The 113,486-nt window shown below is 70.6% G+C and carries 107 protein-coding genes, 2 tRNA genes, 1 pseudogene and 1 riboswitch (2 of these 111 cut by a window edge); of the genes and pseudogenes, 71 read left to right on the top strand and 39 right to left on the bottom strand.

Features of this window, described 5'->3' with window-relative positions; all coding sequences use genetic code 11:
• Positions 1-50, bottom strand: a tRNA-Cys gene (locus OG245_RS13240); it reaches 25 nt to the left of the window's first position.
• 244 nt (positions 51-294) lie between these two features.
• Here OG245_RS13240 and OG245_RS13235 point away from each other — a divergent pair.
• From OG245_RS13235 to OG245_RS13220, 4 genes are all read left to right on the top strand, one after another.
• Complete coding sequence (locus OG245_RS13235) at positions 295-1,809, top strand: MFS transporter (protein ID WP_371623720.1); 1,515 nt, start codon at positions 295-297, stop codon at positions 1,807-1,809.
• Positions 1,810-2,034: 225 nt separating this feature from the next.
• Positions 2,035-3,819: a DEAD/DEAH box helicase gene (locus OG245_RS13230; protein WP_371623719.1), complete on the top strand. Its 1,785-nt coding sequence runs from the start codon at positions 2,035-2,037 to the stop codon at positions 3,817-3,819.
• A 483-nt stretch (positions 3,820-4,302) separates the two neighbouring features.
• A complete protein-coding gene (locus OG245_RS13225; RefSeq protein ID WP_018958460.1) occupies positions 4,303-4,947 on the top strand; it encodes an IclR family transcriptional regulator in 645 nt (214 codons plus the stop codon).
• A gap of 135 nt (positions 4,948-5,082) precedes the next feature.
• Positions 5,083-5,871 carry a S16 family serine protease gene (locus OG245_RS13220; protein ID WP_371623718.1) on the top strand — a complete coding sequence of 263 codons (789 nt, stop codon included), beginning with the start codon at positions 5,083-5,085 and terminating at the stop codon, positions 5,869-5,871.
• Here the strand turns inward: OG245_RS13220 and OG245_RS13215 are convergent.
• The 8 genes from OG245_RS13215 to OG245_RS13180 all read right to left on the bottom strand — a co-directional run bounded on the left by OG245_RS13215 (position 5,831) and on the right by OG245_RS13180 (position 12,401).
• A complete protein-coding gene (locus tag OG245_RS13215; protein WP_371623717.1) occupies positions 5,831-7,168 on the bottom strand; it encodes an MFS transporter in 1,338 nt (445 codons plus the stop codon). The two genes, OG245_RS13220 and OG245_RS13215, sit on opposite strands and share 41 nt — an antisense overlap.
• Positions 7,169-7,201: 33 nt before the next feature.
• Positions 7,202-7,402, bottom strand: coding sequence for a hypothetical protein (locus OG245_RS13210; RefSeq protein WP_371623716.1), 201 nt, complete (start codon positions 7,400-7,402; stop codon positions 7,202-7,204).
• Positions 7,403-7,445: 43 nt separating this feature from the next.
• Positions 7,446-8,060 carry an ArsR/SmtB family transcription factor gene (locus OG245_RS13205; RefSeq protein WP_371623715.1) on the bottom strand — a complete coding sequence of 205 codons (615 nt, stop codon included), beginning with the start codon at positions 8,058-8,060 and terminating at the stop codon, positions 7,446-7,448.
• A gap of 75 nt (positions 8,061-8,135) precedes the next feature.
• A complete protein-coding gene (locus tag OG245_RS13200; protein WP_371623714.1) occupies positions 8,136-9,101 on the bottom strand; it encodes a glycine betaine ABC transporter substrate-binding protein in 966 nt (321 codons plus the stop codon).
• A complete protein-coding gene (locus OG245_RS13195; protein WP_371623713.1) occupies positions 9,098-9,967 on the bottom strand; it encodes an ABC transporter permease in 870 nt (289 codons plus the stop codon). The genes OG245_RS13200 and OG245_RS13195 overlap by 4 nt, the downstream gene beginning before the upstream one ends.
• Complete coding sequence (locus OG245_RS13190; protein WP_371623712.1) at positions 9,964-11,247, bottom strand: ABC transporter ATP-binding protein; 1,284 nt, start codon at positions 11,245-11,247, stop codon at positions 9,964-9,966. Before OG245_RS13190 ends, OG245_RS13195 begins: the two co-directional genes overlap by 4 nt.
• Positions 11,240-11,887 (bottom strand): ABC transporter permease, encoded by a 648-nt coding sequence (locus OG245_RS13185; RefSeq protein ID WP_371623711.1) that lies wholly within the window; start codon positions 11,885-11,887, stop codon positions 11,240-11,242. Before OG245_RS13185 ends, OG245_RS13190 begins: the two co-directional genes overlap by 8 nt.
• A gap of 16 nt (positions 11,888-11,903) precedes the next feature.
• Complete coding sequence (locus tag OG245_RS13180) at positions 11,904-12,401, bottom strand: Lrp/AsnC family transcriptional regulator (RefSeq protein ID WP_371623710.1); 498 nt, start codon at positions 12,399-12,401, stop codon at positions 11,904-11,906.
• Between the two features lie 122 nt (positions 12,402-12,523).
• On the opposite strand from OG245_RS13180, the gene hppD reads away from it, so the two are divergent.
• Positions 12,524-13,669, top strand: a complete 1,146-nt coding sequence (gene hppD, locus OG245_RS13175) for a 4-hydroxyphenylpyruvate dioxygenase (RefSeq protein WP_371623709.1) — start codon at positions 12,524-12,526, stop codon at positions 13,667-13,669.
• 100 nt (positions 13,670-13,769) lie between these two features.
• Here the strand turns inward: hppD and OG245_RS13170 are convergent, their stop codons facing one another.
• Positions 13,770-15,473: a tetratricopeptide repeat protein gene (locus OG245_RS13170; protein WP_371623708.1), complete on the bottom strand. Its 1,704-nt coding sequence runs from the start codon at positions 15,471-15,473 to the stop codon at positions 13,770-13,772.
• 97 nt (positions 15,474-15,570) lie between these two features.
• On the opposite strand from OG245_RS13170, the gene OG245_RS13165 reads away from it, so the two are divergent.
• Positions 15,571-16,938, top strand: coding sequence for an FAD-binding oxidoreductase (locus OG245_RS13165; RefSeq protein ID WP_371623707.1), 1,368 nt, complete (start codon positions 15,571-15,573; stop codon positions 16,936-16,938).
• 25 nt (positions 16,939-16,963) lie between these two features.
• Here OG245_RS13165 and OG245_RS13160 read toward each other — a convergent pair whose 3' ends face one another.
• On the bottom strand, positions 16,964-17,446 hold the full coding sequence (locus tag OG245_RS13160) for an SsgA family sporulation/cell division regulator (protein WP_371623706.1): 483 nt from the start codon (positions 17,444-17,446) through the stop codon (positions 16,964-16,966).
• Positions 17,447-17,693: 247 nt separating this feature from the next.
• Here OG245_RS13160 and OG245_RS13155 point away from each other — a divergent pair, with 247 nt between their 5' ends.
• The gene (locus OG245_RS13155) at positions 17,694-19,286 is read left to right on the top strand and encodes an RDD family protein (RefSeq protein ID WP_371623705.1); all 1,593 of its coding nucleotides are present in this window, start codon (positions 17,694-17,696) and stop codon (positions 19,284-19,286) included.
• Between the two features lie 164 nt (positions 19,287-19,450).
• Positions 19,451-20,116 (top strand): RDD family protein, encoded by a 666-nt coding sequence (locus OG245_RS13150; protein WP_371623704.1) that lies wholly within the window; start codon positions 19,451-19,453, stop codon positions 20,114-20,116.
• Positions 20,117-20,145: 29 nt separating this feature from the next.
• Here OG245_RS13150 and OG245_RS13145 read toward each other — a convergent pair whose 3' ends face one another.
• Positions 20,146-20,469, bottom strand: a complete 324-nt coding sequence (locus OG245_RS13145; RefSeq protein ID WP_371623703.1) for a hypothetical protein — start codon at positions 20,467-20,469, stop codon at positions 20,146-20,148.
• A gap of 429 nt (positions 20,470-20,898) precedes the next feature.
• Between OG245_RS13145 and OG245_RS13140 the strand changes: the two genes are divergently transcribed.
• Together OG245_RS13140 and OG245_RS13135 are read left to right on the top strand one after the other, a co-directional pair.
• Complete coding sequence (locus OG245_RS13140) at positions 20,899-23,301, top strand: immune inhibitor A domain-containing protein (protein ID WP_371623702.1); 2,403 nt, start codon at positions 20,899-20,901, stop codon at positions 23,299-23,301.
• 124 nt (positions 23,302-23,425) lie between these two features.
• Complete coding sequence (locus OG245_RS13135) at positions 23,426-23,866, top strand: hypothetical protein (RefSeq protein ID WP_371623701.1); 441 nt, start codon at positions 23,426-23,428, stop codon at positions 23,864-23,866.
• 49 nt (positions 23,867-23,915) lie between these two features.
• Here OG245_RS13135 and OG245_RS13130 read toward each other — a convergent pair whose 3' ends face one another.
• A complete protein-coding gene (locus OG245_RS13130; RefSeq protein ID WP_371623700.1) occupies positions 23,916-24,503 on the bottom strand; it encodes an isochorismatase family protein in 588 nt (195 codons plus the stop codon).
• A 252-nt stretch (positions 24,504-24,755) separates the two neighbouring features.
• Positions 24,756-26,084 carry a nicotinate phosphoribosyltransferase gene (locus OG245_RS13125; protein WP_371623699.1) on the bottom strand — a complete coding sequence of 443 codons (1,329 nt, stop codon included), beginning with the start codon at positions 26,082-26,084 and terminating at the stop codon, positions 24,756-24,758.
• A 79-nt stretch (positions 26,085-26,163) separates the two neighbouring features.
• Between OG245_RS13125 and clpS the strand changes: the two genes are divergently transcribed.
• The 10 genes from clpS to OG245_RS13075 all read left to right on the top strand — a co-directional run bounded on the left by clpS (position 26,164) and on the right by OG245_RS13075 (position 34,379).
• The gene (clpS, locus tag OG245_RS13120) at positions 26,164-26,481 is read left to right on the top strand and encodes an ATP-dependent Clp protease adapter ClpS (RefSeq protein WP_371623698.1); all 318 of its coding nucleotides are present in this window, start codon (positions 26,164-26,166) and stop codon (positions 26,479-26,481) included.
• Positions 26,482-26,557: 76 nt separating this feature from the next.
• Complete coding sequence (locus OG245_RS13115; protein ID WP_371623697.1) at positions 26,558-27,169, top strand: DUF2017 domain-containing protein; 612 nt, start codon at positions 26,558-26,560, stop codon at positions 27,167-27,169.
• Between the two features lie 365 nt (positions 27,170-27,534).
• Complete coding sequence (locus OG245_RS13110; protein WP_371623696.1) at positions 27,535-28,989, top strand: amino acid permease; 1,455 nt, start codon at positions 27,535-27,537, stop codon at positions 28,987-28,989.
• A gap of 293 nt (positions 28,990-29,282) precedes the next feature.
• Positions 29,283-29,705: a Mov34/MPN/PAD-1 family protein gene (locus OG245_RS13105; protein ID WP_007450621.1), complete on the top strand. Its 423-nt coding sequence runs from the start codon at positions 29,283-29,285 to the stop codon at positions 29,703-29,705.
• 84 nt (positions 29,706-29,789) lie between these two features.
• A riboswitch (cobalamin riboswitch) is annotated at positions 29,790-29,908 on the top strand.
• 58 nt (positions 29,909-29,966) lie between these two features.
• Positions 29,967-30,962: an ABC transporter substrate-binding protein gene (locus OG245_RS13100; protein WP_371623695.1), complete on the top strand. Its 996-nt coding sequence runs from the start codon at positions 29,967-29,969 to the stop codon at positions 30,960-30,962.
• A complete protein-coding gene (locus OG245_RS13095) occupies positions 30,959-31,999 on the top strand; it encodes a FecCD family ABC transporter permease (RefSeq protein ID WP_371623694.1) in 1,041 nt (346 codons plus the stop codon). Before OG245_RS13100 ends, OG245_RS13095 begins: the two co-directional genes overlap by 4 nt.
• A 58-nt stretch (positions 32,000-32,057) precedes the next feature.
• Positions 32,058-32,855: an ABC transporter ATP-binding protein gene (locus OG245_RS13090; RefSeq protein WP_371623693.1), complete on the top strand. Its 798-nt coding sequence runs from the start codon at positions 32,058-32,060 to the stop codon at positions 32,853-32,855.
• 69 nt (positions 32,856-32,924) lie between these two features.
• Positions 32,925-33,053, top strand: a complete 129-nt coding sequence (locus OG245_RS13085) for a putative leader peptide (protein WP_257002268.1) — start codon at positions 32,925-32,927, stop codon at positions 33,051-33,053.
• A 97-nt stretch (positions 33,054-33,150) separates the two neighbouring features.
• Entirely contained in the window at positions 33,151-33,429 is a 279-nt protein-coding gene (locus OG245_RS13080) for a MoaD/ThiS family protein (RefSeq protein ID WP_006124874.1), read from the top strand.
• A complete protein-coding gene (locus OG245_RS13075) occupies positions 33,429-34,379 on the top strand; it encodes a PLP-dependent cysteine synthase family protein (RefSeq protein WP_371623692.1) in 951 nt (316 codons plus the stop codon). Before OG245_RS13080 ends, OG245_RS13075 begins: the two co-directional genes overlap by 1 nt.
• A gap of 169 nt (positions 34,380-34,548) precedes the next feature.
• On the opposite strand, the gene OG245_RS13070 is transcribed toward OG245_RS13075, so the two are convergent.
• Positions 34,549-35,061 (bottom strand): type II toxin-antitoxin system PemK/MazF family toxin, encoded by a 513-nt coding sequence (locus OG245_RS13070; RefSeq protein ID WP_371623691.1) that lies wholly within the window; start codon positions 35,059-35,061, stop codon positions 34,549-34,551.
• Positions 35,062-35,297: 236 nt separating this feature from the next.
• Between OG245_RS13070 and OG245_RS13065 the strand changes: the two genes are divergently transcribed.
• Entirely contained in the window at positions 35,298-36,050 is a 753-nt protein-coding gene (locus OG245_RS13065) for an MBL fold metallo-hydrolase (RefSeq protein ID WP_371623690.1), read from the top strand.
• Positions 36,051-36,154: 104 nt separating this feature from the next.
• Here OG245_RS13065 and OG245_RS13060 read toward each other — a convergent pair whose 3' ends face one another.
• Complete coding sequence (locus tag OG245_RS13060; protein ID WP_371623689.1) at positions 36,155-37,420, bottom strand: PTS transporter subunit EIIC; 1,266 nt, start codon at positions 37,418-37,420, stop codon at positions 36,155-36,157.
• A gap of 280 nt (positions 37,421-37,700) precedes the next feature.
• Positions 37,701-38,960 (bottom strand): PTS transporter subunit EIIC, encoded by a 1,260-nt coding sequence (locus OG245_RS13055; RefSeq protein ID WP_371623688.1) that lies wholly within the window; start codon positions 38,958-38,960, stop codon positions 37,701-37,703.
• 163 nt (positions 38,961-39,123) lie between these two features.
• Here OG245_RS13055 and OG245_RS13050 point away from each other — a divergent pair, with 163 nt between their 5' ends.
• The 4 genes from OG245_RS13050 to rdgB all read left to right on the top strand — a co-directional run bounded on the left by OG245_RS13050 (position 39,124) and on the right by rdgB (position 41,523).
• A complete protein-coding gene (locus tag OG245_RS13050; protein WP_078625861.1) occupies positions 39,124-39,414 on the top strand; it encodes a glucose PTS transporter subunit EIIB in 291 nt (96 codons plus the stop codon).
• Positions 39,415-39,584: 170 nt separating this feature from the next.
• Positions 39,585-40,322 carry a ribonuclease PH gene (rph, locus tag OG245_RS13045; protein ID WP_371623687.1) on the top strand — a complete coding sequence of 246 codons (738 nt, stop codon included), beginning with the start codon at positions 39,585-39,587 and terminating at the stop codon, positions 40,320-40,322.
• 123 nt (positions 40,323-40,445) lie between these two features.
• The gene (locus OG245_RS13040) at positions 40,446-40,835 is read left to right on the top strand and encodes a hypothetical protein (protein ID WP_371623686.1); all 390 of its coding nucleotides are present in this window, start codon (positions 40,446-40,448) and stop codon (positions 40,833-40,835) included.
• A gap of 85 nt (positions 40,836-40,920) precedes the next feature.
• On the top strand, positions 40,921-41,523 hold the full coding sequence (rdgB, locus tag OG245_RS13035) for an RdgB/HAM1 family non-canonical purine NTP pyrophosphatase (protein WP_371623685.1): 603 nt from the start codon (positions 40,921-40,923) through the stop codon (positions 41,521-41,523).
• A 46-nt stretch (positions 41,524-41,569) separates the two neighbouring features.
• On the opposite strand, the gene OG245_RS13030 is transcribed toward rdgB, so the two are convergent.
• From OG245_RS13030 to bcp, 5 genes are all read right to left on the bottom strand, one after another.
• Positions 41,570-41,654 (bottom strand) — tRNA-Leu (locus tag OG245_RS13030).
• A gap of 49 nt (positions 41,655-41,703) precedes the next feature.
• Positions 41,704-42,372 (bottom strand): HNH endonuclease signature motif containing protein, encoded by a 669-nt coding sequence (locus OG245_RS13025; RefSeq protein ID WP_371623684.1) that lies wholly within the window; start codon positions 42,370-42,372, stop codon positions 41,704-41,706.
• On the bottom strand, positions 42,369-43,028 hold the full coding sequence (locus tag OG245_RS13020; protein ID WP_371623683.1) for an HNH endonuclease: 660 nt from the start codon (positions 43,026-43,028) through the stop codon (positions 42,369-42,371). The genes OG245_RS13025 and OG245_RS13020 overlap by 4 nt, the downstream gene beginning before the upstream one ends.
• Positions 43,029-43,163: 135 nt before the next feature.
• A complete protein-coding gene (proP, locus tag OG245_RS13015; RefSeq protein WP_371623682.1) occupies positions 43,164-44,660 on the bottom strand; it encodes a glycine betaine/L-proline transporter ProP in 1,497 nt (498 codons plus the stop codon).
• Positions 44,661-44,859: 199 nt separating this feature from the next.
• Complete coding sequence (bcp, locus tag OG245_RS13010; RefSeq protein WP_069753813.1) at positions 44,860-45,327, bottom strand: thioredoxin-dependent thiol peroxidase; 468 nt, start codon at positions 45,325-45,327, stop codon at positions 44,860-44,862.
• Positions 45,328-45,469: 142 nt separating this feature from the next.
• On the opposite strand from bcp, the gene OG245_RS13005 reads away from it, so the two are divergent.
• Both OG245_RS13005 and OG245_RS13000 read left to right on the top strand, forming a co-directional pair.
• Positions 45,470-45,787 (top strand): DUF3618 domain-containing protein, encoded by a 318-nt coding sequence (locus OG245_RS13005; RefSeq protein ID WP_371623681.1) that lies wholly within the window; start codon positions 45,470-45,472, stop codon positions 45,785-45,787.
• 98 nt (positions 45,788-45,885) lie between these two features.
• Positions 45,886-46,260 (top strand): co-chaperone GroES, encoded by a 375-nt coding sequence (locus OG245_RS13000; RefSeq protein WP_007450657.1) that lies wholly within the window; start codon positions 45,886-45,888, stop codon positions 46,258-46,260.
• A gap of 160 nt (positions 46,261-46,420) precedes the next feature.
• On the opposite strand, the gene OG245_RS12995 is transcribed toward OG245_RS13000, so the two are convergent.
• A complete protein-coding gene (locus OG245_RS12995; RefSeq protein WP_371623680.1) occupies positions 46,421-48,730 on the bottom strand; it encodes a transglycosylase domain-containing protein in 2,310 nt (769 codons plus the stop codon).
• 198 nt (positions 48,731-48,928) lie between these two features.
• On the opposite strand from OG245_RS12995, the gene OG245_RS12990 reads away from it, so the two are divergent.
• From OG245_RS12990 to OG245_RS12975, 4 genes are all read left to right on the top strand, one after another.
• Positions 48,929-49,729, top strand: a complete 801-nt coding sequence (locus tag OG245_RS12990; RefSeq protein WP_371623679.1) for an ABC transporter permease — start codon at positions 48,929-48,931, stop codon at positions 49,727-49,729.
• A complete protein-coding gene (locus tag OG245_RS12985) occupies positions 49,722-50,609 on the top strand; it encodes an ABC transporter permease (protein WP_371623678.1) in 888 nt (295 codons plus the stop codon). The genes OG245_RS12990 and OG245_RS12985 overlap by 8 nt, the downstream gene beginning before the upstream one ends.
• A 30-nt stretch (positions 50,610-50,639) precedes the next feature.
• Positions 50,640-51,806, top strand: a complete 1,167-nt coding sequence (locus tag OG245_RS12980; protein ID WP_371623677.1) for an ATP-binding cassette domain-containing protein — start codon at positions 50,640-50,642, stop codon at positions 51,804-51,806.
• A 165-nt stretch (positions 51,807-51,971) separates the two neighbouring features.
• Positions 51,972-52,685, top strand: a complete 714-nt coding sequence (locus OG245_RS12975; RefSeq protein WP_371623676.1) for a DUF1707 domain-containing protein — start codon at positions 51,972-51,974, stop codon at positions 52,683-52,685.
• A 111-nt stretch (positions 52,686-52,796) separates the two neighbouring features.
• Here OG245_RS12975 and OG245_RS12970 read toward each other — a convergent pair whose 3' ends face one another.
• Positions 52,797-54,044 carry an SGNH/GDSL hydrolase family protein gene (locus OG245_RS12970; protein WP_371623675.1) on the bottom strand — a complete coding sequence of 416 codons (1,248 nt, stop codon included), beginning with the start codon at positions 54,042-54,044 and terminating at the stop codon, positions 52,797-52,799.
• 142 nt (positions 54,045-54,186) lie between these two features.
• Here OG245_RS12970 and OG245_RS12965 point away from each other — a divergent pair, with 142 nt between their 5' ends.
• Positions 54,187-55,590 (top strand): DUF445 domain-containing protein, encoded by a 1,404-nt coding sequence (locus tag OG245_RS12965; RefSeq protein WP_371623674.1) that lies wholly within the window; start codon positions 54,187-54,189, stop codon positions 55,588-55,590.
• Between the two features lie 105 nt (positions 55,591-55,695).
• Here OG245_RS12965 and OG245_RS12960 read toward each other — a convergent pair whose 3' ends face one another.
• On the bottom strand, positions 55,696-56,004 hold the full coding sequence (locus tag OG245_RS12960; protein WP_371623673.1) for a hypothetical protein: 309 nt from the start codon (positions 56,002-56,004) through the stop codon (positions 55,696-55,698).
• Between the two features lie 173 nt (positions 56,005-56,177).
• Between OG245_RS12960 and OG245_RS12955 the strand changes: the two genes are divergently transcribed.
• The 6 genes from OG245_RS12955 (at position 56,178) to OG245_RS12930 (ending at position 63,004) form a co-directional block, all read left to right on the top strand.
• Complete coding sequence (locus OG245_RS12955; protein ID WP_371623672.1) at positions 56,178-57,005, top strand: alpha/beta fold hydrolase; 828 nt, start codon at positions 56,178-56,180, stop codon at positions 57,003-57,005.
• A gap of 546 nt (positions 57,006-57,551) precedes the next feature.
• Positions 57,552-58,385 carry a TauD/TfdA family dioxygenase gene (locus OG245_RS12950; protein ID WP_371623671.1) on the top strand — a complete coding sequence of 278 codons (834 nt, stop codon included), beginning with the start codon at positions 57,552-57,554 and terminating at the stop codon, positions 58,383-58,385.
• A 59-nt stretch (positions 58,386-58,444) separates the two neighbouring features.
• Positions 58,445-59,212, top strand: a complete 768-nt coding sequence (locus OG245_RS12945; protein WP_371623670.1) for a sulfite exporter TauE/SafE family protein — start codon at positions 58,445-58,447, stop codon at positions 59,210-59,212.
• A gap of 31 nt (positions 59,213-59,243) precedes the next feature.
• Positions 59,244-60,341, top strand: coding sequence for an alpha-hydroxy acid oxidase (locus tag OG245_RS12940; protein ID WP_371623669.1), 1,098 nt, complete (start codon positions 59,244-59,246; stop codon positions 60,339-60,341).
• 61 nt (positions 60,342-60,402) lie between these two features.
• The gene (locus OG245_RS12935; RefSeq protein ID WP_371623668.1) at positions 60,403-61,545 is read left to right on the top strand and encodes a PLP-dependent aminotransferase family protein; all 1,143 of its coding nucleotides are present in this window, start codon (positions 60,403-60,405) and stop codon (positions 61,543-61,545) included.
• A gap of 52 nt (positions 61,546-61,597) precedes the next feature.
• Positions 61,598-63,004 carry a benzoate/H(+) symporter BenE family transporter gene (locus OG245_RS12930; RefSeq protein ID WP_371623667.1) on the top strand — a complete coding sequence of 469 codons (1,407 nt, stop codon included), beginning with the start codon at positions 61,598-61,600 and terminating at the stop codon, positions 63,002-63,004.
• Positions 63,005-63,109: 105 nt separating this feature from the next.
• Here OG245_RS12930 and OG245_RS12925 read toward each other — a convergent pair whose 3' ends face one another.
• Positions 63,110-63,934 (bottom strand): excalibur calcium-binding domain-containing protein, encoded by an 825-nt coding sequence (locus OG245_RS12925; protein WP_371623666.1) that lies wholly within the window; start codon positions 63,932-63,934, stop codon positions 63,110-63,112.
• A 344-nt stretch (positions 63,935-64,278) separates the two neighbouring features.
• Here OG245_RS12925 and OG245_RS12920 point away from each other — a divergent pair, with 344 nt between their 5' ends.
• Together OG245_RS12920 and OG245_RS12915 are read left to right on the top strand one after the other, a co-directional pair.
• Positions 64,279-65,277 (top strand): phosphotransferase family protein, encoded by a 999-nt coding sequence (locus tag OG245_RS12920; protein ID WP_371623665.1) that lies wholly within the window; start codon positions 64,279-64,281, stop codon positions 65,275-65,277.
• Positions 65,278-65,371: 94 nt separating this feature from the next.
• Positions 65,372-66,013, top strand: a complete 642-nt coding sequence (locus tag OG245_RS12915) for a nucleotidyltransferase domain-containing protein (protein ID WP_371623664.1) — start codon at positions 65,372-65,374, stop codon at positions 66,011-66,013.
• 1,414 nt (positions 66,014-67,427) lie between these two features.
• On the opposite strand, the gene OG245_RS12910 is transcribed toward OG245_RS12915, so the two are convergent.
• Complete coding sequence (locus OG245_RS12910) at positions 67,428-68,297, bottom strand: endonuclease/exonuclease/phosphatase family protein (RefSeq protein WP_371627876.1); 870 nt, start codon at positions 68,295-68,297, stop codon at positions 67,428-67,430.
• 336 nt (positions 68,298-68,633) lie between these two features.
• On the opposite strand from OG245_RS12910, the gene OG245_RS12905 reads away from it, so the two are divergent.
• Genes OG245_RS12905 through OG245_RS12895 form a run of 3 tightly spaced genes read left to right on the top strand, consistent with a single transcriptional unit; the run spans position 68,634 to position 71,429 of the window.
• Positions 68,634-69,089 (top strand): hypothetical protein, encoded by a 456-nt coding sequence (locus OG245_RS12905; protein WP_371623663.1) that lies wholly within the window; start codon positions 68,634-68,636, stop codon positions 69,087-69,089.
• 8 nt (positions 69,090-69,097) lie between these two features.
• Complete coding sequence (locus tag OG245_RS12900; protein ID WP_371623662.1) at positions 69,098-70,891, top strand: alpha/beta hydrolase; 1,794 nt, start codon at positions 69,098-69,100, stop codon at positions 70,889-70,891.
• A 58-nt stretch (positions 70,892-70,949) separates the two neighbouring features.
• Positions 70,950-71,429 (top strand): hypothetical protein, encoded by a 480-nt coding sequence (locus tag OG245_RS12895; protein WP_371623661.1) that lies wholly within the window; start codon positions 70,950-70,952, stop codon positions 71,427-71,429.
• Between the two features lie 88 nt (positions 71,430-71,517).
• Here OG245_RS12895 and OG245_RS12890 read toward each other — a convergent pair whose 3' ends face one another.
• The 3 genes from OG245_RS12890 to OG245_RS12880 all read right to left on the bottom strand — a co-directional run bounded on the left by OG245_RS12890 (position 71,518) and on the right by OG245_RS12880 (position 73,241).
• A complete protein-coding gene (locus OG245_RS12890) occupies positions 71,518-72,417 on the bottom strand; it encodes a JmjC domain-containing protein (protein ID WP_371623660.1) in 900 nt (299 codons plus the stop codon).
• A 41-nt stretch (positions 72,418-72,458) separates the two neighbouring features.
• Positions 72,459-72,908 (bottom strand): hypothetical protein, encoded by a 450-nt coding sequence (locus OG245_RS12885; protein WP_371623659.1) that lies wholly within the window; start codon positions 72,906-72,908, stop codon positions 72,459-72,461.
• Between the two features lie 90 nt (positions 72,909-72,998).
• Positions 72,999-73,241: a DUF397 domain-containing protein gene (locus OG245_RS12880; protein WP_371623658.1), complete on the bottom strand. Its 243-nt coding sequence runs from the start codon at positions 73,239-73,241 to the stop codon at positions 72,999-73,001.
• Between the two features lie 806 nt (positions 73,242-74,047).
• On the opposite strand from OG245_RS12880, the gene OG245_RS12875 reads away from it, so the two are divergent.
• On the top strand, positions 74,048-75,415 hold the full coding sequence (locus OG245_RS12875) for a hypothetical protein (protein WP_371627875.1): 1,368 nt from the start codon (positions 74,048-74,050) through the stop codon (positions 75,413-75,415).
• Positions 75,416-75,507: 92 nt separating this feature from the next.
• Positions 75,508-76,261: pseudogene (locus tag OG245_RS12870) on the top strand (DUF6879 family protein).
• A gap of 98 nt (positions 76,262-76,359) precedes the next feature.
• On the opposite strand, the gene OG245_RS12865 reads toward OG245_RS12870, so the two are convergent.
• Together OG245_RS12865 and OG245_RS12860 are read right to left on the bottom strand one after the other, a co-directional pair.
• Positions 76,360-76,569: a DUF397 domain-containing protein gene (locus OG245_RS12865; RefSeq protein WP_371623657.1), complete on the bottom strand. Its 210-nt coding sequence runs from the start codon at positions 76,567-76,569 to the stop codon at positions 76,360-76,362.
• A 3-nt stretch (positions 76,570-76,572) separates the two neighbouring features.
• Positions 76,573-77,421 carry a helix-turn-helix domain-containing protein gene (locus OG245_RS12860; protein WP_371623656.1) on the bottom strand — a complete coding sequence of 283 codons (849 nt, stop codon included), beginning with the start codon at positions 77,419-77,421 and terminating at the stop codon, positions 76,573-76,575.
• A 213-nt stretch (positions 77,422-77,634) separates the two neighbouring features.
• Between OG245_RS12860 and OG245_RS12855 the strand changes: the two genes are divergently transcribed.
• Positions 77,635-78,255: an ATP-binding protein gene (locus OG245_RS12855; RefSeq protein WP_371623655.1), complete on the top strand. Its 621-nt coding sequence runs from the start codon at positions 77,635-77,637 to the stop codon at positions 78,253-78,255.
• Positions 78,256-78,273: 18 nt separating this feature from the next.
• Here the strand turns inward: OG245_RS12855 and OG245_RS12850 are convergent, their stop codons facing one another.
• A complete protein-coding gene (locus OG245_RS12850) occupies positions 78,274-79,089 on the bottom strand; it encodes a helix-turn-helix domain-containing protein (RefSeq protein ID WP_371623654.1) in 816 nt (271 codons plus the stop codon).
• A gap of 235 nt (positions 79,090-79,324) precedes the next feature.
• Between OG245_RS12850 and OG245_RS12845 the strand changes: the two genes are divergently transcribed.
• The 5 genes from OG245_RS12845 to OG245_RS12825 all read left to right on the top strand — a co-directional run bounded on the left by OG245_RS12845 (position 79,325) and on the right by OG245_RS12825 (position 85,699).
• The gene (locus OG245_RS12845; RefSeq protein WP_371623653.1) at positions 79,325-79,996 is read left to right on the top strand and encodes a hypothetical protein; all 672 of its coding nucleotides are present in this window, start codon (positions 79,325-79,327) and stop codon (positions 79,994-79,996) included.
• A gap of 92 nt (positions 79,997-80,088) precedes the next feature.
• Complete coding sequence (locus OG245_RS12840; protein ID WP_371623652.1) at positions 80,089-81,516, top strand: transcriptional regulator; 1,428 nt, start codon at positions 80,089-80,091, stop codon at positions 81,514-81,516.
• Complete coding sequence (locus OG245_RS12835) at positions 81,513-83,348, top strand: DEAD/DEAH box helicase (RefSeq protein ID WP_371623651.1); 1,836 nt, start codon at positions 81,513-81,515, stop codon at positions 83,346-83,348. Before OG245_RS12840 ends, OG245_RS12835 begins: the two co-directional genes overlap by 4 nt.
• Before the next feature lie 243 nt (positions 83,349-83,591).
• Complete coding sequence (locus tag OG245_RS12830) at positions 83,592-84,299, top strand: HNH endonuclease (protein ID WP_371623650.1); 708 nt, start codon at positions 83,592-83,594, stop codon at positions 84,297-84,299.
• A 98-nt stretch (positions 84,300-84,397) separates the two neighbouring features.
• Positions 84,398-85,699, top strand: a complete 1,302-nt coding sequence (locus tag OG245_RS12825) for a DNA cytosine methyltransferase (RefSeq protein WP_371623649.1) — start codon at positions 84,398-84,400, stop codon at positions 85,697-85,699.
• On the opposite strand, the gene OG245_RS12820 is transcribed toward OG245_RS12825, so the two are convergent.
• From OG245_RS12820 to OG245_RS12805, 4 genes are all read right to left on the bottom strand, one after another.
• Positions 85,634-86,071 (bottom strand): very short patch repair endonuclease, encoded by a 438-nt coding sequence (locus OG245_RS12820; protein WP_371627874.1) that lies wholly within the window; start codon positions 86,069-86,071, stop codon positions 85,634-85,636. The genes OG245_RS12825 and OG245_RS12820 overlap by 66 nt on opposite strands.
• Before the next feature lie 77 nt (positions 86,072-86,148).
• Positions 86,149-89,109, bottom strand: coding sequence for a Z1 domain-containing protein (locus OG245_RS12815; RefSeq protein ID WP_371623648.1), 2,961 nt, complete (start codon positions 89,107-89,109; stop codon positions 86,149-86,151).
• Between the two features lie 58 nt (positions 89,110-89,167).
• Positions 89,168-90,697, bottom strand: a complete 1,530-nt coding sequence (locus OG245_RS12810) for an ATP-binding protein (protein WP_371623647.1) — start codon at positions 90,695-90,697, stop codon at positions 89,168-89,170.
• A gap of 213 nt (positions 90,698-90,910) precedes the next feature.
• On the bottom strand, positions 90,911-91,915 hold the full coding sequence (locus OG245_RS12805) for an SEC-C domain-containing protein (RefSeq protein ID WP_371623646.1): 1,005 nt from the start codon (positions 91,913-91,915) through the stop codon (positions 90,911-90,913).
• A gap of 493 nt (positions 91,916-92,408) precedes the next feature.
• On the opposite strand from OG245_RS12805, the gene OG245_RS12800 reads away from it, so the two are divergent.
• From OG245_RS12800 to OG245_RS12775, 6 genes are all read left to right on the top strand, one after another.
• Entirely contained in the window at positions 92,409-93,140 is a 732-nt protein-coding gene (locus tag OG245_RS12800; protein ID WP_371627873.1) for a class E sortase, read from the top strand.
• A 37-nt stretch (positions 93,141-93,177) separates the two neighbouring features.
• The gene (locus OG245_RS12795; RefSeq protein ID WP_371623645.1) at positions 93,178-93,375 is read left to right on the top strand and encodes a DUF3311 domain-containing protein; all 198 of its coding nucleotides are present in this window, start codon (positions 93,178-93,180) and stop codon (positions 93,373-93,375) included.
• Positions 93,372-94,925, top strand: a complete 1,554-nt coding sequence (locus tag OG245_RS12790; RefSeq protein ID WP_371623644.1) for a sodium:solute symporter — start codon at positions 93,372-93,374, stop codon at positions 94,923-94,925. Before OG245_RS12795 ends, OG245_RS12790 begins: the two co-directional genes overlap by 4 nt.
• A 149-nt stretch (positions 94,926-95,074) precedes the next feature.
• Positions 95,075-95,407: a DUF6412 domain-containing protein gene (locus OG245_RS12785; RefSeq protein WP_371627872.1), complete on the top strand. Its 333-nt coding sequence runs from the start codon at positions 95,075-95,077 to the stop codon at positions 95,405-95,407.
• A 202-nt stretch (positions 95,408-95,609) separates the two neighbouring features.
• Complete coding sequence (locus tag OG245_RS12780) at positions 95,610-96,380, top strand: YidC/Oxa1 family membrane protein insertase (protein ID WP_371623643.1); 771 nt, start codon at positions 95,610-95,612, stop codon at positions 96,378-96,380.
• Between the two features lie 137 nt (positions 96,381-96,517).
• Positions 96,518-97,378, top strand: a complete 861-nt coding sequence (locus OG245_RS12775) for a fumarylacetoacetate hydrolase family protein (protein WP_371623642.1) — start codon at positions 96,518-96,520, stop codon at positions 97,376-97,378.
• 150 nt (positions 97,379-97,528) lie between these two features.
• Here the strand turns inward: OG245_RS12775 and OG245_RS12770 are convergent, their stop codons facing one another.
• On the bottom strand, positions 97,529-98,008 hold the full coding sequence (locus OG245_RS12770) for a heme-degrading domain-containing protein (protein ID WP_371623641.1): 480 nt from the start codon (positions 98,006-98,008) through the stop codon (positions 97,529-97,531).
• Positions 98,005-99,135 (bottom strand): Gfo/Idh/MocA family oxidoreductase, encoded by a 1,131-nt coding sequence (locus tag OG245_RS12765; RefSeq protein WP_371623640.1) that lies wholly within the window; start codon positions 99,133-99,135, stop codon positions 98,005-98,007. Before OG245_RS12765 ends, OG245_RS12770 begins: the two co-directional genes overlap by 4 nt.
• Before the next feature lie 185 nt (positions 99,136-99,320).
• Between OG245_RS12765 and OG245_RS12760 the strand changes: the two genes are divergently transcribed.
• The 14 genes from OG245_RS12760 to OG245_RS12695 all read left to right on the top strand — a co-directional run.
• The gene (locus OG245_RS12760; RefSeq protein WP_371627871.1) at positions 99,321-100,475 is read left to right on the top strand and encodes an ROK family protein; all 1,155 of its coding nucleotides are present in this window, start codon (positions 99,321-99,323) and stop codon (positions 100,473-100,475) included.
• A gap of 81 nt (positions 100,476-100,556) precedes the next feature.
• Positions 100,557-101,864: a peptidase gene (locus OG245_RS12755; protein WP_371623639.1), complete on the top strand. Its 1,308-nt coding sequence runs from the start codon at positions 100,557-100,559 to the stop codon at positions 101,862-101,864.
• A 58-nt stretch (positions 101,865-101,922) separates the two neighbouring features.
• The gene (locus tag OG245_RS12750) at positions 101,923-102,693 is read left to right on the top strand and encodes a GntR family transcriptional regulator (protein ID WP_371623638.1); all 771 of its coding nucleotides are present in this window, start codon (positions 101,923-101,925) and stop codon (positions 102,691-102,693) included.
• A gap of 144 nt (positions 102,694-102,837) precedes the next feature.
• Complete coding sequence (locus OG245_RS12745) at positions 102,838-103,962, top strand: TIGR03364 family FAD-dependent oxidoreductase (RefSeq protein ID WP_371623637.1); 1,125 nt, start codon at positions 102,838-102,840, stop codon at positions 103,960-103,962.
• A 5-nt stretch (positions 103,963-103,967) separates the two neighbouring features.
• Positions 103,968-104,735: a phosphonatase-like hydrolase gene (locus OG245_RS12740; protein WP_371623636.1), complete on the top strand. Its 768-nt coding sequence runs from the start codon at positions 103,968-103,970 to the stop codon at positions 104,733-104,735.
• Positions 104,732-105,997, top strand: a complete 1,266-nt coding sequence (locus tag OG245_RS12735) for an ABC transporter ATP-binding protein (RefSeq protein ID WP_371623635.1) — start codon at positions 104,732-104,734, stop codon at positions 105,995-105,997. The genes OG245_RS12740 and OG245_RS12735 overlap by 4 nt, the downstream gene beginning before the upstream one ends.
• Positions 105,998-106,121: 124 nt before the next feature.
• A complete protein-coding gene (locus OG245_RS12730) occupies positions 106,122-107,075 on the top strand; it encodes an IS481 family transposase (protein WP_371623634.1) in 954 nt (317 codons plus the stop codon).
• Positions 107,059-107,973: a 2-aminoethylphosphonate ABC transporter permease subunit gene (locus tag OG245_RS12725; protein ID WP_371627870.1), complete on the top strand. Its 915-nt coding sequence runs from the start codon at positions 107,059-107,061 to the stop codon at positions 107,971-107,973. The genes OG245_RS12730 and OG245_RS12725 overlap by 17 nt, the downstream gene beginning before the upstream one ends.
• On the top strand, positions 107,960-108,757 hold the full coding sequence (locus tag OG245_RS12720; RefSeq protein ID WP_371623633.1) for an ABC transporter permease: 798 nt from the start codon (positions 107,960-107,962) through the stop codon (positions 108,755-108,757). Before OG245_RS12725 ends, OG245_RS12720 begins: the two co-directional genes overlap by 14 nt.
• A 32-nt stretch (positions 108,758-108,789) precedes the next feature.
• Positions 108,790-109,872, top strand: coding sequence for a 2-aminoethylphosphonate ABC transporter substrate-binding protein (locus OG245_RS12715; protein WP_371623632.1), 1,083 nt, complete (start codon positions 108,790-108,792; stop codon positions 109,870-109,872).
• Between the two features lie 197 nt (positions 109,873-110,069).
• Positions 110,070-111,611: an alkaline phosphatase family protein gene (locus OG245_RS12710; protein WP_371623631.1), complete on the top strand. Its 1,542-nt coding sequence runs from the start codon at positions 110,070-110,072 to the stop codon at positions 111,609-111,611.
• Positions 111,612-111,685: 74 nt separating this feature from the next.
• Positions 111,686-112,519, top strand: a complete 834-nt coding sequence (locus OG245_RS12705; protein WP_371623630.1) for an HAD-IIA family hydrolase — start codon at positions 111,686-111,688, stop codon at positions 112,517-112,519.
• Between the two features lie 176 nt (positions 112,520-112,695).
• The gene (locus tag OG245_RS12700; RefSeq protein ID WP_371623629.1) at positions 112,696-113,262 is read left to right on the top strand and encodes a hypothetical protein; all 567 of its coding nucleotides are present in this window, start codon (positions 112,696-112,698) and stop codon (positions 113,260-113,262) included.
• Between the two features lies 1 nt (position 113,263).
• A protein-coding gene (locus tag OG245_RS12695) for a class F sortase (protein ID WP_371623628.1) crosses the window boundary here: on the top strand, positions 113,264-113,486 show its start. It continues 512 nt past the right edge of the window; the window shows 223 of its 735 coding nt (coding positions 1-223); it begins with the start codon at positions 113,264-113,266; its stop codon lies off the right edge, out of view.

The following is a 113,486-nucleotide window of genomic DNA, read 5'->3' as shown; positions in this document are numbered from 1 at the left end:
GGTGTAACTCGAGTTGCAGTCGAGCCCCTGAACCTCTCGGGCACACGGTCGAGCGTGGTGCGGTGGCGCTGTTCTCGTTCTCCTGCGGTGTTTCTCCTGCGGTGCTTCCTTGCTGTCCACGACGCTACGGGCAGTCGCCCGTAGCCTCAAGGAATCCGGCAGGCCCGCAACGCGACTGCCATACGCCGTTCACACCCGGGCCGGTGCCGGGGCCCGGGACCTACGACCAAGGGCCGAGTGCGGTGCCGCACATCGACAGGGTTCAAACCGCCCCATGCCCCTTACGCTGGGCCCATGACCGCCCTCGAACCGCGTGACGGCGCCGATGCCGCACACCTCGCGCCGCCCGCGACCGACGACCGCTCCCCGGACCCGCTGTCCGACATCCCCCTCGCAGCCGTCGAAGGGGTCCTCGGGCGCACCTACCGGGCGCTCAGCATCGGCATCGTCTCCGTGGTGTTCCTCATCGCGTTCGAGGCCACGGCGGTCGGCACGGCCATGCCGGTCGCCGCGCGCGAGCTGAACGGGATCCCTCTCTACGCCTTCGCCTTCTCCGCGTACTTCACCACCAGCCTGTTCGCCATGGTCCTCTCCGGGCAGTGGGCCGACCGGCGCGGGCCGCTCCAGCCGCTCGCCACCGGGATCACCGCGTTCGGCGTCGGTCTGCTGCTCTCCGGGGCGGCCACCAGCATGTGGGTCTTCATCGCGGGCCGGGCGGTCCAGGGACTCGGCGGCGGGCTGGTCATCGTCGCCCTGTACGTGGTCATCGGGCGGGCCTACCCCGAGCGCATCCGGCCCGCGATCCTGGCGGCCTTCGCCGCGAGCTGGGTGATCCCCTCCGTCGTCGGGCCGCTCGCCTCCGGGACGGTGACCGAGCACCTCGGCTGGCGCTGGGTCTTCGTCGGCATCCCGGCCCTCATCGTGATCCCGCTCGTCCTGGCCCTCCCGGCGATCCGGCGGACGGCCTCCGGGCCCGCCGACCCGGCCGCCGCCACCGAGCCGTACGACCGCCGCCGCATCCGGCTCGCGCTGGGGATCTCCGCCGGGGCGGGGCTGCTCCAGTACGCGGGGCAGGAGCTGAACTGGCTCGCCCTCCTGCCGGCCGCCCTCGGCGTCGCCCTGCTGGTGCCCGCCGTCCGCGGCCTGCTGCCCGCCGGGACCGTACGGGCGGGGCGCGGGCTGCCCTCGGTGGTCCTGCTGCGCGGGGTCGCCGCCGGGTCGTTCATCGCCGCCGAGTCCTTCGTACCGCTGATGCTGGTCACCCAGCGCGGGCTGTCCCCGACGATGGCCGGGCTCTCGCTGGCCGTGGGCGGGGCGACCTGGGCGCTCGGTTCGTTCGTCCAGTCCCGGCCGCGCATGGAGCCCCACCGGGAGCGGCTGATGGTCAGCGGCATGGTGCTGGTCGCCGCCTCGATCGCCGTCGCGCCCTCGGTGCTGATCGAGGGGGTCCCGGTCTGGACCGTCGCCGTCGCCTGGGCCTTCGGCTGCTTCGGGATGGGCATGGTGATCGCCTCCACCAGCGTGCTGCTGCTGAAGCTGTCGGCCCCGGAGGAGGCGGGCTCCAACTCCGCCGCCCTCCAGATCTCCGACGGGCTCTCCAACGTGCTGCTCCTGGCCGGCGGCGGCGCGGCCTTCGCCGCGCTCGGCGGCGGGGCGGTGGGCGCGGCCGGGCACGGGGCGGTGGAGGCCGGAGCCGCCGGCTCGCACCCGGGCGCGTTCGCCGCCGTGTTCCTGCCGATGGCGGGGGTGGCGCTGGTGGGGGCCTGGGTGGCGACCCGGGTCGTCGTGCGGGAGAAGCCCGCCCGGTGAGGGGCGTGCGGGCGGGCTTCGGGGCCCGCCCGCGGGTCGGGTACCGGCCCCGCTGGCGACTCTGTGAAGAGCGTCTCAACGGAACCGCACCACGGCTCGTTCGTACGAGATCTTCTCCGGGCCCCCGGTAGGGTGGCCCGGTTGTCGTATCGCGGGCCGGTCCGATCAGGGCCGGGCCCGGTGCGGACAGCGCCCCACGTACCCGAGAGCCCCGAACCGGAGACCGTGACTACTACCACCGCCTCCCACCACCTCTCACCCGCCTTTCCCGGCCGCGCCCCCTGGGGCACCGCCGGCAAGCTGCGAGCCTGGCAGCAGGGCGCCATGGAGAGGTACATCCAGGAGCAGCCGCGCGACTTCCTCGCCGTCGCGACGCCCGGCGCCGGCAAGACCACGTTCGCGCTGACCCTCGCGTCGTGGCTGCTGCACCACCATGTCGTGCAGCAGATCACCGTCGTCGCCCCGACCGAGCACCTCAAGAAGCAGTGGGCGGAGGCGGCCGCGCGGATAGGGATCAAGCTCGACCCCGACTACAGCGCGGGCCCGCTGAGCAAGGAGTACCACGGGGTCGCCGTGACGTACGCCGGTGTCGGCGTCCGCCCGATGCTGCACCGCAACCGCTGCGAGCAGCGCAAGACGCTCGTGATCCTCGACGAGATCCACCACGCCGGTGACTCGAAGTCCTGGGGCGAGGCCTGCCAGGAGGCGTTCGACCCGGCGACCCGACGGCTCGCGCTGACCGGCACGCCGTTCCGTTCGGACACCAACCCGATCCCGTTCGTCGCGTACGAGGAGGGCAACGACGGCATCCGCCGCTCCTCCGCCGACTACACCTACGGCTACGGCAACGCGCTCGCCGACGGCGTCGTCCGCCCGGTCATCTTCCTCAGCTACAGCGGCAACATGCGCTGGCGCACGAAGGCGGGCGACGAGATCGCCGCGCGGCTGGGCGAGCCGATGACCAAGGACGCCATCGGGCAGGCCTGGCGCACCGCGCTGGCCCCCACGGGCGACTGGATCCCCAACGTGCTCTCCGCCGCCGACAAGCGGCTCACCGAGGTCCGCAAGGGCATCCCCGACGCGGGCGGGCTCGTCATCGCGACGGACCAGGAGTCGGCGCGCGCGTACGCCAAGATCCTCAAGAAGGTCACCGGCGAGACGCCGACCGTGGTCCTCTCCGACGAGAAGGCCGCCTCCAAGAAGATCGACCAGTTCAGCGGGGACGAGTCGCGCTGGATGGTCGCGGTCCGCATGGTGTCCGAAGGCGTCGACGTGCCACGCCTCGCGGTCGGCGTGTACGCGACGACGATCTCCACGCCGCTCTTCTTCGCCCAGGCGGTGGGGCGCTTCGTGCGGTCCCGCCGGCGCGGCGAGACCGCGTCCGTCTTCGTGCCGACGATCCCGATGCTCCTCGACTTCGCCAACGAGATGGAGGTCGAGCGCGACCACGTGCTCGACAAGCCGAAGAAGGGCAGCGACGAGGAGAACCCGTTCTCCGAGGAGGACAAGCTCCTCGCCGACGCGGAGCGGCTGGAGGACGAGGAGACCGAGGAGCAACTGCCCTTCGAGGCGCTGGAGTCCGACGCGGTCTTCGACCGGGTGCTGTACGACGGCGCCGAGTTCGGCATGCAGGCCCACCCCGGCTCCGAGGAGGAACAGGACTACCTCGGCATCCCCGGGCTCCTCGAACCGGACCAGGTCCAGCTTCTCCTCCAGAAGCGGCAGAGCCGGCAGATCGCGCACAGCCGCCAGAAGCCGGCCGAGGACGCCGACCTCCTGGAGAAGCCCGCCGACGCCCGGCCCGTGGTCACCCACAAGCAGCTGCTGAGCCTGCGCAAGCAGCTCAACACGATGGTCTCCGCCTACACCCACCAGAGCGGCAAGCCGCACGGCGTGATCCACAACGAACTGCGCCGGGTCTGCGGCGGCCCGCCGAGCGCGGAGGCCACGGCGCACCAGATCCAGACGCGCATCGTGAAGGTCCAGGAGTGGGCGACGCGCATGACGTGATCGGGAGGACGGGAGAAGGGGAGGGCGGCACGCATACGGATACGCGTGCCGCCCTCCCCTCTTCCCGTCCTCGCCGGGAGCAGGGTGGGCAGGAGGGCGGGGCAGCAGGGCAGGGAATCGTGTACCAATCCTTCACGCACTGTTAACGCGGGTTCACCCCCGGCCGCGCCCTGTCGTGCGCCAGTCGTGACACGTGAACGCGCGTAGATGTTCGCTTTTCGGACGTAGTCCCGCTGACCGGCCCTTATGCGCGGGCCGTTCCGGGGCTCCGGGTCCGGAGACCGGATTCTGGACGAGGACTTCCGCTGAGCGGACTGGATCGCTACTGTCCCCGCCATATGAACGCCCCGTGGCAACGCCGCCGCGGAGCGCAGCCGGTGCCTTGCCAGGCCGGCGGCCTCTCCGTGCGTCGCCGCTGGGACCGGCGTCGCAACCCCGCCGGAGCAGGACCGTCGTCGCTCACCCCGAAGAGGAGAGGGCGTCGTGACAGCGGAGACCTCCCAGACGCTCGACCGAGGACTGCGCGTCCTCAAACTGCTCGCCGACACCGATCACGGCCTGACCGTCACGGAGTTGTCCAACAAGCTCGGTGTCAACCGGACCGTCGTCTACCGATTGCTCGCCACCCTGGAGCAGCACGCCCTGGTCCGCCGTGACCTGGGCGGCCGCGCCCGGGTCGGCCTCGGTGTGCTGCGGCTCGGCCGACAGGTGCACCCGCTCGTCCGGGAAGCCGCGCTGCCCGCGCTGCGTTCCCTGGCCGAGGACATAGGGGCCACCGCCCATCTCACGCTCGTCGACGGCAGCGACGCCCTCGCGGTCGCCGTCGTCGAGCCCACCTGGACCGACTACCACGTGGCCTACCGGGCCGGCTTCCGGCATCCGCTGGACCGGGGCGCGGCGGGCCGGGCCATCCTGTCCGCCCGGCAGACCACGGAGGCCGGACACCCCGGTTACACCCTCACCCACGGCGAACTCGAAGCCGGGGCCAGTGGGGCGGCCGCGCCCCTGGTCGGGGTCTCGGGCGTGGAGGGCAGCGTCGGTGTCGTCATGCTCGCCGACGCCGTACCGGAGCGGGTCGGGCCCCGCGTGCTCGACGCCGCCCGGGAGGTGGCCGACGCGCTGCGGTAGGCGCGTACCGGCCGGGGAGCACCCGGGCCCGCCCTCCCCTCGCCGGGACGCGGGGGGCGGCCGGGGCGGCTGGGGCTGCGGGGGCGGCGTACGCCTGGAGCGTTCCGGGCGCAGGGCGGCGGTTAGATTGGGTGCGTGCTCACTCGTCTCACGCGCCCCCGCGTCCTCGCCCTCTGCGCGCTGCCCGTCCTCGCCCTCTTCGGTACGGCGGCCTTCGCACCGCTGCCGTTCACCCTGGCCCGGCCCGGGCTGACCGCGGACGTGCTCGGCGAGGACGACGGGCGGCCGGTGATCACCATCACCGGCGCCGAGACCCGGCCCACCGACGGGCAGCTGAGGATGACGACGATCCTCGCCACCGGGCCGAAGGCGGACGTCCGCATCGGCGAGGTGGTCGACGGCTGGTTCCGGACCGACCGGGCGGTCATGCCGCGCGACTCCGTCTACCCCACCGGCGGCTCCGAGAAGGAGATCGAGAAGCACAACCTCGACGACATGAGGCAGTCGCAGAACGTCGCCGTCGACGCGGCCCTCGACTACCTGGACCGCGAGCCCGGTTCGATGCGCGTCGAGGTGGACCTCGGCGACGTCGGCGGACCGAGCGCCGGCCTCTTCCTCTCCCTCGGCATCATCGACAAGCTCGACGGCGACGGCTCCGGCGGCGACCTCACCGGCGGCCGCACCATCGCCGGTACGGGGACGATCGACGCGGCCGGCAAGGTCGGCGCGGTCGGCGGTGTGTCGATGAAGGCCCAGGGCGCCCACCGCGACGGGGCGAGCGTCTTCCTCGTGCCGAAGGCCGAGTGCGCACAGGCGGAGGCCGAGGCGCCCGACGGGCTGCGGATCGTGCCCGTCTCCACGCTGAAGGACGCGGTCGCCTCGCTCAGGGCCCTGGAGTCGGGCGGGAAGGTGCCGGGCTGCTGACCTGCGCCGACGGCACGGACTCTACGGGTGGCGACAGCTGTACGGGTGGTGCCGGCCGTACGGGCTCCGCCCCCGGCACGTCGTCCAGCGTCCGCCAGGACGGGAACACCAGCGGGCTCAGCGTGGCCAGGAAGTAGACCCCGCCCAGCGCCAGCAGCGCCCCCGTCGCGCCCACGCCCTCCACCAGCAGCCCGGCCGCGAGCCCGCCCAGCGGCATGGCGAACTCGCAGCCCGCCGTCAGCGCCCCCGACACCCGGCTGCGCAGCCGGTCCGGCACCTGCTCGTAGACGACCGTCGTCAGGATCGGGTTCAGCACGCCGCCCGCGATCCCGCCCAGCAGCATGGTGACCGCGAGCGGCAGCGTCGTCCCGGTCACCGCGGCGACCAGGAACCTCGGCGCACCGCACAGGATCACGCACACCGTGAACACCGTCCGCCGCGAGAACCGGTGCCCCACCGCCCCGTACAGCAGGGCCCCCACCAGCCCGCCCGCCCCGAACATCGCGGTGAGCAGTCCGATGGCGGTCGCGCCGCCCAGCTCGGCCTCGGCGTGCACGGGGAGCAGGACGGCGTACCAGCCCTGGTCGGTGCCGTTCATGAACATCACCATGACCACGATGGCCAGCAGCAGCCGGTTGCCCAGCAAGTGGGTGTATCCCTCGCGGAGTTCGGAGCCGTAGACGCGCAGCGAGACCGGGGCCTCGGCCTTCCGCGGCTCGGCCGCGCGGATGCCCCGCACTCCTGCGGCGATCAGCAGCGCCGACAGGGCGAAGGTCGCCGCGTCCAGCAGCAGGGCCGTCTCCGCGCCGGCGAAGGCGATGAGGACGCCGGCCAGCGCCGCGCCCACCATCCGGGCCCCGCGCGAGACCGCGTCGAAGAGGCTGGCGGCCCGGGGGAGCGTGGTGCCGGCGTGTTCGGCCAGATCCGGGATCAGGACGTAGCGCGCGGTGTTGCCCGGGGTGTGGGCGAACCCGTTGACCGCCATCAGCACGCACAGCATCCAGAAGTCGAGGACACCGGCGAAGTGCAGCAGCGGGATCGCGGCGATGGCCGACGCGCACACGGCGTCGGAGGCGATGGCGACCCGGCGGCGGCCGATCCGGTCGATGACCGGTCCGCCGATCAGGGCGGCGACGACGATCGGCAGGGTGGCGCAGAAGGCGACGAACCCGGCCCGGCCCGCGCTGCCGGTGGTCTCCAGGACGAACCAGGGGACGCCGATCAGGGTCAGTGAAGTGCCCGCTGTGGATACGGAGTTCGCCGCGAGCGTGGCGGCGAGCGGGGTGCGGTTCCCCATGGTGCTGTCTCCCCCGAGATGGTCGTTGGGCTCTTATGCGGTACGGACGGTGCCGGTGCGGGGCGCGCGGGTCGCCGACCTGTCCTGGCTCTGTGCCAGCCGGAGGCCGACCTCGACCAGGGTCCAGCCGACCCGGGTGCGCAGGCTGGTGCGGGGGAGGCGGAACGCCGTCGCCTCGCGCTGGAGTTCGGACGCGCGGGCGGTGTGCAGGACGTGGTGCACGTCGGCGTGCATCAGGCGATTCCCTTCGTATGGCGGGCTGTTGGCTTCTCGGTGCTCACTCGGAACGGCGCGGGAAGGTGTGCAGGTGGGTCCGGACGACGGCCGATCCCTCGGCGTCGTCGGGGACGCGGCCCCGGTAGCTCTCCACGAGCTCCTGGGCCTTTTGGGCCAGCTCCAGCGCCAGCTCGGGGGTGAGGCGGATCGTGAAGTCGCTCATGTCCCAGCTGCGTTGCCACTCCTGCGGCCAGTCGTCCATCGTGCCCAGCCAGGTGTTCAGCTCCGCGGCGTGGCCGGTGGCCGTCTCGTGGAGGACGAAGTCGATGGCGCCGCGCACCTCGGGGTCGGAGTGCGTCCGGAACTCGGCACTCTCGACGGTCGAGCCGTCGTGGGCCGCCCGCCACCAGCGTTCGCGGCCCTTGCCCAGCTCCGGGGCGTCCTCGACCATGCCGGACTCGGCGAGCTGGCGCAGGTGATAGCTGGTCGCGCCGCTCGACTCGCCCAGCCGATCGCCGAGCTTGGAGGCGGTGGCGGGGCCGGACTCGCGCAGCGCCTTCAGCAGCCGCATCCGGAGGGGGTGTGCGATGGCCCGCAAGGTGCGGGCGTCGACCTGGTGGATCTTCCGGTCGGTGCCGTCGTAGCGGTAGGGGCGGGCGTCCTCGTTCTCTGCCATGGCTCGAAGGTAGCGATGCAAAGAAACCTTTGCAAGACTTTTTTGCAAGGATTCTTTGCAACGGTTCTTTGCACCTCACTCCTCCTCGATGAACCCCTCCGCCACCAGCCAGTCCTTCGCCACCTCGTGCGGGTCCTCGCCCTCCACGTCCACCTTGGCGTTCAGCGTCTGCGCGACCTCCGTCGTCAGCTTCCTCGCGAGGGGGTCCAGCAGCTCCGCGATCACCGGGTACTTCTCGAAGGTCGCCTCGTGGATGACGGGGGAGGCGTTGTAGTTGGGGAAGAAGTTCTTGTCGTCCTCCAGGACGTCCAGGTCCATCGCCTTGATCCGTCCGTCGGTGGTGAACACCTCGCCCAGCAGGCAGGAGTCGGACCCGGAGACCTGGGTGTAGATGATCCCGGCGTCCATCTTCCGGATGTTGCCCGCCGGGATCCTCATCCCGTACTTCTTCTCCATGCCGGGCAGCCCGTCGTCGCGGGAGGCGAACTCGTTCTCCACGCAGATCGTCACCGCGCCCGGGTCCTTCTTGGCGAGAGCCGCGACGTCCGAGAGGGTCTTCAGCCTGTACTTGGCGTTGTTCTTCTTGCTGATGGCCAGCGCGTACGTGTTGTCGAGCGGGGCCGGCGGCAGCCAGACCACCCCGTTGCCCTTGTCCTCGTCCCGCACCGCCTCGTACTGCTTCCTCGGGTCGACGATGGGGTCGGCGTGGCCGAGGAAGGTGATCCACCCGGTGCCGGTGTAGTCCCACTGCGCGTCGGCGTCGCCGTTGATGATGGCCTCGCGCGCGCTGATCGAACCCGGCAGGTTCGTCCGGTCCAGGACCTCCGCCCCGGCCGCCTTGAACACCAGGCCGGTCATCTGGCCCAGGATGATGTTCTCGCTGAAGTTCTTCGACGTCACCGTCAGCGTCGCGCCCCTGAGCGGCTCGCCCTGCCCGACCGACCCCGGCGACACCTCGTCCACCATCGGCGAACCGCTCTTGAGCCCGCAGCCGCTCACCAGCAGCACCGGCACCACCACCAGCAGCAGTCTCCTCCTCATCGCTCCTCCAGCCCGCGCGGCGTCAGCGCCAGCTCGGCCAGCGACGCCAGCCAGTCCACCAGCAGGGCCAGCACCACCGTCAGCACCGAGCCGATGATCAGCACCGGCATCCGCTGCGTCTGGATGCCCGAGGTGATCAGGTCGCCGAGCCCGCCGCCCCCGCCGAACGTCGCCAGCGTCGCCGTACCGACGTTCAGGACGAGTGCCGTACGCACCCCGGCCAGGATCAGCGGCACCGCGAGCGGCAGCTCCACCTTCATCAGGACGCCCCGGCCGGACATCCCCATCCCGCGCGCCGCCTCGATCATGTTCGGCTCGATCGCCCGCAGGCCCGCCACCGTGTTGGAGAGCACCGGCAGCACCGCGTAGATCACGATCCCGATGATCGCGGTCCGCGGGCCGATGCCCAGCCAGATCACCAGCAGCGCCAGCAGACCGATCGCGGGCGTCGCCTGCCCGATGTTGGCCAGCGCGGTGAACGCCGGGGCCGCCTTCCGCAGCCGCCGCCGGGTCAGGGCGATGCCCAGCGGGATCGCGATGATCAGCACCCAGAACGTGGAGATCGCCGTCAGCCGCACGTGCTGCCACCAGCGCAGCTGCACATTGCCGCCGGTCAGGGAGTTCTCCGCGATCGAGTCCAGGTGGATGTTGGTGATCCAGACGTAGGTGACGACCACGATGACCACCAGCACCACCGGCAGGATCACCAGCTTCCGCCAGGTGAACCGGCGCTCCGGCGCGCCCGGGGCGGGGGAGGGGTCGCTCTCCTCGTCGTGGAACGCGTGGCCCTTGACGTCGTGCTCGCCCGGCGGCCGGGTGGGGGCGGCCGGGCCCTTGCCGGAGCCGGACCGATGGCTGGGGCTCATACTCCGCCGCCACCCCCCTCCAGCTCCTGCTCCGTCCGGTGGACCCGCAGCTCCTCCAGCTCGTGCTGGTGCTCCATCGCCGTCAGCCGGTCGGCCTCCAGCAGCTCCTGCACGTTGTCCATCAGCGTCTTCATGTCGACGACCCCGATGAACTCCCCGCGCCGCCCGGTCACCGCGACCCGGCCCCCGCTGTCGGTGAGGACCGCCTCCAGCGCGTCGTGCAGCGTGGCGTCCCGGGTCACCGTGTCGTGCACCAACTGCCCGGCCCGCGCCAGCGAACCGCGCGCCCGCATCAGGTCTCCGCGCCGCAGCCACTTGTACGGGCGGTTGCGGCGGTCCAGCATCAGCAGCTCGTTGTGCGGGCCGCTGCGCAGCTTGTTGAAGATCGACTGGAGCGGGTCCTCGACCGTCACCGTCGGGAAGTCCGCGATGCCCACATCCCGTACGCGGGTCAGATTCAGCCGCTTCAGGGCCGCGCCCGCGCCGACGAAGCCCGAGACGAAGTCGTCCGTCGGGTTGGTGAGGATCGCCTCGGGGGTGTCGAACTGCGCGATGTGCGAGCGCTCCCGCAGCACCGCGATCCGGTCGCCGAGCTTGATCGCCTCGTCGAAGTCGTGGGTCACGAACACGATGGTCTTGTGCAGCTCGTGCTGGAGCCGGATCAGCTCGTCCTGGAGGTGGTCGCGGGTGATCGGGTCGACCGCCCCGAACGGTTCGTCCATCAGCAGGACGGGAGGGTCGGCGGCCAGCGCCCGCGCCACGCCCACCCGCTGCTGCTGCCCGCCGGAGAGCTGGCGCGGATAGCGGCCGTGGAACTCGCGCGGGTCCAGGCCCACCAGGTCGAGCATCTCCTCCACGCGGTCCTTCACCCGGGACTTGGACCAGCCGACCATCTTCGGGACCAGGGCGATGTTGTCCGCGACCGTCATGTGCGGGAAGAGGCCGGAGGACTGGATGGCGTAGCCGATCTTGCGGCGCAGCTTCACCGGGTCGATGTCGGTGACGTCCTCGTCGTCGATCCGGATCCGGCCCGACGTCGGCTCGATCAGCCGGTTGATCATCTTCAGGGTGGTGGACTTCCCGCAGCCGGACGGCCCGACGAAGACCACCGTCTCGCCCGCCCTGATCTCCATCGAGACGTTCTCGACGGCCGGGTTCGGGGTGCCCGGGTAGCTCTTGGTGAGGTTCTCCAGCTGGATGGTGGCCCCGGAGGTGGCGGTGGCCTCGCCCGTGGCGCCCGCCCCGGTGTCGGTCCCGGTGTCGGTCTCGGTCTCAGGCACGGATCCCCCTCGGGATGGTCAGCCGTCCCAGCAGGACGTACGCGGCGTCGAAGAGCAGGGCCAGGACGACGATGCCGAGCGTGCCCGCGAGGACCTGGTTGATCGCGTTGGCGCTGCCCAGCGAGGCGATGCCCCGGAAGATCTCGTTGCCGAGGCCGGGCCCGGAGGCGTACGCGGCGATGGCGGCGATGCCCATCAGCATCTGGGTGGAGACCCGGATCCCGGTCAGGATCGGCGGCCAGGCGAGCGGCAGTTCCACCCGGCACAGCCGGGCCGGCCGCGACATCCCGATGCCCGTCGCCGCGTCGACCAGCGACGGATCGACCCCCCGCAGCCCCACGATGGAGTTCCGGACGATCGGCAGCAGCCCGTACAGCGTCAGGGTGATCACGGTCGGCGCGACGCCGAGGCCGACCAGCGGGATCAGCAGACCGATCGCGGCGAGCGAGGGGATGGTGAGGATCGTGGCGGTGGAGGTGATGGCGAGCGAGCCGCCCCAGCCGCTGCGGTAGCTCACCACCCCGATGAACACGCCCAGCACGGTGGCGATGACCATGCACTGGAAGACCGCGCTGACGTGCTGGAACGCATCCGTGAGGAGCTGCTGGTGGCGGGTGCTCAGATACTCCCAGAAGCTCACACGGCACTCCTTCGGATCAATGGCGCCCCGAGGCCTCGGGGCGGTCGGTGTCCTCGGCCGCCTGTTCCACCAGCGGGATGATCCGCAGCGGAACCGGGTTCTCCATGACGATCGCCGTGGAGGCCCGGACAATGCCATCAAATCCGACAACCCGGTCGATCACCCGCTGGAGATCGGCGTTGGAACGGGCGACCAGACGGCAGAACATGTCGCCGTGCCCGGTGGTGGTGTGCAGCTCCAGCACTTCCGGTACGCCGCCCAAGTGGGCCCGTACGTCGGCCCCTTGGCCCTGCTTGATCTCCAGCGTGGCGAACGCGGTGACCGGATAGCCGAGCGCCGCCGGATCCACGTCGGGGCCGAACCCCCGGATGACGCCGTTCGACTGAAGGCGGTCCAGCCGCGCCTGCACGGTCCCGCGCGCCACCCCGAGCCGCCGGGATGCTTCGAGGACGCCGATCCGCGGTTCGCGTGCCAGGAGCACGATGAGCCGCCCGTCCAGATGATCGATCGCCATGAGGCCGCCTTCTGTGGTCACCCTGTACAGATAGTCCGGCCATCATGGCGATTCACTGGGCACATTGACCAGCTGATGTGCGAACTATTGCGCACCTTGCGATGTGGGGAGAGCCTTCGAACATGACTGAGACTCTGCACACCAGCCCCGAAACCGCCCGGCAGGCCGACCCCTTCCCGGTCAAGGGAATGGACGCGGTCGTCTTCGCCGTGGGCAACGCCAAGCAGGCCGCGCACTACTACTCGACCGCCTTCGGCATGAAGCTGGTCGCCTACTCCGGACCGGAGAACGGCACCCGCGAGACCGCGAGTTACGTCCTGACCAACGGCGCCGCCCGCTTCGTGTTCACCTCCGTGATCAAGCCGTCCACCGAGTGGGGCACCTTCCTCGCCGACCACGTCGCCGAGCACGGCGACGGCGTCATCGACCTCGCGATCGAGGTCCCGGACGCCCGCGCCGCGTACGCGTACGCCGTCGAGCACGGCGCCCGCGGCCTCACCGAGCCGCACGAGGTCAAGGACGAGCACGGCACCGTCGTCCTCGCCGCCATCGCCACGTACGGCAAGACCCGTCACACCCTGGTCGAGCGCACCGGCTACGAGGGCCCCTACCTCCCCGGCTTCGCGGCGGCCTCGCCGATGGTCGAGCCGCCCGCCAAGCGCACCTTCCAGGCGATCGACCACTGCGTCGGCAACGTCGAGCTCGGCCGGATGAACGAGTGGGTCGGCTTCTACAACCAGGTCATGGGCTTCACCAACATGAAGGAGTTCGTGGGCGACGACATCGCCACCGAGTACTCCGCCCTGATGTCGAAGGTCGTCGCCGACGGCACGCTCAAGGTCAAGTTCCCGATCAACGAGCCGGCCATCGCGAAGAAGAAGTCGCAGATCGACGAGTACCTGGAGTTCTACGGCGGCGCGGGCGTCCAGCACATCGCGCTCGCCACGAACGACATCGTCGCCTCGGTCCGCGCGATGCGCGCCGCCGGCGTCCAGTTCCTGGACACGCCGGACTCGTACTACGACACCCTCGGCGAGTGGGCCGGCGAGACCCGGGTGCCGGTCGAGACCCTGCGCGAGCTGAAGATCCTCGTCGACCGCGACGAGGACGGCTACCTGCTGCAGATCTTCACCAAGCCGGTCCAGGACCGGCCGACCGTCTTCTTCGAGATGATCGAGCGCCACGGCTCCATGGGCTTCGGCAAGGGCAACTTCAAGGCCCTGTTCGAGGCGATCGAGCGCGAGCAGGAGAAGCGCGGCAACCTCTGACCCGCGTCTCCCACACGGAACGCCGCCGCGGCCCGGGGCAGTACCCCGGACCGCGGCGGCCCACGTCGTTCACGGCTCCCGTCAGGGGCGTTCGACGCCGTCAGGCGCTCTTCGACGCCCCGGCCGTCTCCGGCTTCTCGGCCGTCTTGCCGCCAGGCGCCGCTTCCGACGGGGCCGGGGACTTCGACGGGGCCGCAGCCGACGCCGAAGGGGCCGAAGTCCCGGGCTTCGTCTCCCGTTTCGTCTCCGGCTCCGGCTCCGGTGCGGGCGGCGCCGGGGGCGGGGGCGGGGGCATGTCACCCGGTCCGCCCGCCGGCGGCTCGCCCAGCGCCTCCAGCGCCTCCTCGGCCAGCGGCGCCGCGAGCGGGGAGAAGGCCGGGTTCGTGCGCACGGCCTGCTCCAGACTGCGGCGCGCCGGACCGTAGTCCTCCAGCTCCCGCTGGATCACCCCCAGGTGGTACGCGTACGAGGCGTTCCGCACGCCCGTGTCCGCGGCCCGCCGCGCGTACTCCAGGCCCTCCTCCGACTCGCCCGCCCGGTGCAGCGCCCAGCCCAGCGCGTCCGCCACCGCCGCGCTGCGGTGCTGCTTCGCCCACTGGCCGCGCAACAGCTCCACCGCCGTGTCCGGGTCCCCGTGGTCGGCCTCGAAGCGGGCCAGCACCAGGGACTCGTCGACCCCCGCCTTCTCCGCCCCGGCCACCATCTCCCGCAGCGCGGTGTACTGGGTGCGGGCGTCCCCGTCCAGCCCCAGCGACTCGTACAGCTCGCCCAGCTCCAGGGCGTACTCCGGGCGCGGGAGCTTCTCCAGCGCGCTCTGGTACGCGGACAGCGCCTCGTCGGTCCGTTCCAGCGCCACCAGGGCCCGGGCCCGGCCCGCCAGCGAGGTGTGGTGACCGGCGTCCGTGCGCAGCGCCGCGTCGAACTGCGCCACCGCCTCCTCCGGTTCGCCCCGCTCCCACGCCAGCTCGCCCAGCCGGTGCAGCGCATCGGCCTTCTCGGCGGGCTGCGTCGCCCGGTCCGCCGCCTCCCGGGCGGTGGCCAGCGCGTCCTCGCGCCACCCCTGGCCCCGGTACAGCTCGGCGGTGCGGGCCAGCGCGGGGACGCCCTTGCGCAGTTCGCCGAACCTCTCCGTCGCCGCGGTCGCCGCCTTCTGGTCGCCGAGCCCGGTGTACGCGTCGATGAGGACCGGATACACGCTCCAGGTCTTCGGCTGCTGCTTCCTCACGGTCTCGCCCCACCGCTTCGCCGCGAGGAAGTCGTGCCGGGCGTTGGCCAGGGCCGCCAGGCCCACCCACGCCTCCCCGTTCCCGCGCTCGCCCGGCCGCGCCTCCAGCGAACGCTTCAGGGTCTCCTCGGCGCGGGCGTAGTACGTCGCGTCCGCCGAACGCCGCGCCCACTCCACGTACGCCGTACCGAGCGTCGCCAGGGACGGGGCGTCCTCCGGGTGGGCCTCCACCCACTTCTGCCGGTCCCCGATCAGCGCGGTGAGGTCCGAGAGCGAGGCAGGGGAGCCCGCGGTCGTCGCCGCCTCGGCCCGCTCGACCGGCCCCGGCTCCTTCGGCCCGCCGCCCTCCCCGTCCTCCACCGCCACCAGCGCCCCGGCCAGCAGCACCCCGGCGGCGACCGCGCCGAACGCGGCCCTGCGCAGCGTCGTCCGCAGGGTGGGAGGCGGCGGGGGTACGGCGGTGGCGCCTTCGGCCGGCATCACGTAAGGGTCCTGCGGGTCCTGCCGGTCCTGCGGGTCCTGCGGGCACGGCTCGGGCGGCTGGCGGGACTCCGGATCCTGCTGCGGCATGACATCCATGGCCATCACTGTGCGTCAGTCATACGAGCACACCGCGCCTTGGGATCGCCGCCGCCTACGGGTTCACACCATTGGCCCCGGGTGTCACGCTTGGATCATGAGCGATCTCCTCGAACGGCTGCGCGCGGGACTGCCTCCCGAGGCGCTGATCACCGATCCGGACGTCACCGCGGCCTACGCCCACGACATGGCGAGCTTCTGCGAGGCCGGCACCCCGGCCGTCGTCGTGCTCCCGCGCACGGTCGAGCAGGTCCAGCACGTCATGCGCACCGCCACCGCGCTGCGCGTCCCGGTCGTCCCGCAGGGCGCCCGTACCGGTCTGTCCGGCGCGGCCAACGCCTCGGACGGCTGCGTCGTGCTGTCCCTGGTGAAGATGGACCGGATCCTGGAGATCAGCCCGGTCGACCGGATCGCCGTCGTCGAACCGGGCGTCGTCAACGCGGTGCTGTCACGCGCGGTGAACGAACACGGCCTGTACTACCCGCCGGACCCCTCCAGCTGGGAGACGTGCACCATCGGCGGAAACATCGGCACCGCGTCCGGCGGCCTGTGCTGCGTGAAGTACGGGGTCACCGCCGAGTACGTCCTCGGTCTGGACGTCGTCCTCGCCGACGGACGGCTCCTGACCACCGGCCGCCGCACCGCCAAGGGCGTCGCCGGATACGACCTGACCCGGCTCTTCGTCGGCTCCGAGGGCAGCCTCGGCATCGTCGTCAAGGCCGTCCTCGCGCTCAAACCGCAGCCGCCCCAGCAGCTCGTCCTCGCCGCCGAGTTCCCCTCGGTGGCCGCCGCCTGTGACGCTGTGTGCCGGATCATGGAGCGTGGTCACACCCCGTCACTCCTCGAACTGATGGACCGTACGGCCGTGCGTGCGGTCAACGCGATGGCCTCCATGGGCCTGCCCGAGACCACCGAGGCCCTGCTGCTCTGCGCCTTCGACACCCCCGACCCGCAGGCCGACCTCGCCGCCGTCGGAGCGCTCTGCACGGCGGCGGGAGCCACCGAGGTGGTCCCGGCGGACAGTCCGGCCGAGTCCGAACTCCTCCTCCAGGCCCGCCGGCTGGCGCTCACCGCCCTGGAGGCCGTCAAGTCCGCCACGATGATCGACGACGTCTGCGTACCGCGCTCCCGACTCGGCGAGCTGCTCGCGGGCACGGCCGCCATCGCCGAGGAGTACGACCTCACCATCGGCGTCTGCGCCCACGCGGGCGACGGCAACACCCATCCCACCGTCTGCTTCGACCACACCGACCCCGACGAGTCCCGCCGGGCCCGCGCGTCCTTCGACGCGATCATGGCCCTCGGCCTCGAACTGGGCGGGACCATCACCGGCGAACACGGCGTCGGCGTCCTCAAGAAGGAGTGGCTCGCCCGCGAACTGGGCGAGACCGGCATCGAACTCCAGCGCTCCATCAAGGCGGCCTTCGACCCGCTCGGCCTCCTCAACCCCGGCAAGCTCTTCTGACGGCGGCGCTCCTGCCCGGCCGCCCTCACGCCTCGCCGTCCTGGGACGGCGCGTCGTCCGACGCCCACGGGTCGCTCAGCCAGAGGTCGTCGGCCGGCAGCGGGGCCAGCAGCTCCGCCAGCGCCTCGTCGAGGCCGAGCCGGTCGCCCTCCGAACCGGGCGGCACCACCCGCAGGGTCCGCTCCACCCAGGCGGCCACGGCGGCCGAGTTCACTTCGAGCAGGGCGTCGCCGTCGGGCGAGGTGAGGGCCACACAGATGACGCTGCTGCCCGCGACCTTCGTCGGCCAGATCCGCACGTCCCCGTGCCCGCACGGCCGGAACACGCCCTCCACCAGCAGCTCCCGGGCGAACGTCCAGTGCACGGGCGACTCGGAGCCGATGTGGAAGGCGATGTGCACGGCGTACGGGTCGTCCGTGCGATACGTCAGCCGGGCGGGTACCGGAATGGACCGCTCGGGGGACAGGACCAGCTTCAGCTCCAGCTCACGTTCCACGATGCTCATCATGAGAATGCACAACCTTCCGGTGCTCGTGGGCCGGCCCCGTGACCGTCCCGCACAAGGAGAGAGCGCCCTCCTCGCCACCTATTACGCGACTTCTCAAAAAAACTTCACGCGGCCCCGAAAGTGGTCCCAAACAGGTGGACCGGCCCGGGGGCGTGCGGCTGTCTGATAGATGTGGACCCTTGTATTGAGGCCGTCCGCCCGCCCGGCGGGGACGGCCTGAGGCCTCGAAGAGATACGGGACCCGCTGATGAGCGCGCCAACTCCGGCACCCGGTGACGAAAGCCCCCGCGAGGGCTACTACCCCGACCCCTCCATCCCCGGTTACGTCCGGTACTGGAACGGCGCGTCCTGGGTCCCCGGCACGAGCCGCCCCGCGCCCCGGCAGGCGGGTCCGGCCGCCGCCCCCGCCGCAGGTGCGCAGGCCGCGCCGGTGGAGGAGACCGGGCCGATCTTCTTCGACGAGGAGGAGGACCACCGGGACGGCCGGCAGGACGGCCACCAGGACTCCCCGGCCGGATCCGGCGAACCCGTCGCGGACCACGGGGACGCCGCGTCCGTCTGGCAGGCGGACACCGCCCGCCAGAACGGTTTCGGCGGCGACCGGGACCGCCGGGTCGACTGGGGCGGGCCGGCGCAGGATCCGGCCGCCCGGCCGTCGGCGCAGGCCGACCCGAGGGCGCCGCTGGCCCAGGACCCGGCCGGCGGCGTGCTGCCGGGGGCGCGGGACGGCGACGGCCGCTCCGCCGAGGAGGCCGGGGAGCGTCCGCCGACCGAAGGGACGGTCACGATCCGCGCGGTGGGACCGCGCCGCCGCGGGCCCGACTCCGTACAGCCCGACGCCGCACAGCCCGCCCCGGCGCCGTCGAACGCCGGTACGCAGCAGGGTCCGCAGAACGTGGACGCGGCCCGGAACAGCCTCGCGCCGGCTCCGGCGCGCCGGGCCCTGCCGGCGCAGGCACAGCACGCACCGGTACAGCCGCAGCAGGTGCAGCAGGCACCGCCGCCCACTCCCGCACCTGCCTCCCCGGTCCTGGCTCCCGCTCCCGCCCCCGTACCGCAGGAAGTGCGGCAGGGGCCGGTCCAGGTTCCCGCGCCCGCCCCCGCTCCGGCGCCCTCTCCCGCACCCGTGCACCAGGCGGCCCCGCACACGCCGCTGACGCCGGGTCCGGGCGGCGGCTCGGCCTCCTGGGCGCAGCAGGCCCACCAACTGGCCCAGCCCGAGCCGCAACAGCAGCGGCAACCGCACCAGCGGCAACCGCATCAGCTCCAGCACCAGGGGCCGGGCGCGGACCAGCCCGTCGTGCCCTGGAAGCCGCCGGTCGACGATCCCTTCCAGCAACTCGCCCGCAACCAGGCCTCGGCCCGGCCGGCGGGGCTCGGCAAGCGGTTCGCCGCCCGGCTGGTCGACAGTCTCGTGCTCGGTGCGGTCGTCGGGGCGGCGGCCGTCCCGCTGGCGACCCGGGCGCTCGACCACATCGACCGGAAGATCACCGCGGCGAAGGAGACGGGGGAGACGGTCACCGTCTGGCTGCTGGACTCCACCACCGGGGCGCTGCTGGGGGCTCTGCTCGCCGCGTTCCTCCTCATCGGCTTCCTCCTGGAGGCGCTGCCGACGGCCAAGTGGGGCCGGACGCTGGGCAAGAAGCTCTGCGGGCTCGACGTACGGGACATCGAGTCCCACGACGCGCCCACCCTGGGCGCGGCCCTGCGCCGCTGGCTCGTCTACGGCGTGCTGGGGCTGCTCGTCATCGGCGTGGTCAACGTCCTCTGGTGCCTGATCGACAAGCCCTGGCGCCAGTGCTGGCACGACAAGGCGGCCCGCACCTTCGTGGCGGGCTGAGCGGGCTGAGCGGGCCGAGGGCTGGGCGGGCCGGGCGGCCGGACCCGGGAGGACGCGTGGCCGGGCGCGGAGCGAGGGGCCGGTCTAGACTCGTTTGCCACTCCGTGTCCCCCGAACGCACCTGAGCCGTTGCGGGCCCCGGTGACGCGGGATGCACTGCCCCCATGAGCAACGACCAGCCGACGCCCGGCCAGCCGCCCGAGGACGACGATCCGTTCCTCAAGAAGCCGCAGGAGCCCTCGCCGCCGTCCGAGGGTCAGCCCTACGGCAGTGCGCCGCCCCCGCCGCCCCCGCCCCCGCCGAACGATCCGTACGGCAGCGGCGGCGGCTTCGGGGCGCCCGATCCACTGGCCGGGATGCCGCCGCTCGCCGAGCCGGGCAAGCGCATCCTGGCGCGGCTCATCGACTTCCTCGTCATCTCGATCCCGCTGTACCTGATCTCGCTGCCCTGGGGCGGCGCGGTCGACGTCAACGGGGACGGCGACGACGGTTTCGGCGACGCGGTCGCCAACGGGTACAGCGGGCACCAGCTGCTGTGGTCGATCATCGGCCTGGTGGTCTACGTCGCCTACGACACGTACTTCACCCACAAGGACGGCCGCACGCTGGGCAAGCGGCTGCTGAAGCTGCGCGTCGCGATGCTCAACGACGGGCGTGTGCCCGACACCGGGGCCGCGCTGATGCGGGCCGTCGTGCTGTGGGCCCCGGCGCTGCTGTGCTGCCCGTGCCTGTGGTGGCTGATCAACATCGTGCTGATGTTCACCGACAAGCCCTACCGGCAGGGGTTGCAGGACAAGGCGGCCAAGACGGTCGTGGTGGCGGCCCGCTAGCGGGCGGTCGCCCTCCGGCCGCCGCCCGCTCAGCGGCGCAGCGAGTGCTTGTCCGCCGGTGCCCGCGCCGGCGAACGGCCCGCAGCGACCCGCTCCCGGGTTCCCACGCCCTCCAGGGCGTGGCGGGTCCGGGCGGCGGCGTCGGCGGTCGCCGCCCGCCCGGACCCCTCCGCTCCACGGTGGCGGGGGAGCGGCAGGCGTACGGCGACGAGGAGGCCGAGGGCCAGCGCGGTCGTGCCGACGGCGGCGATGCCGATGCCGGACTCCGTGCGGAACAGCAGCAGCAGGGCGAGCGTCGTGACGACGACGGTGGCCGAACCGTAGGCGAACTGTGCGGCAGTCGGACGCGGCATGGCGGTTTCCGTCCTCGGGACGTCGGATGGGCGGGCGGCGTTCGGCGCGATCGTGCGTGCCGAACGACCCTACGACGGTGAATGCCCGACCCGGACCGGTAGTAAGCGTGACCTAACGCACGGTACCGGTGCACAGGGGGCGCACGGAGTCACGCCTCTCACCAACCGGACGGCGGGACGCGCCCGTTGGGAGGTGGCGAACGGCCTGGTCCGGGCTTCCGGTGTTCCTTTGCCGTTCCCATGCCCTCCCCATACCGTCCGCATACCGGAAGGGCGCTCCGCATAGTGCAGTTGGTCTGTTCAAGTCAAGGTCTGTCTTTTCTCTCGTAACTCCGATCGAATGTCGTCACTTGTGACGCGTTTACGCGCGCGGCCCGTTTTTTCCACCCCCCTGGTCGCTGCGCGGACGCCCGGGGAGGACTGCATCAAGTGACCAATCAGAGACGGGCGCTTCGCGCCGCTGCCGTTGTCGTGGCCATGGCCGCGACCGCCGCGACGGCGTCGACCTTCGCCACCGCCCAGGCGCATGACAGCTCATCAGGTTCCGGTGTCTCCACCGTCGACCGCCGGGACCCGGCGCCGGCCAAGGGGCACGTGGAGCACAACCTGGAGGGTCCCTTCAGCAAGGAGCAGGCCGCCCAGCGCGAGGCCGCGCTGGAGCTGGTGCTGTCCGGGGACAAGAAGGTGGCGAACCGGAGCGGCTCCAAGGTCGTCAAGCTCGGCGACAAGAAGTACGTGGAGCTCGGCCGGGAGAAGACCGACAAGATCTTCACCATCCTGCTGGAGTTCGGCGACCAGGTCGACAACACCACCATGTTCGACCCGGACGGCGACGGCCCCAAGCCGCCCGTCAAGAAGTTCGGGGGCGCCCCGGGCCCGGCGCACAACAAGATCGCCAAGCCGGACCCGAAGAAGGACAACAGCACCGCCTGGAAGGCCGACTACAACCAGAAGCACTTCCAGGAGCTCTACTTCGGCGAGGGCAAGGGCGTCCACTCGCTCAAGACCTACTACGAGAAGACCTCCTCGGGCCGCTACTCGGTCGAGGGAGCGGTCTCCGACTGGGTCAAGGTCCCCTACAACGAGGCCCGTTACGGCTCCAACTACTGCGGCCAGACCAACTGCGCCAACGTGTGGGACGCGGTGCGCGACGGCGTGAACGCCTGGGTCGCGGACCAGCAGGCCAAGGGCCGCACCGACGCGGAGATCAAGGCGAACCTCGCCGAGTACGACGAGTGGGACCGCTACGACTTCGACGGTGACGGCAACTTCAACGAGCCCGACGGCTACATCGACCACTTCCAGCTGGTCCACGCCGGCGAGGACGAGTCGGCCGGCGGCGGCGCCGAGGGCACCAACGCCATCTGGGCGCACCGCTGGTACGCGTACGGCACCAACGCCGGTGCGACCGGTCCCGCGGGCAACAAGGCCGGCGGCGCCCAGATCGGCGACACGGGCATCTGGGTCGGCGACTACACCGTCCAGCCCGAGAACGGCGGCCTGGGCGTCTTCGCCCACGAGTACGCCCACGACCTCGGTCTCCCGGACCTCTACGACACCTCCGGCGGCGGCGAGAACTCCGTCGGCTTCTGGTCCCTGATGTCGGCGGGCTCCTGGCTCGGCACCGGCAAGGGCGAGATCGGCAACCTGCCGGGCGACATGACCTCGTGGGACAAGCTCCAGCTGGGCTGGCTCGACTACGACAAGGCCAAGGCGGGCAAGACCTCGCTGCACAAGCTGGGCGTCTCGGAGTACAACACCGAGAACCCGCAGGCCCTCCTCGTCGAGCTGCCGAAGAAGGCCGTCACCACCACCGTCGTCAAGCCCGCCGAGGGTGCGAAGCAGTGGTGGAGCGACATGGGCGACGACCTGTCGAACACCCTGACCCGCTCGGTCGACCTGACCGGTAAGTCCAAGGCCACGCTGGACCTTTCGGGCTGGTACGACATCGAGGCCGAGTACGACTACCTCTACACCGAGGTGTCCGACAACGGCGGCGCCAACTGGACCGCGCTCGACGGCACCGCCGACGGCAAGGCCCTCCCGCGCGACGCCAGTGACAAGCCGGCCCTGACCGGCGTCTCGGGCGCGTACCAGAAGCTGTCCTTCCCGCTGGACGCCTACGCGGGCAAGAAGGTCGACCTCCGCTTCCGCTACCAGACGGACGGCGGCGCGGGCGGCAAGGGCTTCGCGGCCGACGCCATCACCGTGACGGCCGACGGCGCCGCGCTGTTCTCGGACAACGCCGAGGGCGACGACAACGGCTGGACCGCGAAGGGCTTCTCGCGGATCGGCGAGTCCTTCACCCAGGACTACCCGCAGTACTACATCGCGGAGAACCGCCAGTACGTCAGCTACGACGAGACGTTGAAGGTCGGCCCGTACAACTTCGGCTTCTCCGGCACCCGTCCGGACTGGGTCGAGCACTACGCCTACCAGAACGGTCTGCTGGTCTGGCTCTGGGACACCTCCCAGAAGGACAACAACACCTCGGTCCACCCGGGCCAGGGTCTGATCCTGCCGGTCGACGCGCACGCCAAGCCGCTGAAGTGGAAGGACGGCTCGCTCCTGCGCAACAAGATCCAGCCGTTCGACGCGCCGTTCAGCTGGTACCCGAACGAGGGCTTCACCCTCCACAACGCGGACGTGCCGCTGCGCATCAAGCCCTCCCTGGGCTCCCCGGCCTTCGACGACCGCAAGGGCACCTACTGGTACAAGGAGAACCCCACGGGCAGTGTCAAGGTTTCTGACACGAACACCCGCATCTCCATCGTCCAGGAGCCCCGCAACGGCTCGACGATGCGGGTGATGGTCAGCCCCTCGGGCCGCTGATCAAGTAGAACCGCAGGTCAAACCATGATCGGCCGTCGCCCCCTAGCGGGCGGCGGCCGATCGTGTTTAGGTGCGTCTTGTTCACATCCTTATTGACACGACGTCTCACGGGGGAGCGCGGAGCATGGCTGGCGGAGGTTTCTGCAGGTTGCCGAACGGCACGGTGGTGGTCGCACTGACCCTGACCAGACCGGCCGACGGAACAGGCCCCTGCGGCGGTACGGGAGCGGGGCCCGGGGCCCCGGTGCGGGTGCTGGTGCACGCGGCGAACCGGGCGCGCGCCCTGACCAGGCTGCGCAATCTGGGGCTGCGGGCGGTCTACCTGCGCGGCAACGACCGGCCGCCCACGCCGGACGAGGTCACGGCGGTGCTGCACCATCCGGACGGTCTGCTGTGGCGGGCCGCCCCGCAGGCGGACCAGGCCGGTCCGCCGGGCCTCACACCCCGGTCGCCCCAGTCCTCCCTGTCGCCCCAGGCATCCCAGTCGTCCCAGGAGCTGTGGCACCCGATCAGGGCCCTGCTGGGCCCCGCCGGGTACGCCGGACCGGCCCGCCCGGCCGCGTAGGCGGGCGGAGGCGCGTGGTCCGGTTTCGGCGCGGGGCGTCCGGCAGGCGCTAGGCGACGACCGGTGTGCCGGAGAGCTTCACGCCCGCCGTGCGCATCTCGGTCAGGGCCCGCTCCGTGGTCGCCCCGGACACGCCCGCGGTCAGGTCGAGGAGCACCTGCGTGACGAAGCCCTCACGCGCCGCGTCCAGCGCGGTGGCCCGCACGCAGTGATCGGTGGCGATGCCGACGACGTCGACCTCGGTGACGTCGCGGTCGCGCAGCCACTGGGCCAGCCCGATCCCGTTCTCGTCGGAGCCCTCGAACCCGCTGTACGCGGCCGCGTAGGCCCCCTTGTCGAACACCGTGTCGATCGCGCCGGAGGCGACGGCGGGAGCGAAGTTCGGGTGGAAGCCGACGCCCTCCGTGCCGGCGACGCAGTGCACCGGCCAGGAGTGCTCGAAGTCCGGGTTGGGCGAGAAGTGGTCGCCCGGGTCGATGTGGTGGTCGCGGGTGGCCACCACATGGCGATAGCCGGGCTGGGCGTCGCCGATCAGGTCGGTGATGGCTGCGGCGACGTCGGCACCGCCCGCCACCGCGAGGCTGCCGCCCTCGCAGAAGTCGTTCTGAACGTCCACGACGATCAATGCGCGGTGCATGGCGGGTGTCCTTCGGTGGGGGCGGGAGCGGATGGGGAGCGGGTGGCGGGCGGAGCGGGTAGGGCGGGAGCGGCTGGGGTCGGAGCGGGGCGGCGGCGGGCGGGACGGGGATGCCGGGGTCTTCGGGTGTGCCCGCGGGTCCGAGCCTAGGCACTGGACCGTCACAATCAAGCCCGTCCGCCAAACCCCCGGTTGCGGATCCGGCCGGTCCGGACGCCGGGACGGCCCGCGGCGGGCCGCCCCGCGCCGTTCTCAGGCGTACTCGGTCGGGATCACCGGCTCGCCCCGCGACAGCTGGATCGCCGACATCGGCAGCCCCGCGCGCGCGGCCACGTGCCGCTCCCGCACCGCGTCCAGCGGCTCGCGGGCGACCACCTCGCCGCCCCGGACAAGCTCCACCAGCAGCTGCCGGTTGGCCGGCTCGGCGGGGACCGGGCCGGTGCCGATCACCTCGGCCTCGGCGACGCCGTGCGCGTCGGTCCGGCGGGCGGCCCACTTGCGCCCACCCTTGGAGGACTTCGCGCCGAGCGACTTCTTCGCCACCGGCACCAGCGGGGCGTCCGGCTCCGCCGAGCCGGCGCGGGCCACCAGCTTGTAGACCATCGAGCACGTGGGGTGCCCGCTCCCGGTGACCAGCTGGGTGCCGACCCCGTACGCGTCCACCGGAGCGGCGGCCAGCGAGGCGATGGCGTACTCGTCCAGGTCCGAGGTCACCACGATCTTCGTCCCCGTCGCCCCCAGCTCGTCCAGCTGCTGCCGCACCCGGTGCGCCACCAGGAGCAGGTCTCCGGAGTCGATCCGTACGGCGCCCAGCTCGGGCCCCGCGATCTCGACGGCCGCCCGGACCGCCTCGGTCACGTCGTACGTGTCGACCAGCAGGGTCGTGCCCCGGCCCAGCGAGTCCACCTGCGCCCGGAACGCGTCGCGCTCGGTGTCGTGCAGCAGGGTGAAGGCGTGCGCGCTCGTGCCGACCGTCGGGATCGCCCAGCGGAAGCCCGCCGCCAGGTCGGAGGTGGCGTCGAAACCGCCGACGTACGCGGCGCGGGCCGAGGCGACCGCGGACAGCTCGTGGGTGCGGCGCGCGCCCATCTCGATCAGCCGGCGGCCCCCGGCGGCGGCCGACATCCGCGAGGCGGCGGCGGCGATGGCGGAGTCGTGGTTGAGGATGGAGAGGATCACCGTCTCCAGCAGCACGCACTCGGCGAAGGAACCCTCCACCCGCAGGACCGGGGAGCCGGGGAAGTAGACCTCGCCCTCCGGGTAGCCCCAGATGTCGCCGCTGAAGCGGTAGCCGGCCAGCCATTCGAGGGTGGGCTCGTCGACGATCCCCTGCTGCCGGAGGAAGCCGATCATCTCGTCGTCGAAGTGGAAGTTCTCCACCGCGTCCAGCACCCGGCCGGTGCCCGCGACGACCCCGTAGCGCCGCCCCTCGGGCAGCCGGCGGGTGAACGCCTCGAAGACCGAGTGCCGGTCGGCGGTACCGGCCTTGAGGGCCGCCTGCACCATGGTCAGCTCGTACTGGTCGGTGAAGAGCGCGGTCGACGGAACGCCGACCCGTCGCCCGAGGTCCGCTGAGTTCATGGCTGGGATGCTACCCCCTATTCGTCAAAGTGACGAGATGTGGGGTCCGTTTGTGCACGGGACCCGCCCGGGTGGCAGCATGGGACAGGTGAGCGTTGCTACCCCGCTAGAGATCGAACGTCCCGATTCGGCCGAGGAGACCTTCGCGGTCCCCGAGCCGGACGTCCCGTGGGTGACGCTCGTCCACAATGACCCGGTCAACCTCATGAGCTATGTGACCTATGTCTTCCAGGCCTACTTCGGCTACCCGAAGGACAAGGCCCACCGGCTCATGATGGACGTGCACCACAAGGGCCGCGCCGTCGTCTCCAGCGGGAGCCGCGAGGAGATGGAACGCGACGTCCAGGCCATGCACGGATACGGGCTGTGGGCCACCCTCACCCAGGACCGCGACTGACCCCTCCAGGGCTTCCCGCGCCCCCGCCCCTCGCCCCGCCCCCACCCGCCCCGTTCGACCCACCATCGGAGAATCCATGGCCGGCCATTTCGAGGCCACCCCAGGCGGCGGCGCGGCCGTCGCGCTCGACGAGGTCGAGATCTCCATCCTGCGCTCCCTCGCCGTCCAGCTGCTCGAACTGATCGGCCCGGGCGTGACGCCCGCCGACGGCGAGGACCCGCTCGCCGCCCTCTTCGCCGAGGGCCCCAGCAAGCCGCCGTCCGACCCGGCGCTCGCCCGGCTCTTCCCCGACGCCTACGGCGGCCCCGACCGGCCGGCCGAGGGCGGAAAGCCGGAGGAGGAGCTGCGCGAGCTGTCCTCCGAATTCCGCCGCTTCACCGAGAACGACCTGCGCTCGGGCAAGCGCGAGGACGCCGTCACCGTCGTCCGCACCCTGGACGCGCTCTCGCCCGCCGGGGACGGCGGCGCCGTCCTCACCCTCACCGGCGACGAGTGCCGCAGCTGGCTCCGCTCCCTCAACGACCTGCGCCTGACCATCGGCACCCGGCTGGAGGTCTCCGACGAGGACGAGGGTCAGGAGGGCTCGCTCTACCGGCTCCCCGACGCCGATCCGCGCAAGCCCATGGTGATGGCCTACCTCTGGCTCGGCGCCCTCCAGGAAACACTCGTCGAAACGCTCATGCCGTAATGCCGTAATGCGGCGAAGCCGTGAACGGAGAGGGTGCCCATCCGCCGCGCCGGGGCGGGTGGGCACCCTCCGTTCGCTCAACGGACGCTCAGATCCGCATAACGATCGGACCAAGTGATCCGGGCTTTTCGTGCCCCGACGGAACCCCTTGCCCGCTTTTTCCTGTGTCGTGCGCCACAGAATGTCCCACGGTGTCCCGTGACGGCCGTGATAAATCTTCACGACCACCCGGGGACGCCACCCCTGTTCCCGGGGGCGCCACAAACCGGCCGAACGCCGGCGGCACTCCATCCATATCCGGGGGGATCAGGACCTGATCCGCAGCCTTGTGAGGCGCGGATCGGCGTGGAGAAAGGCGCACCACCATGACATCGGCGCAGGTCGACGAGGGACACATCGACAAGGGTCGGCCCGGCGGCGACGCCGGGGACTCCGGGACCAGTGGCGAGGGATACCAGCGCGGTCTGGGCGCTCGTCAGATTCAGATGATCGCCATCGGCGGGGCCATCGGCACCGGGCTCTTCCTCGGCGCGGGCAAAGCCATCGACCGGGCCGGGCCCAGCCTCATCCTGGCCTACGTCATCGCGGGCCTGGTCATCTTCTTCATCATGCGGGCCCTGGGCGAACTCCTCATGTACCGCCCGGTCTCCGGCTCCTTCTCGGAGTACGCCCGGGAATTCCTCGGCCCGTTCTTCGGATTCGTCACCGGCTGGACCTACTGGCTCTTCTGGGTCGTCACCGGAATCACCGAAGTCACCGCCGCCGCCACCTATATGACGTACTGGTGGAACATTCCGCAGTGGCTCTCCGCCCTCGTGTTCACCGTCATTCTGTACGGCGCCAACCTGATCTCCGTGAAGCTCTTCGGTGAGCTGGAGTTCTGGTTCTCCATGGTCAAGGTCACCGCGATCATCGGCATGATCCTGATCTGCGCGGGCGTCCTCACCGTCGGATTCTCCGACGCCGGCGACACCGCCACCGTCGCCAACCTCTGGAACGACGGCGGCTTCTTCCCCAACGGCATCACCGGCACGCTCATGACGCTCCAGATCGTCATGTTCGCCTTCCTCGCCGTGGAACTCGTCGGCGTCACCGCCGGAGAGTCCAAGGACCCCAAGACCGTGCTGCCCAAGGCCATCAACACCGTGCCGTGGCGCATCGCCGTCTTCTACGTCGGCGCCCTGATCATGATCCTCTCGGTCGTGCCGTGGTCCACCTTCAAGCCCGGCGTCTCCCCGTTCGTGAAGGCCTTCGAGGAGATGGGGTTCGGCGTCGGCGCCGCCATCGTCAACTTCGTCGTCCTCACCGCGGCGCTCTCCTCCTGCAACTCCGGCATGTACTCCACCGGCCGCATGCTCCGCGACCTCGCCCTCAACGGCCAGGGTCCCCGCGCCTTCACCAAGCTGACGAAGAACGGCCTGCCGCTGGTGGGCACCACGTTCTCCGCCGCCCTGATGCTCGTCGGCGTCGGGATCAACTACCAGTGGCCCGGCGAGGCGTTCAACTACGTCGTCTCCTTCGCCACGATCTCCGGCATGTGGGCCTGGATCATGATCCTGGTCAGCCAGATCCGCTACCGCCGCATGGCCGACGCGGGCCTCCTGCCGCAGTCCTCGTTCAAGGCCCCCGGAGCCCCGTACACGAGCTGGTTCGCCCTCGCCTTCATCGGCATGGTCATCGTGATGATGGCGATCGACAAGGACGCCAGGATCTCGCTCTACTGCGCACCGCTGTGGGCGCTCATCCTCTTCGTCTCCTACCGGGCGCTCCGGTCGCGCAACCCGTCGGCCCCGGAGAAGACCTCCGCCGAGACCCGCTGACCCCGGGGGCGGGCCCCACACCGCCCTCCTCCCGGACCGCCCCGGCCGCCCCAAAGGCCGACGGCGTCCAGCATGCGGCCCCTCGCGTACCACCCACCGGTACGCGAGGGGCCTCTGCCGCAGACCGGCCGGCAATTGGGGGGCGGCGTCGCGGGGCTGGGCACGCGCATCTGCGGCGTTGTCGTCCATCACCAACGCTCCGCGTTGGCTCATTCCTCCGCCTTGCAGCTGCACGCACCCAGCCCCGCTCCTTCTCCCACCTCCCCATTGCCGGCCGGTCTTATCCTGGCGCCATGCTGACCATCACCCAGGCGCTCCACGACCAGATCGTCGCCCACTCCCGCGCCGACCACCCCGACGAGGCGTGCGGAGTGGTCGCGGGCCCGGCCGGGACCGACCGCCCCGAGCGCTTCATCCCGATGCTCAACGCCGCCCGCTCGCCCACGTTCTACGAGTTCGACTCGGCCGACCTCCTCAAGCTCTACCGCGAGATGGACGACCGCGACGAGGAGCCCGTGATCGTCTACCACTCGCACACGGCGACCGAGGCCTACCCCTCCCGCACCGACGTCACCTACGCCAACGAGCCCGGCGCCCACTACGTCCTGGTCTCCACCGCCGACACCGACGACGCCGGGCCCTTCCAGTTCCGCTCGTACCGCATCGTGGACGGCGAGATCACCGAGGAAGACGTGCGGGTCGTCGAGGCGTACTGACCCACCGGGGGCGCACCGGGGTGCCCGCGCGGGGCCCCCGCACGGGTCTGGCACACTGCCCCCAGAACCGATCAAGGCAGCAGGAACCAGGAAGCCGGTGCGAATCCGGCACGGTCCCGCCACTGTGACCGGGCCCCCTCCCACGCGGACGACTCCCCAGCGGACGACGACGCACCGGAGGGCGGCCCGGAAGTCAGGAACTGGCCCGCCGCCTTCACGCATCGACCAGGGGACGCGGAAATCCCCCGGAGAGGCCTCGCCATGTCCCGGCGCACCCCCGCGCTCATAGCCGCCGCCGTGCTGCTCCCGCTCGCCCTCACCGCCTGCTCCACCCCGGACGGCGACGCCGCCACCGGGGAGAAGGCCGCGGCGAAGAGCGACGGCTTCCCGTACACCGTGAAGAACTGCGGTGTCACCACCACCTTCCAGGCCCCGCCGAAGCGCGTCGTCACCATGAACCAGCACGTCACCGAGATCATGCTGGAACTGGGCCTGAAGAAGTCCCTCGTCGGCACCGCCTACCTCGACGACCAGGTCCTGCCGAAGTACGCGGCGGACTACGCCTCCGTCCCGGTCATCGCCAAGGAGTACCCCTCCTACGAGCAGGTCCTCGCCGCCGACCCCGACTTCGTCTACGGCGGCTACAGCAGCGCCTTCACCGCCGGCGACGGCCGCGGCCGCGAGGCGCTGAAGAAGTCCGGCATCGAGACCCGGCTCAACACCGAGAGCTGCACCCGGGGCGACCAGCCCATGGACACCCTCTACGAGGAGATCCGCGAGGTCGGCCGCACCTTCGGCGTCGCCGACCGCGCCGAGGCCTGGATCAAGCAGGCCAAGGCCGACAACGCCGCCACCGCGAAGAAGCTCGCCGACCTGAAGCCCGTCTCCGTCTTCGTCTACGACAGCGGCGACAAGACCGCCTTCACCGCGGGCGGCGAGGGCATCGGCAACGAACTGATCGAACGGGCCGGCGGCACCAACGTCTTCGCCGACCTCGACAAGCCCTTCGGCGACGCCTCCTGGGAGAACGTCGTCGACCGCAGGCCCGAGGTCATCGTGATCTACGACTACGGCGCCACCACCGTCGAACAGAAGAAGAAGCGCCTCCTCACCGACCCGGCCCTCGCCGACGTCCCCGCCGTCAAGAACAAGCGCTTCGCGGTCATGCCGCTCTCCGACGCCGTCCTCGGCGTCCGCGTCCCCGCCGCCGTCGACAAGCTCGCCGCCCAGCTCCACCCGGGGGCCACCACCCCGTGAGCTGCCGCACCCCCGCACCGCGGCGGCTGCTCCGCTACACCCTGGTGCTCGGCGCCCTCGCCGCGCTCCTCGCCGCCGCCGTGCTCGCCGCACTCGCTCTCGGCTCCGTCCGCATCCCGCCCGGCCAGGTCCTCGACATCCTGACCGGGCGGGCGGACGCGAGCCCCTTCCGCACGATCGTCCTGGACGTCCGGCTGCCCCGGGTGCTCCTCGGCATCGTCGTCGGCGCCGGACTCGCCGTCATCGGCACCGTCCTCCAGGCCCTCGTCCGCAACCAGCTCGCCGACCCGTTCCTCCTCGGCGTCTCCTCCGGCGCCTCCACCGGCGCCGTCCTCGTGATCGTCCTCGGCATCGGCGCCACCCTCGCCACCACCGTCACCATCCCCGCCGCGGCCTTCGCGGGCGCGCTGCTCTCGCTGCTCCTCGTCTACACCCTGGCCCGCGGCGGAGGCGGCCTCACCACCAACCGGCTCGTCCTCGCCGGGGTCGCCGTCTCCTACGTCCTCTCCGCCCTGACCAGCCTGATCCTGGTCACCTCCGCCCGCGCCGACCACCTCCAGGAAGTCCTCTACTGGACCCTCGGCGGCCTCGGCGCGGCCCGCTGGGACATGCTCGCGCTCCCCACCGTCACCCTGGCCGTCGGCACCGCCGTCCTCCTCACCCTGGCCCGCCCGCTCGACCTGCTCCTGGTGGGGGAGGAGGGCGCGACCGTCCTCGGCCTCGACACCGCCCGCTTCCGGGCCGCCGTCTTCGTCCTCGCCTCCCTGATGACCGGGGCGCTCGTCGCGTACAGCGGGGCGATCGGCTTCGTCGGCCTGATGGTCCCGCACATGGCCCGGATGGCCGTCGGCGCCGCGCACCGCGCCCTGCTCCCGGTCGTCGCCCTCGGTGGAGCGGTGTTCCTGGTCCTCGCCGACCTTGCCGCCCGGACGCTCGCCGCCCCGCAGGACATCCCGGTCGGCGTCCTCACCGCGCTGACCGGCGGCCCGTTCTTCCTCTGGATGCTCCGCCGCCGCCCCGAAGGAGCACCCGCGTGACGCTGCCGCACTCCGGGGGAACCCGCCCGACGACACCGCCCGCCCGAGGAGCCCGCCCGTGACCACCCTGCGCACCGAGGGCCTCTCGTACGGCGTCGGCGAGGGCCGCCACCTCGTCGACGCCGTCGACCTCACCGCCGCCGACGGCGAGACCGTCGGCCTCGTCGGCCCCAACGGCAGCGGCAAGACCACCCTCCTGCGCTGCGTCTACGGCACCCTGCGCCCCACCCACGGCCGCGTCCTCCTCGACGGCGACGACCTCGCCACCCTCCCCGTGAAGGCCCGCGCCCAGCGCATCGCCACCGTCCCGCAGGACGGCCACGCCGGCTTCGAGCTCACCGTCGGCCAGGTCGTCGCGATGGGCCGCGCCCCGCACAAGCGGTTCTGGGAGACGGACACCGCCGCCGACACCGCCCTGGTCACCGAGGCCCTCGCCCGGGTCGGCATCGCCGCCCTCGAACCCCGTACGTTCGCCTCCCTCTCCGGCGGCGAACGCCAGCGCGCCCTGGTCGCCCGCGCCCTGGTCCAGCAGCCGTCGCTCGTCGTCCTGGACGAGCCGACCAACCACCTGGACATCCGCTACCAGCTGGAGATCCTCTCCCTGGTCCGCGACCTCGGCACCACCAACCTCCTCGCCCTGCACGACCTCAACCTCGCCGCGTACTACTGCGACCGCCTCTACGTCCTCAAGGACGGCGGCGTCGTCGCCTCCGGCACCCCGGAAGAGGTCCTCACGGCCGCCCTCCTGGCCGAGGTGTACGGCGTCGCCGCCGAGGTCAGCACCCACCCGAAGACCGGCGCACCCACCGTCGTCTACCTGCCGGAAGGGCTCGCCCGCCCCGCGTTGTCCACATAGCGGTCGTCCACCATCCACCATCTGATACGACACTCGGGTTTCCGCACAGGGAATCGATACGATGCCCGCATGGTTCCCCATGACGTGAGCAACAGGACGCCGGGCACGCTGCTCGTAGCGCGGCTGCACGTCGACCTGTGCAGGCTCGCCAGCGCGATCTGTCCCGCCCGCAGCCTGCCCGTGAGCCGCCCGGCCTGAGCCGCGGTCCGCGCGCCCACCACCCGCACCACCCCCTGCGCGGGGGCAGAAACGCGCGCCCCACGCCACCTCCACGCTTTCGACAGGAGCCCACGCCATGGCCATCGAGGTCCGCATCCCGACCATCCTCCGCACCTACACCGACGGCGCGAAGGCCGTCGAAGGCAACGGGGACACCCTCGCCGACCTCTTCGCCGACCTGGAGAGCCGCCACACCGGCATCCGTGAGCGCATTGTCGACGGCGAACAGCTCCGCCGCTTCGTGAACGTCTACCTCAACGACGAGGACGTCCGCTTCCTCGACGGCATCTCCACCAAGCTCAGCGACGGCGACAACGTCACGATCCTCCCGGCCGTCGCCGGCGGCATGCGCTGATGCGGTACGACTCCCCGCTGGCAGCCGTGGGCAACACACCTCTGGTGCGTCTGCCCCGGCTGTCCCCGTCCGACGACGTACGGATCTGGGCCAAGCTGGAGGACCGCAACCCCACCGGCTCGATCAAGGACCGCCCCGCGCTCCACATGGTCGAACAGGCGGAGAAGGACGGCCGCCTGACACCCGGCTGCACCATCCTGGAGCCCACCAGCGGCAACACCGGCATCTCGCTCGCCATGGCGGCCAAGCTCAAGGGCTACCGCATCGTCTGCGTCATGCCGGAGAACACCTCCCAGGAACGGCGCGACCTGCTCGCCATGTGGGGCGCCGAGATCATCTCCTCCCCGGCCGCGGGCGGCTCCAACACCGCCGTCCGCGTCGCGAAGGAGCTGTCGGCGGAGCACCCGGACTGGGTGATGCTCTACCAGTACGGCAACCCGGACAACGCGGGCGCCCACTACGCCACCACCGGACCCGAGATCCTCACCGACCTCCCGTCCATCACCCACTTCGTCGCGGGCCTCGGCACCACCGGCACCCTCATGGGCGTCGGCCGCTACCTCCGCGAGAACCGCCCCGGCATCCAGATCGTCGCCGCCGAACCGCGCTACGACGACCTGGTCTACGGCCTGCGCAACCTCGACGAGGGTTTCGTCCCCGAGCTCTACGACGCCTCGGTCCTCACCACCCGCTTCTCCGTGGGCTCCGCCGACGCGGTCACCCGCACCCGCGAACTCCTCCAGCAGGAGGGCATCTTCGCGGGCGTCTCCACCGGCGCCGCCCTCCACGCGGCGATCGGCGTGGGCAACAAGGCGGTCAAGGCGGGGGAGAGCGCCGACATCGTCTTCGTCGTCGCGGACGGCGGCTGGAAGTACCTGTCCACGGGCGTCTACACGGCGGAGACGACGGAAGCGGCGATCGAAACGCTGCACGGCCAGCTCTGGGCGTGACCCCGCACCCCGCCCCGGGCCGATCCGGCCCGTCCGGCGGTCGAGGACACTCCCTCCACCGGTCCGGTCCGGGCCACCTCCGCCCGTCCGGCGCTTGAGGACGTCTCTCAAGCCCCTCCGACGATCGAGGAGCGGGGCCCGGGGCAGCGCCCCGCAAGGGCCCCGCCCCTCACCCCGCCCCCAGCCCGCGCACCCGCTCCCACAGCTCCGGGTCCACCGCCCCCACCCGCCGCCGGAACCCGGCGATCCGGACCTCGCGCAGCTCGTCCGTCTCCAGGAAGCTCTGCCGCCCCTGCCGGTCCCCGACCGTCCCCGCGGGCAGCGCGATCACCCCGGGCCGCTCCTCGTGATGCTTGCTGGTGATCTTCGCGACCAGCGCCGTGCGCCCCCGGCCCCGCCCCCGTACCGAGATCACCAGACACGGCCGGTCCTTCGACCCGGGCCCGTCCTCGTACGGCACATCGGCCCACCACACCTCACCGGCCCGAGGCGCACGCCCGTCCCCACGCCCCTCCGGACCGGAAGGCCGCGATGGCCGGGACGGCGGCCGGGTCGACCCCACCGGCTGCCGGGGCCGGCGTGAGCGCGGACCGCGGTCCGAGCGCCCCCGCCCGTCCACCACCGCGGCCACGAGCGCCAGCAGAACCACGGCGACCAGCGCCACCCACCAGAACGTGTTCATCCCCCGACCGTACCGGCGGCCGGGACGGGCACGACGGGGCGGCCGGTGGGCGCGCTTCCATCGAACCGGTGACAGAGCAGGTGAGTTCCCCCACAACGGAGGGCAGCGGAGGAGCGACGCGGAGTTTCGCGCCTTACGCTCGACAAACCGCAGAACCCATTCCGCAGGCACCGTACGAAGCTCCGGCGGAATCGCACGAACCCTCCCCGTTCCCGCGTACCGGAGGTTCACGCTCCATGAAGCTCACCGTCGTCGGCTGCTCCGGCTCGTTCCCCTCCACGGGTTCGGCATGCTCGAGCTATCTCGTAGAGGCCGACGGCTTCCGGCTGCTCCTCGACATGGGCAACGGCGCCCTCGGCGAGTTGCAGCGCCACGTCGGTCTCTACGACCTCGACGCGATCTTCCTCAGCCATCTGCACGCCGACCACTGCATCGACATGTGCGCGTACTTCGTCGTGCGCTACTACCGCCACGACGGCGCCCGCCCCGTCCCCCTCCCGGTCTACGGGCCCGAGGGCACCGAGCAGCGGCTGACCGCCGCCCACGGGGACACCCCGTCCGACCGGGCGATGAGCGAGGTCTTCGACTTCCACACCCTCAAGTCCCAGTCCTTCGGGATCGGCCCCTTCTCGGTCCGTACGGAGAAGCTCTGCCACCCCGTCGACACCTTCGGCATCCGGATCGAGCACGGCGGCTCCGTCCTCGCCTACTCCGGCGACACGGGGACCTGCGACGCCCTGGAGGACCTGGCCCGGGACGCGGACCTGTTCCTCTGCGAGGCGTCGTTCGTCGACGGCAAGGAGGACATCCCGGACCTGCACCTCAACGGCCGCGAGGCCGGCGAGGCGGCGGCCCGCGCCGGAGCGCGCCGGCTCGTCCTCACCCACATCCCGCCGTGGACCGACGCCGACCGCAACGCCGCCGACGCCCGTGCGGTCTACCCGGGCCCGGTGGAACTGGCGGCCCCGGGCGCGGTGTACGAGATCTGAGAGCCGGGCGCCCGGTGTGACGGGTACGCCGAAGCCCCCGCCCCCCGAAAGACGTCTTCGGGCGGCGGGGGCTTCGGCGTGGTGCGTGCTCCGTGCGGCGGAGGCTACTTCGCCTCGGCCTTCTGGAGCTCGGCGAGTTCCTCGTCCGACTCCCGGCCGGGGGTCGGCAGGTTGAACCTGGTGATCGCGAACCGGAAGATCACGTAGTAGACCACCGCGAAGCAGAGACCGACCAGCACCAGCAGCCACGGCTTGGTGGCGATGCCCAGGTTGAGCCCGAAGTCGACCAGACCGGCCGAGAAGCCGAAGCCGTCCTTCATGCCGAGCGCCCAGGTCAGGGCCATCGACACACCGGTCAGCACCGCGTGGATCGCGTACAGCACCGGGGCGACGAACATGAACGTGAACTCGATCGGCTCGGTCACACCGGTGACGAACGAGGTCAGCGCGAGGGAGAACATCATGCCGCCGACGACCTTGCGGCGCTCCGGGCGGGCGCAGTGGACGATCGCGAGGCAGGCCGCCGGAAGGGCGAACATCATGATCGGGAAGAAGCCGGTCATGAACTGTCCGGCGGTGGGGTCGCCCTCCAGGAAGCGGGCGATGTCGCCGTTCTTGCCGTTGTACTCGCCCGCCTGGAACCACGGGAAGGAGTTCAGCAGGTGGTGCATGCCGACCGGGATCAGCGCACGGTTGGCGACACCGAAGATGCCCGCGCCGACCGCGCCGGAGCCGACCAGCCACTCACCGAAGTTGTGCAGACCCGTGCCGAGGACCGGCCAGATCAGACCGAAGACGATACCGATGAGCAGACCCGCGAGGGCGGAGAGGATCGGGACCAGGCGGCGGCCGCTGAAGAAGCCCGCCCAGTCGGGCAGCTTGGTGCGGTAGAAGCGCTGGTAGAGCAGGGCCACCACGATGCCCATCACGACACCGCCGAGCACCTTGGCGTCCACCGGCGCCTCGGTCATGACGATCTTGCCGTCGATGACCTTGGCGACCTTGTCCAGGTTCGGGTCCGTGAACGTGGACAGCACGTTCTTGAAGACCAGGTAACCGGTGACGGCGGCCAGAGCGGTGGAGCCGTCCGACTTCTTCGCGAAGCCGATCGCGATGCCGACGGCGAACAGCAGGGCCATGTTGTCGAGGAGCGCGTTGCCGCCCGCGGACATGTAGCCGGCGAGCTTCGTGACGAAGGTCGGGAACGACTCACGGCCCAGCATGTCCTTGTCGCCGAGGCGGACCAGGAGTGCGGCGGCCGGCAGCACGGCGACCGGCAGCATGAGGCTGCGGCCGATGCGCTGCATGACGGCCATCGCGCCGGCGCCCTTCTTCTTCTCGGCCGCGGGTGCGGTCTCAGCCGTGGTCATCAACTTCCTCCATGGGACACGGTGCCGCCCAGGTCGTTGATGCGGGGAGGCGGCGACTCGACAGACGCCGGCAGACAGCCGTGGTCTGGACCACTCAGTGGTGTAGACCAGTTTTAGCACGGTGAGGGTTAGATAAGGAACCTGCAATTCCCTGCTTATTCGCAGTAGCAGATCCGGCACTTTCGGTGACATGCCGAAGGCCCCCGGACCGGGTGGTCCGAGGGCCTCGTACGTGCCGTGCGGGCCGGGTCCGAAGGCCCGGGATCCTTGCCGCGTCGCGCTACTTGGTGAGGTCCTTCTCGATCTCCCTCTCGATCTCCTCCGGTTCGCGCCCCGGTGTCTTGAGGTCGAACTTGGTGATCGCGAACCGGAAGACCACGTAGTAGACGACCGCGAAGCCCGCGCCGATCGGGATGATCAGCCAGGGCTTCGTATCCAGATGCCAGTTGACGACGTAGTCGATCAACCCGGCCGAGAAGCTGAACCCCGCGTGCACCCCCAGCAGCCAGGTGATGCCCATCGACGCCCCGGTGAGCACCGCGTGCACGCCGTACAGCAGCGGCGCGACGAACATGAACGAGAACTCCAGCGGCTCGGTCACACCCGTCACGAACGAGGTCAGCGCCACCGAGACCATCAGGCCCGCCACCTCCTTGCGGCGCTCGGGCCGCGCGCAGTGGGTGATGGCCAGGGCGGCGGCCGGCAGGCCGAACATCATGATCGGGAAGAAGCCCGAGGTGAACTGGCCCGCCGACGGGTCCCCGGCGAAGAACCGGGAGATGTCGCCCTGCACGGTCTGGCCGTCCGTTCCGGTGTACTCGCCCGCCTGGAACCAGAAGAACGTGTTCAGGAACTGGTGCATGCCGATCGGGATCAGCAGCCTGTTCGCGAAGCCGAAGATCGCCGCACCCCACGAGCCGAGGTCGATCAGCTGCTTGGAGAACCAGGTCAGCCCGTCGCCCACCGGCTGCCACAGCAGGCCGAACAGCACGCCGAGGATCACGCAGAGGAACGCCATCAGGATCGGCACCAGCCGCCGCCCGTTGAAGAACCCGAGCCAGTCGACCAGCTTGGTGCGGTGGTAGCGCTGCCAGACGACCGCGGTCAGCAGCCCGATCAGGATGCCGCCGAGCACGCCGGGGTTCTGCGGCTCGCCGTCGGGCAGGGCCTCCGTCACGGTGCCGTCGATGGGGAAGGCGGTCAGTACGCCCCGGTAGACCAGGAAGCCGACGACGGCCGCCAGGGCGGTCGAGCCGTCCGCCTTCTTCGCGAAGCCGATGGCGACGCCGATGCAGAACAGCAGGGGCAGGCCCAGCTCGCCGTCGAGGATCGCGCCGCCGCCGTTGAGCAGGACCTTGGAGGTCTTGTCCCAGAAGGCTCCGTCCAGATACGAGCTGAAGAGGTTGCCGAGGCTGACGAGCAGACCGGCGGCGGGGAGGACGGCCACCGGGAGCTGAAGGCTCCGCCCGACCTTCTGGAGGCCCTGGACCGGTCCGTTCCACCATTTCTGCTGCGGTACCGCAGCGGCGCTCGAACTCATGGGCGTCCTCCCGGAACACTTCACGTTTGGCGGTCGTTGCAAACTGGTGTAGACCAGTTGCGTCACGGTCCGGGGTCCGTCCCGAAGGCAGGGCGCCGGTGATCATCATCTTTCGGGATCATCCGGTTACCCGCTCGTGAAGTTGGGCCAACCGTGCGTTACCGTGACGAAACGGACCCGCAGCGGGCGGCCGTCTGCGCGCGAAACCAGGGAGAAGGACATGGCCACCAAGGCTGAGAAGATCGTCGCCGGGCTCGGCGGTATCGACAACATCGACGAGATCGAAGGCTGCATCACCCGCCTCCGCACCGAGGTCCACGACCCCAGCAAGGTCGACGAAGCCGCCCTCAAGGCCGCCGGCGCCCACGGCGTCGTCAAGATGGGCACCGCGATCCAGGTCGTCATCGGCACCGACGCGGACCCCATCGCCGCCGACATCGAAGACATGATGTGACCGGCTGACCCCACGCCGGAACCGCGGGCCCCGTCCCCCACCGGAGGGCGGGGCCGCGCCATGTCCCGAACACCCCCGCGCGCGGTCCACGGAGGTCACCACCGCGGGTCCACGGCGGCCGCCAACACACCCGAACGGAGCCACCCCCGCCACCGGATAAGGTCGGGCCCATGTCTCGCATCGACGGCCGCACCCCCGAACAGCTCCGCCCCGTCACCATCGAACGCGGCTGGAGCAAGCACGCCGAGGGCTCAGTCCTCATCTCCTTCGGCGACACCAAAGTCTTCTGCACCGCCTCCGTCACCGAAGGCGTCCCGCGCTGGCGCAAGGGCAGCGGCGAAGGCTGGGTCACCGCCGAGTACTCCATGCTGCCCCGCTCCACCAACACCCGCGGCGACCGCGAAGCCGTACGCGGCAAGATCGGCGGCCGCACCCACGAGATCAGCCGCCTGATCGGCCGTTCGCTGCGCGCCGTCATCGACTACAAGGCCCTCGGCGAGAACACCATCGTCCTGGACTGCGACGTCCTCCAGGCCGACGGCGGCACCCGTACGGCCGCCATCACCGGCGCCTACGTCGCCCTCGCCGACGCCGTCGCCTGGGCCCAGGGCAAGAAGATCGTCAAGGCCGGCCGCAAGCCGCTCACCGACACCGTCGCCGCCATCAGCGTCGGCATCGTCGACGGCACCCCGCTCCTCGACCTCTGCTACGAGGAGGACGTCCGCGCCGAGACCGACATGAACGTCGTCTGCACCGGTGACGGCCGCTTCGTCGAGGTCCAGGGCACCGCCGAGGGCGCACCCTTCGACCGCGAGGAACTCGGCGCGCTCCTCGACCTCGCCACCGCCGGCTGCGTCGACCTCGCCGCACTCCAGCGCGACGCACTCGCCCGCACCCAGGACGCGTAGCGACCCGCCCTCCGCGGGTAAAGAAGCAACCAAATACGCACCACAGAGCGTCGTTACGGATACGGGCGCACGGGTCGAACCGTGCGCCCGTCCACGTAACGATCCCCGGGGAGGGACCGAACCATGGCATCGCGCCGCCACCAACGCCTCGCACTCGCCACCGCCGCCACCCTGCTGACGCTGACCACGGCCGCGGGCTGCGCCGGCCTCGACAAGGCGCTCGACTGCGTCCGCACCGCCGACGCGATCGCCACCAGCGTCGGCAAGCTCCAGCAGGCCGTCTCCAACGCCTCCGAGGACATCACCCAGGCCTCCGAGTCCCTGGACGAGATCGACCGCGAGCTGAAGAAGCTCGACGACACCACGGACAACGCCGACCTCTCCAAGGCCGTCGACGACCTCCAGGCGGGCGTCTCGGATGTCCGCAAGTCCGTCGAGGCCGGCGACGCCACCCCCGACATCACCCCGGTGACGGACGCGGCGACGGAGATCGGCAAGGTCTGCAGCCCGTAGGGCGCCCTCTCCCGATCGGCGGCGGTCGGGCGGCCAGGGCGGGGCACCACGGCCCGCCCTGGCCGCCCAGGGCGATAATCGCCCCATGAAGCGCCTGATCCTCGCCACCCGCAACGCCGGGAAAATCACCGAACTCCACGCCATCCTCGCCGACGCGGGACTCGACCTCGACCTCGTCGGCGCGGACGCGTACCCCGACATCCCCGACGTCAAGGAAACCGGCGTCACCTTCGCCGAGAACGCGCTCCTCAAGGCCCACGCCCTGGCGAGCGCCACCGGCCTCCCCGCCGTCGCCGACGACTCGGGCCTCTGCGTGGACGTCCTGGGCGGCGCCCCCGGCATCTTCTCGGCCCGCTGGTCCGGTACCCACGGCGACGACGTGGCCAACCTGAACCTGCTCCTGGCCCAGCTCGGCGACATCGCCGACGAACACCGCGGCGCCTACTTCGCCTGCGCCGCCGCCCTGGCCCTCCCCGACGGCACGGAACACGTGGTCGAGGGCCGCCTGAACGGCACCCTGCGCCACACCCCGTCCGGCACGGGCGGCTTCGGCTACGACCCGATCCTCCAGCCGGAGGGCGAGACCCGCACGTGCGCGGAGCTGACCCCGGCGGAGAAGAACGCGATCAGCCACCGGGGGAAGGCGTTCCGGGCGCTGGTGCCGGTGGTGCGGGAGCTGGCGGGGTGACAGAAACGGCCTGCGAACCAGTCTTCGGTTCGCAGGCCGTTCTCGGTGCGGCGGAAGGGATTCGAACCCTCAAGCCGTTTCACGGGCCACAGATCCTAAGTCTGCTGTGTCGCCAGTTGCACCACCGCCGCCAGACGCATGTCATCGTACCGGGCCAGTCCCGGAGGTGATGGGCGACTTTCATCGATGGGTGAGGCCGCGTGCTCCGCCGCGGCACCAGGTGGTGGTGATGGCGTGGCAGTTCGGGCACAGCAGTCGAAGGTTCTCGGCGCGGTCGTCACTCCGGTCACCGTTGATGTGGTCGACCTCCAGCGTGATGGGCGACCCGTGCCAGACAGGCTCGGTTCCGCACTCGTCGCACTGCTCGGGTATGCCGATCTCGCGCAGGGCCCGGCGCAGGAGCGTGGTCTTCGTGCGAAGCCCGCCCGTGCGCTTCACCAGCGTCTCGTCGGGACGTTTGGCGGGGGTCGGTCCGGGGCGGCCGCGCTGGTGGGCCTGACCGAGGAAGTGCGAGGTCGACAAGCCCTCTTCGGTGATCCATCGCCGTAACAGGTTCCGTTGATACTCGTTGTCGCGGCGCCCGAGTCTGCGGAGCAGCTCCGCGACGGAGCGTGAGACCGCCACGGCCTCGCGGAGCTTGTCCCCGGAGGGGCACGAGGCGGCAGCGCCCGAACCGTGGTGCTCGAAGTGGGATACGTCTATGCCGAAGTGGGTGAACCGTCTCCGTAGATGGCGCCGCAGTTGTCCGTAGGGGCGGGTGCCCAGGAACGTGATGACTTCGTCCATGTTGGCGCAACGTTCTGCGGCCTCGGCCAGACGCTCGCGGGTGTACCGCTGTCTCTGGCTCACCGGTTTCCTCCGAGCCGGGCACGGCTGCCCTTGCCCCGGCCGCGATAGTTGTCGGTCGCCGAATGGCAGTTGGGGCAGAGGAGCCGCAAGTTGTCCAGGCGGTTGTCCGTCCACCTCCCATTGATGTGATCGACCTCCAGCGGAAGCGGCCGACCGCGCCACAGCGGTTCCGTTCCGCAGTGGGCGCAGTGTTCCGGCACGCCGAGCTCGGCCATGGCGAGCTTGAGACGAGAGCTGGGGATCCGGCGAGCGTCCGGTGAGCGGTCGTCCACCAGCAGGTCCTGGGGCGAGAGCCGGCGATGCTTCGTCCCCGCCCGTGAGGGCCGGGCGAAGTGCGACGTATCAATGCCGTATGCCTTGATGCGTCTGCTGATGTTGGTGTGGTGGCCCCCCACGGACTCCAGGCCGATACGACGCAGCACTTCGTAGACGCTCGTGGACACGGCGACCACGGGCTCGAGTACTTCCTTCGTCCACCGGGCGCCCTCGCGCTGGAAGTGCTGGGTGGGAATGCCCATCTTCCTCATACGGTCGCGAACGTACCGCCGCGTCGGACTCTTCGGATCCACCCCCAGCTTCGTCAGCGCCTCCGAGAGCGTGCGCGACGACGATGCCGCCTCCGCCAGCCGCTCCCGTGTGTACGGGCTGTTCCCCATGAGCTGCCCCCTCCGTCCCGGCCGTGCGTTCGCAGCCCCGTACGGAGTAACGAACCGTTTATCGGACAGTCACGCCCGGATTCCGGTGAGGACGCGGAACGGGCCGTTCCTCCGAGGGGGCCGGAAGGGAGCGGGTCAGAACTTCGGGTCCGGCGCCTGTGACTGGACCAGTTCCGCCGCCTCCTCGTCCGTCTCGACCGACGGCGGGGAGCCGATCAGCGGCTGCTGGGCGGTCTCCTTCATGCAGGCGACCGCGATCAGGCCGACCAGGGCCGCCGCCATCGCGTAGTACGCGGGCATCAGGTTGGAGCCGGTCCAGCTGATCAGGGCCGTGATGACCAGCGGGGTCGTGCCGCCGAAGATCGACGCGGAGAGGTTGTAGCCGACCGACAGGGACCCGTAGCGGACGTTCGTCGGGAACAGGGCCGGGAGGGCCGCCGACATCGTGCCGAGCATGCAGACCAGGGAGAGGCCCAGCATCAGCATGCCGATGGTGATCGGGAGGATGCCGTCCACCCGGATGAGGAGGAACGCGGGGAGGGAGAGGAACAGGAAGCCCAGCATCCCCGCCATCAGCAGCGGTTTGCGGCCGAAGCGGTCGGACAGCTTGCCGACCTGGCTGATGATCGTCATCAGGAACACCATCACCGCCAGCAGGATCAGCAGCCCGTGGGTCTCGCTGTAGCCGAGCTCGTCGGAGAGGTACGTCGGCATGTACGACAGCAGCATGTAGTCGGTGATGTTGTACGCGCCGACCAGGCAGATGCAGAGGATCAGCGTCGGCCAGTACTGCCGGAAGATCTTCGCGAGGTCACCCTTGGCCGTGGACTCGACGCCGTCCGCCGCCTCGCTCGCGTGCGCCGTGCCGCCCTCCAGCTTCTGGAAGGCCGGGGTCTCGTCCAGGCGCAGTCGCAGGTAGAGGCCGACCAGGCCCAGCGGGCCCGCGACGAGGAACGGGATCCTCCACCCCCAGGTCTCCATCTGCGCGTCGTTCAGCAGGGCGTACAGGGCCGTCACGAGGCCTGCCGCACCCACGTAGCCGGCCAGGGTGCCGAACTCCAGGAAGCTGCCGAAGAAGCCGCGCCGTTTGTCGGGGGCGTACTCGGCGATGAACGTCGAGGCGCCGCCGTACTCACCGCCCGTCGAGAAGCCCTGGAGCATCCGGAAGAAGATCAGCAGGACCGCGGCCCAGACGCCGATCGTGTCGTGCGAGGGGATCAGGCCGATCGCGAACGTGCCGACCGCCATCAGGATCATCGTCAGTGCGAGGACCTTCTTGCGGCCGACCTTGTCGCCCATCGGGCCGAAGAACATGCCGCCGAGCGGCCGTACGAGGAAGGCCACCGCGAAGGTCGCGAAGGAGGAGAGGAGCTGCGTGGTCTCGTTCCCGGACGGGAAGAACACGTGTCCGATCGTCACGGCCAGGTAGGAGTAGATCCCGAAGTCGAACCACTCCATGGCGTTACCCAGGGAGGCGGCTTTCACGGCGCGCTTGACCGCGGCGTCGTCGGTGACCGTGATGTCCGTCCGGCGCAGCCGCGGGTTCCGCCGCTTCCTGATGGCCCGGAAGAGCGTGGGGTGGCGTTTGACCGCTTCGGGGTCGGCCGCCTGGTGGGGGTCGGAGGCCGCCATGGCCGGGTCCTTTCCTCGGAGTGCGTTCCAGGAAAAGCTTCTGCGCAGTCATGGCGGTCGCAAACCGACTTCGTGGGCCGATGCGATCTCCCTCACATGATCTGAACACGTTCTCCGGCCGGCCGCCGGTCGGAATCGCCGTGATCGCCGGAATCGTGCGAGGGGTGGCCCGGGGCGCCGGCGCCCCGGGCGGGGGACGTCAGATGCCCAGATCCCTGATGATCTTCGCGACGTGGCCGGTCGCCTTCACGTTGTAGAACGCGTGCTCGATCTTGCCGTCCTCGTCGACGACGACGGTGGAACGGATCACGCCCGTCACCACTTTGCCGTAGAGCTTCTTCTCGCCGAAGGCGCCGTAGGCCTCCAAGGTTTCCTTGGCCGGGTCGCCCACCAGAGTGACCTTGAGGTTCTCCGTGTCGCGGAACTTCGCGAGCTTCTCCGGCTTGTCGGGGGAGACGCCGATGACGTCGTACCCGGCGCTCGTCAGGAGGTCGAGGTTGTCGGTGAAGTCGCAGGCCTGCTTGGTGCATCCGGGGGTAAGAGCGGCCGGGTAGAAGTACACGATGACCTTGCGGCCCTTGTGGTCCGCGAGCGACACCTCGTTGCCGTCGGCGTCGGGAAGGGTGAAGGCGGGAGCGGTGTCGCCGGGCTTCAGTCGCTCGCTCATGTGGTTCTCCTCGGGTGGTGCACGGGTCGGACGGGACCGAGGGTAATAGGGGTGCCGCCGGGTGTGCGGGGGTTCGAGCTGACAGACTGTCGATGAAGGTTCAGACGAAGGTTTACCGGACGACGACCACGGAGGCGGCGCAGTGTCGGATGCCAGGACCCCTGCGCAGATCGAGGCGGACATCATCAGCAGGCGCGAGCAGCTCGCTGTGGTGCTCGACGAGATCGGGGTGCGGGTACACCCGAAGACGATCATCGGTGACGCCAAGGCGAAGGCGGCCCAGTCCGTGGACCGGACGGCCGGCCGTGCCTTCGTCGCGGTGAACCGCTCGGTGTCGGAGGTGAAGGCGCAGTTCGTCGCGGAGGACGGCTCTCCGCGGCTGGAGCGGGTGATTCCCGCGGCTCTGCTGGTGGTCGGCGTGGTGGGGCTGCTCACCTTGTCCGGGCGCCGCCGCAAGTAGGCCGCCGCGAGCGACCGGTGGTGGCCGGCCGGTGCGCGTCCGGTGGCGTTCCGCACCCGGAGGCGTACGGTCCGGGGTCCGGCAGGTAGGTTGCGGGCGTGAGCGACAACACCCACGAGGGCCACCGCGGCGCCACCGGCTCCGCCGACGACGACAAGCTGCCCATCCGGATGCTGCACGACCGGGTGCTGGTGCGGAACGACGCGTCCGAGGGCGAGCGGCGCTCCGGCGGCGGCATCCTGATCCCGGCCACGGCCGCGGTGGGCCGGCGCCTCGCCTGGGCCGTCGTCGTCGCGGTCGGGCAGAACGTGCGGACGGTGGAGCCCGGCGACCGGGTGCTGTACGACCCCGAGGACCGTGCCGAGGTCGAGGTGCGGGGCGTGGCGTACGTCCTGATGCGGGAGCGCGATCTGCACGCGGTGGCCGCCGACCGGTTCGAGGGTTCGGTGGATTCGACCGGGCTGTATCTGTAGGGCGGGCTCCGTGCCCTCCGTAGGGCTCCGTGCCTTCTACAGGGCTCCGTACCTGTAGTGCTCCGCGGGGCCTGTGGCTGTTCGGGGCCTGGTGGCCGGTGTCACCGGGCCAGGGTCGCGGAGGCCCGCGAGGGAGCCGTGGCCGCCCCGGCTGTCACCATCACCCACCGTCACCGCCGGTGCCGCCCGTGGCGCCGGCGGTGTCGTTCGTTCCGCCGTCGGCGTCACCTGTGCCGCCCGTCCCGTCCGTCCCGCCGGTGTCCGTGCCGGACGTGGGCGGGCTGCTGCCGGCCGGGTCGCTCTCCGTGGCGCCGGAGGGCGTGGTGGCGGGTTCGGACGAGGAGGACGGGTCCGTGCTGCCGTCGGGGCTCTCGTCGGGCCGGGGTTCGTCCTCCTCGTCGGAGCCGGGCGCCGTCTCCAGCTCGAACTCCTGGGCCGGGGAGGAGCGCAGCGCCGCTTCCGTGTAGGCGGCCCAGGTCTCGGCCGGGGCGCCGCCGCCGTTGACGCGGGGCAGGCCGAAGGCTCCGTACAGCGGGGTCTGGGCGCCCGTGTCCGGGTTCTGGCCCATCACGGCGACGACGGTCGCGAGGTCCGGGGTGTACCCGGCGAACCAGGCGGCCCGGTCCTCCTCCGCGGTGCCGGTCTTGCCCGCGGCGGGGCGCCCCACGGCCTGGGCGGCGGCGCCGGTGCCGCCCTCCACGACGCTGCGCAGCACGGCGGTGGTGGTGTCGGCGGCCTCTCGGCTGACGGCCTGGTCGGTCGTGCGCTCGGGCAGCTGGATCTCCGCGCCGTCCTTGGTGACCTTCCCGACGAGGACGTGACGGCCGTGCCGGCCGTGGTCGGCGAGGGTGGCGTATGCCTCGGCCATGTCCAGGACGCTGGCGTTGGCGGGGCCGAGCGCGATGGAGGGGGAGGCAGTGAGGTCGGGGGTGTCGTCGGGGATGCCGAGGGCGACCGCGGTGTCCCGGACCTTCCCGGGGCCGACGTCCTGGGCCATCTGCGCGTAGACGGAGTTGACGGACTTGTCGGTGGCGGTGCGCACGGTGATGTCGCCGTAGTCGACGTCGTCCTCGTTGGCGGGGGCGTAGTCGGTGGGACCCTGCACGCCGACGACCATCCGTTTGTTGTCGCCGTCGTAGACGGTGTTGGGCGTGATGCGTTCGCCGTCCTGGGTGGTGGAGTCGTTGACGAAGGCGGAGGTGAGGACGAACGGCTTGAAGACGGAGCCGACCTGGTAGTCGCGGCGGGTCGCGTTGCTGACGTACTGCTTCGTGTAGTCGATGCCGCCGTACAGGGCGACGACCTCGCCGGTGGCGGGGACGATCGAGGCCCCGCCGACGCGGACGTTGCGGTCGGCCTTGCGTTCGGCGCTGGTCCTGGACATCACGTTGGCGTCGACGGCCTTGACGAAGGCGTCCTGCTTGGGCTTGTCGAGGGTCGTGGTGATGCGGTAGCCGCCGGTGGCGAGGGTCTTCTCGTCGAGGATGCCGCGCCGGTCCAGGTAGTCCTCGACGGCCTGCACGATGTAGCCGCGCTGTCCGGAGAGTCCGGTCGACGGTTTGGCCTCGCCGGGGGTGGGGAAGTCCGTCGTCGCCCGTTCGGCCGCGTCGAGCCAGTCCTCCTTGACCATGCCGTCCAGGACGTAGTCCCAGCGGCGCTGGGCGGCGGGCCTGTTGCCGGGGTTGGCGACGACGTCGTAGGCGCTGGGGGCGTTCAGGAGGGAGGCGAGGTAGGCGCCTTCGGCGGTGGTGAGCTCCTCGACGTTCTTGCCGTAGTACGCCTGGGCGGCGGCCTGGATGCCGTAGGCGTTGCGCCCGAAGTAGCTGGTGTTGAGGTAGCCCTCGAAGATCTGGTCCTTGGTCTCCTCGCGGTTGAGCTTGACCGCGATGATGGCTTCCTTGGCCTTGCGCAGGACGGTGCGTTCCTGGCCGAGGTAGTAGTTCTTCACGTACTGCTGGGTGATCGTCGAGCCGCCCTGCTTGCCCTTGCCGGTCACGGTGTTCCAGCCGGCCCGGACCATCGCCTTCACATCCACGGCGCGGTCGTCGGAGTAGAAGTCCCGGTCCTCGGCGGCCAGGACCGCTTGCCGGACGGTCGGGGGGACCTGGGAGAGCTTGACCTTTTCCCGGTTCACGTCGCCGTCCCGGGCGATGACGCTGCCGTCGCGGTAGAGGTAGACGTTGGACTGGGCGGTGGCCGCCGCGTTGGCGGCCGGGATGTCGATGAGCCGGTAGGCGGCGAAGACGCCGGCGCCGAGGAGGAGGGCGAGGCCGAGGACGGTGCCGAGCGTCATCCGCCAGGTGGGGATGGCGCGCCGCCAGCCGGTGCGCCGCTCCTTGCGGTCCTTGCGGTCCTTGCGGTCCTTCCGGTTCTTCCCGCTGTTCCCCGGCGGCTCTCCCGGGTGGCTCCCGGGTGCGGCCGCCGCGCCCGAGGGGTCGCGGGGGGCCCAGTGCTGTGACTCGTCGCTCATGTCCGTGGGGCTCCTCGGGCGTGGTCAGTTCTCCCATAGTGCCCGTTTCGTCCGGAAACCTTCGGTTCTCCCCGGGTCGTTCCCTCCACCGGTCGTCATCGCGGTCCCGAAAACACGGTCGCGGGGGCCGGGGCGTCTGCACTAGGCTCGTGCGCTTTGGTGTCGGGAGCCGGTGGGGGCGAGGGAGAGGGGACGGACGTGCGGCTCTATGCGGTGGTGGCGGGGGGTGCGTTCCGGCGCTACGCCACCTACCGGACGGCTACGGCCGCGGGGGTGTTCACCAACACGGTCTTCGGCTTCATCGTCGCGTACACCTACATCGCCCTGTGGGACGCGCGTCCACAGCTCGGCGGGTACGACACGTCCCAGGCGCTGACCTACGTCTGGCTCGGGCAGGCCCTGCTGATGGCCTGCGCCATGATGGGCGGCGGCTTCGAGGACGAGTTGACGGAGCGTATCCGTACGGGGGACATCGCCGTCGACCTGTACCGTCCGGTCGACCTCCAGCTCTGGTGGCTGGCGGGGGACCTGGGCCGGGCGGCGTTCCACCTGCTGGGGCGCGGTGTCGTACCGATGTTCCTGGGGGCGCTCGCCTTCGATCTGGCGCTCCCGGGATCGCTGTGGACCTGGCCGGCGTTCTTCGTCTCGGTGTTCCTGGGTGTGGTGGTCAGCTTCGCGCTGCGCTATCTGGTCGCGATGTCGGCGTTCTGGCTGATGGACGGGGCGGGCGCGATGCGGATCGTGTCGCTGGCCGGGCTGTTCTTCTCCGGGATGCTGCTGCCGCTGAACCTGTTCCCCGGGCTGCTGGGGGAGGTGGCGCGGATGCTGCCGTGGTCCTCGCTGCTCCAGGTCCCGGCCGATGTGTTCCTCGGCAAGCACGCGGGGTGGGGGCTGGTGGAGGCGTACGCGTTCCAGGGCGGCTGGGCGGTGGTGCTGCTGCTGGCGGGCCGTCTGCTGCAGACCGCCGCGACCAGGAGGGTGGTGGTGCAGGGTGGCTGAGAGCGTGGTGGCCGCGGCCGAGAAGGTCCCGGTGCCGGAGGCGTCGGAGGACTTCCCGTTCCCGGAGCGGCCCCGGCTGCTGGAGGGCGTCCGGGCGTACGGGCTGATCATGGCGATGTGGGTGCGCTCGACGATGGCGTACCGGGCCTCGTTCGCCATGACGTTGTTCGGGGACTTCGCGGTGACGGCCTTCGACTTCGCGACGATCCTGCTGATGTTCACGCACGTCGACGCGCTGGGCGGCTACACCCTGCCCGAGATCGCCCTGCTGTACGGGCTGTCGGCCACCGCGTTCGGGCTGTGCGATCTGCTGCTGGGCTCGATGGACCGGGTGGGCCGCCGGGTCCGGGACGGGACGCTCGACACCCTGCTGGTGCGGCCGGTCCCGGTGCTGGCGCAGGTCGCGGCGGACCGGTTCGCGCTGCGCCGGCTGGGGCGGATCACGCAGGGGCTGCTGGTCCTGGGCTACGCGCTGGTCTCCCTGGACATCGCGTGGACGCCGCTGAAGGTGCTGATGCTGCCGATGATGGTGGTGAGCGGTGCGGCGATCTTCGGGGCGATCTTCGTCGCGGGGGCGGCGTTCCAGTTCGTCGCGCAGGACGCCTCGGAGGTCCAGAACTCCTTCACGTACGGCGGGACGACGCTGCTTCAGTACCCGCCCACGATCTTCGCGAAGGACCTCGTGCGCGGGGTGACGTTCGTGGTGCCGCTGGCCTTCGTCAGCTGGCTGCCCGCGCTGTACGTGCTGGACCGGGAGTACCCGGTCGATCTGCCGGAGTGGGTGGCGTTCCTGCCGCCGCTGGTGGCGGTGGCCTGCTGGGCGCTGGCGGGGCTCGCGTGGCGGACGGGGCTGCGGGCGTACCGGAGCACGGGCAGTTGAGCGGGAACGATGACGGAAGAGGGCTCGGGCATGGGTGACGGTACGGACACAGGTGCGGACGCGGCCACGGGCGCGGACACGGGCGCAGGTGTGGGCGCAGAGACGACCACGACCACGGACACGACCACGCGCACGACCACGGACACGGACACGACCACGCGCACGACCACGCGCACGACCACGCGCACGGGCATCGACGGCGGGCGCGGGGGTGCGGGCGACGGCTTCATCACGCTCGACGGCGTCGAGAAGGTCTTCCAGGTCCGCCGCCGCACCGGACTGCTGCGCCGCGAGCGCCGTGAGGTGCGGGCGGTGGACGGCATCAGCTTCCAGGTCGCGCGCGGCGAGATGGTCGGCTACATCGGCCCGAACGGGGCCGGGAAGTCGACCACGATCAAGATGCTGACGGGCATCCTCACCCCGAGCGGCGGCCGGCTGCGGGTCGCGGGCATCGACCCCTCCCGCGAACGTACGCGCCTGGCCCACCGCATCGGTGTCGTCTTCGGCCAGCGGACCACTCTCTGGTGGGACCTGCCGCTGCGCGACTCGTACCGGCTGATGCACCGCATGTACCGCATCCCCGACCGGCGTTACCGGGAGAACCTGGACCGGTGCGTCGAACTCCTCGACCTGGGCGAGCTGTTGGACGTTCCCGTACGGCAGCTCTCGCTGGGGCAGCGGATGCGCGGCGACATCGCGGCGGCGCTGCTGCACGATCCGGAGGTGCTCTATCTGGACGAGCCGACGATCGGCCTCGATGTGATCTCCAAGGCCAAGGTGCGGCAGTTCCTGAAGGAGTTGAACACCGAACGCGGGACGACGGTCCTGCTGACGACGCACGACCTCACCGACATCGAGCAGCTGTGCAACCGGGTGATGGTGATCGACCACGGCCGACTGATGTACGACGGTTCGCTGACGGGTCTCCACGAGGTGGGGGAGAGCGAGCGCATGCTCGTGGTGGACCTGGAGGGCGAACTGCCCCCGATCGTTCTGGAGTCGGAGGGCGCGGGCGGTGGACCGGCCCTGCGGGCGGTCAAGGTGGAGGGCCCGCGCCAGTGGCTGGCGTTCCCCGCCGCGGCGTCGGCGGCCCCGCTGGTGGCGCGGATCGCCGCGGACTACCCGCTGGTCGATCTGTCGGTACGGGAGCCGGACATCGAGGCCGTGATCGCGAGGATGTACGAGTCCGCGCCGTGACGGGCACCCACCAGGCGCGTCGGGACGGGCACTCGCCCTGCACCCGTCCGGGGTGGCGCGGCGGGCACGCGCCCGGGCGACGCGCGCAGGTCGTGGGCCTGCATGTCTGTGCCGGGAACGGGTGAGTTCAATAGGCTGCGCGGTATGACAAGTGAGAGTCCGGACATGCGTGCCTCCGATGCCGAACGTGAGCGGATCGCGGAACTGCTGCGCGAGGCGGTGGCCGAGGGCCGACTGGATATGGACGAGTTCGACCAGCGCCTCGAAACGGCCTACAAGGCCCGCACGCACGGGGAGTTGGAGCCGTTGGTCCAGGACCTTCCGGCGCCGGGCTCGGTGGTCGCTCCGGTCGGCTCGTCCGCTCCCGCCCCGCTGCGGGGCTCCGCCGCGAACTGGCCCGCGAGGATCGGCGGCAACGCCACCTCGAAGGGGGCGTTCGCCCTGTGGGGCGGGTTCAACCGCAAGGGCCGCTGGACGGTCGGCCGGGTGTTCACCGCCTTCGCCCTGTGGGGCGGCGGCGAGATCGATCTGCGCGAGGCGCACTTCGAGGACCGCGAGATCGTCATCCGCTGCATCGCGATCATGGGCGGCATCCATGTGACCGCGCCGCCCGAGCTGAACGTCGATGTCCGGGGCGTCGGCATCATGGGCGACTTCGGGGAGGGCTCCAGCGAGGAGGGCGAGCCCGCCCGGGACGCCCCGTACGTGCGGATCACCGGCTTCGCCCTGATGGGCGGCGTCGGCGTGGACCGCAAGCGGACGAAGGCGGAGCGCCGCCGGCTGAAGGAGGCGAAGGAGGCGGAACGGGAGGCGCGCCACCGGCGTGGGCTGGAGGGCCCGGACGGCGGCGCGGCGGGCGGCGGCCGCAAGGAACTCTGAGAGGGCGGGGCCGGGGCCGGCCTGCCCCGGTTCCGCCGGATGCGGCGGATCGGCTCCTTCCCGCAGCCCCTTTGGGCCCCTTCGCCCTCCCTCCCGGCTCCCCTCAGCGGCTCACAGCGCGTCGGACCGGGGGGCGCCCGCCCGCTCCAGGACCTTGAGGTCCAGCCGGTCGCCGAGTGCGCGGTACCCGTCGTCGTTGAGGTGCAGATGGTCGCCGGAGTCGTACGAGAAGAGGAGCCGGTTCGGCGCGGCGGGGTCGCGTACCGCCGCGTCGAAGTCCACGTACGCGTCGAAGACCGTGCCCGCCCGGATCTGCTCGTTGACCGCCTGGCGCACGGCGTTGCGCTGGGGCGTCCAGGTGGCGAAGCCCTCGAACGGGGTCAGCGTCGCGCCGACGACCGTCAGTCCGCGGGCGTGCGCCCGGTCGGTGAGGGCGCGCAGGCTGTCCACGATGCGCTGCGGGTCGGCCTCCTGCGGGTACTGCTGTACGTCGTTGATGCCGAGCGCCACGACGACCGTCCGGGCCCCGGCGACCGCCAGGACGTCGCGGTCGTAGCGGTCGGTGCCGGACTGGCCCCCGGTGCCGCGGCCGATGCCCACGACCCGGTTGCCCGCGATGCCCGCGTTGGCGACCCCGTACCGGCCGCCCAGCCGGTCGGCGAGGACGTCGGTCCAGCGGGCGTTGGCGTCGGTGGTGGAGCCGCTGCCCGCGGTCAGGGAGTCCCCGATGGCGACGATCGCGCCGCGCGCGTTCACGGTGCGGACGTCCACGGCGGTCAGGTAGCGCCAGTTGGTGGTGGACCAGGTGCCGCGTTCGTTGATCAGGTACGAGGTCTGGTGCGTGTAGGGGTGGTAGGTGACCGGTCCGCCCGCGCGCGGGGTGCGGAAGCTGACCTGGAGGTCGGAGTCGGGGGCCACGGGCACGACGACCGGGTCGCTGATGACCTGTCCGCCCGCCGCGACGGTGACGGCTGCGTCGCCCTTGAAGGTCACCGGCCGGGTGTTGACGGTGGCCTGGTCGATGACCAGGGGGCCCGTGCCGAAGAGGTTCGACAGGGTGATGCGGGCGACCTCTCCGCCGATGCTGGTGTGCACGACGTTACGGATGGTGCGCCCGGGCAGTCCGTCCTCGGTGCCCGGTTCGGCGCCGACGGGCGCGGCGGCCCAGGTGGCGACCCACTTGCCGCCCGAGGTGGCGGGGTCGACCGGGTTACGGGCCGCGGCCTGCGTCTCGGAGGGCGGGAGCGGTGCCGACCGGGGGCCGGAGAGCAGCGTCGTAGCGAAGGCGACGGCGGCGGCGAGCACGGCTGTGCCCGCCACTAGGGCGATGAGCAGGGCATACCCCTGGCGCCTGGGCATGTGCGGTGGTTCTCCTTGTGATGATCGTGCTGGTCCCATGATGCGACAGGCCGTCGGGAACTCGACGTGCGGCCCGGGAGTAGGGGAGGTAGGGACAATGCGTACGTCACGGGGGCGAGGCGCACGCGGACGGGTGGAGCGGATGGAACGGACCGGATCCGGCGAGCAGGGACAGGGCGAGGACGCGGTGCAGGAGTTGCAGCAGTCGCAGGACCCGGCGGAGCCGGCAGAGGGGCCGTCGGAGCGGACACGCGGGCCGAGGGCGGGCGCGGGCCCGCTGGCCTCGTTCGCGTACACCGCCGCCGACGAGGAGAAACAGCGCGGCGTACGGCGCATGAAACTCACGGCCACCGGCCTCCTTCTGCTCGTCGCGCTCGTCTACGTCCTGGCCACCTGGGCGAAGAACTCAGGCGTGGGGGGCTGGCCGGGCTACGTCGCGGCGGCTGCCGAGGCGGGGATGGTGGGTGCGCTGGCGGACTGGTTCGCCGTGACGGCGCTCTTCCGGCACCCGCTCGGCCTGCCCATTCCGCACACAGCCATCATCCCCACCAAGAAGGATCAGCTAGGACAGTCCCTCGGTTCCTTCGTTGGCGAGAACTTTCTCTCCGGAGACGTCATTCGTGACCGAATTCACGCTCTGGGGGTCGGTCGGAGGCTCGGTGTGTGGCTCGCGGAGCCGGCCCACGCCGACCGGGTCACCGCCGAGCTGGCGACCGCCCTGCGCGGGGCGCTGACGGTCCTTCGGGATTCCGATGTGCAGGCGGTGGTCGGCGAGGCCATCACCCGGCGCGCGGACGCGGTGGAGGTCGGTCCGGGCCTCGGCAAGATGCTGGAGAAGGTCGTCACGGACGGCGGCCACCGCAAGGTCGTCGACCTCGTCTGCGTACGGGCGCACGACTGGCTGGTGGAGCACGGCGACTCGGTGATGAACGCGGTGCAGGGCGGAGCCCCCGGCTGGACGCCGCGGTTCGTGGACAAGCGGGTGGGGGAGCGGGTCTACAAGGAACTGCTGCGGTTCGTCACGGAGATGCGGGACATGCCGGAGCACCCGGCGCGCGGCTCGATCGACACGTTCCTGACCGACTTCGCGTCCGACCTCCAGAGCGACGCCGACACCCGGGCCCGGGTGGAGCGGCTGAAGTCGGAGATCCTGGGCCGCGGCGAGGTCCAGGACGTCATCGCCTCCGCCTGGTCCTCCGTACGGACGATGATCCTCTCGGCGGCGGAGGACGAGCGCAGCGAACTGCGCCTGCGGGCGCGCGCCTCGCTGATGTCGCTGGGTGCGCGACTGTCGAGCGACGAACGGCTCCAGGGCAAGCTGGACGGCTGGCTGGAGGACGCCGCGGTGTACGTCGTGACGACGTACCGCGCGGAGATCACCTCGCTGATCAGCGAGACGGTGGCGGGCTGGGACGCGGACCAGACCTCGAAGAAGATCGAGGCGCACATCGGCCGCGACCTCCAGTTCATCCGGATCAACGGCACGGTGGTCGGCGCGCTGGCGGGCCTGGCGATCTACACGGTGTCGCACGCGCTGACCGGCTGACCGGCTGACCGGCTGACCGGCTGACCGGCTGAGGGGCCGGGGGGCTGGGCGGGTTGAGCGGCTGAGCCGTTGCACGGCCGGGCGGCCGGCGGGCCGGCGGGCGGCTCAGTCGTTGGTGACGCGCCGGGTGACGGCCCAGGACGCGGCGGCCACGCCGCCCGCGACGGCGAAGACGGCGGGCCACGCGCCGACCTTCTTGGCGAGCGGGTGCGATCCGGCGAAGGCGGCGACGTAGGCGACGGTCAGCCCGGCGGCGGCTCGGGGCCCGGCCTGGCGGTTCCACTCGTACGCGGCGACGGATCCGGCGGCGGCGAGCGCCACGCCGCCGAGCGGACGCTTCTTGGTCCACCGGGCGATGCCGTAACCCCCGACGAGCCCGCTCGCCGCCACTGCCGCTGCCGGAACCTTCGTCATCGCCGCCACCATCGCTTCCTGTCAGCCGTCGGGATACCTGAGGGCGCCCGCATATCCGGGGCCCTCGTACCGGGGGCCCGCATATCCGTGGTCCGCTCTTCTCTCCGAGGCTAGCGTCGGGGACGATCCGGCCGACGGGCGGTACGGCATCACGGCGAAACGGGGGGTGCCGGGTGGGAGCGGTCACGAAGACGGTGACGGTCGAGGACGGTGAAGCGGCGGGCGCGGCCGGTCCCGTACGGCTCTTCTGCACCGACCACGGGGGCGACGGCCCGCCCCTGCTCCTGCTGCACGGCCTGGCCGGGCATTCCGGGGAGTGGGAGGCGCTGGCGGCCCGGTTCGCCGCCACGCACCGCGTGGTCGCCTTCGACGCCCGGGGCAGTGGTGCGAGCACCCGCCGCCCCGGGGACGTGACGCGGGCGGCACATGTGCGCGATGTCCTCGCCGTCGCGCACCGGTTCGGTCTGGCCGGGGAGGACACGGTCCTGGTCGGCCAGTCGATGGGCGGCCTCACCGCGCTGCTGACGGCGGCGGCCCACCCGGAGGTGTGCCGCGCGCTGGTCCTGATCGAGGCGGGTCCGGCGGGGCCGAGTCCACGACTGCCGCAGGAGATAGGGGACTGGCTCGACGCGTGGCCGGTGCCGTTCCCGGACGCGGAGGCGGCCGAGGCGTTCTTCGGTGGCGGGCCGGCGGGCCGGGCGTGGGCGGCGGGGCTCGTGCCGGGCCCCGGCGGTCTGCACCCCCGCGTCGACCGGGACGTGATGGTGGCCACCGTCCGGGAGAACGCGCAGCGGCACTTCTGGGACGACTGGGACCGGGTGCGCTGCCCGGTGCTGGTGGTGCGGGGTGAGAACGGCACGATGAAGCCGGACGAGGCGGACCGGATGCGAGCCAGGCACCGGGGGACCCGGATCGGTGTGGTTCCGGGGGCCGGTCACGACGCCCACCTGGACAACACGGCTGCGGTGTACGGGGAGATGGCGGCCTTCCTCGCGGCCTGATGTGACCCCATTCACACCTGTCACCACCGCTGTCGCCGTCGATTCGGGTGGCGGGAAATGGCCCCCAGGAGCCCTTCGTGATCTCTGTGGCGCGGTCCCGAGGATGTCCGGCGGGGCCGTACGGGCCGTTCATCTCCCGGTCATCTGGAGCCATAGAGGCAGCTCAGGTCGGTGAACGGGAGGGAGCGGCCGAACGCGCACCCCTGGCCCGGAGGGGTGGTTTGCCGCGCTTTGCATGGTGTCACGGCTATCCGTGCAATACCTCACCGATGTCGGGCCCGTTAACCAAAGTCGTCACTGTCCGAAACCGATTGTTGACGGAGAGAATCGGCGCAGGATAAGTTTCCGACCGTAATGCTAAATCCAGCACGCGGATATCGGTGAGGAATCATGGGAATGGTTATCCAGGCTCTGAACGACTACCGATTGAGCGAGTCGGAGGCGGAGAAAGTAGGCGAGTTGTCCTCCCTCGCCGCACGCTTATCGGACTCGATACCCATCGTCGTATCGGGGCTCCTCATGGACCTCCCCGAAGGAATGCGAAGAATGGTCCTGGATTTCGCCGCAGACGTGGAATCCAACGGATACTGCTTGCTGCGCGGAGTTCCGGTGGGAGAACTGCCGAAGACCCCGCAGGCACACGAGGCCCATGTCCTCGACGGTCACCCGACCAACGGAACCCTCGTCCTCGTCGCGGACCTCCTCGGCTCGCTGACCGGATATCAGGACGAGCAATCGGGCGCGCTCTTCCACGACGTGCATCCCGTGCGCGGCGAGGAGAGCCGGATCGAGAACAGCGGATCGGTCGCCTTCGACTTCCACACCGAGAACGTGCACCATCCGCTCCGGCCCGACTACCTGGGCCTGCTCTGCCTGCGCCAGGACCACGAGCAGATCGCCGCGACCCGCGTCTCCTCCGTGCGCGACGCGCTGCCGTTGCTGACGGACGGCGAGCTGGCGGAGCTGCGGAAGCCGCAGTTCCACAGCCTCTACCCGACCTCGTTCACCCGGAACATCCCGGGCCCCCGCCCCTCGGCCGGCCCTCACCCGGTGATCTTCGGCCCGGCCGGCCGCCCGTTCATGCGCTTCAACTCGCACAACACCGCGGGCGACCACCCCCGGGCGCAGGCCGCGCTGCGGGCCCTGGCCTCGGCCCTGGAGCAGGTCTGCCACGACCTGGTGCTCGCTCCGGGTGACCTCGTCGTCCTGGACAACCACGTCGTGGTCCACGGCCGCACCGCGTTCACCCCCCGCTACGACGGCCAGGACCGCTGGCTGCGCCGGTTCTACTCCCTGCGCAGCGCCCCGCTGTGGGCCCAGCGCATGATGCGGCACCCGCGGGTGCTGCCGGCGATGACGGAGATCCGCGGGGTCGTCTGACCCGGCGGCGACAGGACCCGGCCCCGGGAGCCGGGGCCATGTCACGTGAATGAGGAAGAGTGGAACTGTACGAAGTGCTCGGCCTGCTCGTCGCCGCGACAGCGGCCGGCTGGGTGGACGCGGTGGTCGGCGGTGGCGGGGTGCTGCTCATCCCGGTGCTCCTGCTGGCCTTTCCCGGGTATGCGCCGGCGGTGGCGCTGGGCACGAATAAGATCGCGGCGGTCATGGGCACCGCGACCGCCGCGTACATGTACCAGCGGCGCACCAAGCTGGACCGTTCGGTCCTGCTGCCGGCCGCCGGGCTCGCGGTCCCCTTCGGCGCGCTCGGCGCGCTGTCCGCGTCGAGCGTCCCGACGAGCTACTTCCGGCCCGTCATCATGGGCCTCCTCATCACGGTGGCCCTCTTCGTGGCCTTCCGGCCGAGTTTCGGGGTCCAGAAGTCGGACATCGTCGTGACCCCGCGCCGCCGTAATGCGGCCATTCTCATCGCGGGCGTCGGCATCGGTTTCTACGACGGGGTTTTCGGGCCCGGCGTCGGTACCTTCCTCATCATTTCCTTCACCACGCTCCTCGCGACGCAGTTCCTGGAAAGCGCGGCCATGGCGAAGGTGATCAACGCCTCCTCCAATCTGGGGGCCCTCGCGGTCTTCGCCTGGCAGGGAAACGTCCTGTGGGCCCTCGGTCTGGGCATGGCCGTGGGAAATATCGCCGGCGCGATGATCGGGTCGCGCACCGCAATGAAAAGGGGATCCGGATTCGTCCGGGTCGTCCTGGTCCTGGTGGTCACCGGAATGGTGGCCAAAATGGGATTCGACCAGTTCGCCTGACGGAAATTCATCCGACGACGGAAGAGGATCCATGGCAAGGGAATTATCCGGTCTGCTGACCCTGACCGATTACGAGCAGGCCGCCGCGTCCGTTCTCGACGCCGCTTCCTGGGCGTACGTGGCGGGCGGCGCCGACACCCAGCTCACGGTCCGTGCCAACGCGGAGGCCTTCGACCAGGTCTGGCTGCGCCCCCGCGCCCTCGGCGGGACGGGCGTCAAGCCCGACACCTCGGTGACCGTCCTCGGGCAGCGGCTCGCGCTGCCCGTCCTGCTCGCCCCGACGAGCCCGCAGCGCCTCCTCCACGAGGACGCCGAGATCGCGACCGCCCGCGCCGCCGAGTCGACGGGCACCGTGTCGATCGTCAGCACCGACAGCCACTACGCCATCTCCCGGGTGACCGGCGCGGTCGGCAGCGACAGCTGGTTCCAGCTCTACGCCTACCGGTCCCGCGACGACGTCGCCGCGACGATCGCCCTGGCGGAGGACGCCGGCGCGACCGCGCTCGTGGTCACGGTCGACGCCAGCTACGCGGCCCGCCGCATCAGCACCCGGCGCGCGGGCTTCCGTACCCCCGCGAACGTCGACTTCGGCAATCTGCGCGCGCTGGGCGTGCTCACCGGCGACATCCCGGACGGCGCGCGCATCGAACGCCTGCCGCTGACCTGGGACGACCTGGAATGGATCCGGTCCCGTACGCGGTTGCCGATCGTGGTCAAGGGCATCCTGCGGGCCGAGGACGCCGAACGCTGCGTCGCCCTGGGCCTCGACGGCGTCATCGTCTCCAACCACGGCGGCCGCCAGCTCGACGGCGCGGTACCCAGCCTGTTCGCCCTGGAGCAGGTGGCGGCCGCCGTCGACGGCCGCGGCCTGGTCCTCATGGACGGCGGCATCCGCTCCGGCGTCCACGTCGTCAAGGCCCTCGCGTACGGCGCGGACGCGGTGTGCATCGGCCGCCCCTACCTCTGGGGCCTCGGCCTGGCCGGACAGCAGGGCGTGGAAGCGGTCCTCGACCTCCTCAGGGGCGAGATCGAGGACACGCTGCTCCAGCTCGGCGCGGACTCCGTCGCCGACATCGGTGCCGACTTCGCCGTCGACGCCCGCGGAACCACGAGCACGGCGGCGCGGTGAGGCGTACGCGCCACCCTCGAACGAGCCCTCTCCATCCGGTACTTGGCAAGGAGCCTTCTCAGTGACCGCTGCGACCTCAGCGTCTTCCGCGACCGTCCACTTCTCGCGTGGCATCCCTCCGCTCGAAGCGATCCCGTCCGCCGCCATCGCCGAGCTGACAGGTTCGATCCTGGCCTCCGAACCGGACCGCGTCTTCCAGTACGCGCCCATCGGCCACCACACCGGCGACCGCGAACTCCGCGACCAGCTCGGCCTGTTCCACACCGTCGACCCCGACCGGGTCTTCGTCACCAACGGCTCGCTCCAGGCCCTCGACCTGCTCGCCGCCCACCTCCTCAAGGACGCACCCGGCAAGAAGGTCCTCGCGGAGGCGCCGACGTACGACCGCGCCGTCCAGATCTTCGAGCGGCACGGGGGGCAGGTGTCCGGGATACCCCTGCGGCACGACGGCCTCGACCTGGACGTCCTGCGCGAACGCCTCCAGGCGGAGGTGCCCGCGTTCGTCTATGTGATCCCGGACTTCCAGAATCCCGCCGGGGTGACGACGAGCGAGGAGAAGCGGCGCGAACTGGTGCGGCTCTCGGCGGAGTTCGGATTCACGATCCTGGAGGACATCCCGTACCGGGAACTCCGCTTCGCCGGCACGGCCCCCACGCTCCTCGGTGAGCTGGCGGACTCCGTCGACGGTGCCCGGGTGCTGACCATCGGCTCGCTGAGCAAGGTCCTCAGCCCGGGACTGCGCGTCGGTTACGTCATCGGCGCGCCCGGTACGCCGAGGGCCCTGGCGGCACTCGCGGAGAGCACCTACCTCTCGCCGGCCCCGCTGCTCCAGGCGGTCGCGGCACGCGCCTTCGCGAGCGGCCTGGTCCGGCGGAACATCGACGAGGTCCGCGACCTGCTGCGGCCGCGGCACGACGCGGCGGTCGAGGCGGTGCGGAAGTCGCTCGGCGACGTCGCGCTGTGCGTGCCCGAGGGCGGCTACTACATCAGCGTGCACCTGCCGGTACGGTCCCCGGAGGAGAAGTTCCTCGCGGCGGCGGCCGACGAGGGCATCGCCCTCACTCGCGGCTCGGCGTTCTATCCCGCGGACTCGGCGCCGCCGTCCGGAACGGTGTTCCTCCGGCTGCCGTTCCAGGCCCTGGGCGGCGAGGAGTTCGCCGAGGGCGTCGCGCGGCTCGCCGCTGTGGCGCAGCGGCCGGAGTAGGAGCGGCGGGGACGGCGGAGCCGCGGGGAGACGAGACGGGGAGAGGGACACGATGGCCACGGCCGAACAGGGCGCCGAGGACGACACGGACGAGGCGCCCGGGCCGGACACGGGTACGCGGACCGGAACCGGTGCCGGGACCCGGGCCGCGGAAGCCCCGGATGCGGTGACCGGAACCGGTGCGGGAACCCGGGCCGCGGGCGCCCCGGACGCGGTGACCGGGAACGCCGGGGCCCGGGGCGAGGGCGTCCGGGCGGCGTCCGGGCGGCGCGGGCTCCTGGCGGACGCCTCCCTCTCCGCCGTCCTCGCGGGCCTGATCACCGTCGTGGTCTCGTGCTCCGGCCCCCTCCTCGTGGTTCTCGCGGCGGCGTCCGCCGGCCACCTGACCGACGAGCAGACCGCGTCCTGGGTGTGGGCGGCGTGCGTGGGCAGCGGCGTGACGTGCGCCGCGCTCAGCTGGTGGACCAGGATGCCGGTGATCACCGCGTTCTCGACGCCGGGCGCGGCGGTCCTCGTCGGCAGCCTCGGGGACTACACGTACCCGCAGGCCATCGGGGCCTTCCTGGTCAGCGGTCTCCTCATGGCGCTGGTCGGCCTGACGGGCGTCTTCGGGCGGGTCATGCGCCGCGTACCGCCCGGAATCGTGGCGGCCATGCTGGCGGGCGTGCTGTTCTCCTTCGGCGTCGACCTGTTCTCGGCGCTGGACGGTGCGCCGCTCCCGGTCCTGGCCTCCCTGGCCGTCTACCTGACCGTCAAGCAGCGATCGCCGAGATACGCGGTGGCCTGGGCCCTGGTCGCGGCCGTGCTCGCCACCGTCGTCGCCCCGGGCATCCACGCCTCGTCCGTCGACGTCGGGCTGACCCTTCCCGTGTTCACGGCACCGGAGTTCACCGGTGCGGCGGTGGTGGGCCTGGCCGTCCCGCTGGCCGTGGTGACGATGGCCTCGCAGAACGCGCCGGGGCTCGGAGTGCTGGCGGCCTGCGGCTACCGTCCGAACGACCGGCTGCTCATCACCGCCACCGGGCTCGCCTCGACGGCGCTCGCACCGCTGGGCGGTCACGCCGTCAACCTGGCGGCGATCACGGCCGCGATCAGCACGGGCGAAGAGGCCCACCGCGACCCGCGACGCCGCTATGTGGCCGGTCTGGCGTGCGGCGTCTTCTACCTGCTGGCGGGCGTCTGCGGAGCGGCCCTCGTCGGGCTGTTCGCCGCGCTGCCGCCCGAACTCATCGCCGTCATAGCGGGCATCGCCCTGCTCGCCACGTTCTCCACGAGCCTCGCCCAGGCGGTGGCGGACGAGCGGGGCCGGGACGCGGCGGTGGTCACCTTCCTCACCACGGCCTCGGGCGTCACCCTGGGCGGTGTCGGATCCGCTTGCTGGGGCCTCGTCCTGGGCCTGGTGACGCACCTGGCGCTGACCGCCAGGAGGCGGCGCGACGCCCGGGACGAGGTGGCGTGAACGGCCCGGCGGCGTGCGATGCCCAGGACGAGGTGGCGTGAACGACCGGGCGGCGCGCGGTTCAGGTGCGGCGCGGCCCGTGGCCCGGAGGCGGTGCGGCGGCGGTCACTCGCAGCCGACGCCGTCCCCGTCACGGTCCAGGTGCCGCCCGTAGCCCGGGTCTCCGGTCCGGATGGGCGCGGCGCCCGCGTTCCGTACGGCGGTGCAGTTCGCGTACGAGGTGCTGCCGCCACCGCCCTCACCACTCGTACGGCTTCCGCTGCCGCTCCCGCTTCGGCTGCCGCTTCCGCCCTCGTCGGAGGACGAGGCGGACTCGCCCCACGGCTCGCAGCCCACGCCGTCGCCGTCGCGGTCCAGATGGGGCGCGTAGCCGGGATCGCCCTCCTCGACCGGAGCGGCCCCGGCGGCGCGGGCGGCGTCGCAGTTCTCGTAGTACGCGGGTGCCGCGTCCGTCGCCGGGTCCGTCGCCTTCGGGTCGGAGTCCGAGGCGTTCGAGGCGGAGGCAGGTGTCGGTTCCGCGGTGCCCGCGCTGACGGTGATGCGGACGACGGCGGTGGCGGCGGGGACCTCGGTGCCCTTCACGAGGACCTTGTACGTGAGCTCGTCCTCGCCGGCGTACCCCTCCCTGGCGGTGTACGTGACCGTGGTCCCGGACACCGAAGCGGAACCATGACCGGGCTCGGTGTCGATGCTCAGGGCCAGTTCGGCGGGGTCGTAGGTGTCGAGCAGCGCGGCCCGGTCACCGTTCTCCAGGGTGAGGGAGTCGTTGTCGAGGACGTCCACGTCCAGGCTGATGCCCGCGTCCGCGCTCTGCTCGTCGTCCATGAGCGCCAGCGCCCGTTCCACGGAGGCCGACCGACCGGCCTTCCCACCCTGGTCGTCCGCGCTGCCGTCGTCGCTCCCGCACCCCGCCAGGACCAGCGCGAGCACACCCGCTCCGGCCGATATCCGTATGCGGAGGAACCCGCGCCTGGGCCGCCGTGACTGCTTCCTCGTCTGCATGTGTTGCCCCCAACGCCGAACTCTGTGCTGTGGAGCAGCCGATGTTCGCAGTGCGCCCGGACTTACATCAGGGGCATGTCGGAAGCGAAGCGGAATTGTGATGAGAGCGTGTACAAAGCGTGTAGGGGTGACCGGAGGGGGAGGAGACACCACCCGGGAGTGGGCGGAGAGGGGTCACCGCCCGCGAGTGGAGGCGGAGGAGGTCGCCGCCCGTGAGTGGAGGGGGAGGAAGTCAGCGCGGCCCTCCGAGGGAGGCCACTACGGTGTCCCGTATGAAGGACCGCCCGACCGACATCGACGTAACCGTCCTCGCCTCCGCCCTCGGAGCGTGGGGCATCGAGCCCGCGATGCTGACCCACGCTCCGGTCGGCTTCGGCGACCACCACTGGGTCGCGGCCGACGCGGAAGGCCGGCGGACCTTCGTCACGGTCGCCGACCTCGCGCACAAGCCGCACTGCGGACCGGACGCGGCCGGGGCCTGGACAGGCCTGAGCCGTGCCATGAACACGGCGGCGACCCTCGAATCCGCTCTAGGAGCAGCGGCGTTGGTGGCACCCTTGCGCACCGGCGGTGGCGAGACGCTGCTCCGCCTGACCGACCGGTACGCCGTGAGTGTCTTCCCGTACGTGGACGCGCCCACCGGCCACTTCGGCCAGGTGCTGGCCCCCGGGGCGCGCCGGAAGCTGGTGGAGCGACTGGCCCAACTGCACGCCACACAGCCTCCGTCGACGACCCCGGTCCATGAACCGGCGCTGCCGGGCCGTCCGGCGATCGAAGCGGCGCTGGCCGACCCGCAGCGCTTCCGCGCGGATTCGGGCCCGTACGCGCAACGCTGCCAAGCCTTGCTGTCCACCAACTACGCCGCTCTGCGTTCGACGTTGGAGCGCTTCGACAGCGGTACGGCACAGCTCGCGTCCGACGCGTCGACCGCCGCCACCGTGGTCACCCACGGCGAACCCCACCCCGGCAACGTCCTGGACCCCGGAGGCCGCACCCTCCTGGTCGACTGGGACACCGTCGCCCTCGCACCGCCGGAGCGCGACCTCTGGCTCGCCACCGACGCCCCGGAGGACCTGACCCGCTACGCCGAACTCACCGGCCACCGCCCGGACCCGACGCTGCTGGCGTACTACGAACTCCGTTGGTCCCTGGACGACATGGCGGCCGCGCTCGACGTCTTCGGCACGCGGCACCCGGACACGGCCGACACGCGGCAGGCGTGGGAGGGCCTGGTCGACGCGGTGGCCGCACTGGCGGACAGCCAAGGCTAGTCGGCCCATTTTCCGTCCAACGGCCAAAGGCAAACGCAAAGGCAAGGGCGAAGGCAAAGGCAAAGACGTCCGCGTCCGCTGATAGCTTCCTGCGATGAGTGAGCGACTGCCGAGCGGCGGCACGGAACTGTCACCCGACGAGATCGAGGCCCTCGACGCCAGGTGGTCGTCCAGTTGGACTCCGGTCGAGGTCGCGCAGCGGCTGGCCGGGGTCAGCGTGCCCTGGTGTGTGGCAGCGGGCTGGGCGCTGGACCTGTTCCGGGGCGGGCAGACACGCGTTCACGGGGACATCGAGATCGCGATTCCGGAGACAGGCTTTCCCGAGGTCCGCCGCCGCTTTCCCGGCTACGTCTTCGACGCGGCGGGCAGCGGCCGGATCTGGGAGGACGCCCGGCCGGAGACGCTGGCCGCCGTGCACCAGACATGGCTCCGTGATCCGGCCACCGGCAACTACCTGCTCGACGTGTTCCGGGAACCGCACGACGGCGACACCTGGATCTGCCGGCGCGACGCGAGGATCCGGCTGCCCTACAGCGAGATCGTCCACCGCACCGGGGACGGCATCCCGTATCTGGCGCCCGAACTGGTGCTCCTGTTCAAGGCCAAGCATGCCCGCCCGAAGGACCGGAGGGACTTCGACGCGACCGTCCCGCATCTGACCCGAGCCCAGCGCACGACCTTGGCGGAGCTGCTCGCGCGGGTACATCCGGGGCATGCCTGGCTCACGGACCTGTAGCAGGGACCGGCCGGTTCAACGGCGGGCGGTTCAACGGCGCGCGGCAGTAGCCAGGTTGCGAGAGGGGTGGTGAGCGGGGGGCGCACTTTTCCCGGACGTCGGGACGGGGCGAAACCGTGCGGTACCGTGACGACGACATCACGCTCTGTGCGCGCACGTAGGCGGGCATGGAGCGGCCCCCGGAGGTGCTAGAACACCCGCCCGAGGGCCTAACACCCCCAGTGGCAGGAGCCCACTAGAAATGCTGCGTCATGTTATCGCGCCCTCTTCGGGCTGGACCAAAGCCCCGCACACGGTCGTACGCGACCGGCGGATGAACAGCGATGCGAAGATCCTCCTCCTGTACGTCCAGGGTCTCCCCGACTCCGCCACGAACCGCCCGCTCGGCGAACTGGCACGGAAGCTGGAGATGAAGGGCCGCCCGTACCAACTGGCCAAGAAGCAACTGGTGGAGCACGGTTACGTCCACGAGTGGCGGACCCAGAGCGACGGCGGGCGCTGGGCGACGGACCAGCTGTTCACGAACACGCCGCTGACGAGTGCCGAGGCGAGGATCGTACGGGCGACGCTGGCGCCGGATGGCGGGCGTCCGCAGGGAGTGACGGTTGCTGCCCCTCCGCCGACGCCGACGCCGCTGCCGGGTGTGCGGTATCCGGCGGTCGGCGGGCCGAGGTCCCGGGCGGCCGGTGGCTCTGAACCGGAGGAAGACCACAGTGATAAGACCACTCCCCACCCACCCTCCGAAGCGGAACGGCGAGAGCAGCAGCAGTTAGCGGAACCGGACCCGGACCCGGACCCGCAACCGGAACCGAAGCCGGGACCGCAACCGGAACCGGAAGCACTACGGGACCCGACGCCGGACCACGCCCCCGATGCGGCCGGATCACCCCCACCGCCCCACCGAGCCCCACCACCCCTCCCCGCCCCGGCACCCCACCCCGCCTCCCAACTGGCGAAGGCGGAGCGGCTGCTGCTGTCGCTGCGGCACACACGCCGTGACTTGTTGCTGGGGGTGCGGGAGGCGCGCGGGCTGGCGGTGGAGGTGGTGAAGTGGCTGGAGGGCGGCCTGCCGGAAGGGGACGTGCGGCAGGCGCTCCTGGCCGACCCGCCCGAGAACGGGGTGCGCTCGGCGGTGGGATTCCTGCGCCACCGCCTGATCCAGAAGTGCCCGGTGACCCCGCTGCCGGCGCCGCCGCCCCCACCGCCCGTCAGGGACCTGATCGCCTGCGCGGGCGCGGGGGAGGAACACGTCTTCCGCCCGCTGGGCGACGAGACGCTGTGCGCGGACTGCCGCAGGGCGGAGGCGTACGCGAGCTGGATGGTCGACACGGACACGTACGACTTCCCCGAGAACATGACCTGGAGGCAACGCGTCGAGGCGGTACGGAAGGCGGACGCGCTCCGAGCCGCGCGCTCATCCCAGGGCGACGCGGGCGACGACGGGCAGATGGTCGCTGCCGGTGGCGGGCAGGGTGCGGATGTGGCCGACGGTGGCGGAGCGGGCCATGACCTGATCGATCCGGGCCAGCGGAATGGAAGCGGGGAAACTGAAGGCGAAGCCGCGCTCGGCCACGTTCAGGCGTGAGGTGAGGGGCTCCAGCCCCCGGTCCTCCACGGTCCCGTTGAGATCCCCGAGCAGCACCACCGTATCGACGCTCTCGGCGGCGATGGCGCGCCCGAGCAGCTCGGCACTCCGGTCTCTCCGGTCGGACGCGAGCCCACCGGCCCCGACCCTGACGGAGGGCAGGTGGGCGACGTACGCGGCGACGTCCCCGTACGGCGAAGCGACGACGGCACGCACGCCACGGCTCCACCCATCCGCGATGCTCGGGGGCTTGATGTCGACGACCCGCTCCCCGCTGAGCGGGTACTTGGACCAGAGCCCGACGGTGCCCCGGACGACATGATGCGGATAGTCCGCGGCGAGAGCCTTCTCGTACACGGACAGGTGCGGGACCACCAGCTCCTCCAGCGCGACGAGATCGGCCCCGGCCTCGATCAGCGCCCGGGCGGTCCCCGCGGGATCAGGGTTCTCATCACTGACGTTGTGCTGGACGACGACGAGCTCGCGCCCCTCGCCCTCCGTACCGGGCAGGAGCAACCCACCGAAGAGATGCACCCAGACCCCCACGGGGAGCAGCACCGCCACCAGGGCGACGGCGGACCGCCGCACCAGAGCGAGCACCAGCAACAGGACGACGATCACGCCGGCCCACGGCAGAAAGGACTCCAGCAGACTCCCGACCCGCCCGACGGCGTTGGGCACCCCCCGGTGGAACGCCATCACCCCGGCCAGCAGCACGGCAAGCCCGGCGAGGACGAGCCCCCGCCGACCGCCTCCGCCGCCAGGAACCTCCCGCCCCGCCGCCGACGCCGCACGAGGGTCTGCCCGCTCCACCATGTCTTCCCATCCGCTTGGTCTCGCTTACAGGACGAGTGACCGGGCGAACAGGGTTCCTGTCTCACCTGACGATCTGGAACGGGGAGCAGAGGAACAGGAGGTCAGGGCCGCATTTGATGTGGCCCGAGGCAGCCGGAGATCATGTCGGCTCACCCTGCGGAGTCCGGCAACGGAACCGCGGGGAACGGGGATATCGGGGACACGGGGAGAATTTCTACGGTGGCGTGGGACGAATGGGAACAAATCAAAGCTGACGTCGCGGCGAATGGGTCGGCGCACATGCAGCTGAACCAGGCCCCGGCGCAGGGCGGAACCACGGGCGGTTCGACTTCGGGGGATCTGAAGTCGAACAGGAAGACGTGGGTGAAGGCCGGTGAGGGAGTCACCGGCCTCAAGGAGGGCGTCGGCAAGGCGCTGACGAAGCTGGCCGACGGTCAGACGGGGCTGGGGGACACCACCGGATCGCAGAGCGCGGCGGCACAGAAGGAGCTCTACGCCTCCTGGAAGAAGTATGTGAGCGATGTGAGCGGCCGCTGTGAAGCGCTGGGCGGACTTCTGCGGGCAGCGGGCCACGACCTGTCGAAGTCCGACGAGGAGGCCAAGACGGAGCTGGAGAAACTCAAGGTGAAATACGGTGACACCGAGCCCGTCGGCGGCCAGGCGAAGGAGAAGTGAGCCCGGTCATGGACCTTGCGACACTCAAAGCCTTCAAGCCGTCGGAGTACGAAGAGGCCGCGGACGGCTATCGGACGACCGGTGACATGGCCTCCGAGGCCAAGGACGCGATCGACAACCGGATCAGTGTGGAACTCCGCAACCAGCTGGAGGGCGAAGCGGCGAAGGCGGCGGTCGAGGAACTGAAGAGCCTCTCGAAGAACTTCCACTACACGCAGACCGAGTGCGGCCTGGTGAGCACCGCGCTGAACGGCTTCGCCTTCGACATCGCGGTGGCCAAGCGCAAGCTGGAAGCGGCCATGGAGGACGCACGGGCCGGCGGCTGCACGGTGAACGCGAACGGCTCCGTCTCGTATCCGGCGGGCAGGAAGCCCGGCGACGAGAAGACGGCGGACGGCGGCACGGTGACCGGGAGCGCGGGCGGCAGCGCGACGTCCGACGCGCTGGAGCGCCAGGCGGTGAACATCCACCCGAACCCGTACTACGGCAGGGCGATGGCCTACGCGAACCGCATCGCCGACGCCCTGGAAGAGGCCACGGACGCGGACACGAAGTGGGCGCCGAAGCTGCGCGCACTGAAGGCCGACGACGACTTGACGGTCTCCCACCGCGACTGGGCGGACGCGCAGTCGGACACCGGCGGCGTCCGCGAGGCGGGCAAGGCCTACATCGACTCCCTCCCGGAGCCCCCGAAGGACGGCAGCCCGAAGGACAACGCGGCCTGGTGGAAGGGCCTCAGCGCGGAGGAGCAGTCGGCGCACCTCGCCCTGAACGCTGCTTCGATCGGAGCACTGGACGGGCTGCCCGCCGTGACGCGTGACGAGGCCAACCGCATGGTGCTTGCACACTCCAGGGCACATGTGGAGCTGGAACTCGCCAAGATTCCTGCCGAGCCCGCGAGGTACTCACCCAATAACAATGGCACGTACCCGGCTGTCATTCAGAACGCCAGTTGGACCCAGTGGAACGAGAAGTATGGTGAGCGGTTCGCGCAGCTCACCAAAAATCAGGACGGCATGAAGAGCATTCAGGAACGGTTCGACTCGACTGGCGTGAATGGGCTGCCACCCGCCTACCTCTTGGGATTTGATACCGAGAAGGACGGTCGAGCGATCGTTGCCAACGGTAATCCCGATACTGCGGCTCACACGGCCGTTTACGTTCCTGGCACCACGTCGAATCTCGGCGCGATTGGGGGTGACGTTGAACGCATGACTGAACTCTGGCGAGAGTCAGATGCGATGTCCGGAGGGAAAGAGGTCTCCACCATCACTTGGCTGGGGTACGACGCTCCGCAGAGTGTGGTCAAAGACGCACCGTTCCGGCACTATGCCGATGACGGGGCCCCCGCGTTCAACCAGTTCATGGACGGCCTCAATGTGGCCAACAGTACCGACTCCGGAGGACATCACACGGCCATCGGGCACTCATACGGCACGACGCTGATCGGCTCTGCGGCTCGTCAGGGCGAACTGAACGCGGATGACGTGGTGTTCGCAGGGAGTCCAGGTGTGCAGGTAGGGGAGGCATCACAGATGGACGTGCCCAAGGGGCATGTATGGAACGAGGAGGCCGAGGACGACCCAGTGCCCGACCTCGGACGTTTCGGTCACGGCGGCAGCCAATGGCACATGGGCGGTGGAGTGGGCATCATCCCCAGCGATGAATTGTTCGGAGCGAATCAGATGTCCACTGATGGTTCGGAAGGGCATAGCGAATACTGGGTTCGGGACACGGATAGTCTGAGGAATCAGGCAGCGGTCGTAACGGGTCAGTACGGAAAGGTGCAAATTGAGGAATAGTATCTTCGGTAGAGTCCTTCTGGGCGCCACAATACTTACCGTACTCACAGGATGTAGCATGAATGAAAAAACGGATTCTGACGGCCCGAAACCGGTAGGAACGCGAAGCATCGACGATGTCGACGCCGAAACGAAGCAGATTTCCAGCCAGATTCTCGACATCATCGCTGTGAAGGGAACGATGTCCAAGTCGGGTCCTGGAGTGAGTACGTGCGAGGGTGCAGAGCGGGGGAAGCTCTTCCTCATGCGCCATCCCTGGAGCCTGACCGGCCCTTCCGACGCTGAACTCATGAAGGCCATGACCCGTCTTAAGGAAGATCTTCCGAAGCATGGCTGGAAGATCGTCGGATATGGGCCGAACAGCTCCAAGGCCAAGTCGCTGGAGCTCACGGCGGATCATGACGAGAAGAAGTTTGCCGTCAAGGTCGAATTCTGGGAGAAGAACAGCGGTGGGGACACCAACGAGCCCACCCTGCTCGTCAACGTGGTTTCCGCCTGTTATCAGGTCCCGGACGGCGAGAAGGTCGACCGGTTCTGAGGACGCCGCAGTGACACCGGAGCGGCGTGATCGGCAGCCCACGCTGCCGATCACGCCGCCCGGTTCGGTCGGCTCCTCGCTCAGCGGATCACGTGGTGTACTCCTTCTCCGATGCGGCGGCTCGGACCAGGAACTGAGCGAAGTCGTCCACATCGAGACCGGCCAGGTGCTCGACCAGCGCCTGACGGACGTCCCGCACATGCGCGGACAACCGCTGCCCCGTGATCTCGCCGGGAAGGATGACCCGCCGGAAAGCATCCTTCTCGATCACACCGCTGACGAGCTTCTCCGCGACCCAGACCGGCGTGCGCTCCCGGATCGCGAACGTCAGGTGGATGCTGCGGGCCTCCGCGCCGAGCGTATGAGGGTGGTGCACCCACCCTCTCGGCAGGAGCAGTGCCTGACCCGGTCGGAGATCGACCTCCAGATCGGGGCCCGCGGCCTCCCACTGCGGGATGAAGCCTGCATCCCGGACGCGGAATGATTCCTGGTACGCCCGCATCGGGGAAGGGAACATCGGGCGCCAGAGCTGCCACTGCTTGACGCCCGCGATCTGCACGATGACGGCCATCTGCTGGTCCCAGTGGTGGACCAGGCCCTGGCGGCCGGGTGGGGTGACGAAGGCGTGCAGGTAGTTGCTGTAGCCGGTCTCCTGCTGGATGCCGCGGGAGACGTCCGCCAGGAAGGGGACGACCCGCTGGAGGTTGCCGAGCCGGATCGTATGGCCGTCCTCGTACAGACTCCGCAGCTTCGCCGGGTCGGTCCGGCCCGCCGTGCGGTGGCGGTCGGGGTGCAGCGCCGTGCCGTCACTCACGACGGCGATCTCGTCGGCGGGCACGCACCCGGTGTCCAGGTAGTGGTCGATGGTCTCCGCGTTGATCACACGGTCGAGCTCGCCGGCCTCACGTTCGTACACGCATGGCTTGTCCGGCCAGGAGGTCAGGAGCGCTGTCACGCCCGGTTCGGGCAGTAAGAGGTTGAGTGACACGGATGGCTTCCTCGCTTCACGTCGCCGAAGGGGTACGGAGGTCAGGCGGGCGGGAGGGGGCAGGGGAGACCGGGATGGTGGTGGTTGAGGCAGCACACCACCGAGAAGGAGATCAGGCTCTGGGACTTGGTGTAGTGCACCCAGCAGACGTCGACTCCTCGGGGAAGGGAGTCCATCGCGTGCGCGATCTTGTCTTCGAGGGTGACGTAGGCACGGCCGCCGTCGTCCCTCTCGGCAGGAGGATTCGCCTCGTACGTGCTCTTCAGCCACGTGGCGGCGGCCACCGCACAGGTCCAGGTGCGGTCCGTAGCCGTCTGGTCCTGCCGCATGAGCCAATGCCCGGTCATGAGGGGCGGCAGCGCCGAGGCGACGAAGGCGCGAGTCTGCTCGGAGTTCAGTTCCCCACCCGGACGGCGTAGCGCCTCCTGGCCGTACGCGTCCCTGCTGCCGGTCCACGGACCGTATCCGTGCCAGTGCCCTGACCAGGTCATCTGCGCCCTTCGCTAGGGGAGACGGGCCGGCCCGGAGCCTGTCCGGTCCGGCCCACTGTGTAGTGCTTCGTGCTCAGGAAGGGGGCCAGGTTAGAGCGTCAGGCCCCTCGTCCTGACCCACCCGGCGACGAAGTCGTCGAGCTCCGCCCCGGTGAAGCGCAGCTCCTTGCCCGCGCCCTCGGGCTTGCTGTCACGGAGGACGAAGGATGCCTCCGCGCCGGGGATCGCGGCGAGGCTCACGCAGGTCTCGTTGGAGCCGCCGGCGTTGCCGCCGCAGTAGGTGGCGAAGGCGTCGGCTGCGGGGGCCGACAGGGCATAGAGATTTCCGTTCATGGGAGAGTCCCTTCGGTGCTGATGTCGCGGAGATCCGGTCTCCGCACCGTCGTGCTCGCGGCCCCGCCCGGCTGCCGACCGTCCACGGAGACAGCCGGGCGGGAGTCTGTGGGCGTGGTGGCGTGTGCAGTTCAAGGCTGCGGTGAGGGGCAGGGGGTGCGCGGTGCTCTGGCTACCGGCCTGACCACACTGCCGCGATGATCGACGAGCCGATGGCTGCAAGGCAGACGACGTAGGCGATCTGCCGGGCCCGCTCGCTCACCGCCCCGCGCCTTGTCCTCGCCCCGGAACCGGCCGTACAGGAAGGGGCGGTCGGGACGAGATTGCCCCTCCTGTGTCGTCGACGATGTTCATCGCAGCGAGTTTCCGGAGGACCCGGGCCAGTGCTCGGACGTGGCAGTGGATCTCATGCGACAGGGCTCCCGGAGCCGGAGGGTTGTCGAGGAGGTGGGTGACCTCCAGGAGGTAGCCACGGTCAGGCCCGCTCATGCCTCGCGCCCCGGCTGAGAGAGCGCCGGCGAGCGCTACCGCCCTGCCCCGCAGGGAAACTGCCGCGTCGTCGAGTTCCGCGCGGGTGGTCGTACCGAGCCGGAAGGCGAGTACGCGCCGCACTTCGTGCTCCGTGTCCGCCTCCTCACCTGCCACTACCTCCCTGGGGCGGCCCGCGCCTGTGGCGCTGCATGTCTTCATCACGTCGGTCACTGGGCTTCTCCGCTCATGGCCGCTTTTGATCGCGTTCTGTGTAGAGATAACTGCGCCCCGTGCTCATCCCGGTACCGTTGGAGACAGGCGTAACCGTGAAAGCCATGAATTTCCGGGGAGTTGGTGTGCCCGTGGCACCTAGGAGCGACCGCAACTCAGGCATTGAGAACCTCCTTGAACAGGCTGGATGGTCCCGGACGCAGCTTGCGAACGCCGTGAATCGCACGGCCGGAGAAGCGGGCCTGGCGCTGAAGTACGACCAGTCCGCCGTTTCGCACTGGCTGAGCGGGACCCAGCCGCGAGCGCAGGTCCGGCCAGTGATCGTCGAAGTGCTCGAACGGAAGCTCGGCCGTCCGGTGACCTATGCCGAAGCAGGACTCCGCTCACCGAAGGACCAGTCAGCGGGCTCCGAAAGCACCGCTGATTCCCTCTTGGATCTCGGAAGGGCTGACATGGACCCCTCACGGCGCGGCGTTCTCGCAGCAAGCCTGTACTCGGCTGCCCTTGCCGTCCCTCTTTTTGCAGGTGAGGCCAGTGCCGAGGAACGGAAGCGCACGGTGCGGCCGACTGGGCGAATCGGTGCGGCAGAGGTGGCGACCGTCCGCACGATGACGGACCGGATCGCGGAGATTCTCGACGAGCTCGGCGCCGGACACGCTCGTCCGATGGCTGCCGCCTTTCTCGTCAACACCGTCGCGCCGTACCTGCACGCTTCCGCTACCGGACCGGTTCGACGCGACATGCTCTCTGCCGCGTCCGACCTGACCTACCTCACCGGCTGGATGGCCATGTACGAGCGGGCCCACGGTCTCGGCCAGCAGTATTACGTGAAGGCGTTGCGCCTCGCGCAGGAAGCATCCGACCACGTGACGTACTGCCGTACCTTGCGCGGCATGAGCCTCCAGGCATCTCATCTGCGGTACGGACAGAAGGCATTGGAGCTCGCCGACTCAGCAGCTGAGGCGGCACCGGATGCAGGGCCTCGCTTGGTGGCCTTCCTCCGCGGACAGCAGGCGCACGCCTCCTCGATGGTCGGAGACCGCCGCGCTGCCTTTGAGAGGCTGCGCGAGGCGGAGTCCGCGCTCTCCCAGGCCGATTCCAGGCGGGAGTCGATCGGTGGCTACGACCAGGCCGCCTACCAGTTCCACGTGGCCCACGTTCTGTACGAGACACGTGATCTGCCGGGCTCCATCGCAGCACTGAAGACCTCACTCCGCGTGCAGCCCAAGCAGGAGAGGCAGGGGCGACTCCACGCCAACGCGGTCATGGCTCAACGGCAGTTCGAGTTCGGCCACATTGAGGAGGCCTGCACCACGTGGGGCTCCTTCCTCGACGACTACGTGGGGCTCTCGTCGGCACGCGGCGACGAGCACTTCACGACCATGCGCAAGCGCATCGCGCCGTACGGCAAGATCAGGGCCGCACGCGAGCTCCAGGAGCGGTCGCGACAGGTGGCGGGGATGAAGGGATAGATCTCCTGCCAACTGCGGGTGCAGCTCGGTATGCGGGTCGGCGGGCGCCTTGGAGCAGCGGGAGGAATACCCCTCGAAGCGAAGGGCTCCGCATGACGGCATGGCAGGTACGGCTCATTGGAACAGGAAGTGGAAGTACAGATGCCCTCGGTTCATGAGGACGTGGAAAGCGGCGAGGTCATCGTTCACGGACGGCCGTTGACTGATACCGGCGACATCGCGCAGTTGCAGCACGTGTCGGAGGGCGAGGTGGCGGTGGCCGTGCCGCGCGAACTGTTGGCCGACTGGATGCCGAAGGGCGCGACCCGTCAGGCGCGGATCATCGGACTGGATGAGTTCGAGGGGCTGTTCCGTACGTTCAGCCACTCGGCCTGGCGGCTGGAGACCCGGCGGCGCTTCGCCAGTGACGAAGTCACCGACACCTACCGCCAGTTCGTCGAGACCGGCAGTGTCGACTGGTCCGTGGAGGATCCGTACTGCGAGCTGATCCGTTCCCAGACCGCGCAGGGCAAGCGTGTCGAACGGGTGCGGATCGTTGATCAACCGCCGACCACAGGGCAGCTTTACCTCCTGAACAACGCGAAGCGGAACAGGGGCCTGGGGGAAGACATCCGGAACGTATGGCGAGTGGATGCCGATCGTCTCCGAATCCCGGCCGAGGACTTCTGGGTCTTCGACAGCCGGCTTGCCGCGAAGCTCCGCTTCGACGGCGATGACCAGCTCGTGGACGTCGAGTTGATCACTGAGCCGGCCGAAGTCGTCCGGTACTCCGTCATCCGTGATGCGGCATGGCATCACGCGATGCCCTACGAAGAGTTCGCGGTGAAGTTGAGGGACGGCGAGTAAGGGCAGAAGGGGCAGCTGTAAGGGACGCGCCCGCGTCGCGGCCTGAAGGGCATCCGCTGGGATGGCAGATCAGCCCTCACGGCGTGATCAAGAGCGGTTCATGCCTCAAGGCGTCCATCCTGAAGGGCCGATACGAAGGAAACCCACGAAGTCGGCCGGAAGAGCAGAGAGCCCTCTTCCACGGCTTTCGAGTCGCGTATAGCCGTCGCTTCGCCAAGGCGCGCGGCCTCTACGCATTCAGTGGTGTTGCCGCCGCTGTGTGAGGACTTGAACCAGCTCTGGGCATCGCTGGACGAGGTGGAAGGCATTCTTCAGATCTCCTTGCAGACGCGTTCGATCACAGCTGATGACGCCGCCATGTCCAGCGCCTGCGCGCGCAGATAGTCGAACGCGAGCCGGTACCGGTCCAGTTCGTGCTCCTTCTCCATGAACACAGAGCCGACATGGAGATCTACGTAGACGACATCGAGCGACGGTTCCGCTCCTCCCAGGATGACGAAGCTGCCCAAAGCCGCCGCATGCGCTCCCTTGGAGAACGGGAGGACCTGGAGGGTAACGCCCGGGGACTCGTTCGCCCTGAGGAGGTGACCGAGCTGCTCTCGCATGATCGCGGGCGACCCGACCACACGTCGGATGACTGACTCGTCCAGGATGGCCCACAGGTGCGGAGGCCGTTCGCGGGCGAGGATCTCCTGGCGCTTCATGCGGATATCGACGAGCCGTTCGACCTCCGTAGTCGCCAAGCGCATCTCATTGGCCTGCTGAATCGCGGTGCTGTACCCCCGCGTCTGCAAGAGGCCGGGTACGTACATGCAGGAAAAGTGGTCCTCGCGCGCCGCCTCGTCTTCCAGTGTGAGGAGGAGGTTCATGTCGGCGGGGATCGATTCGCTGAACGGACCCCACCAGCCCTGCCGTTTCGCGTCCTTGGCGAGAGCTACGACCGCGCAGCGCTCAGCTTCCGACGCGTCGTACTGCCGGCACAGGGCGTCGACGATGGGCCACTTCACTGGGCCTTCCTGAGTCTCGTACCGGCTGACGGTGGCCTTCGATACACCTACCAGCCGGCCAGCTTCCTCAAGGGTCAAGCCTCTGCTTGCTCGCAGCTTCCGCATCATCGCGCCGAGCTGACGGCGACGCGTGGTGGTCGTTCTGACGGGCATCGAAGGCTCTTTCCCTTGCTGCAAACCTCGGGCTGGGCGTGCAACAAGGCTAAAGCCGCCCGGGGTTAGGCACGGGTCATTCACTCGATCGAGGTCCGTGAGAAGTTACATGGTGAGACTTCTCGCTGGCATACTCTCCATCGGAACACTACGCAGCGTCGCCGTTCGAATGCGGTGGGCGCAGCTCCGCTATGGCGTGAGGGGAGAGACGGCATGTGCCACCACGAGAGCGAGGAAGCGTGTCCTCGGTATGTGGTGCCGTTCAACGCGGCGCCGGCCCAGCTGTCCGAGCTGCGCCGGGCGGTGAGATCTCAGCTCGGCTCGTGGGATGCGTCAGCGGTCACGGCGGAGGCCGAACTCGTCGCTACCGAGCTTGGAACCAACGTCATCAAGCATGTCGGCCGGGACGTCGCCGCCTCGCTCGTTCTTGAACTGAGGGATGGACGCGTCCGGCTGGAGGTCCATGACCGGAGCCATGCCCTGCCGGCGCCTTTGACTGAGACCTGCGCGGACAGTGATGAGTGCGGCAGAGGTCTGCACCTCATCGCCGCGATGGCGCACGACTGGGGGGCAGCGCGCACGGCAACCGGGAAGGCCATCTGGTGTGAGCTCTCCTTGAAACCAGCAGGGTGTGAGGGTCGCACGGGGCGTGTGGCCGCGGTGCTCTCGGCGTACGGCCAGCACGGCAGTACGCAGAGTCTCGACCTTGCCGCGCTTGACGACACGGTTACCGACGTCATTGCTGACCTGCTCCATTGGCTTGCTGCCCAGGGAGGAGACCCGTACGGTGCCCTTGGCCGCGCTCAGATGCACTACGAAGCCGAGGCGGCCTGAGGTGACGGCACGTTACGTTCATTCCTCCTGAGCCGCCGCGGCGAGCAGAAGGCCGACGTCTGCGTACTGCTCGCTGTCGTGGAGTGCGGACGCGATGTTGAGTACCGCCTGTGCGTCGCGACGGGCTGCGTTCGTGATCACTTGATCTGCTGCTTCCTCCAGGCCGACCGCTCGGCATCGGGCGACAAAAATCTGGACATCACGGGCAGGAAGCGTGGTCGCGGCGCTCCACATCATGATGTCGGCGTCTCTCGACCGGCCGGCGGAGAGGTTGTCGGCGAGCGTCCTGATCTCAGGCCAGGCGGCATCAGCAGGTGTGGTGAGGTGCCGGTCCCCCTCTTGCAGGGGGACCGGCACCTTCGCTTGTGCCGGAGCCCGCGGAATGCTGTGGCGCGGAGTCGACATCCGGACGCGAGGTCGGCGCGGTCGGCGGCGGACGGACTTGGCGGCCGGCGAACCTGCCACCATGGGCGGTGGCTCAGAGGAGCTGACACGGGCTTCGGGCGAACCGGCAGGGCAGCAGTCACAGTGCTTCACCAGCGCTTTGTCGCGGAGCTCCAGCAGCGAGTGCAACGAGCAGGGCATAGGCCTTGATGACGTGGCCGCCTCGTCGCGAAGAATCTTGTAGAGCTTCTTGACGTGCTCGGCTTCGGGAATCCGGCCGCCGTTGAAGTGGTTCGAGAGCGATGTCGGAGCCAGGTACACATCCTCGGCGATCTGCGCCTGAGTCCGGTCGCTGACTTCCCGCAGCTCGCGCAGCCTCAGAACGAAAGCCCTTTGAGCGGGGGGAACCGAGCTGCGCAGCTCTTTCCACCGGTGGGATCTCTTCGGCAATCTCTGCTCCTCAAGAGTGCGGCCCGGCCACTACCCGTACAGGTCAGGGTGATTCTCCGTGTCACGGCGTGGCCGGGGAAGCGGTACAGGTTTTCCGTCCGCCCTCGAAACCTCGTCAGGGCTGGTGTTGAGGAACCCGCAACGGCAAAGGTGTTCCTCACGAGGACCCTCGCGGACAGCCGCTCGGGACTTGATGTCTGTCGAAGCACCTGAAGTCTGAAGCGAGGAGACCCTGATGACTCTGCCGTCGTGGACGGATACCAAGTACGGCACCATGAAGCGTGCCGCCCTGTGGCTGGTCACCGTCGTAGGCGAGGGCAACGTCTTCACGAAGGAAGATGTAAAGGGCGCCTTTCCGGGGGTGAGCCAGGCCGACCGGCGGGTGCGCGACCTTCGCGACCACGGCTGGCAGATCGACACCAACCGTGAGGACGCGGGACTCGGGCAGCACGAGCAGCGCTTCGTGAAGCCGGGGCTGCCGGTCTGGGAACCTGGCAAGGCTGCGAAGTCCGGGACCGCCGTCACACAGACGCAGCGCCGGGATGTCCTGGCGCGTGACGGACACCTGTGCCGTTCCTGCGGAATCGCTCCCGGAGAGGTGTACGCCGGCAGCTACGAGTCCGCACAGCTGGACATCGCCCGGCGGGTGGTGAAGCAGATGGCCGGCGGCGAGCAGGTCGAGCTGGTCGCGGAATGCAAGCGGTGCCGTGTCGGTGGCCGTGGGCAGGCAGCCGATCTGAGTGCGATTCTGGGCCGCGCCGGCCGCCTCGGATCACTGGAGCGCGGCCTGCTCCTGCGCTGGATCGACCAGGACAAGCGCGAGTTCAGTGCCGCTGAAGAGCTCTGGGCCGTCTACCGGACGCTTCCGGCTGAGTCGCGGGCCAAGTTCCGTGAGGCTCTGTCCTAGCACGCTGGTATCTGACGGATGGCGAGTGGCCAGTGCTGCCGTACTGGCCGACGAGTGAGCTGCTTCCTCTCAGCACTGAAGGAGATCTGACGATGAGTAAAGACTTCGGACGCCCGCCTCTGGCCGACGAGAACCAGGACCGGGTGGAGCGCCGCCTGAAAGAACTCCGGGACGCTGGCGGCGTTCAGGAAACTCTCCGCATCGAATGGCGGGGCCAGCCGATTCAGGTCGAAGTCATCGATATGCCGGTGAAATCTCTGTACTACAACCCGGGAACGCACCGGATCCGTGCCCAGCGCACCTACGACCCGGTCCGTGACCGCGGTCTGGACGAGGACGCGTTCAGCGCCGAAAGCCAGGACTACCTCCACCACCTGCTGAGGGCGCTGCCCGCAGACCCGTCCAAGCGGGATCCTGACTTCGATGTTCTCCTGGAGAGCCTTCGCGGGTTCAAGCAGAACGACCCCGGCCTCATCACCCGGGACGGGATTCTCGTCAACGGCAACACCCGCCGGGCCGCGCTCAAGGATCTGGCCGAGCCCAGTATTCGTGTGGGGGTGCTCCCCTCATCGTGCACGTGGGACGACATCAACCGCGTCGAGCTAGCGCTTCAGTTGCGTAAGGATCACAGGCGGGACTACTCCTACATCAACCGCCTGCTGGCCATTGACGAACAGCTCGGCCTAGGCCGCACGCACGCCGATATCGCACGCGAGTTCCGGACGACCACACGCGCCTGCGAGCAGGATCACTGGGTTCTCACGACGCTGAACGACCTGGTCGAGCGGAGCAGGGCCGACGATGCGCAACTGCGGCTGCTCGACTTCGAAGATCACCAGGAGAAGCTGAAGGAGCTTCACCGACGTTGGGTGAAGGAGTCGGCCTCCAGCCAGGATAAGGCTGAGCTGATGAAGGAGAGCCGGCTGACCGCGATCATTCTCGGATTCTCGAAGACTGATGTGCGGCTCATTGAACCGGACTTCACATCGCGGTACCTCGACACCCGGCTCCCCGAGTTCGTCAGGTCTCAGGTGCCGGCCGTTGCTACCGCCGCGACGGTGGCGATTCCGGGGCTGAACCGTACCGTCCGCGCCGCCGACCCCAAGGTCGCCGAAGCACGGGCGCTCACCGACTTCGTTCTCAGAGCGAAGTCGGTGGAGGCCGCGGGCGACAAGGCCTCGTTGGAACAGGTTGCCGAGGCTGCCAAGATCATCAGCGCAGTGAGGGAGGCAGTGGAGGAGGCGCTGGAGCCTGCGGGAAAGGACGCCCGAGTCCGCAAGCGGAAGCAGGCGGCGCCTGACCGCATCGTGGATGCCTGCCACGACATCGACCAGTGCATTACCGACCTCGTTCTCTCCCGCGCGTCGCGGAGCCTCGACGAGGAGATCTTCGACGAAGCGGTGCTCAAACTGCGGGAGAGTCTGGGCAAGCTGGCGATGGAAGCGGCTCGCAGCATCAAGGAACCCGGGGACGGCGTCACCTGGTTGCTCGATGCCGCACGCAAGGAGGACGGAGCGTGACAGGCCAGGCAGAACCGTCTCTGCGGATCGCCTTCGACGTGACCCGCACACGGGCAGTCCTCCGAGCGCGGGAGGGGCGTCAGTCAGATCTTGCCCAGCTGGCTTCCCGGTTCCCGGGTGGCGGGCAGCGAGGCCCGCTGTCCGCGGAAATCGAGCTTGAGGCGTTTCTGGTCGGACTTGGCGAACTCGGGACCTGGCCATCGCCCGAGGACGTCGAGTGGGATGACGAACTCGCCCAGTTGGTGGGCGGGGTCCTGGATGACGCGGACGCTGCTCAGCAACAGCTGGAGGGGACCAGCGGCGGCTCCCACCAGACCATCACTCACGAGGAGATTCCGGCACTCCTCGGAGCTGCATGGGCCGCGCCGCTCACTGATTTCCAGCAGCGGGACATCGCCCGGCTGCTGTCTCTCCGCCACGGAGCGAACTTCAGTGTGCCGGGGGCGGGCAAGACCCGGGTGGGGCTTGCGGTCTTCGCCGCGATGAGAGAGCGCGGGGAAGCCTTCAGGCTGCTTGTCGTGAGCCCTAAATCGGCCTATGAATCATGGGAGTTCGAGAACTCCATCTGCTTCACGGAGCCGCTCCGCTTCGGCGTGATGGGCAGCAGCCCCGATGCCACCGCGGAGATCATGGTGATCAACTACGAGCGGCTCGACCGTTCGCTGGCGGCGCTGGCCTCCTGGCTGAGAGCAGCGCCGTCCATGGTGATCCTGGACGAGGCGCATCGCATGAAGCTGGGAACGCGGGGCATCTACGGATCCGCGTGCATGGCGCTCGGCCCGCTGAGCCGGCGCCGCCTCATCCTGACGGGTACGCCGGCGCCCAACGGTGCCCGGGATCTGGAGAACCTGCTCTCGTTCGTCTGGCCTGGGCACGGCCGCCGCGTCGTCACAGGCGCTGTGGCCGGCGGCGATCTGGCCTACGCGAGCCAAGTGCTGCGCCCGTTGTTCACACGCACCACCAAAGCGGAACTCGGCCTGCCGCCCTTCGACCCGAAGATTCGGTACGTCGACATGCCCAGCCTGCATCAGGAGATCTACGACGCACTTGTAGGGCGGTACACAGCTCGCGCCGAAGCGGCGCGTGATGACTTCGACGCCCTGGGCAAGGCCATGCTGCGGCTTCTGATGGCGGCGACGAGCCCCGCGCTGCTCGCTGAGGGCACCAGCCGCTACGAACCGCTGACCTATCAGGTACCCCCGCTGGATGTGCCGCACGGGGACTCCCTCTATGCGTTGATGAGAGACCTTCCCAGCTACGAGTTGTCCCCGAAGTACCAGGAGGCGCTCAGCATCGTCGCGGCCAATGCTGAGCAGGGGCGGAAGACGCTGGTCTGGACGACGTTCGTGCGCAGCCTCAGCACCATGGAGCGGATGTTCGCGGGCTACCAGCCAGCCGTGGTCCACGGGGGAACCCCCGACCGGGCGGAGGAGATCCGCCGTTTCCGTGAGGATCCTGACTGCTCGGTGCTGCTGTCCAACCCGGCAACCCTGGGGGAGGGAATCAGTCTTCATCATGTCTGCCATGACGCTGTCTACGTGGACCGGGACTTCATGGCGGGCCGATTCCTGCAAAGCCTGGACCGTATCCACCGGCTCGGGCTCGCACCAGGCACGGAGACCAACGTCACGGTGCTGGCTTCGCGCGGAACGGTGGACGAGGTCGTCGCTCTGCGCCTCGAACAGAAACTGGAGTTCATGGGCAGGATTCTGGACGATCCGTCGGTCCAGCAGCTCGCTGACCTCCAGGAGGAGGCTCCGGTGGCTGGGGGGATGGACATGGCGGACGTCCGAGCGCTGCTGAGGCATGTCGATGCCGTCGCTGCCCGGTGACGGCACCAGCGAGGCGCCACCGCGCTGGCGAACTCCGGCGCAGATCTCGACGCAACCGGCCGCGGCGGGCGGCAGACCCTGGCCAGCGGTCCTCGTGGTCATGTGGTTCCGATCTCCGGGTGGAGCGGTGCCCCGCTCAAGGTGAGCTTGCCGCCACTTGCCGCGGCAAGTGGCGGCAAGGTAGCCTCGTCACTCGAAAGGGTCATGCTTCGCTCTTGCGTTCGAATTATGTGGAGGTAGTACGTGGCATCTGATGGTTTGGACTGGCGTGACGGGTCACTTGGGGCCAGGGTCCGCGTCGCGCTCTGGCTGCGGGACGAAGTGGGCGTCGGGAACGTCTTCTCGAAAGCGGCGCTGCGTGCCGCGATCACTGGCGCCGAACAGGTCGACCGAAGGATGCGCGATCTTCGTCCCGCTGGCTGGGTGATCAGGACGAATCTTGACAAGCCCAGCCTCCAGCCCGAGCAGCTCTTTCTTGAGGAGATCGGGGCGCCGGTCTGGGAGAAGGAACACCGGGCGGCTGGGCTGCGCCAGATCAGTGCGAAGACGAGACGGTTCGTTCTTGAGCGGGATCTCCACCGATGCCGGCGTTGCGGGGTCGGTGCGGCCGAGGCGTATCCGGGCGAGCCGGGTTCCGCGGCCCGGCTCACGCTCGGGCATGTGAATCCGCACGCTTCGGGAAGCGCCGCAGCGGCTGAGGATCTCCTCACCGAGTGCGCGCGGTGTAACGAGCTGGTCAAGAACTTGACCGGGGTGCAGATGGACGCTGGCCAGGTGTGGACCCGGGTCACGGCGCTGCCCCTCGCGCAGAAGCGTGAGCTGCTGGAGTGGATGGGGGCTGACGCTCGGCCTCTCCGGCCCGTAGACCGCGCCTGGGGCATGTACAGGCAGCTGCCTGCTGTACTCAGGGACAAGATGAAGAACGACCTGCGGGACCTGATGGAGAGCTGAACGGGTCGCAAGGGGCGGGGCTCGCCTAGGGGGACTCCTGGTGTCACTGGCGGATGCGACACTTGCGTGTCTGTATCAGTCGCACCAGGAGGCGCCCTGTGGCCCCTAAAGATCGTCCGCTGACCTCCATCGAGATCTGCGCAGGGGCCGGCGGACAGGCCATCGGCCTCCACCAGGCAGGTTTCAAGCATCTCGCACTCGTGGAGATCGACAAGTATGCCGTGAAGACGCTGGAATGGAATGTTGAGCACCGGCAGAACTGGAGCTGGGAACAGCGGTTCTGTGATGTCATTTCTGATGATGTCAATAACTTCCGCCCCATTCCGTCGGAGATGCATCCTGGGTCTGGCCTGCATAAGCCGGTAAAATTCCTGGGAAGGCAGTTGCGGCGCGGTGACCTCGACCTTCTAGCGGGGGGTGTGCCCTGCCCTCCTTTCTCGCACGCCGGTAAGCAGCTGGGTAAGGACGACGAGCGGGACCTCTTCCCGCGGATGCTGGAACTGGTTGATGAGCTGCATCCTAAAGCGGTGATGATTGAAAACGTCCGCGGCATCAAGGATGCAAAATTTGTGGACTACCGGACTTACATTGAGGCGCGCCTTGCGGGCGGTCGGGCGAAGAGGCCGGAAACTGGGCTTGAGGAAGATTTCGTTGGCATGGGCTACGAAATCTGCGAGTGGGAAGTCCTGGAAGCTAGCGATTTCGGTGTGCCTCAGTTGCGCCCGCGTGCAGTCCTTGTAGCCATTCGTGCGGATGTGCTCGGCGATATCAAGTTCGTTTGGCCCACTCCTGCGGGCGGCGTGTACAGCGTTTTCGATGCTCTGGAGATGAGCATGAAGGAGCGTTACAAGCCGTATATTTCGATGGGCGGCGAAATTGGGGAAATCGCCAGTGGCTGCCTCAACCGATGGGTGCGTGAGGCGTCCAAGGCGGCCCTGGAGAAGAAGGATGGGGGCATCGCTCCGACCTTGGTCGGGGGCTCGAAGAAGCACGGGGGAGCTGACCTCGGCCCCAGTAGGGCCAAGGCCGCATGGAAAACTCTCGGAGTCTCCGGCATGGGAGTGGCGAACAACCACGAACAAGGGGAAAAGAAGAAGAGCCAGGGGCGGGATCTTTTCGGCCCTGGTGGCCCCATGCTGACGGTGGAGCAAGCGGCAATTATTCAAGGCTTCCCGGAGGAGTGGGAGTTCACGGGCGGAAAGACCGCCCAGTACCGGCAGATCGGAAACGCCTTCCCGCCTCCTGTCGCCGCCGCGGTAGGAAAGGCCATCGCTGATGTTCTGCGCGCGGCTGACGAGCGCGACGCCAGGAATGGCGAGCCGCAGCAGAAGCCGCTACCCGGGCAGGTCGTTCCTGCGCTCGCGGACAGCGCTGATGATCGCCAGGGCGCAAGCGTCTGAGCTCTGGTGCTCCCAGAACCGCAGAACGAGCCAGCCGGCGGCGGAGAGCCGCTCGTCGGTGTCCCGGTCGCGGGCGACGTTCCTGACTACTTTCTCTGACCAGTAACCCGGGTTGGTCTTTGGGGAAACGTAGTGCTCCGGGCAGCCGTGCCAGTAGCAGCCATCAATGAAGACGGCCACCTTCGCCGGACGGAAGACCATGTCAGCGGTCCGGCGAAGGTCAGGCAGTGGCCTTGCGGCCACCCGGTAGCGCAGGCCGTTCGCGTGGACGAGCCTGCGGATCAGACGTTCCGGTTTCGTGTCCCTGCTCCGGATCGCCTGCATGTTCCGCCGCCGCGCGGCCGAGGACGCCCACGAACCCTCTGGAGGGATCCACTCATCTGGCTGGGGCGCCACAACTCGCTCCTTACCGGTCCGCCTGGGCTGCCAGGCCCAGAGTCTGATCTCCGTTATCTCACGGTGCTGACGACAGCATCACCTGGGCGGGACGAGTCGATGGCGCGGAACCTGACGCTGGTCATCTGACTGCGCGCCGAGCCGACGGCAGGGATCAGGGCAGCTGCCATCACCACCTTCGCCGGGTCGATAGCCCCGTGCGTCACCAGGTTCGCTGGGGATCCGAGTGCGGGGTCCACGGTTGGGTAGAGGAGCAGCGCCCCGCGTCGCGGCTGGTGGAACTGGGTGGCGAAAGGGTCGTCTTCACAGAGTGGCCGGCGGCCGGCGATCCGCTCGGCGGACTGGCGATGGGAGACGCCGGAGATACGGTTGAACACTCCCAGCGCATTGCGCTTGCGCTGTACGAGAGTAAGCGGCTCAGTTCCAGGCAACTCCGCCCGGACGCTGGTGACTCCGGAAGTCTGGGGCAGCATCAGGATCCAGTCGTCCGTCGCGCACCCGGCGTCGCTGGCATCGCTCAGGTATTCCAAGTGCGGGGCGAGCAGATCCGGGCGGCCCCAGGCCAGCTCCCGCATGACGCCGAGCAATTGACTGTGGCTGAGTACGGCGGTCCTGGCCTGGTAGCGGATGTAGCTGCCCTGGTCTCCTTCGGACAAGGTGACGAACACCTGGGGGTCGGGATCCAGTGACGCCAGCACCGGCCGCCACACCTCCGCGTTGTGGCGCAGGTCCGCCGGGGCGGTCGGGTAGGCCGTCGGTTCGACCCATTCGCCCGGGGAGCGGATCTCCACCAGTTCCGCGTTGAACATCTTGTTGCGGGCGGACGGCTTCAGCCAGGAGAGGTGCTGGGAGACCAGGGGCGGGATCTGGGCCGGGGTCACCTGTGGCTTGCCGTCGATCAGGGTGGCGTAGCGGGCGAGCTGGGCGCGGAACGTCTCCTCGTCGCGGCAGATCGCCTCGAAGGCCTCGTACAGGTCGACGGTCCCGTTCCTGCCCACGGGTTCCGCGCGGCCGATGTAGAGGCGTACCAGGTCGCGGTAGCCGGGGCGGAAGCCGAACCAGCGGCCCATCTGCATCAGGGTGTCGGCCTGCTGGGTCCTGCGGCGGTAGTACGTCACCGTCAGGCCCTCGACCGTGAAGCCTCGGGAGAGCTTCGTACCGCCGACGAGGATCTTCCACACGTTGGGGGTCCGGTCGAAGTCCAGCTCGGGTTGGTCGTAGTCGCGTTCGGTGTCGCCGTTGACGACGAGCACCGGCGTCCCGCCCGAGTTGATCAGCTGGCGGGCGCGGGAGACGTACGGCCTCAGGTCCTCGTACGAGGCGGGCGTGGGCAGTCCGTCGTCGGCGAAGGGCTGGAAGTCCGAGGTGAGGAGGGCCGCCAGGCGGGCGTGGCCCTCCTGGCCCGTGTAGGCGGCCCGGTGCCAGAGCGAGCTGATCCGCAGGGCCAGGGCGGCGTGCTCGGCCATGCGCATGGACTCGTGGACGAGCATCGTGTGGTGCCGGAAGCTGCCCTCGAGAGAGGGGTCCTGGGCCGCGCGGTACAGCTTCAGCGCGCCGGAGAGGACGAAGGCGTCGAGGGCCTCCGCGAGCCGGTCTCCGTGGGCGTCGTCGTAGATGCCGCGTACGTGTGACCGCTCGGCGCTCCCGACGGCCGACTCGTCGGTGCGGTCCAGGTCGTGGAAGTCCTGGACGCCCATGTAGCCCGTCGGGCGCGGCAGGGAGATCAGGAAGTCGCGCGGGAAGATGTCCTCACCGTCGCCGGGGTCGACGAAGACGTTGGCGAACGGCGTCGCGGTGTAGCCCACGTACTGGGCGCGGGGGAGGAGCCCCAGCAGTTCGGAGATCTGGCGGTTGATCGCCGAGCGGCCGACCTTGCCCTCCTCCCACTTCTTCGGGTCCGTCGTGTTGACGGACGCCTGGTCCGACTCGTCGTCGATGATCAGTGTCGGGATCTCGGAGAGCAGCGGGCCGCCGATCTTCTTGAGGTCCTTGATGAGCTTGCTCAGGACGGACTTGTTCTTCTTCACGACCATCACGCGGGCGGCGGCGCGGTGGAGGTTGTCCGGCACGTGCAGCGGCTGTGTGCGGACCTGCTTGTCGAATTCGAGGGCGCGGATCCCGGTGGCGAGGCTCTTGTAGTCGTCGTCCCGGGTGGTGAGGCGCTCGATGTCGAAGGCGCCGAGCGTGGACGGGCGGCCGTGGTGGCACACGAACTTCTCCGGCCAGTCCTCGTCGTCCTGGTAGTCGACGCCGATCAGGGCTTCCGGGTCGTCGGGGTCCGCGCCGCGCAGGATGTTCTCCTGGCCGATCAGCTCCATGTCCAGGCGGCGTTGGGTCTGTCCGCGCAGCAGGTTCAGTGTGCCGCCGAGGACGATGACAAGGCGGTATCCGGCGTCGATGGCCTTGGCCGTGACGCCGGTGAAGTTGGCGGTCTTGCCGGACTGGACGTATCCGACGACCAGGCCCCGGGCGCCGTAGGCCTCGGGGCGCATCGGGTCCGCGAGCCGCTCGACCACGGCGTGGCTCGCCTCGTCGAGGCTCGCCACGGCGGCGTCCGACCAGCCTTTGCGGCGCAGGAGTTGCTCGTACGCGGTCCAGTAGAAGGACCGGACCGCGGCCGTGTCACGGGAGTACCACGAGGTCGGCGTGGTGCTGATGATCGTGGGGCCGGGCTCCTTGAACACCGGGACCGCGTGGTCCAGCACCTTGCGCAGGCCGGCGTCGAAGCCGAGGCGGTCGTACGCGTGTGCCCGCCGTTCGTCCGTGCGGGGCGGGGCCGTCGACCAGTCCGCCTGCTCCGCGAGGTCCCAGGCGGTGAGCGTCCGGTGCCACAGCGCGGTCAGCTCGTCGCCCGGGCCCGAACCCGCTACACGGTCGCGGAACCGGCCCTGTTCCGTGTCGGCGGGTTCTTCCTCCTCGGAGAGGGCGAAGGTGAGCCTGTCGAAGTTCCGGGGGCCGCCGCGCTGCATCGCGGCGAGGACGTCCGCGTGGAGGTTGAGCAGGGGGTCGGTCATGGAGGGTCTCTTCTCCGAAAGAACGGCGGCGGGGACGGGGCTGTCGTGACGGAACGGGTCAGCGCGCGAGTTCGCAGCGCGCGGCCGTCACGAGGACGCTGTTCCACAGGGCGATGTTGTCGATGTGGGTGGCCCGGACCCGTTCCTTCTGGAAGATCTCGTTGACCATGAGGTAGAGCATGCTCTTGACCACCGGGGCATCGTTCAGACCGCCCCGGCGTCCGCCGTTGAAGACCTGGCGGTACTCCTTGTTGAGCTTCACCACCCGTTCCTCGCGGTCGAGTTCGAAGAACACGTCGGAGCGCAGGCTGTCCCAGCGGAACGTGATCGGGTCCTCGCCCTCCAGCTCGGGCAGCTCGTCGCGCAGCGTGCGCTTCAGCCGGGGGTCGAGGCCCTTGCCTGCGGGGAGGACCGCCTTGCGCTGGGGTTCGGTGGCGCGCCGGGCCGCTTCGCGGTAGGTCGCCTCCGCCTCCTTGACGTAGGACGCGAAGTCGTTCCCTGCGCTGTCCACGGCCTGCTCCAGGCCGCGGGCGAAGGCCGGGGTGACGCTCACGCCGTCCTTCTTGACCGTGAGGCTGAAGACGTCGTTCGCCTCGGACGGCAGGTCGACGGCGATGCGGGCGAGGGCGAGGTGGCCCTCCGGGCTGCGCGTGCTGTTCCAGCCGCCCGCCTGGACGAGCCGGTCGTTGCGGTAGATGTAGAAGCCCTGGCGCTCGGCGAGCGGTCCGATGCCCCGGAAGCTCACCAGCGGGGACTTCGGCTGCCAGATGTGGGCGGTCAGCGCGACCTCGCCGACCCCCTCCACCGGGGCGGTGAAGGTGCGCGGGTAGCCGGGCCGGCCGGAGATCCGGTAGCCGAACGGGTCGATCGGCTCGACGCCGCGGTGGTCGAGTTCCTCCCGCGTCGTCACGTCCTCGACGACGATGTCGACGTTGAAGTCGTCGCGGGCCAGGAAGCGGTGGAGGTGGAGACCGAGGTGGGTCTCCAGCTTCTCGATGGCGTCGTTCAGGAAGCGGTCGGCCTGGCCGGCGGTGATCGTCTCGAAGGCGCGGACCCGGTCCCAGCGGACGATCGTGCCGTGCCACTCGATCAGGCCGTCGTAGCGGTCGACGAGCGCCTGGCAGTAGCGGGGCTCCACGATGTCGCACGTGAAGTCGGCGCGGGCGCTGGCGGTCAGCCAGCGGCGGCCGGTCGACGGACTGCGTCTGGTGCGGCTGATCACGGTGAGGGAGTCGGCGTGCGAGAGCGAGGCGGCCTTGAGGCCCGCGCCGAAGTGACCGAGGGCGCTGTCCCCGTACTCCTGGCGCCCGCCGACCGTCATGGCGGTGTCGAGCGTCTCGTCGTTCATGCCGGAGCCGTCGTCCACGACCAGCAGCCCCACGAGCCGCTGGTCGTCCCGGAGGAAGCTGATCACGACGTTACGGGCGCCCGCGTCGATGGAGTTGTCGACGAGGTCGGCGACGGCCGCCTCGAAGCCGTATCCCTGGTGCGTCAGCGACTCGACGTAACGGGCCGCGGGCGGCAGACGTTTGCTTCCCGCGGTCGGGATCTCGTACTGCCAGTCCGCGGAAGGCTGATAGGGCGGCATGAAGGCTTCCTCGCACACATGGACGGGGCCCGTGTGGGGACGTCGGCCCTGAGCTGATCGTTGAAATGTGATCGTATGGGAAAGGTCGGGCCTCCGGGGATCATTGCGTGAATCGCCCGGTCCTGCCGTCGGCCCGACCTCGCGAACGACTCGGCCCGGAACCCCGCACCCGTCCGTGCGCGGTTCCGGGCCGCAGGCCGTCGAACACGGGACTCACACCCCGTGGCACCTCCCGTAGGTCTCCCCGCTGCCGCACCAGCAGGCGGCCGTGCGGGACGGGGGCCAGGGGATGGCGCGGCCCCGGGCGGCGAGGGTCGTGGCGTACTGGGGGAGGAGGCCCGGGGCGGACGGGGACGCGGCCTCCGAGGCGGCGAACGCCTCGTACGAGGGGACCGTGCCGGTCACGATGCCCAGGTTCGGGGTGCCCGCCGCGTGGAGGTCGCGGAGTGCGGCCTCCAGGCGGTCCAGGTGCGTGGCGCGGTCCACGTACTCCTCGGTCAACGCCGGGTACGCGGTGAGCAGTTCGCGCAGTTCGTCCTCGGGCCAGTGCAGGACGGCGACCGGGAACGGGCGGGACAGGGCCGTGCGGTAGGTGCCCAGTTCCGCGCGGAGGCGGGTGATCTCGGCCTTCAGCTCGACCGGGTCCGAGGAGCCCAGCGCCCACAGGCGCTTGGGGTCGTGGAGTTCGTCCAGGGGGACCGGGGCCGTGTGCAGCTCGCCGGCCAGCTCGTCCCAGGCGTCGTGGTCCAGGCCCATCAGCCTGCGCACCCGGTGGCGGCCGGTCAGCAGGGACTGGACGGCGTACGGGACCTCCTCGCCGGGGGCCAGCAGCAGGGTCAGCGCGGTCGAGAGGAAGTCGTGCGCCGACTCCAGCTCGTCGTGCGCCTCCAGGGTCTCCGCGGCCACCTGCCACGGCGCCGCGTCCAGGGGGCCCGCGATACGGATGCCGTCGATGATCGCCCTGGCCTCGGCCTCGTGGCCGTACTCCCAGAGGTTGGCCGCCTTCAGGGACTTGATCAGGTGCGGGTTGTCGACGGTGGCCTCGGGGGCCCCGAGCAGGTCGTCGTAGAGCGTGCTCGCGCGGGCGCGGTCGCCCGCGAGTTCCAGGTGGGCCGCGGCCTGGAGGACCAGCGGTTCGTGGTCCTCGGGGTACTGCGCCGCGGTGCGGAGCAGGCGCTCGGCTTCGGTGGTGTGGTCGGCAGGCGTGTCGGGGCGCATGGACCACACGGTACTGCCGGACGGCTACGGCGTGGAGGAGAGGGCGGGGATGAGCGGAGGGGATAGGAGGAGCGATGAGAGGAGCGATGAGAGGAGCGATGAGAAGAGCGATGAGAAGAGCGATGAGAAGAGGGACGAGCAGGGGAGAAGTCTGGAGAGTTGTGAGGTTTGCCCCTACCGTGCGCGCCATGCCCGTACGGGGTCGCCTGCGGGCCCGTACGGGGTGTGCGTGTCCGTACCCGCTGTGCCGCGGGGGCCCTGCCCCACGAGGCGGAGAGGAGAGGTGACGTCGATGCCGCGGGAGTGGGGAGCTGCGCCGGGACGGGGGCGGGGACGGGGACCGGGACAGGGGTGGATGCGGGGACGGGGACAGGGCCAGGGACGGATGCGGGGGCGGGGACAGGGACCGGGACAGGGGCGAGCGGGCCGGAGTCGGTCGGCCGTGCTGAGTGGCGGGGGTGATCCGGCACGTCTCCTCGCCCGGGGGCTGTGGGTGTCGGCCGAGTTCGTCGTGACCCTCGGTGTCGTGCTGCTCCTCCTCGTCGCCCATCAGCTGTGGTGGACCAACCGCGAGGCCCGCGCCGAGGCCGGGCGCACCGTGCAGAGCCTGCAGCGGGAGTGGGACGAGCCGGCCGCCCCGGAGGGCGTCGGCGGTGACGCCGGTGCGCGCGAGGAGAGCCCCCGCCCTTCGGCCTCCGGCCGTGGGGCCGAGGCCGCGACGGGCGCCCCGGCGGCGTCCGGCGCCCCCGCCCGTTCCCGGCCCGCACCCCGCTGGGACCAGGCGTACGCCGTGCTGCGCATCCCCCGGATCGGGCTCACCGCTCCCGTCGCCGAGGGCACCAGCAAGGGCGGGGTGCTCGACCGCGGGTACGTCGGGCACTACGCCCGAACCGCGCAGGCCGGGCAGGCCGGGAACTTCGCGCTCGCCGGGCACCGCAACACCCACGGCGAGCCCTTCCGGCGCATCGACCGGCTGCGGAGCGGCGACCGGATCACCGTCGAGACCCGCGACGCCGTCTACGAGTACACCGTCGGCAGACGGCTCGCGCGGACCGGGCCGTCGGACAGCGGGGTCATCGCGCCCGTGCCGCGCAGCAACATCACGACCTCCGTCGGCTACAGCGCGCCCGGCTACTACCTCACCCTGACCACCTGCACCCCCGAGTTCAGCTCCCGCTACCGGCTCATCGTCTGGGGTGAGCTCACCTCGATGCGCCCGCGGTGACGGAGACCCCGGGCGCCAGGGGGCGTAGGGTCCCTGGGTGCCCGGAGTGATCAGACGACGCCCCCAGTTGCTGTGGCTGCTCGTCCCCTATGTCCTGTACCTCGGTGCGCTGCCGTTCGTGAACCGGGTCACCCCCCTCGTGTTCGGCGTGCCCTTCCTCTTCGTGTGGCTTCTCGGGGCGACCCTCCTCACCCCCGTCGCCGTGTGGCTCGCGCGGAGAGGGGACCGCCGGTGAACGCCGTCGTCGCAACCTCCGTCTTCGCCGTCTTCATGGTCGCCACCGTCGCCCTCGGCCTCCTCGCCCTGCGCGGGCGCGGCAAGGGCGGCGGGCTCGCCGAGTGGTCCGTGGGCGGGCGGAGCCTGGGGCCCGTCTTCATCTGGGTGCTGATGGCGGGCGAGGGCTACACCAGCTTCAGCTATCTGGGGGCCGCCGGCTGGGGCTACAACTACGGGGCGCCCGTGCTGTACGTCGTCGCGTACATGTCGTGCGGTTACGCGATCGGGTACGTCGTCGGGCCGATGCTCTGGGGGTACGCCCGCCGGCACGGCCTCGTCGGGATCACCGACATGGTCGCCCACCGCTTCGGCCGGCCCTGGCTCGGCGCGGTGGTCGCGGTGCTGGCCACCGTCTTCCTGCTGCCGTACATCCAGCTCCAGATCACCGGCATGGGAGTGGTCCTCTCCGTCATCTCCTACGGGGCCGTCAGCCTGAACTGGGCCTACTTCGTCGCCTTCGCCGTCACCACCGGCTTCGTCGTGGTCAGCGGGCTGCGCGGCAGCGCCTGGGTGTCCGTGCTGAAGGACGTCCTGGTCATCGCGACCCTGGGGTTCCTCGCGCTGTACGTCCCACTGCACTACTTCGACGGGTACGGGCCCTTCCTCGACCGGCTCGTCACCGAGAAGAGCGACTGGCTGACCCTTCCGGGACACGGGGGCGGCGGGAGCGGGGGCGGTGACGGGAGCGGGCTCGGGGAGCTGTGGTTCATCAGCACCACCTTCCTGAACTCGCTGACCGTCGTCATCTTCCCGACCACCGTCGCCGGATACCTCGGGGCCCGGAACGCCGACGCGCTGCGCCGCAACGCCATGTACCTGCCCGCGTACAACGTCCTGCTCTTCGTCCCGATGCTGCTCGGCCTCGCCGCCCTGTTCGTGGTGCCGGGGCTGGCCGGAGCGGAGTCGAACCTCGCGCTGTTCAAGCTGGTCGTCGACTCGCTGCCCGCCTGGGCGGTCGGCGTCATCGGAGTCGCCGCGGGGCTCTCCTCCATCGTGCCCATGGCCGTGTTCATGCTGGTCATCGGGACGATGTGGGGGCGCAGCGTGCTGTCGCTCGTGCCGCGTCTCGCCGAGCGGCAGAAGTCCGCCGCCCAGGTGGTCGTGGTCGTCGCGGGCGGCCTCGCGCTGCTCCTCACGTACACGGCCCCCAACACCCTCGTACGCCTCTCCCTCATCTCGTACGAGGGGATGGCGCAGCTGCTCCCGATGGTGCTGCTCGCCCTGGTCTGGCGGCGGCTCACCTTCCGGGGCGCGTTCAGCGGGCTGATCGTCGGCGTCGCGGTGGTCTGCGTCCTCGTCTTCAGCGGGAACGATCCGCTGGGAGGCGTGAACGCCGGGCTCGTCGCCCTCGCCGCCAATCTGGCCGTCGCGCTCGCCGTCACCTTCGCCGGGCCCCGCGACGCGGACCCGCGGCCCGACGCCGAGGTGCTGGCCCATGATCCGGTGGGGGAGGAGGACGAGCCCCTCGCCGACGCCCGGAGTACCCGGACCGTCCCGGGCCGCCCGTAGTACCGGAGTGCTCGTAGTGCCCGGACCGCCCGTAGTGCCCGGAGCGCATTCGATCATCGTGTATAACGAATGGAGTGCCGTACGCACTCTCGTACGACAGGAATGAGCCTCGCCGAGGGGCGCTGACGAAGGGGCGGGAGGTGCACACCGTGAAGGACGCCAACGTCCTGCGCCGCGCCTTCGCCCGGTTGCTCCGGCCCGCCGGACTCCTCGTCCTCTTCCTCACCGAGGTTCTCCTCGCCGAGGGCGGCAGCCTCTCCGCTGCCGTCGCGCTCGCCGCCACCGCGGCCGCCGGCTCCGCGCTCCTCGCCTGCTCCGTCATCAGCGCCCGCTGCGCGTCCCCGGTGCCCCGCACCCGGGTCCGTACGGCCATCAGGGACCGGGAGCAACGCACCGCGTTCCTCCCGCAACGCGACCCCGACGCCCGGGGCCGCACCAGGCCCCGAGCACCCGGGCACGCCCTCCTGACGGCCGCCGCGTAGCCGACCCGCTCCTCTCCCGCACGCTTCTCGTACGCACCTCTCGCGCCCCCTGGCCTCCCTGGCCTTTCGGGCCTCTCGCGACTCCCGCGTACGTACGTCCCGTACGGGTGGTGCGCCCCGCGCCGGTCGTCATGCCGAGTGATCATCCCGTACCTCCTCGCAGGTACCTCCCGGCACGACGAGACCCCCGGAGGGCTCACCCATGTCCGCCTTCATGTCCGCTTTCGCCAGCCTGGTCGGCTCCCTCGCCGACCTGCTCCAGCCGTTCTTCCAGACCGCGTCCACCGCCGCCGCGATCGTCCTGTTCACCGCGCTCGTCCGGCTGGCGGTCCACCCCTTGTCCCGGGCCGCCGCACGCGGCCAGAAGGCCCGCAGCCGGCTCCAGCCGCAGATCGCCGAACTCCGCAGGAAGCACGGCAAGAACCCGGAGCGGATGCAGAAGGCGATCATGGAGCTGCACGCAGCCGAGAAGGTGTCGCCGCTCTCCGGCTGCCTGCCGAGCCTGCTCCAGATGCCCGCGTTCTTCCTGCTCTACCACCTGTTCTCCAGCAGCTCCATCGGCGGCGAGCCCAACGCGCTGCTCAGCCACGACCTGCTCGGCGCACCGCTCGGCGGGCGCTGGCACGACGCGCTCGCGGACGGCGGGGTGTTCGGTGCGCAGGGGTGGGTCTACCTGGGGCTCTTCGCGATCGTCACCGCCGTCGCCACGTTCAACTACGGGCGTACCAAGCGGCAGCTGGCCGCCAACCCGATGACGCCCGCCGCGGGCCCGGACGGACAGGCCGTGCCGGGTATGGGCGCGATGGCGAAGGTGATGCCGCTGATGTCGTTCTTCACGCTGATCACCGTGGCCGTCGTACCGCTGGCCGCAGCCCTGTACGTCGTCACCACGACCACCTGGACCGCCGTCGAGCGGGCCTGGCTGTACCGCGACCTGCCGGTCGCCGGCAGCGCCATGGCCACCGCGGCGTAATCGGCCCGTCCACCACGCCGGTCCAGTGTGTGAACGAGGTCTTGCGGAGTGATCGCATCTCTTGGACGATCGACCAAGTCCTCCGTCGGCCGCAACCCGCCGGAGGGCCACCACCTCGACCAAGAGGAGTTGGACCGTTGAAGCTGCTTCGAGTCGGTACGGCGGGCGCGGAGCGCCCCGCACTTCTCGATCGCGACGGGACACTGCGTGATCTGTCGGGGATCGTCCCCGACATCGACGGCGAGCTGCTCGCCGACGCCTCCGCGCTCGCGCGGGTACGGTCGGCCGCCGACGCGCCCGGCGTGCTGCCCGCCCTGGACGCGACGGGGCTGCGGATCGGACCGCCGCTCGGGCGCATCGGCAAGATCGTGTGCATCGGGCTGAACTACCACGACCACGCCGCCGAGACGGGTGCGGAGATCCCGGCGGAGCCGATCCTGTTCTTCAAGGCCCCCGACACCGTCGTCGGGCCCGACGACACGGTCCTGGTGCCGCGCGGCAGCCGCAAGACCGACTGGGAGGTCGAGCTGGCCGTCGTCATCGGGCGCACCGCCCGCTACCTGGAGACGGCGGAGGAGGGGCTCGCGCACGTCGCCGGGTACGCGACGGCGCACGACGTGTCCGAGCGCGAGTTCCAGATCGAGCGCGGCGGCACCTGGGACAAGGGCAAGAACTGCGAGACGTTCAACCCGCTGGGCCCCTGGCTGGTCACCGCCGACGAGGTGCCCGACCCGCAGGCCCTGCCGCTGCGGCTCTGGGTCAACGGCGAGCTGAAGCAGAACGGCACCACGGCCGACCAGATCTTCCCGGTCGGCGAGGTCGTCCGCTACCTCAGCCACTTCATGACGCTCTACCCGGGCGACGTGATCAACACCGGTACGCCCGCCGGCGTCGCGATGGGGCAGCCCGAGCCCAAGCCGTACCTGAACGCGGGCGATGTGGTGGAGCTGGAGGTGGAGGGGCTCGGCCGGCAGCGGCAGGAGCTGAAGGGGGCATAGCCGTAGCCCCTTGGCCCCGTAGCCCCGCAGCCGTCCGCCCCCGTCCCCGCCGACGCATGACGGGGGCGGGGTGAGGTGGGGTGAGGTGGGGTGGGGCGTCACGCGTATGTGCGTACGTGACGTCCCACCCGCACTCCGCCTACGGGGGGCTCAGCTCCCCGGCGTCGCCGCGAACCGCTCCAGCGCCTCGACCACCATCGCGTGGTCCTCGGCCTGCGGAAGCCCCGACACCGTGACCGTCCCGATCACGCCCGCGCCCTCCACCGCGATCGGGAACGAACCGCCGTGCGCCGCGTACGTGTCAGGGTCCAGCCGCGAGGACTCCTCGAACGTCGTGCCCTTCGCCCGGAACCGGGCGCCCACCAGGAACGAGCTCTCGCCGTACCGCTCGACGACCTTGCGCTTGCGGTCGATCCACGCGTCGTTGTCCGCGCTGGAGCCGGGCAGCGCCGCGTGGAAGAGCTGCTGCGCGCCGCGCCGGATGTCGATCGCGACCGGTGCCTGCCGCTCCCGGGCCAGCGCGACCAGCAGGCTGCCGAGCGCGAACGCGTCGTCGTGGGAGAAGTGCGGGAGGGCGAGCCGGCGCTCCTGGGCGATCAGCTCGGAGACGGAGGGGGAGGTGGTGCTCATGCGCGCCGCTCCTTCGCCGGGCGGTCCTCGTCGTGGTGGGGGAGGAGGGTGACGGAGGCGCCTTCGCGGGCCGAACGGCGGGCGGCCTCCAGGACGTCCAGCGCGGCGGCGGCCTGGAGCGCGGTGACCGGGTTCCGGCCGGTGCCGCGCACCGCCGCGGCGACGGCGGCGTAGTACGCGGGATAGTCGCCGGGCAGCGTGCGGACCGGGTCGCCGCCGCCGGTCAGCGGGGACTCGCCGGAGCCGAGACGGCCCCACAGCTCCTGGGCCTCCTCGCCCCACGGCTCACCGGCCACCGGGCGCAGGCCCTCGCGCAGGGCCGCCTCCTGCGGGTCCAGGCCGTACTTCACATAGCCCGCCTCCGAGCCCAGCACCCGGAAGCGCGGGCCGAGCTGGGCCGTGGTGGCGCTGACGTACAGATGCGAGCGGACCCCGCCCGCGTGGGTGATCGCGATGAAGGTGTCGTCGTCCGCCGCAGCGCCGGGACGCCGTACGTCGGACTCGGCGTACACCTGGACCGCCGGGCCGAACAGCACCAGCGCCTGGTCGACGACATGGCTGCCCAGGTCGTACAGCAGACCGCCGATCTCCTCCGGGTCGCCCGACTCGCGCCAGCCGCCCTTCGGCTGCGGCCGCCAGCGCTCGAACCGGGACTCGAAGCGCTGCACCTCGCCCAGCTCGCCCTCGGCGATCAGCCCGGCGAGCGTGCGGAAGTCGTTGTCCCAGCGGCGGTTCTGGAAGACCGAGAGCAGCAGCCCGCGCTCCTCGGCGAGGGCCGCCAGCTCGCGCGCCTCGGCGGCCGTCCCGGCGACCGGCTTGTCCACGACCACCGGCAGCCCGGCCTTCAGCGCGGCCGTCGCCAGCGGGACGTGCGTCCTGTTCGGGGTGGCGATCACGACGAGGTCCAGCTCGTCGGCGCGCTCCCACACCTCGTCCGGCGAGGCGGCGAGGCGGACGTCGGGGAACGCGGCGAGGGCCTCGGCCCGGCGCTCCTCGTTCGACGTGACGACCGTGTCGAGGACCAGCCCCCCGGTCGCGGCGACCAGCGGGGCGTGGAAGACGGAGCCGGCCAGGCCGTAGCCGACGAGGGCGACGCGGAGCGGGGCGTCGGAGGCGTTGGGGGTCATGCGATCCACTTAAGCAACGCTGTTGCCAAAGTGCAAGCGACCGGCACAATGGGGCGGTGAAGAGGAGCGAGCGAACCGTGAACGGGAGCCGTACGAAGACGCGGGCCGGGGCGATGGCCGGGGTGAAGACCGAGGCGAAGGCGGGGGCGATGGCCGAGGTGACGGGCGAGGCGAAGGCCGGGGCGATGGGCGGGGCGAAGACCGGGGTGAATCTGCCGGCCCTGCGCCACCACAACGCCGCGCTGGTGCTGGACCTGCTGCGGGCCGCCGGGGCGGAGGGCATCAGCAGGCTGGAGCTGGCCGAGGGCACCGGCCTCACCCCGCAGGCCGTCAGCAAGATCACCGCCCGGCTGCGCGAGGACGGGCTCGCCGTCGGCGCGGGCCTGCGCCCCTCCACCGGCGGCAAGCCGCGCACCGTGCTGCGGCTGGTCCCCGACGCGCAGTTCGCCGTCGGGCTGCACCTGGACCGCGACGGGCTCACCGCCGTCCTCGTCGACCTCGCGGGCCGGCCGGTCGCGGTCACCCGCGCGCCGCTCGACCTCGGCGCTCCGGCGGACCGGGTCCTCGCGGACGCGGTGGACGCGGTACGGGACCTGTGCGCGGCCGAACCGCACAAACCGGTGCTCGGCGTCGGCGTCGCCGTGCCCGGCCCGCTGGACCACCGGGACGGCGTCCTGCGCCGGGTCACCGGATTCCCGCAGTGGGACGGGTACCCGCTGCGCGCCGCCCTGGCCGAACGGACCGGGCTGCCGGTGGTGCTCGACAAGGACACCAACGCCGCCGCCCTCGCCCTGGCCCTCTCGCTCGACGAGCCGCGCGGCGACTTCGCCTATCTCCACCTCGGTACGGGGCTCGGCGCGGGCCTGGTCCTCGGCGGCGAGGTGCACCGGGGCGCGCGGACCGGGGCGGGCGAATTCGGCCACCAGACCCTCCAGTTGGACGGCCCGCTCTGCGGCTGCGGCGGGCGCGGCTGCATCGAGGCGCTGTGCCTGGCCGCCGAGGCGCGCGGCGACCGGGGGGAGGCCGCCCGGGTCCTGGGCACGGGCGCGGCGAACCTGGTCGGCCTGCTCGGCGTCGACCGCGTGGTCCTGGGCGGCCGGACGGTGGCCGCCGACGAGGACGCGTACGTACGGGGCGTCCGGGCCGTGATCGAGGAGCGGGCCGCGCGGGGCGGGGCGGGCGCGGGCGTGAGGGTCACGGTCGCCCGGGGCGGAGACCGGCCGGTCGCGGAGGGCGCGGCGCAACTGGTGCTCGCGCCGGTGTTCGGGCGGGTGGGGGAGCGAGTCGGGGGGAAGCAGTCGGGTGATCCTATGAATCAAGTCGGCATGTCGACTCTCTGAGTCCGCGCGCGCGTGGTGGTGTCGGAGGCCGCCACCGAGGCCCCCGCCCCGGTCGTCCGCGAGCAGTGAAGGGTGACCTCCATGCCTCCCACCTCCTGCCCACGGCTGCGTGACGCCCGTGCGCTCGCCGCCCTCGGGCTGGCCGCCGGGATCACGGTGCCCGCCGCGCTCCTGGGCGGCCCGCAGGTCGCCGCCCTGCCGGCCGCGTCCGTCCCCGCCGCCTCGGCGGCCGACCGGCAGCCCGTCTGCGGTGACCCGGACGCCAAGGACTTCCCCATCGAGACGCGGATCCAGGACGCCCCGGACAGATACGCCTCAGGGGGTGGCTACGGCACCTGGTTCCTCGACCTCACCAACACCACCGACACGCCCTGCCGCGCGCTGCACCCGGTCCTCGTCCTCGCCGACCGCGACCGCAGGCTGACGTCGGACCAGATCCAGCTGGAGTTCTCCGAGCCCGGCCGCCCCGACGTCGAACACCGGGTCACCTGGGAGGGCACCGACCGCGACGAGCAGATCGGCGTCTTCGGCGGCGGAGCGGACGGCGGGCGCGAGAAGGCGGAGGGCGGGGAAGACGGTGAGGCGGGGACGTCGAACGGCACCGGCACCGGCACCGGCACCGGTAAGGGCACCGGCACCGGCATCGGTAAGGGCACCGACGCTGACAGCTCCGGCACCGACAGATCCGCCGACGAGTTCCTCGGGTTCACCGTCCCCGCCGGCGAAACGGTCTCCGTACGCGTCCGGATGGCCTTCACCTCCGACACCGCCCCCGGTCCGGTCACCGCCCACGCCGCCGTCGTCCAGCGCCGCCACCAGGACAAGGCCAAGGGCGGCGGGCGCGAGGACGGCGAATGGGTGGGGGAGTCGGAGGACTACGCCTTCGTGATCGTCGACGGCGCCACGGGCGGCATCCGTGAACCGGAGCAGCCCCGGTCCGAGCAGCCCCGGTCCGAACAGCCCCGGCCTGAGCGGCCTCGGTCCGAGCAGCCCCGGTCCGAGCAGCCCCGGTCCGAGCGCCCGCAGCCGGAGACTCCCCGGTCGGAACGTCCCGATCCGGAACCTTCCGGCCCGGAGCGCGCCGACCAGGAGCGCGCGGACCCGGGCGACGGCACCCGCACCGACCCCGGCACGGGCCGGGACCCGTCCCCGGACCGCGCTCCCGGCAACCGGCCGCCGGCCCGCCCCGGAACCGGTGAGGAGGGAAGGGGCGCCGACGAGGACCGCCCCGGACGCCCGCCCCGCGACCGCCCGGGCCACCCGCTCCCCGAACTCGCCCGCACCGGACCGGAGTCACTGGCCTGGACCGGCGTCGCCGCCGGGGCCCTGCTGCTCGGCGGGGTGGCTCTGGTGCGGCATGCCCGCCGCTTCCGCCGCCCCACGGACTGACCGGTCGCGGCGGGGCCCGTAGCGCCGCCTGTTCACCCGCGTCTGCAACGATCGGGCCGTGGACTACCCGAACGACCAGGCACCTGGCGCACCGATCCGCTCCGGCATCCCCGAGCACGGCCGTATCCCGAAGTACTACGCGGTCAAGGCCCGTATCGCGGTGCTGCTGGACGAGTTGGGCGAGGGCGGGCTCCTGCCCACCGAGCGGGAGCTGGCCCAGCGGCACGAGGTCGCGCGCGAGACCGTCCGCCAGGCCCTGCGCGAACTCCTCCTGGAAGGGCGGCTGCGCCGACAGGGGCGCGGCACGGTCGTCGCCGGGCCCAAGCTGGAGCAGCCGCTCTCCCTGGCCAGCTACACCGAGGGCGTCCGCCGCCAGGGCCGTCGGCCCGGCCGCCACCTCATCGGCCTGGACCGCTTCCCCTGCCCCGAGGCGCTCGCCGCCGAGATCGCGGTCGGGCGGGGCGAGCCGGTCTGGCACCTGGAGCGGGTGCTGCTCGCCGACGACGAGCGTGTCGGCCTGGAGAGCACGTACGTCGGCGTCGCCCGCGTCCCGGACCTGGACACGGCCTTCGACCCGGACTCCTCCTTCTACGCCTACCTCCGCGACCGCCTCGGAATCGCCTTCGGCGACGCCGACGAGCGGATCGAGACCGTGCTCGCGACCCCCCGCGAGGCTCTGCTCATCGGGACCCCGCCCGCGCTGCCGATGCTCCTGATCCACCGGCTCTCCCGGGACGCCGACGGCCGTCCGCTGGAGCGCGTGCGGACCCTGTTCCGGGGTGATCGCTTCTCCTTCTCCACCCATCTGCGAGGCGAGGAGCGGAGCTGAGGGGCCCGTTGCCCGATGCGCTTCACCGCAGGACTCTTCGGATCACGAAAACATAACGGGTCTGGTCCAAACTTGCGAGGTCGTTCACCGTCCCGTCGGTGGACGGACGCGTGCGGGACACCCGTCCCGAGGAGCGTGTCCGGCGTGAGAGTCATCGTCGTAGGAGCCGGCGTGGTGGGAACCATGCACGCCTGGCACGCAGTCAGCCGCGGCCACGAGGTCGTACAGATCGAGCGCGAGAGCGAGGCGCGCGGGGCATCGCTCCGCAATTTCGGACAGATATGGGTCAGCGGCCGGGCCGGTGGCGAGGAGCTGGAGACCGCCCTGCGCGCCCGCGAGTTGTGGGAGGCCGTCGGGGAGCGGGTGCCCGGACTCGGCTTCCGGGCCTGTGGTTCCCTCACCCCGCTGCGCACCGCACGCGAGGTCGCCGTCGCCGAGGCGGCCGTCGCCCGGCCCGACGCGGCGGCGCGCGGCTACAAGCTGCTCACCGCCGAGGAGGCCCGGGCGCTCAACCCCGCCCTGCGGGGCGCGTTCACCGCCGCTCTGTGGTGCGAGCGGGACGCCGCGGTCGAACCCCGCACCGCCCAACTCGCTCTGAAAGAAAGCCTGCTGGCCTCCGGCCGGTACACCTACCTCGGCGGTCGCGAAGTGCGTGAGGTCGTCGGGACCGCCTCGGTGCGCGACGACCACGGCGACGTCCACACCGGTGACGGCGTGATCCTCGCGACCGGCGCCTGGCTCGGCGGGCTGGTCCGCGAACTCGCCGGGCCCGAACTGCCCGTCCGCCGCGTCCGCCTCCAGATGATGCAGACCGACCCGCTCGGCGAGCCGCTCACCACCTCCGTCGCCGACGCCGACAGCTTCCGCTACTACCCCGCCTACCGGGGCGAGGCGCTCGACGCGCTCAACGCCGGACAGGCCCAGGACCCGGTCGCCGCCGAGCACCGCATGCAGCTCCTCATGGTGCAGCGCCGCGACGGCGGGCTGACCATCGGCGACACCCACGAGTACGAGCACCCCTTCGCCTTCGACACCGTCGAGGAGCCCTACGAGCACCTCACCCGGGTCGTCGAAGCCTTCCTCGGCCGCCCGCTGCCGCGCGTCCGCCACCGCTGGGCCGGCGTCTACGCCCAGTGCACCGACACCTCACGCGTCGTCCACCGGCAGCAGGTGCGCGACGGGGTCTGGCTCGTCACCGGACCCGGCGGGCGCGGCATGACGTGCTCGCCCGCCATCGCCGAAACGACCGCCGACCAACTGGGCTGGTGAACCACATGACTTCCCCGACCGACATCACGCGCGACCCCTACGACCTGGTCGTCCTCGACATGGCCGGGACCACCGTCGCCGACGGCGGCCTCGTCGAGCAGGCCTTCTCCGCCGCCGCCCAACGCCTCGGCGTGCGCGCCGGATCCGACGAGCACGCCCGCCAACTCGCTTACGTACGTGCCACGATGGGCGAATCAAAGATCACCGTGTTCCGGCACCTCTTCGCCGCCGAGGGCCCTGACGAGGGCGGTGGCGAGAGTGGTGGCCAGAGCGGTGGCGAGGGCGAGGCCAAGGCCCAGCGGGCCAACATCGCCTTCGAGGAGGCGTACGGGGAGCTCGTCGACGGCGGCCGCATCGCCCCCGTCCCCGGCGCCCGCGAGGCCGTCGAGCGGCTCGCGTCCGAGGGCCGCACCGTCGTCCTGACCACCGGCTTCGCCCGTGCCACCCAGGACGCCATCCTCGCCGCACTCGGCTGGCAGGACCTCGTCCCGCTCACCCTCTGCCCCGCCGACGCGGGCGGCCGGGGCCGGCCCTTCCCGGACATGGTGCTGGCCGCGTTCCTGCGCACCGCGGCCGTGGACGACGTCCGGCGGACCGTGGTGGCCGGCGACACCTCGTACGACATGCTCAGCGGCCTGCGCTCCGGCGCCGGGATCGTGGCCGGGGTCCTCACCGGCGCCCACGACAAGGACCAGCTCACCCGGCACGGCGCGACCCACGTGCTCGGGTCCGTCGCCGAGCTGCCCGACCTCATCGCGCGGGCCGAGGCGTGAGCGCCCCGGCCCCTGCCGCCGCTGGGCGCGGACCCGGGCAGGCCGCCCCCGCCGCCCCCAGCGGCATCCGCTTCGAGGGCGTCACCGTCGCCTACGGCGGGAACGTCGTCCTCGACCGGCTCGACCTCACCGTCGAGCCCGGCGAGGTGATGGCCCTCCTCGGGCCGTCCGGCTCGGGCAAGACCACCGCCCTGCGCGCCGTCGCCGGGTTCGTCCGGCCCGCCTCCGGGCGGGTGTTCCTCGGCGGCCGGGACGTCACCGCCCTGCCCCCGCACCGGCGCGGCATCGGCATGGTCGTCCAGAGTTACGCCCTCTTCCCGCACCTCAAGGTCAAGGACAACGTGGCCTTCGGGCTCAAGGCCCACCGCACCCCGAAGGCGGAGATCCCGGGCCGGGTCACCGAGGCCCTCGAACTCGTCGGCATGGCCGCGTACGCGGATCGCCACCCGCGCGAACTCTCCGGCGGCCAGCAGCAGCGCGTCGCCATCGCCCGCGCGCTCGCCATCCGCCCCGGCGTCCTGCTCCTCGACGAACCGCTCTCCGCCCTCGACGCCCGGCTCCGCTCCGGCATGCTCGCCGAACTGGCGCGGCTGCACCGCGAGTTGCCCGACGTCTCCATCCTGTACGTCACCCACGACCAGGTCGAGGCCCTCACCCTCGCCGACCGGATCGCCGTCATGGACCGGGCCCGCCTCCAGGACTGCGGTACCCCTCAGGAGCTCTACCGCCGCCCCCGTACGGAGTTCACCGCCTCGTTCGTCGGCAACGCCAACCTGCTCCCGGTCACGGTCGCCGCGGACGGAGCCGTCGAGTTCGACGGTCACGCGCTCGCCGTCCCCACCGACACCGCCGCCCCCGGAGCCACCGCGACGCTCTGCGTCCGGCCGCACCTGGTCGGCCTCGGCGACGGGCCCAACGCGCTCACCGGAAGCGTGACCGAGGTCCAGTGGCGCGGCTCCACCCACCGCGTCCACGCCGACGTCGACGGTCACCGCCTCATGGCAGACCTCCGCGAACTGCGCGAGCCCCCGGCCCTCGGTGACCCGGTCACCCTGCACTTCGCCCCCGAGGACGCTGTGCTGCTCCCGGCGGGAACAGCGGGAACAGCCGGAGCCGAGGGCGCGGCGGGAAGAGAGGGCACGACGGGAACAGCGGAAGAAGCCGGAGCTGCCGGAGCCGCCGGAGCTGTGGGGACCGCCGGAGCGGCCGGCCCGGCGGGCTCCGCCGCGGCCCGGGAGAAGGCGGGGGTGCCCGGTGGCTAGTTGTTCTGTCCAGGGAGGTTGTGGACGGGTGAGGCAGGTCTCGGCTGAGGGGTCTTGAACGGGTGAGGACCTTCCGGGTTCGGTGTGGATTGCGACATCTCCACCAAACGATCAGAAGGCCCTCATGCCCCACCGTAATGCACCCTTGACCGAGACCGGACGCCTGCGTCTGGCCCGCTGCGTGGTCGAGGACGGCTGGCCTCTGCGCCGGGCCGCCGAACGCTTCCAGGTCTCGCCCACCACTGCCCAGCGGTGGGCCGCCCGCTACCGGGCCATGGGCCAGGCCGGCATGAGCGACCGTTCCTGCCGTCCGCACCGCAGCCCCCGCCGCACCCCGACCCGCACCGAACGCCGGATCATCAAGGTCCGCATTACCCGCCGCTGGGGGCCGGCTCGCATCGCGGGCCTGCTGAACCTGCCCGCCTCCACCGTCCATCGCGTGCTGACCCGCTTCGGCCTGGCCCGCCTCGCACACCTCGACCGGGTCACCGGGACCGTCATACGCCGCTACGAACGCGACCGGCCCGGCGAACTCGTCCACGTCGACATCAAGAAGCTGGGAAACATCCCCGACGGCGGCGGCCACAAGACCCTCGGCCGCCAGGCCGGCCGCAAGAATCGCAAGAACGCCGGCTACAGCTACATCCACACCGCCGTCGACGACCACTCCCGCCTCGCCTACAGCGAGATCCACGCCGACGAGAAGAAGGAGACCGCCACCGCCTTCTGGACACGTGCACACGCCTACTTCACCAGCGTCGGGATCACCGTCGAGCGGGTCCTGACCGATAACGGCGCCTGCTACAAGTCCCACGCCTGGCGCGATGTGCTGGCGGCGGCCGGGATCACCCACAAGCGAACCCGGCCCTACCGGCCCCAGACCAACGGCAAGGTCGAACGCCTCAATCGCACGCTCCTGGACGAGTGGGCCTACGCCCGCGCCTACCGGTCAGAACAGGAACGACGCGACGCCTACCCTGCCTGGCTGCACACCTACAATCACCACCGCGGACACACCGCACTCGCAGGCAAACCACCCGCCAGCCGCGTCCCCAACCTCACTGGGCAATACAGCTAGTGCCGTCCTCGACCGGAAGCGGACGACAGGTTCCGGGCAACCCGGCCCCGTCCCCGGCCCCGCCCCCGCGCGGACCCGTTCCGTCCCCGCCTGGGTCTGGGCGCTGCCGCCCGTCGCCGTCCTCGCGCTCGCGTTCCTCTACCCGCTGGCCCTCGTCGTCCAGCAGTCCGTCACCCCCGACGAGGGCGGCGTCTCGCTCGACCCGTACGCCGACGTCTTCGCCTCCGAGGTCTTCCGCGACGCGCTCACCACCACCGTGTGGCTCGCCGTCGGCTCGACCGTGGGATGCCTCGTCCTCGGGTTCGTGCTCGCGCTGGTCATCGCGTTCGTCCCGTTCCCCGGCGGGAAGGCGGTCGCCCGGTTCATCGACGTGTTCCTCTCCTTCCCGTCCTTCCTCATCACGCTCGCCCTGCTGTTCATCTACGGCTCCGTCGGGATGGCCAACGGGCTCTGGACCGACTTCACCGGGGCGGCAGAGGGGCCCTTCCACTTCCTGACCACCCCCTGGGGCGTCCTGCTCGCCGAGATCACCTACTTCACCCCGTTCGTGATGCGCCCGCTGCTCGCCGCGTTCTCCCAGCTCGACACCGGTCAGCTGGAGGTCGCCTCCTCGCTCGGCGCAGGGCCCGTCCGGATCATCCGGCAGGTCATCCTGCCCGAGGCGCTCCCGGCCCTCGCGGCGGGCGGCAGCCTCGTCCTGGTGATGTGCCTCAACGAGTTCGGGATCGTCCTGTTCACCGGGGCGAAGGACGTGACGACGCTGCCGATGCTCGTCTACAGCAAGGCGATCCTGGAGTCGGACTACCCGGCCGCCTGCGTCGTCGCCGTCGTCAACATCGCGGTCTCCGTGGGCCTCTACAGCCTCTACCGGGTGGTGAGCCGTCGTGCTGGTGCATAGCCGGGCCGGGAAGTGGGCCACCTGGGCCGTCTTCCTCCTCCTCTTCGTCCCTCTGTTCGCGGTGCCGCTGCTCGTCATCCTGGCCGCGTCCCTCGCCACCAACTGGTCCGGCGCCTTCCCCTCCGGACCCACGGTCGAGCGCTACTCCGCCGCGACGAGCGGCGACTCCCTCCAGGCGCTGACCACCAGCCTGGTCACGGCCGTGGCCGCGAGCGTGCTGGCGCTCGTCCTCGGCGGCTGGGCCGCTCTCGCCGCCGCCTCTCTCCGCAAGCGCGGGAAGCGGCTCCTGGACGCCCTGTTCATCCTGCCGGTCGCCGTGCCCTCGGTGGTCGTGGGCCTCGCGGTGCTGGTGGCCTACAGCCGGCCGCCCGTGCTGCTCAACGGAACGCGCTGGATCGTGATCCTCGCCCACACCGTCCTGGTCACCGCCTTCGCCTACCAGTCGGTCGCCGCCGCGATCCGGCGCATGGATCCGGTGTACGAACAGGCCGCCGCCGGCCTCGGGGCGAGCCCCGCCCGGGTCCTGTGGCGGATCCGGCTGCCGCTCCTGCTGCCCTCGCTCACCTCGGCCGCCGGGCTCTGCTTCGCCCTGTCCATGGGGGAGTTGAGCGCCACGATGATGCTCTACCCGCCGGACTGGACCCCGCTGCCGGTGCAGATCTTCGCCGCCACCGACCGGGGCTCGCTCTTCACCGGCGCCGCCCTCGCCGTGGTCCTGATGGCGACGACGCTCCTCGTCCTGGCCGCCGTCTCCCGCATCCGGACCCGCGCCTCCTACCGCTGATCCCCGCCCCGTACTCCCCCTGGAGAAACCCCATGCGCAACCGAACCCGCATCCGCAACCGCAACCGGGCACGTGCCCTCGCCCTCCCCCTGGCCGGCCTCGCCGCCGTCACCACCCTCACCGCCTGCGGCGGATCCTCCGCCGCGTCCGACGAGAAGTCCGTCACCGTCTACAGCGCCGACGGCCTCAAGGGCGAGAACGGCGACGGCTGGTACGACAAGGTCTTCAAGGACTTCGAGAAGAAGACCGGCATCGAGGTGAAGTACGTGGAGGGAGGCTCCGGCGAGATGGTGCAGCGTGCCCTCCGCGAGAAGTCCAACACCCAGGCCGACGTGCTCGTCACCCTGCCGCCCTTCATCCAGCAGGCCGACGCCAAGGGCCTCCTCACCGCGTACGAGCCGAAGGGCGCCGACCAGGTCGACGGCGCCGACCGGGCGGCCGACGGGAAGTGGACCTCCGTCGTCAACAACTACTTCGGGTTCATCCACAACACGAAGGAGCTGAAGAACCCGCCCAGGACCTGGGAGGACCTGCTCGACCCCGCGTACAAGGAGAAGGTCCAGTACTCCACCCCCGGTGTCGCCGGCGACGGTACCGCCGTCCTCATCAAGGCCATGCACGACTTCGGCGGGCAGGAGCCGGCCATGGCGTACCTGAAGAAGCTCCAGACGAACAACGTCGGCCCGTCCGCCTCCACCGGCAAGCTCGCCCCCAAGGTCGACAAGGGGGAGCTCCTCGCCGCCAACGGGGACGTCCAGATGAACTTCGCGCAGTCCAAGGACATGCCCAACCTCGGCATCTGGTTCCCCGCCAAGGGCGACGGGAAGCCCACCAGCTTCGCCCTGCCGTACGCCGCCGGCCTCGTCGCGAAGGCCCCGCACAGCGAGAACGGCAAGAAGCTGCTCGACTTCATGCTCTCCGAGCAGGCCCAGCGCGACGTCAGCGCCGTCGGCGGAGGCTTCACCGCCCGCAAGGACATCGAGGCCACCGACGCCAACGCCGTCGAACTGGCCGGGCTGATGGAGGGCGTGGAGATCTTCGAGCCCGACTGGGCGGACATCGGCGCCAACCTGGACACGTACATCGACGCCTGGAAGTCGGCCACCGGAAGCTGACCGGCCACCTCCCCGCCACGGATTCCTGCGAAGGTCTGGACCCGGCCCGGTTGTCTCACAAAGGTAACGGGTCTGGTCCAGAAGGCCAGAAGGCCAAAGGCACAGAAGGCAGTTCACGCTCCAGCCCAGCCCAGCCCGACCCGCACCGCTCCGACCCGCACCGCTCCGACCCGCTCCGCCCCGCCCAGGAGGATCACGTGTCCCGGTCCCTGTCCCGTCGCTCCGTGCTCGCCACCACCGCCGCCGCGGCCACGGCCGCCGCCGTCGGCGGCCCCCTCACCGCCGCCCCCGCGTACGCCGCGCCCGCCCTCCCCGACGGCACCAGCAAGGACAAGGTGCTCGTCGTCGGCATGGACGGGCTGCGCCACGACGTCATCGACGCCGCCAAGGCCCCGCACCTCAAGTCGATGATGGCGAACGGGACGTACGGCACCTCGCTGCTGTACGCCAACCCGATGGCCGCCACCTCCTCCGGCCCGGGCTGGTCGACCATCGCCACCGGCGTCTGGCCCGACAAGCACGGCGTCAAGGAGAACTCCTTCGCCGGGAAGAACTACGGGAAGTACCCCGGCTTCCTCGCCCGCCTCGCCCAGGTCCGCCCCCAGCTCTCCACCTACGCCGCCGTCGACTGGAAGCCGCTGGACGCCCAGGGCACCGTCACCCCGGGCGCCGACGCCAAGCTCGTCCTCGACGGCGACGCCGACGGCTACACCGGTCACGACGCCACCATCGCCGCCGAGACCGAGTCGGTCCTCCGGAACCAGAACCCGGACGTCCTGTTCGTCTACTTCGGCCAGACCGACATCGCCGGCCACAACTCCGGTGCCGCCAGCGCCGCGTACCGTGCGGCGATCGACGTCCAGGACGGCTACCTCGGCCGCCTCCTGGCCGCGATCAGGACCCGCCCCTCCTACTCCACCGAACGCTGGACCGTCATCGTCACCACCGACCACGGCCACACCGACTCCGGCGGCCACGGCGGCAGCGCCATCGAGGAGCGGCGCACCTTCGTCCTCGCCCAGGGGCCCGGCATCGCGGCCGGCGCACGCCCCGCCGACACCCGCCTCGTGGACGTCGCCGCCACCGTCTTCAAGCAGCTCGGCATCACACCCGACCCCGCCTGGGGCCTGGACGGCAAGCCGGTCCAGGAGCGCTCCACCGACCCGTTCGAGGCCCTGTACCCCTCCCTCGCCGCCCGCGCCGACGAGACCGGCATCCCGGTCGGCGTCCTCGGCTGGACCCACACCGCGCCCAGCGGCTGGTCGGTCGTGAACTCCGCGATGGGCACCGGGGGTGTGGCCGAGTGGCGCGGCTGGTCCTTCGCCACCGACGAGTTCTGGAGCCGCAGCCAGCGCGACCAGTCCCGTGAGCTGAACGTCCGCTCGCGCGGGATCTTCGCGGTCGCCGACTCCGACGAGTGGGACGACAAGACGTCCTCGGGACCGTACGACTCCACGCTCGTCACCCCGGCGTACGCGGTCGGCGGCAGGTCCACCGTCACGCTCGGCCTCACCACGCACTACCGGCAGGAGGGCAGTCAGAGCGCCCGCATCCTCGCCTCCTGGAACGGCGGAACGCCCGTCGAGGTGAAGCGCTACACGTCCGACGTGATCTCGCAGCCCCAGTCGCTCACCCTGGACGTCCCGTCCGGAGCCGCCAACGTCAGCTTCCGGTTCCACTACACCGGCAGCAACAACTGGTACTGGGTGATCGACGGGGTCAAGATCACGGCGGCTTAATTATGCTGGGGGTGCCGGGACGGCGTGGTCCGGGCACCCCCAGCACGCAGTGCGTACGGCAGGAGTCCCGACACATGGCAGAGCGCAAGCCCATCTCATCCTGGCTCACCGACATGGACGGCGTCCTCATCCACGAGGGCACGCCCATCCCCGGGGCCGATGCCTTCATCAAGCGGCTGCGGGATTCCGGGCTGCCCTTCCTGGTCCTCACCAACAACTCCATCTACACCGCGCGCGACCTGCACGCCCGGCTGAAGCGCATGGGCCTGGACGTGCCCGTGGAGAACATCTGGACCTCCGCGCTCGCCACCGCCCAGTTCCTCGACGACCAGCGCCCCGGCGGCACGGCGTACGTCATCGGCGAGGCCGGTCTCACCACCGCCCTCCACGACATCGGGTACGTCCTCACCGACCACGACCCGGACTACGTGGTGCTCGGCGAGACCCGGACGTACAGCTTCGAGGCGCTGACCAAGGCGATCCGGCTGATCAACGCGGGCGCCCGCTTCATCTGCACCAACCCCGACGAGACCGGCCCGTCCGCCGAGGGCCCGCTGCCCGCCACCGGTTCGGTCGCCGCCCTCATCACCAAGGCCACCGGCAAGGACCCGTACTTCGCGGGCAAGCCGAACCCGCTGATGATGCGGACCGGTCTCAACGCCATCGGCGCGCACAGCGAGACCAGCGCGATGATCGGCGACCGGATGGACACCGACGTCCTCGCGGGTCTGGAAGCGGGCATGCAGACCTTCCTGGTCCTCACCGGGCTGACGTCCGTCGCCGACATCGACCGCTACCCGTACGGTCCCTCGCACGTCGTCGAGTCCATCGCCGACCTGGTCGACCTCATCGACCTGCCGGACCAGGTGGACCAGGGCAAGCAGACGGAGAAGCAGACGGACAAGTAGACGCACGGGACCGGCAGGGCGAACCGGCCCGCGCAGCCGGGCAGCCGCCGACCTGCGCGGACCGCATCCGCAGTCGTCCGAACCGTCGTCCGGACGTCTCCCGGGCGTCGCTCGAATGGAGGACTGCGGATGCGGGCCGCCGCCGCAGGCGTGAACCTTCCCGTAGGAGGTTCACGATGCGTTCCATTCCCCTCACGTTCTGTGCCGCAGCGGCGGCCGCACTCATAGCCCTGCCCGTCCCCGCCGCTCTGGCGTCCCCGGCCGCCCCGGCCGGTGAGGACGACCGGCGCACCGGCACGGTCTCGGTCACCCCGTCCACCATCGCCCCCGGCGGGAAGGTGGAGCTGTGGGTCGACGTCTGCGGCAAGGGCCGCGAGGCGACGGGCAACTCCGACGCCTTCTCCTCGGAGGCCCACTTCCGCCCCGCCGACGACAAGGGCCTCTTCGCCGAGGCCCGGATCCGGGACGACGCCGAACCCCGCTCCTACGACGTCTGGGTGACGTGCGAGGAGGGCCGGTCCAAGGCGACCGGCACCCTCACCGTCGTCCACCACAACCGCCCCTCGCCCGCCGCACCCGTCAAGGCGGGCGGCGGAGGCTCGGCCACCCTCGCCGAACGGGCCATCGAGGCCGAGGGCCCCGGCACCCGGCACGCGGTGATCGGACTCGTGCTCGCCGCCGTAGCGGCCGTCGCCGTCGCCCTGCGCAGCTCGCGCCGGCGCCGCGGCCCGGCCGGCAGCTGACATGGGAGCCCCGGACCGCCCGGCAGGCAACGGGCGACTGCTCACCGGAGTGACCTGGGCCGTGCTGCTGCTCGGCCTGTGGATCTGGGGCCGGGAGGCCGGCGGCGGGCTCGGCGGCCTGACGGGCCCCACCACCGGCGACGTGGCCGCGGTCGGCCGCCCCCTCGGGGCGGAGCTGCCCCCGGCCCACGAACCGCTCGACGGGGCGGCCCCCGAACGCGTCG

The sequence above is a fragment of the Streptomyces sp. NBC_01116 genome (assembly GCF_041435495.1).
Taxonomy (GTDB): Bacteria; Actinomycetota; Actinomycetes; order Streptomycetales; family Streptomycetaceae; genus Streptomyces.
The sequence above is the reverse complement of the archived record's forward strand: the minus strand, read 5'-3'. Positions and strand labels throughout refer to the sequence as shown.

Coding starts and splice junctions, on each gene's coding strand:
- OG245_RS13150 (WP_371623704.1), top strand. CDS start 19,451: ATGAGCAACGACCAGCCGACGCCCGGCCAGCCGCCCGAGGACGACGAT.
- OG245_RS12770 (WP_371623641.1), bottom strand. CDS start 98,008: ATGAGCACCACCTCCCCCTCCGTCTCCGAGCTGATCGCCCAGGAGCGC.
- OG245_RS12765 (WP_371623640.1), bottom strand. CDS start 99,135: ATGACCCCCAACGCCTCCGACGCCCCGCTCCGCGTCGCCCTCGTCGGC.
- OG245_RS13105 (WP_007450621.1), top strand. CDS start 29,283: ATGCTGACCATCACCCAGGCGCTCCACGACCAGATCGTCGCCCACTCC.
- OG245_RS12845 (WP_371623653.1), top strand. CDS start 79,325: ATGACTCTGCCGTCGTGGACGGATACCAAGTACGGCACCATGAAGCGT.
- OG245_RS12895 (WP_371623661.1), top strand. CDS start 70,950: ATGAATGAAAAAACGGATTCTGACGGCCCGAAACCGGTAGGAACGCGA.
- OG245_RS12865 (WP_371623657.1), bottom strand. CDS start 76,569: ATGCCTTCCACCTCGTCCAGCGATGCCCAGAGCTGGTTCAAGTCCTCA.
- OG245_RS13180 (WP_371623710.1), bottom strand. CDS start 12,401: ATGGCGATCGATCATCTGGACGGGCGGCTCATCGTGCTCCTGGCACGC.
- OG245_RS12715 (WP_371623632.1), top strand. CDS start 108,790: ATGCGCAACCGAACCCGCATCCGCAACCGCAACCGGGCACGTGCCCTC.
- OG245_RS13125 (WP_371623699.1), bottom strand. CDS start 26,084: ATGAACTCAGCGGACCTCGGGCGACGGGTCGGCGTTCCGTCGACCGCG.
- OG245_RS13215 (WP_371623717.1), bottom strand. CDS start 7,168: ATGGGGAACCGCACCCCGCTCGCCGCCACGCTCGCGGCGAACTCCGTA.
- OG245_RS13085 (WP_257002268.1), top strand. CDS start 32,925: ATGGTTCCCCATGACGTGAGCAACAGGACGCCGGGCACGCTGCTCGTA.
- OG245_RS13020 (WP_371623683.1), bottom strand. CDS start 43,028: ATGGGGAACAGCCCGTACACACGGGAGCGGCTGGCGGAGGCGGCATCG.
- OG245_RS13100 (WP_371623695.1), top strand. CDS start 29,967: ATGTCCCGGCGCACCCCCGCGCTCATAGCCGCCGCCGTGCTGCTCCCG.
- OG245_RS12855 (WP_371623655.1), top strand. CDS start 77,635: ATGTGCCACCACGAGAGCGAGGAAGCGTGTCCTCGGTATGTGGTGCCG.
- OG245_RS12995 (WP_371623680.1), bottom strand. CDS start 48,730: ATGAGCGACGAGTCACAGCACTGGGCCCCCCGCGACCCCTCGGGCGCG.
- OG245_RS12950 (WP_371623671.1), top strand. CDS start 57,552: ATGGTCCTGGATTTCGCCGCAGACGTGGAATCCAACGGATACTGCTTG.
- OG245_RS12970 (WP_371623675.1), bottom strand. CDS start 54,044: ATGCCCAGGCGCCAGGGGTATGCCCTGCTCATCGCCCTAGTGGCGGGC.
- OG245_RS13130 (WP_371623700.1), bottom strand. CDS start 24,503: ATGCACCGCGCATTGATCGTCGTGGACGTTCAGAACGACTTCTGCGAG.
- OG245_RS12975 (WP_371623676.1), top strand. CDS start 51,972: ATGCGTGCCTCCGATGCCGAACGTGAGCGGATCGCGGAACTGCTGCGC.
- OG245_RS13080 (WP_006124874.1), top strand. CDS start 33,151: ATGGCCATCGAGGTCCGCATCCCGACCATCCTCCGCACCTACACCGAC.
- proP (WP_371623682.1), bottom strand. CDS start 44,660: ATGGCGGCCTCCGACCCCCACCAGGCGGCCGACCCCGAAGCGGTCAAA.
- OG245_RS12840 (WP_371623652.1), top strand. CDS start 80,089: ATGAGTAAAGACTTCGGACGCCCGCCTCTGGCCGACGAGAACCAGGAC.
- OG245_RS12940 (WP_371623669.1), top strand. CDS start 59,244: ATGGCAAGGGAATTATCCGGTCTGCTGACCCTGACCGATTACGAGCAG.
- OG245_RS12730 (WP_371623634.1), top strand. CDS start 106,122: ATGCCCCACCGTAATGCACCCTTGACCGAGACCGGACGCCTGCGTCTG.
- OG245_RS12965 (WP_371623674.1), top strand. CDS start 54,187: ATGGAACGGACCGGATCCGGCGAGCAGGGACAGGGCGAGGACGCGGTG.
- OG245_RS13160 (WP_371623706.1), bottom strand. CDS start 17,446: ATGATGAGCATCGTGGAACGTGAGCTGGAGCTGAAGCTGGTCCTGTCC.
- OG245_RS12915 (WP_371623664.1), top strand. CDS start 65,372: ATGAGTGAGCGACTGCCGAGCGGCGGCACGGAACTGTCACCCGACGAG.
- bcp (WP_069753813.1), bottom strand. CDS start 45,327: ATGAGCGAGCGACTGAAGCCCGGCGACACCGCTCCCGCCTTCACCCTT.
- OG245_RS12980 (WP_371623677.1), top strand. CDS start 50,640: ATGGGTGACGGTACGGACACAGGTGCGGACGCGGCCACGGGCGCGGAC.
- OG245_RS13210 (WP_371623716.1), bottom strand. CDS start 7,402: ATGCACGCCGACGTGCACCACGTCCTGCACACCGCCCGCGCGTCCGAA.
- OG245_RS13065 (WP_371623690.1), top strand. CDS start 35,298: ATGAAGCTCACCGTCGTCGGCTGCTCCGGCTCGTTCCCCTCCACGGGT.
- hppD (WP_371623709.1), top strand. CDS start 12,524: ATGACTGAGACTCTGCACACCAGCCCCGAAACCGCCCGGCAGGCCGAC.
- OG245_RS12780 (WP_371623643.1), top strand. CDS start 95,610: ATGTCCGCCTTCATGTCCGCTTTCGCCAGCCTGGTCGGCTCCCTCGCC.
- OG245_RS13205 (WP_371623715.1), bottom strand. CDS start 8,060: ATGGCAGAGAACGAGGACGCCCGCCCCTACCGCTACGACGGCACCGAC.
- OG245_RS12740 (WP_371623636.1), top strand. CDS start 103,968: ATGACTTCCCCGACCGACATCACGCGCGACCCCTACGACCTGGTCGTC.
- OG245_RS12755 (WP_371623639.1), top strand. CDS start 100,557: ATGCCTCCCACCTCCTGCCCACGGCTGCGTGACGCCCGTGCGCTCGCC.
- rdgB (WP_371623685.1), top strand. CDS start 40,921: ATGAAGCGCCTGATCCTCGCCACCCGCAACGCCGGGAAAATCACCGAA.
- OG245_RS12700 (WP_371623629.1), top strand. CDS start 112,696: ATGCGTTCCATTCCCCTCACGTTCTGTGCCGCAGCGGCGGCCGCACTC.
- OG245_RS13235 (WP_371623720.1), top strand. CDS start 295: ATGACCGCCCTCGAACCGCGTGACGGCGCCGATGCCGCACACCTCGCG.
- rph (WP_371623687.1), top strand. CDS start 39,585: ATGTCTCGCATCGACGGCCGCACCCCCGAACAGCTCCGCCCCGTCACC.
- OG245_RS13155 (WP_371623705.1), top strand. CDS start 17,694: ATGAGCGCGCCAACTCCGGCACCCGGTGACGAAAGCCCCCGCGAGGGC.
- OG245_RS12960 (WP_371623673.1), bottom strand. CDS start 56,004: ATGACGAAGGTTCCGGCAGCGGCAGTGGCGGCGAGCGGGCTCGTCGGG.
- OG245_RS13070 (WP_371623691.1), bottom strand. CDS start 35,061: ATGAACACGTTCTGGTGGGTGGCGCTGGTCGCCGTGGTTCTGCTGGCG.
- OG245_RS13040 (WP_371623686.1), top strand. CDS start 40,446: ATGGCATCGCGCCGCCACCAACGCCTCGCACTCGCCACCGCCGCCACC.
- OG245_RS13165 (WP_371623707.1), top strand. CDS start 15,571: ATGAGCGATCTCCTCGAACGGCTGCGCGCGGGACTGCCTCCCGAGGCG.
- OG245_RS12860 (WP_371623656.1), bottom strand. CDS start 77,421: ATGCCCGTCAGAACGACCACCACGCGTCGCCGTCAGCTCGGCGCGATG.
- OG245_RS13135 (WP_371623701.1), top strand. CDS start 23,426: ATGGCTGGCGGAGGTTTCTGCAGGTTGCCGAACGGCACGGTGGTGGTC.
- OG245_RS12875 (WP_371627875.1), top strand. CDS start 74,048: ATGAATTTCCGGGGAGTTGGTGTGCCCGTGGCACCTAGGAGCGACCGC.
- OG245_RS12815 (WP_371623648.1), bottom strand. CDS start 89,109: ATGACCGACCCCCTGCTCAACCTCCACGCGGACGTCCTCGCCGCGATG.
- OG245_RS13115 (WP_371623697.1), top strand. CDS start 26,558: ATGGCCGGCCATTTCGAGGCCACCCCAGGCGGCGGCGCGGCCGTCGCG.
- clpS (WP_371623698.1), top strand. CDS start 26,164: ATGGGACAGGTGAGCGTTGCTACCCCGCTAGAGATCGAACGTCCCGAT.
- OG245_RS13060 (WP_371623689.1), bottom strand. CDS start 37,420: ATGACCACGGCTGAGACCGCACCCGCGGCCGAGAAGAAGAAGGGCGCC.
- OG245_RS13055 (WP_371623688.1), bottom strand. CDS start 38,960: ATGAGTTCGAGCGCCGCTGCGGTACCGCAGCAGAAATGGTGGAACGGA.
- OG245_RS12930 (WP_371623667.1), top strand. CDS start 61,598: ATGGCCACGGCCGAACAGGGCGCCGAGGACGACACGGACGAGGCGCCC.
- OG245_RS13200 (WP_371623714.1), bottom strand. CDS start 9,101: ATGAGGAGGAGACTGCTGCTGGTGGTGGTGCCGGTGCTGCTGGTGAGC.
- OG245_RS12810 (WP_371623647.1), bottom strand. CDS start 90,697: ATGCCGCCCTATCAGCCTTCCGCGGACTGGCAGTACGAGATCCCGACC.
- OG245_RS13195 (WP_371623713.1), bottom strand. CDS start 9,967: ATGAGCCCCAGCCATCGGTCCGGCTCCGGCAAGGGCCCGGCCGCCCCC.
- OG245_RS13110 (WP_371623696.1), top strand. CDS start 27,535: ATGACATCGGCGCAGGTCGACGAGGGACACATCGACAAGGGTCGGCCC.
- OG245_RS13075 (WP_371623692.1), top strand. CDS start 33,429: ATGCGGTACGACTCCCCGCTGGCAGCCGTGGGCAACACACCTCTGGTG.
- OG245_RS12705 (WP_371623630.1), top strand. CDS start 111,686: ATGGCAGAGCGCAAGCCCATCTCATCCTGGCTCACCGACATGGACGGC.
- OG245_RS13145 (WP_371623703.1), bottom strand. CDS start 20,469: ATGCCGCGTCCGACTGCCGCACAGTTCGCCTACGGTTCGGCCACCGTC.
- OG245_RS12910 (WP_371627876.1), bottom strand. CDS start 68,297: ATGGCGTTCCACCGGGGGGTGCCCAACGCCGTCGGGCGGGTCGGGAGT.
- OG245_RS12760 (WP_371627871.1), top strand. CDS start 99,321: ATGGGCGGGGCGAAGACCGGGGTGAATCTGCCGGCCCTGCGCCACCAC.
- OG245_RS12900 (WP_371623662.1), top strand. CDS start 69,098: ATGGACCTTGCGACACTCAAAGCCTTCAAGCCGTCGGAGTACGAAGAG.
- OG245_RS12920 (WP_371623665.1), top strand. CDS start 64,279: ATGAAGGACCGCCCGACCGACATCGACGTAACCGTCCTCGCCTCCGCC.
- OG245_RS13170 (WP_371623708.1), bottom strand. CDS start 15,473: ATGGATGTCATGCCGCAGCAGGATCCGGAGTCCCGCCAGCCGCCCGAG.
- OG245_RS12885 (WP_371623659.1), bottom strand. CDS start 72,908: ATGACCTGGTCAGGGCACTGGCACGGATACGGTCCGTGGACCGGCAGC.
- OG245_RS12805 (WP_371623646.1), bottom strand. CDS start 91,915: ATGCGCCCCGACACGCCTGCCGACCACACCACCGAAGCCGAGCGCCTG.
- OG245_RS12880 (WP_371623658.1), bottom strand. CDS start 73,241: ATGAACGGAAATCTCTATGCCCTGTCGGCCCCCGCAGCCGACGCCTTC.